Genomic DNA, 115,343 nt, shown 5'->3' on the forward strand with positions numbered 1-115,343 from the left:
CCCCACTTTCAACAGTATAACTAGGATGCCCCATAATTGTTGATAATAAAGTTGATTTTCCATTTCCATTAGGCCCTATTAAAGCATGAATTTCATTAACATTAACAGTTAAATTTAAACCATTTAAAATAATATCATTATCAGCAGAAACAAATAAATCTTTGATTTCAATTTTTTTCACTTTAGCCCCTCCTTTGAAAATATGTATTATATTAGTCCTGAGGTGAAATTATCTTTATCTTTTAATTAATAAAGTCTACTTTTATTGTACAATAAAAGTAGACTTTATTATATTTTTTAATATAATAAAGTTAGTATTTTTTATCAAAAAGTACAAAAATAAAAAGTCAATAGGAAGGATGAACTAAAATGAAAAAACTTTTATCATCACTAAGCAGTATGATATTAGTGGGCGCAACCGCATTTGGAACGGCGGCTTGTAATACTAAAGAAAAAAATAATCAACATAAAAATGAAAATGGTGATAGCATCTGAGCATGAATTCCAGGAATTTTTGGTTGTAAAAAAATCACTTCTCCCGATATTTGAAGTGTCTTAGAAAATCCATTTGTAGATGCCGGAAATGGAAAATGAACAAATGATCCAACCCAATGAGATGGCGCAACAAGAATCAAAATGTCAGTTCAATTAATGCAAATTTTAAGCGTTGCAATTTTATCGAACCCTGATAAATTTTTTGTATCAAAAGAAACTACAATCGGTGATATTGCTGATTATAAAAATTTAAAAGACATTTTAAAAACACAATGACAATTACTAATCACAAATACAAATAATACTGTTGAGAAAAAGAAACAAAGTTTTAAAGACAGTAATAAAAAAAATTGAGAAAAAAAATATCATGATTTTTTAGATTCAAACTATAAAGATATCAGCGGTGCTAGTGGCAACAAAAAATATGAAATTGAAGAACAAAATTATAAAGCTGCCATTATGACAACTGGTACTGATGGCGGAATTAGTGCAACACAAATGTTAACTAATGTTTTATTAAATAACAATATGCGTGTATACAGACAAAATAACACTGAAAGCGCAGTTAGAATTTTAAGAGATTTTGCTAGTTTCCTTAAAAACGAAAATAAAGCAGACGATTGAAATACTGACAATCAAAATTTACGTACTCAATTGGCATTAGCTTTTAGTTGAAATAAAGATGAAAAAAAATTTATTGATAATCTATCAAACTTAACAATCGCTGAAATTAATACTCGTATTAATAAAATTGCAACAGATTTAGGAACTTTTAATTATAAAATTACGGAATATATGAGTAATCATTCACCAGTTGCAACACCTGTTTTTGAAAATTCATCTAAATCATCAGTTGGTACTCCTGAATTAAGTGAAACATATGATGTTGGGCAACTATCATTATTTCAAAAATATATAATTGAAAAATGATTCCAAAATGAAAAACCTTTAGCAATTTCAAAAATAACATATGCTTTTAAATCCGGAGCAACACCAACTGATACTGGTTTTACAGCAGATAGTTTTGATGAAACAACAAAAACACAAATTAATAAAGATTTAGGAACTTTATCCTTAGCTAAGAGTTGAGAATACTTTACTACTAACAGTGAAGGTACAGTTACTCCATCATCAGATTTATTAACTTTAAGTACACAAGCTGATGCTGTTAAATCAAATATTTTAAAATCAAGTGTATATAATAGTATTAATGCACCTGGTGAAACTGCGCCTGGTGATATAAATGGTGCGGTAAGTAAAATTAATCGTAAAAATCCAACCGATCCAATTAGTGCTGCCTGAAAAATTGGTACTACTAATGATATTGTTATTAGTTTCTTTGATACAAATGGTTTAAACTTAGTTCATATTGATGGCCACGAATATTTAAAGGATGCTAACCCAACATCATACGACGCTTATGATAGCAATTGACAATTTAAAAGTTTAAATTATTCAAGTAATTATTATAGTTCATTAACAGATAAATCAGAAATCATGATAGTTGACAAAACAAAACAAAAGATGAATACACAATTTAGTAATGCTCAATACTTATGATATTTAGTAAATCGTAGTTTAGTAAATATCAATAATAACAATAAACTAAAATTTAATGTTTTAAATGAAGTTAAAAAATATGCTACATTAAGTTCTGGTTCTGGTTCAACTGATGATAAAACATGATGATTTTGAATTTATGACTTTTTCAATAATTTTAATAATAAAATCTTAACAAATGGTGCTGGTCCTCAAGAATGATTGAAAAACTTTCTTACTTTTAAAGATTCAGAAAAACATGAGACAAATCATGATTGATTTATTTCAATTATTAATGCAATGTCAACTAATTTATCAGGAGGTGCTGTTCAACGTTTATACAGTAGTTTTGAAGCAGAAAATAAAACAATTGAAGGATATAAAATGGGAGGACCCTCTGCTAAGATTGATCCAAAAAATATTGTTGAAAAAATTAGTAACGCAAAAGTATGATATGAAGAAATTGGTTTAAATTACACAAAATCAACTATTTTGGCAGAAACTCCATTATGAGTGTATCAATTCCCTCCTGTAATAACAGATCCAATAAAATATTTTTATAAAATAGGAGGTAGATTATAATGAAAAAACTACTAAATATTTTAGGAGCAATGTCTATTCTTTCTTCTACTGGCACAAGTCTTTATGCATGTGCAAAAAAAGATTTTGAAAGATTTACCGACCCCGCAATTACTGATGAAGTTAAACGTTGAATTATTGCACAAATTAATTCAGAAAATGAATCAAATGTTGTCAAATATTCATTTAATGACATTTTCACTAAAGCAGCCCTAAAAGAAATGGCTGTAAGATTATTAAATACTAATATTTCAAAATTTTTCTATGCTTCAGAAGAAGCAACAAGAGCACGTTATACCGGAGTAACAATTGATGTTAACCAACCTGATTTATTATTAATAAAACAATTTATTAACTTTGTTGAGCAAGTTGCACTTGATAATTTAAGTACAAAATACTTTACTGGAATTTCTAATTCAACACCTTTAGAAACAACAATTGCAGGACAAGGATATGCACCTGATTATCAATCAGAAGGTTGATATGTTGGCGGTACTCAATCATATTTCTGAAAAAGAACAGATAAACCAAATTATATGAAATCAAGAAAAGAGCAAGGAGAAGCTAATTTCGAAATTAAAAGTAAAAGTGCTGGAACTAATTATACTGACTTTAATGTAATGTCAGAAAATGAAAAAAAAGTTGCATTAAAAGTTCGGTTTAAAGATTATTATACACATGTTGAAGTACCAGCAGTTATTGATAAAATTATTACTGCAACATACTTACACCAAAACGAGATTAAGCACTATGGTAGCGGAGATAATAGTTCAATTTATCTAAATCGAAATAGTGCATTATTTAATGCTATTCAATCATGAGATACCATTAGTGGAGCACGATGAAAATCATATGTTAAAATGGTGTGAGAATTAAAACTAGATAAAGAAGAATTAGACAAATTATTTAATAATAAAGATGGGGATAAAGGGCTATTAGCAAATGTTGAACAATTAAATTCTGATTTAACTAATAATCAGGATATTTTAATAAAAAAACTTAAAGACATGTTTAATGAGAAAAACCAAAGTAAAATCTTTAATAATATGATTAAAGATGGAATTGATTCAATTTTTGGGATTAGTGGTTTTAAAGGATTTGTTGGAATTGATAAAAATAAAAACCCAAATGATATTTTTACAACTTTAAACAATGCTGATGCATATAAACAAAAAATTATTGACACAGAAACACCAGGTATTATAAAATCAGGTGAAGGAACAAACCCCTCAAGTTACCAATTCTTAGATACAAATAAAAGATACGGGTCAGTTGTCTTAGTATTACCAATTTATGCTGTTGATTTAATGAAAAATATGAATATTAATTATAAAAATGATAATAAAAACAATAAAGAATTATCATTAACTTGATACGGGTCAGGAGGAACACCCACTGATTTAGATCAAGCTTGATTAGCACAACAAGGTGGTATTAAGCGTTCATTATCATGATTATATAATGAAAAAGGTTATTTAGGAACATACAATGAAAATGGTGAAGCTCTTTATAATGAAGATGGAACACCAGTTGACATTACAAAAAATAAAAATATTAAGGGTCAAATCCTAAAATGAATTGAATATACTTTTGCACAACAACAAAATTTACAAACAGCAGCAAAAAAAAGATTATATTCCTTAGCCTTTGCCAATAATCCAGAAAATGTTTATTCACAAACTTTGTATGATGCAATCGGATCATATATTATTAAAGAAGATTAAAAAAATCTTCTTTTTTTATATTAAAAATAACTTAATTAATCAACGATAGTAGTTATTTGCTATAATTAATTACATAAGGAGTTGAAATTAATATGAATGAAAACAATTGTATTTTTTGTGAAATTATTGCCAAAAAAATACCAAGTAAAAAAATTTATGAAAATAACTTAGTTTATGCTTTTTTAGATGCATTCCCCAATAGTGATGGTCATACCTTAGTTATTCCAAAAAAGCACTTTGAATATTATAGTGTTACTGATGATGAGTACTTAACAGAAGTTGCTAAAATTGGAAAAATAATTGCCGAAAAAATGTATCAAACATTAAAACCTGTTGGAATTAATTATGTTAGCAATGAAAAAAGTGAAGCTTTTCAAAAGGTTTTTCATTATCATCTTCATATTATTCCAAAATATCAAAAAGATGAAGGATATAACTTTAAGATTAATGTTGATAAAGAAAAACTACGTGATTTGACAAAAATTCAACAAATGTTAATCTTAAAATAAAAAAAGTATTTTGCTTATAAATATTTTTTTATTTTTTACTATCTAAAAAATCATAAATAGCTTGATAATTTGGTTCATTTCCAATTGGATTAACAATTTCAAGATATTCTACAATATTATCTTGGTTTAAGATAAGAACTGCTCGTGGCAAAATTTGCAAAGCAGTAAAAATTAATCCTGTCTTTGTCCCAAAATCACGATAATTATAATCTGACACTAAAAAATGTGCTTCATCTCTAAAAAATTCACAACATCTTTCTTGTGCAAATGGTAAATCACGTGAAACTGTGATTAATCGTGCATTAGTATAATCTTTCATATTTTTGTTAAATTTAACAGTTTGAGTATAACAAACACTTGTATCAATACTTGGAATTACCGATATAACTTTATATTGTGTTTTAACATCACTAAGGTGAAAATCACTCATATCAGCATTAGTTCCTTTAAATTCTAACTTATCACCAACTTTAATAATATCTTGGGTAAAATGTGAAAATACATCCCCATCTAATTTAAATGCTCCCATTTTTATGGCCTCCTCTTTTTTCATTTTTTCTTCATTATTAATGAGATGAGCTCCATCTCCATTAATAATCATACTATTATTTTTAGTTACAGTAAATTCTGCTTCAATAATATTTTGTTCAAAATAATCATTATTCTGATAAACATTGCTTAGTTTAATCACACGCTGATTTGCAGAGCCAATTAATCGTCGTTTTTTATCTAACTTTTCAATAATAAATGGTCCATCAATTAATATATCAATTTTAGATAAAATTGCTGGATGCTTTTCTTGCAATAGTTCATATAAAAAACCAGAAAAAACAATTACTGTTAAATTATTTGTTTGACATAAAGTGACTAGTTCTAAGAGCGCTCGTGGTTGAATAAATGGTTCTCCCCCTAAAATGGTAATCCCGTCAATTTGAAAGCGCTCTTTAGCGTCTCTAATCGCCTTAAAAAGGTCACTGACTTCCATTACATTCCGATTAATGAGAGGAATCATTTCCTGATTACTACATCCTTTGCAATTAATAATACAACCTTGCATTCATAATGCGAATCGTTTTCCAGGTCCTTCAATGGTTGTAAAAGAAACAAAACGATTAAAATTAATTAAATTACTCATTTTTTATTTAAAACAATATTCAATTTGATGACCATTTGCTTGTGCTAATATTGTTTCTCCAGCTTTAAATTTAGTTTGATTTGTAAAAATAAATGAACTCAGTCCATCAACGATATGCTTTTCAATACTATTTAACAAATCACGACCACCTTTTTTATCATCAGCATCCTGAATAATAATTGGTAAAATTTGTGGTAACTCCATAAATTCTAATTTAATCTTATATTTTTCTCAAACAGCTGTTTGAATGGGCTGTAATTTTTGTGTAATTAATTTTGCTTTAAAATTAATATCCTTAATAAAATTAAACGGAATAATATTATTTCCAATTCGCCCTAATAATTCTGGTCGTTTTAATTCAGTTCGAAAATGATCAGATACTTTTTGAATAAATTGCTTTTCAATTTCTAAAAATGATAAATTATCATCAACTTCACTTGCACCAATATTTGAAGTAAAAATAATAAACGAATCAGAAAAAGTAACAGTTTGACCTTTATTATCAGTTAAACGACCATCTTCTAAAATTTGTAAGAATTTATCTAAAATTCGCGGGTGGGCTTTTTCAATTTCATCAAATAAAAGTACACTAAATGGCCTTTCTTTAATTGCATTTGTTAATTGTCCCCCTTCTTCATAACCAACATAACCAGGTGGTGCACCAATTAATTTTTGATCACTTACTTCTTGGTTATATTCCGACATATCAAACCGAATACAATTTTTTTCATCACCAAATAAAAATTTGGCCAATGCTTTTGCTAATTCAGTTTTTCCTACTCCAGTTGGTCCAACAAAAAACAATGTACCTTTTGGTTTTGTTCGTTTTGATGAATATTGAACACCTGATAATCCAGTAAAAGCTTTATAAACAACATTCTTCACTTTTTCAATGGCATGATCTTGCCCAATAACTCGGTTTTTTAATTCTTTTTCAATAGTTGCTAATTTTTCATAATTCATTTCTTCTCATGGCGAAACTTTATCACCGTATTGATAAGAATTTAATAATTTTTCAAATGGTAAGCGTTCTGAAATATTGTTTGAAAACTTAATTAATTGATAAACTTCTTTCAAAGTTCATCCTTCCATCGTATCATAAATATCTTGTAATTTTAAAATATCAGTATTTAAATCTTCGGTAATTTTAAAAAAATTCTTATTAGTTAAAATGAACTTTTCTCGTTCTTCACGATTTGGTTTTGTTAAAGTAATTGTTGTTACATCTGGATTATGCAAATAAAATGACGTTGGTAATTTTCCAATACTATTAGTGATAAAAATAATAGCTGTATCAAAATCAATTATTTCTGATTGATCAAATTTTTTATCTCGAAAAGCTTTACTTAATGAAATTAAATTAACACGCTCTTCTTCACTTAAGGTCTGTTCATTAGAAAATAAATAATCAGAAAAGTCAGCAATAAAAGCAACTTTTTTAGAACTTGCAACTAACATATTACGACGAACAATGGTAAAAAATTCTGCTAAAGTTGGAAATTGTCCCGTTGGACCATTCTTTTCTTCATTTGCATTTTTAATTACTTCTTGACCAAAATCATATGCTTCACCTTCTTTACTCTTTTGTTGTGTTTCTACTGTTAATGTTAAATTTTTCAGATTTCTTCCGCTTAGACCATCAATCCGGTCTCACATAAAAATATCATTAAAACCTTTTTCTATTAATAATCCAAATAATCGATCTTTTAAACCAACATAACCACTATTTGTTTGATAAATATCATTAACATTGCCTTCAAGAATAACACATCGTTTAATTCCAATTTGATTTTTTAACTTATCTAAATTACTTTTTACACTCATTTATAGTCACCTCTAACTATTTCTTTAATTATAATGTTTTTTAACCTAAAAATGTTAATTATTTCTTTTTTGATTTACTATCAATTTGAATCTTTGCTTGATTCATAATTTTATCAGGATTTAAATAAGATTTTTTCATTTCTTTTGATAAAGAAACATCATACATTGATAAATCGTTAATAAACGGTTGCTCATCTATATCATGTGCATGACCTTCATAACCTTCGAATTTATATGTAAAGCGCCCATCTAAATATACTTTAAAAATTGCCTCTTCTCCGGTTACTTTTTTTGCGTAAACAATAACTAAACTATCTTCATTTTCTTTCGTAATACGAATATCATTACTATCAACAATAAAACCACGTTTTTGAATTGCTTGTAAAATTGATGTAATAGCATGTTTCCGCGCTGATTCATCTAATTGTTTATTAATAATTTGATTTTGTAATGCTAAAGTTTTTGCGTTTAAAACAGTAGTATCAGCTGCTGGCATTTGGGCAAATTCTTCTAATGCTGGAGCTAATTCTGTATTAACAAATTTATCATCACTAATTTGTTTTTTAAAACTACTAAGATATTGTTTTTTCAAAAAATCAGTTGAAGTATGATAATTTTTAACTTCTGTTTGAACAAGGTCAGAAATAGCCTCTGGGTTTAAATTACTGAAATGATTCTTATTTGTTTTAAAAAAATTCATAATAAAAGCTTTTGATTCATTATCATCAAACATTGCTATTAATTCATGTTCTAATTGTTGATAATTTAAATTAACTCGGTTTTTTAAATTAGATAACCGTTGTTTTGTTTCATCTTCAATTACTTTTATTTTCAAAACTTCAATTTTTTGTTGAATTTCTGCTAAACGAAGGGTTTTTTGTTCCAAGAAAAAATTAACTCTTTTTGCCAATTCTAATTCAACATGTTCAACTTTACTAAATTTTTTAACTAACGGGTTATCCTCTAAATCAGTTAAAATTTGATCTAACTCAACTAAATATTGTTCAATTTGTTGACAATTTAACCCACTAGCATCAATTTCTTGTAATTGTTGTAATAATAATTTTAAATTATCTTTAACAAAATTAATATTTAAATTTAATCGTTCAATCTTTTTTTGGTAATTATACATTGCTTGTTCAACACTCATACTCATTTATATTAACACCTTTTCTAATTCAAGTTTTATTTTTTTAAAAGCATCTCGATTTTTATTATCATTGTGCTCATTTCTTGCTTTCTCACAATATAAATATAATATTAATTCTTGATAAAGTTTCATAATTTGTTTATATTTATTTTTGTCAAATACATCTTTTAAAACAAATAATTTTTCATTAATATGTTGTACAAATTGATGTTTTGTTTTTAAAAGTGGGGTAATTTTTTCTTCCATTAAATTCATTAAATATAATGCTGCCTTATCAAAAGAACATAAATTAAGATATTCCTGAAATTTGCTTTCAGAATTAAACATATTTTTAAATTTAATTGCCTTATATTTTATTTCTAATTGTGACAAAGAATAAAGTAATTGAATTATTAATTCATTACTATTGTTAATATTCTTGCAACGTTCTTTAATAATCTCAACTTTATCTCATATTTCTTGTCAATGTCGTTGTAATCCACTTGTTTCTCGCTTTTTCATTTCTTTACAATACTTAATATATTCTTCAGTATAACTATATAAATTAATTAATAAAGTACTATTTTTTTCTAAAGTTGTAGTTGTTATTGCATCAAATAATTCACGATGTAAATCATTATTATTGATTGTAAAAAGAAATTTATCCAAAATTGCAAAAAGATTTTGATTTCAAATTTTTTCAATAATAGATGAATCTGCAATATTAGTTAATGCTAATAATTGGTTTAAAGAAACATCGTTTTTGTCATAAAGTTCTTGCAACATATTTAAAACTTCTTTATTTGATAATAAAGTATTATTAGTTAACACTTGATAAGCTTTAATAATATTTTTTTGCAATTTTGCTTGTTGTTTCATGAGGGCAATTAAAGTTTTATGCATTTTATTAAAATAATTTGGTTTTAAATTTAAATTACTTAAAATTTGTTCAGATTGATATAAAACATTAATTTTATTATTAAAATCATTTATGGTCATACTTTTCAATATATTATCAAAAGTTTCTTCATTATTATTTAAAATATCAATTAAATAACAGTAAATAAAAACATTTTCAATTTGATTAGTATGAATTATTTCATAAATATTTGCCTGTTGACGATTTATTAAATTTTTTAATTCCTCTAAAATTTTATTAAATAACATCTGACTATACTTCGGAAGAAATTTTTGTGCTGTTATAATATTACGGTTTAGCATAATAAGTTCTGTTGGTTGTAATATGTAAAGTTCAGTCTCATTTTTATCATTGATGAATAAAGTTAAAAAATTATCATTAATTGTTAAAATCGCACTAGTTAAATAAAAAATTGGAATTAAACCAGTTAAATCATGCATTGTAGTTGTCTGCTCAGCATTAACAAAAATAATACAACTAATATTATTATCATAATAATATTTATTATCTAAGACAGCTTTTGGTTTAACACTCGCTGCATTAATAATTATAATTCTCGGATTTATTAATGTAGAAGTAATATAACGCGGATCTTGCTGATAATCACTTTCTAATATATTTGTTGCTACTTTTTGAAGATTTAAATTAAAATTATCACTTAAAGTTTTAGCCATTTCAGTTAAAAAATAATCAACAATTTTTGTTTTTAAATTAACATTATCTTCAATAATTTGTTGTAATTGGAGGTCATTAATAATTTGAATTTTAATATCTTTAAAAGTGGTTAGGGACAATATAACTTCTTTTTCTTCATAAGCCTCAATCAATAAATTGTTAATTTGATTAGTATTATAATAGATTTCTTGCCTCTTATTAGTGCGAATTGAAGTAAATGTCGTATCAGCATTAAAAATATTATTTTTATTAATATTTAACTTGTACTTTTCTAACAAATGAAATAAATCTTCACCATTAATAATTGGTTCTTGTTCTGGAACAATAATTAAATCATTGCTATTTTTTTCTAATAAAGATAATTGTTCATTATTTATATATTTTTCGCCCGAAAAAATATTAAAATCAAAATTAATAACTGCTTCACGATTACTATTTTTACTTAATAAATACCCCTGTTCTAATGTCATTAACGCTTCTTTTGAAATGTAAAAAATTCCAATTGGTCGATCAATTCAATCCTGTTCAGCAGAACTATTTGCTAAATAATTTAATGATGTTTGCTTATTAATTTCAATAATATTTTCTTTTTCAATTAAGTCCTTTAAACATTCTGCATAAATTTTAAAATTAAAAATTTGTAATTCATTCTGTAAAATATCAGCTAATGATTTTTCTTTATTAGGGTAATTAGTAATAGCATTTAAAATTACATATTGAAAAAAAGCTAGTTTTTTTGGTGTTTGATAGCTAACTATTGTTTTTAATTTTTTCCAATTTTTATAAACTTTTACCATTCCTAATTTCATGTTTTTTACCTCGAATTCTTATTATAATAAATCTTTTGCACTTCAAACAAGACCATAACTATCAATAATTCGTAAAATTTCATAATATGTTTTAATTGTTTTTGTAATATTTGGATTAGCAATTGTTGGAATTTCAACATCAATATTAGTAAAAAAACTAACTGCTCCAATAATAATTAACATATTTTTTGCTCTTGAAAATGCAACATTTAACCGTTCGTATTTCTTAATAAATTCTTTATTAGCATTTAATTGCTTACGAGGATTGCGAACTGTATTAACAATAACAATTTCGGTTTCTCGTCCTTGATAATCATCAACTGTTGAAACTTCTACTTTAATATTTTTAAATTTTAAACTTTTAATAGCTCTTCGCAATTTTTTAACATGTAGACTATAAAAACTAATAACTGCAACTTTAGGTTGTTTTTTTAATTTAACTGTTAAATTATTATATCCTGCTTCAATTAATTCTAATGTTTTTATTGTTAAATCAACTTCTAATCAATTAAAAAGACTCGTACTACCACTTTCACCTTGTTCATAAACAAAATTCATATTAGTTTTATCTTTTGATGAATCAATTCAATAAATTGCTTTATTACTATCAAAAATTTTTAGACCATCTTTATTTTCAACAGTAATATAATGTTGTTTTTCATTATTTTGATTAGTTTTATCACCTAACTGCAACTGATTTTCATAAAAAACATTTACAATTCGCATAATATCTTCATGACTACGATATTGATTAATTAGAATTTCTTTTACTGAATCATCACATTTTGAGATAATTTTTTTAAATAATGAATTAGTTACTAATTCTAAAAAATCATTATAACTATAATTTTGGTCATAAATTTCATTAATTAACGCAACATCTTCTTCTTGATATGGCATAAGTGGTGGCAATTGCCGATAATCACCAACTAAAATAACAGTTTTACCATATACTAATGGCATAAAAATTTCCATTGGTGTTAACTTACTTACTTCATCAATAATAACAACATCAAAAGCAAATTTTTTAATATCAATATCAGAAATATTATAATCCCGTAAAACTTTATTTTTAGTTTGTGCATATGATTGGTTTGAAGTAGCAGTCATTGCAACAACATTGACACTTTCTTGTAAAAATTGATTAGCATAATTAATTGTATCTAGTTTCATCGCCGGTGTGAAATAATTAGTTTCAATATTCTCTTGTGTTAAAAAATCTGATATATGATAATTTTTATTTAAAAAGGTAATCATATTATTTACAAAATTAAACTTTGTTGCTTTTTCTTGGAGAACAAAATTAAGGTCCTGTTCAATTTTATTAATTTCTTTATCAATTTCATTAATTGTTCCACTAATATCTTTTACTACTAAATTTAAATTAAAAATTGCATTAATACTATTAACAATGTTTTCAACTTCAACTTTTAGAGCATTAATTTTATGATTTAATGTTCCAATTTCAATTTCTAAATAAGAAATTTCTTGCTCATATTTATCTTCATTAATTTCACTAATTTTGTTTTGATTAATAACACTTTGTTCTTCATATTGCTGTAATAATTGTTCAAGGTCATTTTTAAATGCTTCTTGCTCTTTTTGAAACACAATATTTTCTTGTTTTAATGTAACTTGATTCTTTAATTCTAAAATTTCATTTTGAACAGCAGTTAATTGTTCCATTCAATCATCATCACGTAAGTCTTGACTAACTTGTTTTAATGTTGCTAATTCTATCTCCTTATCCTTTAACAACCTATTATCAGTAGTAATTGTTAATAGTTTTTTGTATGTTTCTGTTAATGAATATGAATCATTAATTTGAAATACATTTTTTTTTTGCAACAACTCCCCAAAATGTTTATTAAATAATCGGACAAGATCCGGAGTTGAAGTAACTATTCCAGCTCAATTAATATTAACTAGGAAATCTAATAGATTACGAATATTATTAATATCAATTGTTAATTTTCGATTATCATCTAAATATTGCAATTTTTGATTAATGATTGTTTCTCGCTCAGTAACTAATGTATTTAACTTTTGAGTATAATGATTGTAATCATTAATTTCTTTTTCTAACATTTTAGCATTTGCTTTTAATTTTTGTAGTTCATATTTTTGATTTTCATAATCACTTCCAATTCAATCTCATTTTGTTAAATATTGTCGTGATAAATGAGCATAAATAAAACGATAATTATTAAAAATTAATTTATCTGGATTAAAATCATTAAAACGACTTTTTTTACGAACTTCATCACTTGTTAAGCGTAAAGGAATCAATAAAGGTGTTTTAAATAATCTTGTTAAAACATTGTCAATTGCAGTATGATTTTGCGAAGAAATTAAAACTTTCTTTCCTAATTTAGCATATTGATAAACTAATTCAGCAATAAATTCAGTTTTCCCTGTCCCTGGTGGACCTTGCAGTAAAAAAATATCTTGTGAGTTTAAGGCTTTTGTTATTGCTTTCTGCTGATTTCCATTTAAATTATTTGAAGCAAAAATTAATTGTTCTTCTATAATTAAGTTAGATTGTGTCTTTAATTTAATATCTTCAATATTAAAGATATAATTAATTAAATAAGGATTTGCAACATCATTTTTGCTAATTTTATCTAAAATAACATTACTACGTCGAAGTAAAGTTGAGTCCCCTTTTCCAATATAAGTTAAATAACCATAAGAAGGTATCATTTTATTTAATTCATTAAATGATATTTCATCCTCATTTTTTATTTCATAAAAGCAATTAACAATTTGATACTGCTCTAATTGATTAATAGTTACTTTAATTGTTTCATGGTCAATATCACTTTCTTGCATAATATTATTTTCAAGCATATATATTTTGATTAATTCTTTTTTAAAATCATAAAGATCTTTTTGTTGCATTTTTGTTTCAGAAATATTAATCCCTAAATCATAAATATCTGCTCCATCTTGAATATAACTTTCACTAAAATTAAAAGAAAATAGTGTTAATGGAACATCTTTTTGATATTTACGATTAATTTGTAAATTAGCAAGACTTAAATTGTTTAATTTCTTTAATATTGAATATTTATCTAAATTATCCAACAATAGTTCTAATTCTACAATAATTATTTCTTCAAATAAATGACTAATTGTTAAATTTTTATTAGTAAAAGTTTTTTTATCAACATATCAAAAATTATGGGATAAAAATCTTACATCATGAAATTTTTCACCGATTGGAACTGTTTTTGGAATTTTAATATATTCTGTTAATTTCCGGTTTAAATATAAACAAGAATTATTACGCTTATATTCTAAGTTTTGTTCTTGAAAGCGTAAATATTGTAACCATCGTTCTTTTTCTTCAGCAAAAGATGAAGTTAAAAATTTCATATTTGCCATAACATTTGAATCAAAAATAGTTCGTAATTTTGCTTCATCAATCCGAAAATTATCAGCAATTTCAAGCACTACTCCAGTAGCTAACGTTTCAAATTCTTGTTTTCTCTTTTCCATTGCTGTTAAAAAAATATTTTTAACATTAACAATGCCAATTTCCGGATCAATATCGCCTAAGATTGTTAATGATAAGTTTGAATCGAACATTTGATCTAGCAAAGTAATTGATTTAAAACGAATTAAAATATCATAAAGCTTCTTTTCTGATCCTTTTTTATCTTTTTTAATTTTTACCTGATCATTAATTAAACAAACAAAAAAATCAGCAATACAAATATTATTCTTTAAAAAAGTATCTAGGCCTTGAACTGTTGTAATATTTTTTAACCGAAGGTTTTTAACATCATCATCAGTAAATTTACTTTTTGGATTTGTTAAAAAATACAAATTTAACAATAAATTCTTATTATTATATTTATCACCCTGAATTGTAAATTCTGTCAATGTCATTTGTTCACCCTCTTATCTACATAATAATTATACTAAACTTATATTAGATAACAAATTAAACTAAACAAATTAAAAAAGTACATTGCAAAGCAAAATGTACTTTTTTGAAATCTATCTTTTTGAATATTGCGGTGCTCTTCTAGCCCCATGTAACCCATATTTTTTTCGTTCTTTAATACGAGCATCACGAGTTAGCATGCCAGCATGTCTTAATAAAGTTTTATAATCTTGTGACGCTTCAACTAGGGCTCTTGCAATTCCTAATCTTGTTGCGCCAGCTTGTCCGGTAAAACCACCACCAGATACTTTAACACGAATATCAAATTCTGATTTTGAACCAGTAATCTCTAAAGGTTGTTCCAAATCTTGCACTAATGTTGCATATGGGAAAAACTCTAATGCTGGTTTCCCATTCACAACAACATTCCCTTTACCAGGAGTTAATACAACTTGGGCAATAGAAGATTTTCTTCTTCCTGTACCACGATATATAACTTCTTGTTTTTTTGCCATATTTTCTCCTTTTATTTATTAGTTAATTCTAATTTAATTGGTTGTTGTGCTTCATGTGGATGTTCATTACCAGCATAAACAAATAAATTACGGAATAATTTACTTCCTAATTTATTTTTTGATAACATTCCTTTAATTGCGTGTTCAACAGGATAAATTGGTTTTTTTACTAACATATCCTTTGCTGTTGTTCGTTTTAATCCCCTGGGATGTTGTGAATGATGATAATACATTTTACCCTTTAATTTATTTCCTGATAAATTAATTTTATCAGCATTAAGAATAATAACATTATCACCACAATCAACATGTGGAGTATAAGATGGTTTATTTTTTCCTCTTAAGATCATTGCAACTTTACTTGCTAAACGTCCTAAAACTAGACCTTGGGCATCAATCACATATCATTTTTTTTCAACTTTAGTTGAATTTAAGATAGTTGTTTGTCTCATGTCACTGCCTCCTCACATAATTCCGTACCAGGGTCTAATGTATAAAGCAATAACATTATAACTAAAAATAATAGGGTAATCAATATTTTAACTTGTTATTTCTAAATTTAATTACTCTTGTAATTTTCAAGTTGAGTAAATTGGAAAATCACTTAATAAGTTTTTTACTTCTTCTTGATATTTAACAATATTATTTTCAGTTGGTTCTTTTAAAACATTATAAATTATTTCTCCAATTTGTTTAAATTCTTTGCTCCCAAAACCACGTGTTGTCATAGCTGCTGTTCCTAACCGAATCCCACTAGTAACCATTGATGATTCTTTATCAAATGGAATCATATTTTTGTTGCAAATAATACCAATTTTTTGTAGAATTTCTTTCGTCATTTGTCCCGAAATTCCTAAACTACTTTTAACATCAACCATTAATAAGTGGTTATCTGTTCCATCAGCTACTAAACGTAGATTATTTGCTTTTAATGTTTCTGCTAGGACTTTTGCATTATTAATAATTTCTGCTTGATATGTTTTAAAATCTGGTTCCAATGCCTCTAAAAAACATTGTGCCTTTGCGGCAATAACATGTTCTAATGGTCCACCTTGATTACCTGGGAAAACAGCACTATTAATTTTTTTTGCTCATTTTTGCTTTGATAAAATTAAACCCCCACGAGGTCCACGCAATGTTTTATGTGTTGTCGAAGTAACAACATCAGCATATGGAATTGGGGATTGATGTAAACCAGCGGCAATTAATCCTGCAATATGAGCCATATCTACCATTAATAAGGCTCCAACTTTATCAGCAATTGCACGAAACTTTTTAAAATCAATCTCACGTGAATAGGCACTGGCTCCAGCAACAATTAATTTTGGTTTTACTTCAATTGCAATTTTTTCAATTGCATTATAATCTAACATTTCGGTTGTATGATCAACTTGATAACTACGAAAATCATATAATCGACCAGAAAAATTAACATTATGACCATGGGTTAAGTGACCACCTGCTGCTAAATCCATTGCTAAAATAGTATCACGTGGTTGTAGCAAAGCATAATAAGCAGCAGCATTTGCTTGACTACCTGAATGTGGTTGAACATTAGCATGTTCAGCTTGAAATAACTCCTTAACCTTATCAATTGCTAATTGTTCAACTTGATCAACATATTCACATCCTCCATAATATCGGTGAAATGGATATCCTTCAGCATACTTATTAGTTAAAATTGAGCCTGTAATAGCTAAAATTGCCTCACTAACATAATTTTCTGACGCAATCAATTCAACATGATTTTGTTGACGTTTTAATTCCAAATCAATCAATTTTTTAATTTGTGAATTCACTTTCATTATTTTCATCTCCATTCTATAACTTCTAATATCATTATATAGAGATAAATAAAAATAACTTCAATAAAAGTTATTTTTTCAAGATTTTAATATTGTAAATTTGCATTAGTATCTTTATGAATTAATGGGGAAACAGCCCGATATGTAATATAAATAATTGCCGAATTAAATAATACTTTCATTGGTGCCATTGCTAATCGCGTAATCATAGTTACCCCATAACCATCTGTTCCACCATTTTTATTCTGTGACACCGTTAAAAAGGCGATATCCCCCCAGGCGGATATCAAGGTGGTGACTCAATATTCATTAACAACAGCAAGCATAATAATAGCAACTAAATCTCAATAAAGTTTTTTTGTTTTATGAAAATGACGATAAACAAACATAATAATTCATATAATAATAATAGTTCCCCCTGTGCCAAAACCAATAATATAACTTAAAACAATTTTGCTAACTTCCAATCCAGCAAATAATGTAATGATTTCAAATGGTGAATATCATGTCATTACTACAGAAAAAGTTCCAAAAATTAAAATAAAAATATTTGTTAACATAAATAAAACTCATTTATGCTTACCAACGGCACGATTAATTGAAGATACACAACCTGATAAAAATCCATATGAAGCAATTACAATAATATAAGCAACATGGAGATAAGAAGGAACAAATAACATAACAATTAAATCAGTAACAACCCCCGATAAAAGTCCAACAATTGGTCCAAAAATAAATCCACTAATTTTAACCATTAAACCTTCAAAAGCAATCCGCACAGGAGGAAAAACCGTAATTGGTACTGTTATTGAAATAATAATAGTAACTGTTGCAGAAACTGCTGACAACATTGTAATATACGCAATATTTTTCGTTGTAAAACGAATACCATGATAATGTTTAGGATTAATTAAATAATATAAACCATTATAAATACAATAAATAATAAAAAGAGCACCAATAACACCACTAGCAATATATGCCATTTTATTACTATATAAGATTTTTGATATATCACTAAATGATGTTAGTAGACCCATAATATCCCCACAATCTATATTAATAAAATAAATCCTCTTGTCCTGTTAATATTTTACATATATAAATTATACATTACATTTTTCAATCAATTATGTTTTTTTTATTTTTTAAAAGTAAATCGTTAATTTTTACAAAAAATTGTTGATCCTTAAATAAATTGTAACTAAAAGGTGATGGATGTGCTCCCTTAATAATATTACTTTTATTCAAAATATATTCACCATACTGTTTTGCATAATTGCCTCATAAAACATATACAATATCATTACGAATCTCATTTAAATAAATAATCAAATTTTGACTAAAATTAGTTCAACCAATATCTTTATGACTTAAAGGCGTTTTGGCAACAACACTTCCAATTGTATTATATAGAAAAACACCTTTTTTAGCTCAATGGTCTAAATTACCACTAACATAATGATCAACACCTAAGTCTTTTTTTAATTCATGAAAAATATTGACTAAACTTGGTGGAGTTTTAATACCATCATTAACACTAAAAGCTAAACCATTTGCTTGGTCTGGACCATGATATGGATCTTGTCCAATAATAACAACTTTAATATCATTAGGCTCAATTAATGTAAATAAACGAAAAATATCTGTTTTTGCAGGGTAACAAAGTTTATTTTGATATTCACTATCAATATTCTTTAACAATTGTTTAAAATACGGTTTTTTAATCTCATTATCAAAAAACTCTCCTCAACCAACTGCGTATTTTATTCACATTCCCATTTCTCCTATTTACCTCTTATTATAGTAAATTATTAATTTCGGTTTTTTGCAAAATAATTATATCAAAAAAAGGAAAAAAAGATAATATAATGAAGATAAAATAAAGATAAAAAGGAAGGTGAAAAACTTGCAAGAACTAAAAGAAACTAAATTAATTATTAATGAAATAAATATTAAAAAATCACGCTTCCTTTGTTTATTGCAAAAAGTTACTTCCGAACATGATGCACTTGAATTTATTAAAACAAATCAACAGCCAAACGCTGCTCATAACTGTTACGCCTACATTATTGGGAAAAATTGTAGAATAAACGATGAAATAGGACAAAAAAAATCGACCCTTATTGGGTTGATTTTTTTATTTAAAAATTAACTCTAAAAAATAATTTGAAAGTGAGGTAATTATAATTAAACAACAAAAAATATGTGATGTTAATGATTGTTATAAAACAATATCATTCATTACCGAAGAATTTTTATCAAATAAAGTTTTATGAACTTGTAAAAAACATAAAGATTTATTAAATCGGACAAAAAATAAAAAACAAAATCGGTTTTATCAAAAAATAGAAAATTCAAAAATTATCTTTGATTGAAAAAATGGGTTCTTAAAACTTAAATTTTAACAATAACTTAATTTAATGCAGCGTGGGACGGTTATTTTTAATAACTAAGTGTTTTTATTCCACATGGCGGTCTAGCCCAACGGTAATGTAAGTCTGGAAATAATAGGCACTTTGTTTTAAAAGCGATAGTCGTGATAAGTGCAGGATCAACATCAAACGACAATAAAAATAGAGATGGGCACTTTATAAATAAATTTGCGTATAGCATTAGGCTCTTCAAGGTGCAAGTGAATTTATTTTAAAAACTGAACGTTTTGACCTGAAATGGTGCGGATGAAGAGGTGTATATACACGGCGTAACAAATTTACAAACAATTACAAAATGTAGAACATTGTAGTACTTTGTAGTTAATTGTAAATGTTAACACCGCCACCGTTCACCCAGTGAAGCGGATGGCGTAGTAAATAAATAGATAAATAATTATATAACTAATTCTCGCTTGGCACTCACTTCCAAGTGAAAGTGCCAAGCGAGTTAAAAATAGGAGGTTTATATGAAAAAGTTAAATAAAACTTGTCTTAAACAAAGATATTGAGGTTATTGTTTTCATAAAGAATGTAATAATCAAGAAAACAAATTACAAGAATTAATGCTACGTGCTTATCCCGTATCATTTGAAGATATGACTGATGAACAGTAAGCATTAGGTAAAAAGAATTCGGAGAAACTAACCTATGAAATGTCAAAAAATTAATTGTAATAATAAAAATGCTTATTTTGGAAATAATTATATTGAAAAAATTGGTGATAAATTAGAGTGAAATTTAGATTATAAAAAAGAAATTATATTATGTGAAGAACATTGATTAAAAATTTATCAATTAGAAAATTTAATTATAAATAAAAAGAATTCGGAGGAATAAATTATGACTAAAAGATACTTATTAATTATTAAAAATGAATATTTAACTACATATTCATTTTATACTTTTGAAGAAGCAAAAATAACTGCTAAAAATGAAAAGTATTATCCAACAGTAATTATTGATTTAGAAAGTGAAAATATTAAATGAAAATGATGTGAATAATATGTGAAAAGATGAAGATGGCAAAGTTTATACCGAAGATGATTTATTTAACATTGCATTAGAAGATTATTGCTATTCAGAAGATAGTGCTTATGAATATATTGATAATTTAATTATGGATATGAATTTGGAGGAAATTTAAAATGAATATAACAGAATCAATTAAATTTAACAAACTTAAAGAAGAAAACGAAAAACTTAAAAAAGAACTTGAAGAATTAAAACAACAACAATTATATAAAGAAGATTTTTACAAAAATCCATATTCAACAGGTTCTATCGATTGAATATTAGTTGACAGTTCAAAATATGACAAATTATCTAATAAGGAGGATAAATAATGAGTGATATTGTAAAAAATACAGTAAATAATATTACATTTCAATTTCCTTTAAACGGAGCGGATTTTAAAAATGAAAGTCTTCTAGCGTATAATGTTCAAAAAATTAAAGAAGAAAATAAACAAGAATTAACTTAGTATATTTTTAGACATATTAATTATTATGCATTAAATGATTATCAAGATGTTCATTTAAAAGATATTCCAAGTGCTATTACTAAAAATAATTTTGTTTTTAAAGAATGATTAGGACCTGTTCAAAAATTATTAGATTAGCATAATAGAATTGGTAAAATAATTACTAATTATAGAAATTATATTGAAAGATACAGAGTTGAAATTAATAATAATTTGATACAAGCTCGCAAACAAAAACAACAAGAGTTTTTAAAAGAACAAGAATTAAAAAACAAGAATTAATTGAGAAAGAAAATAATTTAACTGTTGATATGGGGTTAGATATAGATCAAATACAAGATGAACAAGTTAGAGTTATGGAAAAAGTAGCTGAAATTGATAAATCATTAGAACCAAAACAATTAAAAAAAGTTGGTATTAATTTTATTAAAGAAAAATTATTAATCAAAGATATTGATATTTTAGGAATTGATAATAATTTTTTAGAAAATGCTAATCAATATGAATTAAAACAATTAATTAAATATTTAATTGTTGATGAAAAGTTAGTTAAAAACATAATTAAAGCACAATGAGATACAAATACAGATACTAAATTAATTGTAATTAAGGGTATTAAATTTAAAATAAATAAAGGAGTTAAATAAAATAGCAAATATAGTAGAATTTTTAAGAACTGACACAGCTACTAATTGAATTAAAGGTAAATTTTCAAATGAAAATGAAATTGCAAGATTTAAAAGTAATATAGTTGCAATATCAAATAGTAATGAATTATTACAAAAAGCAGATCCAAAAACAATTATGACTGCTTGTTATCAATGGGTGTTATTAAATTTACCAATAGAAAGACAATTTGGTTATGCTTATGTTGTTCCATATAACACTAAAATAACAAGAATTATTAATGGTCGCGAAATACAAGAATGAGTTAATCAAGCACAATTTCAAATGGGTTATAAAAATTATATTCAATTAGCCCAAAGAAGCGGTTAATATTTAGATATGTCAGTATCTGATGTCAAAGATGGTGAATTAATAAATTATGATCGTTTAAAAGGAACTAGTTTTAATTGAATACAAAATGAAGATGAACGAGAAAAATTACCAATTATAGGTTATGTAGCATATTTTAAAATGGTTAATGGTTTTGAAAAAACACTATATATGACCAAAGAACAAATGGAAAATCATTTTATGAAATATTATAAAACTTATGCTAAAAATAAATCATTTTATATTGCTACTTTTGATGAAATGGCATTAAAAACAGTATTAACTAGTTTGTTACGAAGATGGGGTATTATGTCAGTTGAATTACAACAAGCATATAAATCAGATCAAGCAGTTATTACAACTAATGATGAAAAGATTTATATTAATAATGATAGTAATATCGCTAAAAATCAGGAGTATATGAGCCATGAACCATTATCAAATAATATAAATACCCCATGTAATGATTAAATAGCGTACACAAACGATAATGTAGTAAAAGAAGAAGATATTTCAAATGTAGTACCAGTAGCTAATAATAACAATGATGAGGATGTATACGCATAATAAAAATAGGTATTGACCCGTCAGGTATTGGTACTACAGGTATTGTTGTTTACGAAGATAATAAATTAATTGAAAAACAAGAATTTACAAATAAAGATTGAGAAAAACACAATAAATTTATTTATCATATTATATTAACTAAATTATCGATTACACCCAGTGTATTTATTAATATTGAAGATTGTTTATATACAAATGCCAGTGGCTCAAAAGATAGAGATGATTTATTACGATTATTGGATGCAATTAAGGGTAGTTTTAATGTCAAATATAATTGAGTATCACCAAGACATACTAAATCAATTGTTAAAAATATAGAAAATGAAAGTAATTATTGTGGAAATAAAATTTATTGGAGAATTGATAGTAATTTAACTTATCAATATGGTAAAGGTTGAGAATATAATAATGACAAAATTAGTAATCATTTACGAGATGCCATTATTATTGCTAATTATGGTGATTAACTATGAAAACTAATTTAGGTGAATTAATACATGGTGACAGTTTAGAAATATTAAAAACTATTCCTAATAAAAGTATTGATTTAATTTTAACTGATCCACCATATTTTTATGAAAGTATAAGGAAAAAACAAAATAAATTAAATGTAAAAAAAGATAATTCTGTAGGAAAATATATTGTTAAAAATGCACTTGGTTTAGTTAGTATTAAATCAACTAAACATATTGAATATGAAAAATATTTAAACGAATTTAAAAGAATAACAAAATTTATGAATTGCTTAATTTGATTAAATATTGAGCAAATTTATCAATATTTACCTATTATTTGTAAAAATAAGTGAAGATGATATTTATTAAAGTGAATTAAAACTAATCCTATTCCAAGGAATAATCCTTATTACAAGGATACTGAATATTGCTTATGAATTTTTGAAACAGGAGCTAAATATACTAAAACTTATGAAAATTGTAAAACTGTATATTATTACCCCATTGGTAAAGATGAAAATATTAATCATCCGACAGTTAAACCTATTGAAATGATTAAAGAGCAATTATTTAAGCATTCTCAGCCTGGTGATACTGTATTAGATTGTTTTTTAGGAAGCGGAACAACTGCTATTGCTTGTGAACAATTAAATCGGCGTTGAATTGGTATAGAAATTAATGAAAAATATTATAAATTAGCAAAACAAAGATTAAGTAGTATTCAAACTACATTATTTATTTAAAGGAGATTATTTATGAAAAGAAAATTAATTCGTAATATAAATGTTTACTTAAATGAAAAACAAGAAAAAGTTTGAAATGAATTACCTGAATTATATACCAACTTACAACGAATAGAACATCTTATCAATTTTTATATAAGTCACAATAAAGGAGATGATAATAATGTGAATTAAATATAAAGGAAAAAGAATTAATTTAAGTAATCAAACACAAATTAAAAGTGGTATTAAATTTACTAATGAACTAATATTTTCAGATTATAAATATAAATTATCTTTTGAAAATATGGAGCAAAGAGATAAAGCATTAGAATTAATTGATACATTTATTAACAATGGTTGTTATCAACCTTATGTTCAAAAATATTATTTATTAGATTTAGATAAAGAATTAAATGAATAAATATATTTTATGTTATCGTACAGAAAAAGGTAATATTACATGTAAAACTCCCTTTGGTGAATATATAACTGGTACAGACCCTGAAGATGTAAATATCAATTCAACCTGAGAATGAGAATATTTAATCAATAAATATGGTGAAAAAAATTTAATTATCTTAAAAACAAATAAAAAATAACTTTAATTAGTTATTTTTTTTCTAAAAACTTTAATTGAATTTATTTTTAAAGTTAATTTTGGACTTGATGCAGAATAAGCAACAATACCACCATTTGCTACTTTTACTCTTGTAAAATAAATTATTGTACCATTAACACCGTTAAATATATTAAAATAACTTTCTGGTAAAATTAAATTACTTCCGTTTATTTCAACAAATCCTCCAAATTTATTTTCATCACCAATATTGTTATAAACAAAGGTTATTATTTTATAATTGTATAAATTAATATTAAAATCTTTTATTTTATAAAAAGTCTCTCCTTTAACAAAACCATTAGTATCAACTTCTTCTCAATCATTACCGACACTAATAGATATATCACCACTTTCTAATAATGAATTACCATTAATATTTTTAATATTTGTGCACTTACTAATTTATCTTGTTTAAGATTAATATCTTGTGATGTTTTTACAATATATTTACCATCAACTTTTTCAATATAATTTTTATTAAAATCACTATCTTTAATAACATCCGATGAAATTTCACCACTTTGTTTTGCTTTTCAAACACCATTTTCTTCATAAATAGTTTCATTGTCAAAAGGAACTGATAACTCATTATTATAATTATATACCACTGATTTATTATCAACTTTAATTGAAACATTCTTTATATAATTATCAATATATTTTGCTAATAATTCTTGTGATATTTCAATTTGTCATATTCCACTTTTTTCAGTATCTGCCCAAGGAATAATAGATCAAGTATTAGATCTAAAAATAATATTTTTTCATATATATTTAGCATCTGCTTCACTTAACATAATTGGTCTATCTTTATGATTAATATCAGGGCAACCAAATCAAGTATGATATTCATTTTTAAAACCATAATTATTAGGGTTTATTTTAGTTATAGTTTGTGATTTATAAAACTTTGCTTTTTCTAATAAACTTATAACATCAGAGGAAAATTCTATCTTCATATTACTAGGATATGTATAACTTGCTACACCATCGCTACTATTTTCACCACCACTAGAATATTCAATTCCAGTTCTTATTAAATATTGAGTTTGTAAACAACAAGCAATTTTTACATAATTAATGCGTTTTTTATCAATTTCACTATTTGGATTAAGTAATGGAAACTCCGTTTCTAAACGATAACCACAAATACTATCTAATTGTAAACTTGCTCTTGAAATACCTTCAATTAAATAATTTGAAATATTATCATCATAAAGTTTTTTCCCATATTGTGCTACTAATTTATCAAAACCCTCTCAATTTTTAAACTCTTCTAATGTTATTAATTTAAAACTTTCTAATTTTGTTATATCTGCAATTATTTCACCTCTTCGTATCACCATTATAAACAAAAAAAGTCTTTTTTAGACTTTAATTGTTTTATTAGATAACTTAATATCTTTTTTAGAAATTGATGTTTTTGCTCTTTGAACTTTAACAATATGATTAAATTCTTCTTCACTAATAGGTTTATTTGTTTCTAATACTTGTGCTCATTCTGTATTACCAAGACCCAAAGTATTAGCAGTTTGAATTAAACCTAAATGAATAGCCTCTAATGTTTCTTGTCCTACTACTTTATTTGTAGACTCTTTAAGTTTATTTTTAGTTACTTTTTTAATTAAAAGTTCCAATCCTTTATAACCTAAAATACCTGCAAAACAAGCACCAACCCCAATATCAACTAAGATTTCATAACTCATATTTTATCTTCCTTTCTTAATTTTACGACATCATCTTAACATCAACATAAAAATAATCAACAATTTAATTAAAAGTGTTATAATTAAATTATCCTAGGGATAGGAACTATGGAAACATAGATAACTTTTATAAGTTATGCCAGTAATGGCCAAGGGGAAAACAGAGAGTATTTTGCTCTCTGTTTTTATTTTAAGAAAAATCAAGTAAACTTTTCAGTTATTTTCATTTTTTATTTTTATTGTATAATTTAACTAAGTAATTTATTTATTTAAATTACTTATCCTTCTTGTAAAATATTTGTAGTAATCTTTTCTATGAATAATTATTTATCAAAATATCAACAAAAGTGCTTATTGTTAGCACTTTTTTATTTTTTTATTAACTAATTTACCCTTGCATATATATATATATAATGTGATAGGTTATAAAGTAGCAGAAAAAGAGGGTTAATATAAATGAAAAAATTATTAAGTATTTTAGGTGCAATATCATTAGTAGGAACAAGTACAACAAGTTTAGTTGCTTGTAATAAACCACAATATAGCGAAAAAGAATTAGTAGATTTAAAAGAGAAAAATAACATAATTACAAAAGATGGTATTTTAGAATGAATAGCACCACAAGAAAAACCATTCAATAATGAAGATAAGAAGTGATATTATATTGTATGAAAAGGAAAAAATGAAGATAATTGAAAAATTATTAAATTTAAGTATGATAATTATAAAAAAAATAAAGTACTTGATAAGTATAGTAATTATGAACTGCAATTATTTCAAACAGGAAGATTAGGGCAAGGTTATTGAAAAGATATTTGTTTAGTTGATAATGATGGTATGTCTCGTTATTTTGCGTGAAGTCTACATTATGGTTATTTTAAAGCAGTTTATCGTTGAAATTTATTAGATAAACCAGAGCCCAGTTTAGATATTGATCAAGATGGTAATGTAAAAGTTAAATAATAATAACAAAAATAGGGTTTATCCTTATTTTTGTTTTAAGTTAATATATGCCATAGAAATGGTATCAATTTCAAAATTACCATTTGTACTAGACCCAAGGGTAAAACGATTGGTTTCCATTACCCATAATTCATAATTTACTCTCATTTTTAATTTAACACCATCATTATAAAAAATAATTTGTGTTTTAAAATGATAACCTGATTCATGCTGTGCAGATCCTTGAAATGGATAATTTTTCTCATAAAAATTTTCAAATATAATAATTCCATTTTCAGTTATATCTTTCATTTTAATAACATGACTTGTTTTTAATGGTTTTATAAATCAGTCTATAATATTTCCTTGTACATCTTCTCATATTTTTACATTTCCATTATTTGTAAATGTAAAACTATCATAATTATCTTGAACTTGTTTTCAATCAGTCGCACCAAATGTTCCAAAATCAAATAATAAAACATCTTGATTATAAGATTTGTTATCAGGTTCAACACCATAAACAGCCCATATACTTTTAGAATTTAATTTACTATCTGCTTTGTTTAATATTAATTGTACTGGATAGAAATTAATACTTGGTGGTGGGTCTGGTAATTTAACAGGTCATTCGTGTACGATATCATCAGCGATATATTAATCTAAATAACTAAGTGAATAAAAAGTTAATCAATCACGAACTGAATTATTATATAAATATGTAGTTTGTAAACTAACAAAATAACTCATAATTGAATATGGGTCAAATAAATCAATATCATCAGAAAACATATAAATACGACATGCTGTTTTACCTAAATTATAAAAACCAACTGCATCAATTATATATCTACTACTCCCAACCATATCAGTTAATAAATTTTTTCCTGTTTCCATTGTTGGTAATGATACACTTTCTTCATTAATTAAATAAATACTATCTTCATCATTAAATGATTGGGGTATCATAACACTACTAATTCAAGCATATTTTTCAATCTCTGTTTTTTGACTTTTAGATCATTTTGATACTTGTATTTTATCAGTTAAAGTAAATGCCCAACTTGTATTACTTGCACTAGCACCGATTATATCATTTACCTCATCTTGTGTATTATATCTAAAAGCATCTAACGGGGTATTACCTTGATTTTTTGCTGATGGCCTAGTACTATCTTCAACAATAGGTCAATAACTTTCATCATAAAATGTATAGTTTGCTTTACCTATAAAGAAAGGAATTCCAGTTTTAATATTTGGATATAAATTATTAGTATTATTATCAATAGTTTTTCAATAAATAGGAATACCTAAACTTATTGCATTTAAAAATTTACCAACAATAGGAATATCTCTTTGAGTTCATGTAATACTTTCTGTTATATCTACTGGCAATGAAATAATATGATTAACCATAACACTAAATAAATTTAACATGTCTTTTAATTGACCACGATTTTTACTTGGATTAATTGTGTTATATTCTATATCAACATTATATTTAAAATAACCATTTGCTCGTACATCAAAATCTTTAATAATTTTATTATATTTATAATTTAAAGCAACATCTTTAACTGTTAAATTATTTGGTTTAGTTGCTTGGGTTAATTTTCTATCTGTATTCAAATAACCCTCATAATTCTTTTTAATTTTTTGGTTAAATTGACCTTGTTTTCTTTTTAATCAATTATCATATTGACCATTAATAGCAGGAATGCCATTAGTTAATAAATAAGTAGTTAATGGTTTAGATGATTTTGTTAAACTATCCGCTACTGGCATTTTTAAATCGTCAATAAATAATCTTCTTTGAGGATATACTTTTTCATTTCATTTCCCTAAATTTTCAATAGGGTGACCAAAAATAACTGGTGCAGTGAAACCATTATTACCTAATAATGTTAATTGAATACTTTTAATACCATTATCACCAGTAAATTTTTCATTAATTTCATAATCTTTTGGAATACCTAATTTATCTCATATTATTTTAGGAATAACATAGCCTTCACCTGGTGCTGAAAATTGTACGAATTTCTGAATAGTTTGTCCAGTAGTATTAATATAATCTTTAACATAACTAAAAGTAATATTTCAATATACTAATTCATTTAAGTCATTATATTTTGGTTGAGCATTTGATATAAACATTAATAAATTATCATCAACATCTTCTTTGTTAGATTGTAAAGGTAATAAATAAAATCTTAAAAAATCTTCTCTTTGAAAATTATAAGTAGTTTCAACGGTAATTGTACGATCAAGATATCAATCATTATATTCACCAAAATATTATTCACCACCTAATTTAGAAAATTCAACAATATCATTAATATTAACAATATGACATTTATAAACATAACCTTTAAATTTTATTTTAATAGCAAAATTATCTAATGCTTTATTAATTTTTTGTAAATTAATGACATAAACATTAAAACCATTTTCACTATTAATTTTTTCTCAAATATCATTAATTGGATAATTATTTTCAGGTTCTTCTGAATTAATAAAAACTTGTTTTGTTGCATCTCATAAATAAGTTTTTTTCAGTACTAGTAATATATAAATAACTAATTTTATCTGTTAAGCTATTTTTAAAATCATCAAAAGAATAAGTAAATCAATCTTTTTCTTTTTGGAAAAAATCATAATTTCAAATATCAGGGATATGTCTAGATCTAATTTTAATTGTATTTTTTCATTGTGCTATTATTCCTTCTTTACCAGTAAATATTTGTGACATTTGTGTAAAGTTTTGTGGTACTCCACATTATTAGGTTGAAAACCTTTATCAGTAATATTTACTAAACCAGTTTTAATAATAAATGGAAAAAAGAAATAATTACTTTTAATATCAATATCTAATTTAGTTAAATCAGATCTAACACTATTGTCCATTATTCTTTCATTTAAGTTTTTAAAAATACTATTAATATTTGGTACTTGCATTATTGTATATCTCCTTTAATATCTTCTTCTCTTGTTTGGTTATTATCATCAAAATAACTCATTTCTAATTTATCTAGTTCTTTTCTTTCTTTTAATCTTTCTTCATACATTATTCTTGCTTTTTTATTTGTAATTTTATGTTGATCTTTAATTGCTTTAATATTTGTTGTAGTATTATTATTTAATTGGCGATCAATTACCTCAGATTGTGTAATTTCATTAACAATTGATATATCAATAAATTCTAATGTATAAGGTCTAATATTGTCATTTTTAGAATTATCATCATTTAAGTTATCTCATTTACCATAATGTATAAATATATAATCAAATAAACGATATAATTTTGGCAATCTTAAAGACCTTTTTTGTAAAGTAGTATAAATATCTAATTTATTATTCATTAAACTCTCTGTTTTATTTGTATAACTATTCCCTGAAAAATTATCATATTCATAACCAGCACCATTAAATATCATTTTCATTGAATAATCACTATCAATAGTTATTTCAGTATAATTTTGTTGAGCATGAATTAAACCAACACCAGTAGTACCAGTCATAGCATATTGTTGAACTGTACTAGTAATAATAGCATCAGCACTTACTAATTCTTCATCGCCTTTACCATTATCAACAAGTGAATGAGTAGTATCTTTTTGTCATATAAAATGAGTACGGTTAATAATTCTTTCAATTCTTTTATAATAAATATTATCTTGCACATCTTTAATTAAATTAAATACAGGTAAACAATCAGGGGTAGCATCTACTGTTGTTTTTGTACCATGCACTAATTTAGGTAAATTTGTAAATTTAACAATAGGTAATATATCAGTCCCAGTATCATATTCCATTTTAGAAACTGATCTTAGTTTACTTTCTAATTCACCGTAAGTTTGTCAAATTCCAATTTCTAAATCTTTTGCTGTATAGTAAGTTATTTTTGCTTTTCTAGGATAAAATTGTACTCTTTGATATCACACATAATCAGATTGAGCAGGTAATATTCACATTTCATCATATTGTTCTATTTCTGAATATTTAGCAATACGAACATTTGAACCAATTGGAGCAACATCAATAGTTAAATCGCCAGTCTATATTTTTAATAATGCATTACACTACAACCATATAAACTATTTGCTAATTCATTTTGATATAGTTTGGAATAAACATAATTTTTTTCATATCATTCTTCTATTCAATCTTGTGTATCATCATTATCACAATTAAACATTAAGCCTTGCCCAATAGTTAATGGAGCAGCTTTTCTATTAGCAATAATTCAAGGAATATCAATATAGTATTTTTGTTCTTGTAATATTTTATATTTTCCTGTTTCTAAATAATTTAAATATTCAGGCTTATTAATTAATTCATTAAAATTTATTTCTTGTTTATTATTCATTTTTACACCTCTTTTTGTCATCACCCATTATATAATCAACAAAAGGAGAGTGTCAAAAAATGTGAAAATTATTAACATTAATTACTAGTATTTTAGAAAACCCAAAAATAGCATTAAGAATTATAAAATTATTATAAAAATATGGTAATTCTAAAATAAAAGCAATTTTACAAGGTATTAAAGATATTGAACATCAATTAGCACAAATTCAATATTATTTAAACCCAAATATATTAAGTGATTTATTAGCAAAAATACCTAAAAGTTTAGAAATACAATTATTTAAAGATATTAGTTTTTTAGATAAAAATAAATATAAAGAAATTGTAAAATCATTAACTCCAACAGAAAGTAATTGAACTATATTATCTAGTAGTTGATGTAAAAAGGGATTTTTTCAAATAACTAATAAACAAAAATTAATAGGTAATTTAACTATTTTAATTCAAAGTGATAATGATAAACAAAAAAGATGATATAGACCTTATACTTATCCAAAAGTACATATTCAAGTATGACAAGCAATGAAATCAGCAACTGGTAAAAATGGAACCGGGGCAGGATCTGTATTTTGAAATATGTGATTACATGTGTGATTACGCAGTGAATTAAGAGAATATGTAAATTGACAAATATATACACAACAAAATAAAGGTGGCGGTGATGTTAAATTAAGAGGCTAGTCGTATTAATAAAAACCTATTAGAATTAAATAAAGAAATAAATCGTTATAGTACTAATTTTTATCAAACAAAAGATGCTAAATTAAATAAAAATAAACAGTTTATAGATAATAAAAATTGATTAAATCAACAGCTAGAATATGTTACTAATTTAAAAACAGGATATAAAAATTTACATACTAAAATAATATCAAAACCAAAAACAATAAATATTTATAAAGAACTTAAAAAAGGTATTAATGTAATTAAAAAACCTTTAAACAAAATAAAAGACCCTTTTAGGTTTTTTATTTTTTATCCTGTTTTAACTGCAATTTTAATTTTAATATCTTTAATATTTTGATTATCAATAATACCTGCATTAATATGTAAATAAATATTACCACTTACAATTTCATTAACTGGTAAATAAATACCTGCTGAATTTGTTTGAATTGGATAATCATTTTTACCATCACTTAATACCATAACAGAACGCATAAATACTAAAATTCTTTGTTTTTGTGGCGTAGTTAAATTTTTATCTAATACTTTATCAAATAATTTTTTAATCTCTGCTTTATCAAAAATAGATGGAGTAATTCCAAAGAATTCATAATATTTTTTCTTAACATCCATATTTAATGTAGTTTGATCTTCTGTTAAATTATTAATATTGTTAATAGTATTTTGCATTGCAGTTTTAAATTCAGGATTATAAAAATCTTTATAATTTGGATCATAATCTAATAATTGATAAGTTAATTCATTTTCTCATTCACCTGTAAATTCATTATATTTTTGTCATGAATTACCAGTTGGATTTGTATTATCTCATAAGCGAGCAATAGCATCCATTTGTTCTTGTTCTGTAAACATTTCTTTAACAATTAAAAAACCTAATTCAGGTCTTGTTAAAGCAGGTAATGAAAATAATGCCCGACTAGTAAATGCAGGTTCTTGTGTATCATTATCTACATAACTAATATTTTCAGTAAAAATAGTAATCATTGCGGCATTATCTCTATGAATAACCAATGCTTCTATTTTATTATTAATAGATAAATCAAAGTCACGAGTTCTATTCATTCCTTGTAAATTAATCTCTAATTGTCCATCTGATGTTTTACCATGCAAAGGTTTAATATTTTGACCAAATCATAATGATTTAGAAACCATATAACCTAAAACTTTATCTTGGAATAAAGTACCAGTCATCATTGTATTTGCTGAAATATTTTCACCAATTAATTGAGTATATGCTCGTGTTAAATCTAAATATGAATGTGGTTCTCAAATCATTTCTCAATCACTAGTATTTGTACCAATTTGAGACGCATTAATTTTTCGTGTTTCATCTGTCATACGATGTCCTAATTTATACATTAAATCTAATGCATTTTGTTGAGTTTTAATTTTAGTTGTATCATAAACAAAAGCATAATCTTTATTAAATTTAGATCTAGCAATATAATTATCAATTACACCTTTTAAAAAGTATAATTCTAAATTAAACATCATATTTTCTGTAATTGAACCTGTTCATTTTGCTACTAATTCACCGCGTAATGATGGGTCAGTATTTTTTAAACGAGATAAATCAAATATTCTTCATTGTGTTTTTAAACCAATAGTATGATCAATTACTAAACGACCACGCTTAGCATTTTGATTTTGTTTTGGGTTTCCTTTTTCGTGGTTTCATTCTGAATCACCATAAAATAATCGTTCAGGTATTGTATAAATTGCAACTGCATAATCTGCACTTTCCATATTAGGACTTGATTGTGCTGTTGCTGTTAAACGATGAAAAGTATAATAATCAGGATTTGATAAAATATCTTTTACTCGCATTTCTTGTGCTGATAATAATAAGTGTCCTTCTTTTGTTAAATTTGCTACACCATTACTAATAACAAATCCCTCATGTAATCCTATAATTGATGCCATATTTTATTTTCCTTTCTGATATTCTTTTTGAACTAAGTTTTTAATTCTTTCATTAATAGGAATATTATGATTATCTTGTAAATTTTCTTTTATTTTTTGTGATAATTCTTCAATAAACATTTTTTCATCTTTAATTTGAATCCCACCATTCATTAAATTTTTCATATCTAATGTTGGTTTTTTTCAACTAAATCTTTAAAATTAGTTTTAATATATTCCATATCTTTACCACTATTTAATAGTTCTTCAACTAATTTACGATTTTCTTGTGGTACTTGTGATAACTCATATTCTTTTATTTTTGACTGATAATTATTAATTTGTTCTAAATATTCTTTTTCAGTTTCTGATTTAATACGAGTTTATGCACTTGGTAAGACACTAGATAATACTTGTTTTTCTTTTTGTTATAATAAAGCATTAATTTCATCTTGTGTCATATTTTCTTTATATTCATATTTAAAGTTTGACATAACTTTAATCCCTCCATTATTTTTTTATAGAAAATTTCAAAAACTATCGTCACCATCATACCATCATTTTAATTTTTGTAAACTTGTAGATATTTTTTATTAATTTCAGTTCTAGTTTCTTCAATACCTTTTTAAAACCTTTTTCATATTGATCAAAATATTCTTTTTGATTATTAACACCATAATCATAAGTTTCTTTCATTAATTCTTGGAATATTTTAGTATGTTCTTCACACGCAGGAACACCAATACCATTTCAATTTTTACTTACTTTTTTAAAACACTCTTTACCATCAATTATCATTCAACAAATATTTTTATCCATTCGTATTTTTTCAATATTTTTTTTAATTTGTTTCTTTACCATAATTAATCTTTTCCTTTCAATATTTTCTCTGCAAATTGTGAAACAGTTTATATTGCTGTATCTTTATCTACTTTTTTAATTTCTAAATCTTTAATAAATTTATTTTCAGTTCTTTCATAACTACCATTTACTTTTAAATATGCTTTACACATAAAGATAATAATTAATCTTCCAATAGATCAAATAATTAAAGGCATTAACACTAAAATAATAAATACAATACCTAATTTTCTTTTTCTAATTAAATGATTACCTTGTGATTTAATATTTTTATCTATTTTATGTTTACGACCAATTCACATTAAAATATCTTGAATACCTAATAAAGTAATATGACCAAATCCTAAACCAATAATATTACTTGATGACATAATACTATCTCAACTAAAACCATCAAATTCACCACTTTTAACTGCTCAGGTTCAACCTAATGCAAAAAATGTATTATAAAGTAATGCCCATCATAAATGAGTAAATCCACTCATAAATCTATCTCACTTAAATAATATATATTCTTTATAATTCTTTTTATCTAAATCAATTACATAGTTATTTTTATTTCAAAATACCATAATTTTAACCTCGCTTTCGGAATTGTTTACTTGTTAAAAATGGATTATCTAATGTTTTAATAAAATATTCCATTATATCCATAACAGCATAAGTCATAGCATCAAAACCATCATCAAATAATTTATTATCTTCTAATTTATAAGTAGACTTATTTGCAAGTGATTTTCTTCATTCCATTTTTAACATATCCTTAAATAACTCTGGTGTTAATCGTTGACTAATTTGTAAATAATTCTTATTTAGCAGGATGATTATAGCATCAATTCTATCAGTTCTATATCAAGCATCTTTTACTACTGGTTTAAATCTTAATCAATTAGCCTCAGGATAATATTGTCGCCGAATATTGTTTAATGTATCAATAGAAACTAAACCACCATTTCCATAGTCAACATTTACATCTAAACCATCTTGTAAATAATCTCATTTTATAGAAGCAGTTATAAAAAAGTGTACTATTTCAAATAAAATCTTAGTTGTATCTTTATGTATCATTTTAGCATTACTATGTTTATATTCCATTAATGGTGTCATTTTTTTTATATTATCTATCTAATCCCATTAAAATAGCATGAGTTGCATGTCCCAATGGACTATCTGCATAACCTAAATCTAAACCTGCTTTAAAATTAACTGGTTCAAAATCGTATAATTTACTAAATAAATAATTAGCAAAAATACTACCATCTAATGCTCCAGGCATTCCAATTCCTCATACATCATATTTTTTAGGTCATTCTGCTTTTAATTCATATAATTTTATTAATTCATCATAATTTAAATTATCTTTATTAATTAAATAATTAGTATAATGATTAATTATTTTTTTATCATATGCTTTTTGACCTGTTTTAGGATCTAATACTGGAACTACTAATTTAGATATTTGCTCATCTTTACTTTCTAATTCTTTACGATTAAAAGGTAATAATTTGTTTAAATAATCTATATGATCTTGATAAATACTATCAAGGTTAGTACTTGTAATTAATATTAATTTTTTATAATCACGAACTGCTTGCATAATTGCTTCTTTTTCTGATTTACTAAATTCATTTGCTTCTTCAAGTCAAATAATACATAAATCAGCACCACTTGCTCTTGCTGTTCCTTTACCTAATACTTGCGATGAATTACTTTTTCTAGCACCTTGTAATTTAATAAAACTACCATTAGGAAATGTTCAAGTAGGTTTATTAAAACGAGCATTATATTGATAATGACCACCTTTCATTTTTTAGTAGGGTTAAGTATTAATTCAACTTTATCTAATGCATCTTGAATATCTTGTTGCATTTCAGCAGTATCAGCACTATTTAATCTAAAACCATATATTGCTATTTTTTTATCTTTATTTGCTAATACAACACAACTTAATAATGCTATTAATTCATCAATAGAATATGTTTTACCTGCTTTACGACTACCAGCTAAATTAATTTCATCTGCAATATATTCTGTATTATTTATTAAGCTAGTTATTATTTTATAAAGATAACTATATTCTTTTAATATTGCCATTATATATCACGCCCATCAGGTATATTAATATTAATAGGGGTATAATTTATTTCAGTTTCATTTTTACGGCCACAATACTGTGCATATACTACTGATACACCCCCTTAGTTTCGTTTAAGAGATGTAATTTTATATTATTTTCTAATATTCTTATTTTCATTTTAAGTTCATTAAATGCTAATAAATTAGTGTCTTTTAAGTCATTATATTCATCTTCTTCTAAATTACAAAAGATTAATAAGGCTTCTTTTGTGGCAAGTTTGATATTATTTTCTTTACAATATTCATCAAATTTTGTTAATTTTTGATTTATTTTTGTTAAATTTGCCATTATTCATCACTTTTTATCTACTTTTGCCATCTTTTTTACCTCTTTTTGACATCACCATTCTACAAAAAAATATAAAAAAGTAAAATAAATTAAAAAAGACTTTTTCAAGTCTCTATTTTTAGTAATTTTTAAACAAGTTATTAAGGGCTAGTAAATCCTACTTGTATTAAATTACATCACAATCCTAACATTTTTTAATAAATTGTCAACAAAATTTTAATTTTAATGTATAACTATTTTAATAGAAAGGGCTGGGTTGTTTTATGAAAAAAAAAAAAAATTAAACATTTTAAGTTAGTAGAAAGACATGAATTAAAAGAGTATTTAGAATGCGAAAAATTTAAAAAGAAAAATGGCATACCTAATTATTCTAAAATAGGAAAAGTAATGAATAAAAATCGCAATACAATTAGATTAGAGGCTAAAAGACTTAAAGAAGAATACGATCCTAAAAAAGCAAATGATGATTATAAAAATAAAAGAAAAAAATCTATTAAATATACTACAATTAGAAAAAAAGTTGTAAATCATATAAGAAAAATTTTAAGTAAAAGACGCTATTCACCAATGTTAATTATTTATGAATATGAAAAAAAGTATAATGAAAAGTTTCCATTTTCACATGTGACACTTTATAAATATATTGAACATGGGGTTTTTGATGAAGAAGATAATGAAATTAAGAAAAAACTACCATTTAAAGGAAAAAAGTTTAAAACAAAAAAGAAAAAAGATGATCGTGGACAATTAACTAATATTAGATTTATTGAAGAAGCAGAACATAAAAAAGGTACTTTTGGTTGATTTCAAATGGACTGTATAGTAGGTAAAGACCATCAATCTGCTTGCTTAACTTTTACAAAAGAAAAAAGTTTATATACGATTTGTTTTAAATTAGACCACCATAATTCAGAAGAGGTTAATAAAGCCATTAAAAGTATTTTTAGAAATAAACTTTATAAACAAAACATAAAAGGAATAATAACTGATCAAGGTAAAGAATTTAGTAAATGAAAAGAAATTGAAAAGATTACTAATGCAAATGTATACTTTTGTGATGCTGGAACTCCAACACAAAAACCCAAAGTTGAAAGAATGAATAGAGATATTAGAGAATATCTTCCTAAGGGAACAGATTTTAATCAAATTAGTCAAAAAGAAATTAATAAAGTTATGAAAATTATTAATGAGAAACCACGACTGAGTTTAGGTTGATTATCCTCCAAAGAGATATTTTTAAAAAATATTAATATTTAATTTTTTTAAATATGAATTATATATTTGTAACAAAGTTTTCTTTTTGTCGTGCTTAAATATTAACTTATATTTAAAAAAATTATTTTTTTTTAAAAAAAAGTTGCAATTTTTAATAAAAGATATATTATTAACTTAATAAGGGCAAGTTATCCTATTTGCATTTTTACTTTACAATTAAAATTTTACGGAACCTATTAGCTATCAATTTTCGTTACCTAATGAATAAATCCATACTTTCCTTTTATGAGCCAGTAATAATAAAATTAATATAATTATTTCCGAGCATATAAATAATTAATATTTTTTCCAAGTTTAACAAAGCGTCGTTCATATTCAGTTGGAACATTATTTTCCACATACTGACTCTGATATAAATTTGTTATATAATCAACAATTTTTCAATTATTTTCTTTAAATGATTCTAATGAATAAGTAAATAATTGATCATTATCTGTTTTAAAATGAATTTCACCATTATCTTGTAAAATAATTTGATAAAAATCTAAATATATTTTATTTGTTAGCCGACGTTTTTCATGTCGCACTTTTGGTCAAGGATCAGAGAAATTTAAATATATTTTATTAATTTCTTTAGGTGCAAAAATTTCTAGTAAAAAAATAGCATCAAAAACAATTATTTTTAAATTAGATAAATTTTCAGCAATTATTTTTTTTAAAGCTAAAACTAAAACTGATGGATAACGTTCGATTGCTAAAAAATTTTGATTTGGATATTTTTTTGCTAATGTTATAATAAAATCCCCTTTCCCAGAACCAATTTCAATATTTAAGGGATTATTATTTTTAAAAATCATTTTTCCCCATTGCCCCTTATAATATTCTGGATTTTGAATTGCAAATGTAGGATTCTCCATAATATATTCTGTTGCTCAAGGTTTATTTCTTAGTCTCATCTTTAAATCCTTTCCGACTGTTTTTTAATAAAGCTATTTTTATCTCATTATCAATTTCATTTTGTGGTTCATCATAAGTTCCAAATAATGAACCAAACATATAATTAATTTTTAGTTCTTTTAATTTACTATATCCTAAATAACTATTAACTTGTGGTGCAATTAAAATAATATCAAGTTTTTCTGCTAAAATAATATATTCTTTAATTAAATTTTGATAATGCAAATGAATAAACATTTCACGAATAATTGTTGGAGAAAAAACAGCATAATTAGGTTCATAATAGTAAAAACTATTTAATTCCGTATCAATTGCTCCAAAATTTTTAACAGCAACTTCAATACCAATATTTTTAATTGTATTTAAATTTTTTTTAAACTTTTCAGAATCAAATCCAGTTTCCATTAAATCAAAAGTTAAAATTAAATTACCAGGTTTTACTTTTAATTCAATTAATTTTGTTGCAAATTTTTTTAAATTAAACTGATCACTACTAATAAAACTAGCTGGATAAGTAATGAATAATTTTTGTTCTAAATAATTATCTAATTTATGAAAATTCTTAATATTTAATGCCGCATTAAAACGAGCCAGCATTGTTTCATGTACAATTCCCCAAAAAGTATTACTATCTTTTCCAAATATTAAATCACTATCAACCCCATCAATTAAATTACTACTATAATGATATGCTAATGTAAGGCCATCATTTACATTTATAATTGGAGAATATAAACTAACAATTTTTTCTAACTGAATATGTTCATTTAAAGCTAAAATACTACGTTTTTTGTTTGACAATTCTTTAATATTTTCAGGATCAATAAAAATAATTTGATTTGAATATTCAAGATTTAACCGATTATCTGCTGTTGCAATATTATATTCTTTTAACTTATTTAAATTATTTGATTGTAAACCATATAATGAAGCATATCCTTGTAATTTAACAATTATTTTATAATTTTTTAAAATAAAAGTCGTATTAACTTGTCGCAATAAAATTTCAAATTGTTTTAACAAATCAGTTTCTGGTCGTAACTTACTTTTATTATGCAATAAGATACTACTAATATCAGGTTTTTCAATTTGATCAAGGGGAAGAAAAATTCCAAAATGATTTAAACTTGCTTTAAAAAATAAAACATTTTGTTCTTTTCACAGTGTAAAAACTTGATGAGAAATAAGATCAATAATTTTATTTTTAACATTACTATTTAGAAATTTGTCTAGTTTTTCAATATTATTAATCATAAAAGTAAAATAAATTCCACGACGAATCTTATTCTTATGAATTAAATTATAAATAGCATCATGTGTTAAAGCCTCACGAACATAACTATTGCGGTCATATTCAATAATATTTTGTAATTTTATCGCATGAACATAAATTAATTCAATAATACCACAAATACTATAAGCAAAATAAGTCATTGCAATTCACACTAAAACATATAATTCACTTACAAAGTTTTCTGACATAGCCATTCTTTTTGATTGTGCTAAAACAATAATTGAAGCCGTAATGAATCCTGTTAATGTCAATAAAGACCATTTGGTTCATTTTGTTCATTTAAAATACCAACTCACAAAAACAATTAGAAGGGTTAAAACATAAAGTACTGAAATCATAATAATATTATGAGTACCTGTTAAAGGTAAAAAATAATTATTATTTAAAAATGGTAAAATTGCAAAAAGAAAAGTAAAAATAATAATCGTATATAAAATTGTGGCAAAGCAAGAAATAAAAACACCTATCATTCAACAAACTATTATTGGCAGAAAAATATTAATAACAATCATTGTATTGGTTTCGCCAGTTTTTAGTGGCACAAAAAATGGGATTAATCCTTGGGCAATAATAACCAAAATTGCAAAAACACCACCAATAACAACTTGATAATAAATTGAAAAACGAACAAAATAATTACGCACTAAACCTCATGTAAAAATATAAATGATGAAAAAAATAATTATAAATAATAAATATACAAAAATAATATTTAAAATATTACTCACTTACTTCCACCTCTTTTAACAAACCTTGTATTTTTTTTATTATATCATTCCTTTTAAAAATATTTTTGAACTTAAAAAAGAAACTAAAATTCTCATAAATAATTTCTTGAATCTAATAATTTATTTATGACAAAACAAGTTTCTTTTAATTTCTACCTTATTTTTAATAAAAATAAAAAATGGTGGAGATGGCGGGAATTGAACCCGCGTCCACAAATAACATTCTAATATCTTCTACAGTTTAGTCTAATCATCTTTTTTTCATTATTTAATAATAGGATTAGACAACTAATTAAATAACTAGATAATAAGACTTTCAAAATTCTAACATTATCAATTAGAATTTCTATTAGATTAAGACTTAAGATACGATAATAGTTAATAATCTACAATTAACTACTATTACGACTAGCAATCCTCTAACAGCGAGGAATTAAACTGCTAACATTGATCCTGCTAATTGATTGTTCATCATAAAAGCTGGCATTTCAGTTTTGTCTTCTTTTTGTTTTTTGTTTGCGTTTCTTCAAACCTAGTAGCATTATAGTCTGCTAAACTACTGCCAATATTAGTAGATCATTCCTGTCGAAACCGGAACATCCCCATATAGTAATTATACTCTTAAATTATTAAATAGTAAATAATAACTATTTAGTACATTTTTTTTGAAATAATTGCTTAAAATGATATTCATGGCTAATTTCTTTTCCAATTTTTGTACCTAAAGTAATTCGAATTAAAGTATAGTAATCCATGATTAAACTAAAACTACTAAAAAATAAGGTAAATAATAAGAAAAATCCCATACCTAGAATATAATCTTTTTGTAATCAAAATAATAATCGCTCAACAATTAACCTAGGATTTGTAATTAAATTATTATTTTTTAAATTTAAATATTCAACATAATAATTTAAACTACTAAAAAAATAACTAAATAACCCAAGACTAGTAATTAACATGATAAGTTTTAAAAAATTGACTGTAATTGCACTATCATTTTTATTAATCCAATTTATTAAGCAAATAACACTTTCCAACAAAAACTCAATTATAAAGTAAACAATAGTAAGGATACTCAAAATATAAATAATGTTATTAGGGTTTAACGAATAATTTGTTCCATTATAATTATAAACAATCCATTCTTTGATGTTTCATTGAAAAATACCAGATAAAAAAATATAAAAAGTCAAAAGAATTTGAACGGTTGTAACAACAATTAAAGTAATCTTAAGATTCTTTTCAAACACTAACCACATTCAGAACTTTTGAAAATCTAATTTTTTTGTTAAGAAAAAACTAATTTTTTTGGGTGAATAATATTTCAATCGTAATATTCTCATTTGTAAAATTTGTAAATTATCATTATTTTCTTGAATTTTAAAATTAAAAAAAGTTATAATTTTATTATAAAATTTACTATTTGTTTTACAAATTAAATATTTATATAGAAACTGAAACAAACTAATATTGTTAAAAATAGACACTTTAACTTGGTTATCATTCAAGTCATATTCACTAAAAATACTTTTTAATGTTTGGTAATTAAAATAAATAATTGTTTTTCATTGATATGAATAAGTTATTATAAAGAATAAAATAAAAATAAAAATACTAATAGCTGTTGTAATAGCATAAAAAATCTTTTGTGACAATAATCTTCATTCTGGCAAATAATTATTGCTAAAAGTAAAATCTGATGTTAAAAATAATAAAAACAGTTGTAATACATTCAGAATTAAACCAATATTAATAACAACTAATAAAAAATAAAATAATTTGCTAACAATTCAACTTTCACTATTTTTTTTATTTTTAAAATGTTTTAATAAATAAATTCCTTCTCAACTACTTCCAAAAAGAAGAAATAAAATATTTAAAACAATAAAATATTTTAAAGATACTAAATCTGTCATACTTTTCTCCTTCCTTAAGTAATTTTAAAAGAAACATGTGTACCAACAGTTCCGGCTGTATGATTAATTTTAAGATAATTTTTATTGCTACTTTTAAATCGGGCAAAAACATATAGTAATCCCTTATGGTCAGCACTCTTTCATAAATTTTTTAGTTGAGTTGTTGGTGACCACAAATCTAAGTCATTCGGCTGTGCACCTTTTTTCAAAACAACATTTACATCAGTTGCTTGCATAAAATGTGAATTATGAACATGTGCTGATCACTTAATTAAATAATCAGTTACATCATTAACAACTTCCGCAATAGTTGTTGTTCCAGCATATGTTTTGTTAGCAATAGGTTTCCAATCAATATTTCTTCAGTCTTTAGCATTAAAATCATTACTATCAATCGAAACATTTCAAACTGATAAGAACTCTGGTTTTTTATAAAAACTAAATCCTTTACTTTCTAGGATTACCTTATAATTACTTTCAACAACTGTGGAATTAAATATTAACATTGCTCTTGATGCATCAAATTTAACAAAGTTACTACTATCTTTTTTAACATTAATTTCCAAATTAAAGAATCCAACTGGTAAGGGATTATTGTCATTTCACATTTTTTTGCTTTTATAATATGCTACAATCTCCTCGTATCCTTCTTCTGTTTGAAAAATATTATTAATATTTTGTACAAATCCTGCTATTAATTTAGCATTATCAAATAGCACTGGATTATCAGAATAAAATAAGACACTATTTTTTAAAATATTTAATTCAGTTAAATCAACATTAGTATTAATTGTAATTCATTTTTCATTTTGGTAATGACCATAATTATTTGGTGTAATATGAATTGAAAAATAAGTAATTGGTAATAAGTTTCGTACAGCACTAAAGTCAATTAAATAATTTTAATTAGGTGTCGTATGATAGCCATAATAAATATCAACATTAATTTTAAAAAGATCAATTTCTTCAAAATTAATTTGAATAATTTTAAGAATAGAGTACTCCGCAAAGTTTGAAACCCGCCAAGTTCACTACCTAACATTTGATCAACTGTTCATGAATAATTTTGAAATACTGTTTCATCAATTTGTGCTAAATCAAAATTAAGATTCTCTTCTTGTGTGGTTTTACAAGCAATAAGCGGACTAATATTTCCAAATAAGATAGTTCCTACTAATAATGACTCTAATAACTTCTTCATAATCCTCCTTTATAATGAATTAACATACATAAATAATTCATAAACTTGTTCTCCTATTGTTTTTTCATAATTTAAACTTGGTTGTTCAAACACAACATCATCTAATGTAAATTGGGTTGGATATCACTTATATTTATTATCTCTTGTTGTTGAAGCAGGAAAACCAATTGCATTTAGGACTCGATTTAAATCATATTTTTTGTCTGGATATATTTCCATTAATATCATCATTTTATGGACCATTTCCATTCCGTCAATATAATTTTTAAAGCGAACACTATAACGCGGACCATGAATATTTCCAACATAAACTAAATTATCATCTCCCGATTCGAATTGACCATTCATTTCTTTTTTAGCATAATAATCATCTCGATATAAATCATATGACCATCTTACATAACCATTTGCTCCTAATTTATAAGCCATTAAAGGTCCCCATACTTGTTCACTATTATCAGATTGAATATATGCTGCTGGAAAATTATTTCAAGAAGTATAAATCATAGTTGCATTCCTAAATGTTTTACGACGAAGAATATTACTTCGTAATTTATAAATATTAATATTATTAAATTTTTCGACTATTTCACGGTATTGCAAAATCATTTGGTCATATTTGTTAACAAAAATATTTTGAATATCATCTTCATCAAATGGATTATAGCGAAAACGCCAACCAGCAAAAATACTAGATTTAATAAGATTATAAGGGTCATTTTCAGCCACATTTTTCATTGTTAATTCATTAGTTTTATCTGCTAATTCATCAAACGATTCATATAAAGTAATTTGTTTACCATTTGGTGTTAAGTATTCTGGTTTGTTTCGAATTGAATTTCAGTGATTTGATAATGCTTTAATAAATTTACTATGAATTGTTTTTAAATAAGCATCAAAGTTTTTCCCAGGCATACCATTGCTTGATTTTACTAATTCAGCATTAAATGTACGTTGAGGACCTTTTTTAGCCCCATTTTTAAGGTAAAAAAAGGTAAAGGCTCCTGGTTCTATTGCTGAAAACATAAACTCCGTAAATCCTAATTGAGCAGCAACTTTTAAGTATTCATCAAATGCATTAAAATCAAATTCTCATTCTCAATCTTGATCATTAAAAACAACATTTAAATCACTACTTTTAATATAATCTTCATATTCTTCATCAGTTCATCCTTCTGATGATTTATTTAATTTTCCTACTCATTGAATTAATTGATAATTTCATCCAGGATCATATAAATAAAATGTATTAGATTTTTTTAATGCTTGTAAATGTGCTAATAAATATGGCCGCATTTTTGGGGATAAATAACTTGGTAAATTATTATCAAAAGGACCAATTTTGTCATCAAGTTCTTTTACACTTGCTCTTTTCTGTCTTAAATTATCACCAGTATCAATATATTTCATACCATTTGAAGGAAATGATGTCGCACTAAAACCAAATCGTTCATGCATTGGTTTATTTGAATCATCAGTTTTTAAAAGATAATTTTTAATTTCAATACTAAACTTACATTCAATACTAGTTTTAATTTGACCATTAAAACGAAAACTTAATTTTATCGTAAAATTTTGAATTCCCGGCTTTGCTTGTAACCCAATAAAAAGACTAATTCAAAGCGGTTTAACATCATATGTTAATTCAGACAATGTATTTTCTCCTAGCGCATCAGGCATATATTGTACTCCTGGGTAAATATAACGATTAGAACTTGCTGCATTTGGAAAAGCTTTAATATAAGTTAAAAAAACAATCTCACTAATAATTGCTGGGTCTTTATTATCATTTACAATTGATACTTGTAAATCATTATATTTAGTAATATCTTCCTTATTTAATAAAATTAACTGTGTATTAAGATGTTGATTTCTTCATGCTGTTAAGCGTGGATGATCATTTGTACACTTCAATAAATCTTTACGATTTCCATAAAAAAATGGATCACCGTTTTTATCTTCATTATAAGCAATATAAGTAAATTTTGAATCACCAAAAAAAAAGTATGGAAATATGAATTATCATCTGCTTGTGGATTTTGATTATTACCACAACCATACTGAAAATTAAACTGGTTATCATAACGACCGCCACTACCACCACCAGGATAATTCCCTTCAAAACGACTACAACTAACAACCATCATCACAAAAGGAGGAATTAAAACAACAACTAATAAAATTTGAATCATATTTTTAAACGATATTTTTTTCATTTGTTTATTCCTCTCTTAAACCATAAATCCTAAATGAACACCTGGTAAAGTGCTTAAATCTAGTGAGGTATTTTTTGCATTAATTAATTCTAATTATACCCAATGCTTTTTCTTCCCGCCTGAAGAAAAGATATATAGTTTATCTAATGTTGTTTCTTTTTCAAGTAAATTAGGATCAGAATATCCATTTTTACGAAATTGTAATTCAAAAACACACATTGCTAAATTATAATGGTATATTGTATCAATTGCCTTAATAACAAATAATTTTATATCATCATATAAACTACCTAAGGTATTATTTAAAGTGACATTTTTATTTAAAATAGCATAATCAAAATTATAATTTTTAAAATCTTTACTTGTAATCTTAATAGTTGCTGCTGTATTCATTGTAAAAGTTTCCCCAGGAAGTTTAAATAATGATGCTTGCAATCGTTCTGGAATATATTTAAATAAATCATTATTAATTGTTAACATATTATCTTTTTCAGAAATAAATTTATTACTTAATTTTATAAAAAAACTAATATCCTTATTTAATTTCATTTGTCCTGGTTGTAATTCCATCCCAGCTGAAATATCTAATCCCATTTTTTGAAATTGTTTATTAAAATTATTAAAAATTACTTGGTTACTTAATAGTTTATTTCAACTATCAACAAGTTTATCTTCACTGTCAATTTGTCCTTTTGAATTATCAAATTTAATAAATTGATTGTTAATAAAATTTCAAATTGGACGATAATCAAACTGTAAAAAACTATGTCCATAAAATTCACTTTTTACTGTTGCAAAAATTCCAACAGTAAACCAAAAAATATAATTAGTATTAGTAAAATCAGTAAAATTAATTGTTTTTGCATTATAAAAATTACTATCATCAACATGACCATAATAAATATCAACTCTTAAATTTTTGACAATATTTAATCCTAAGTTATTTTGTAAACCCAGCATAACATTACTACGAATCGATGACATTAATCCATCATCGTAACCTCGAAGACTATTTAAACCTCATTTGTTATTAGTCATAATTGATTGTGGTTTTAATAAAAGACCTAAATTTTTTGTTTCTTTTCATCATATATTAATTGAAATCAAACTAAAACTTGTAGTAATAGGAAAAATAAATATCATTAAATAAAATAATTTTCGCAATTTTATTTCCTCCATTTTATCTTTTTTTGGTTTATAGGTTCAAATTTAATTATATTAAAAAAAACAAGATGACAACTAAAACTTCAAAAATAACTTGAAAATAAAAAATCTAAGGTTTACTTAGATTTTTTATTTTGTTAGGTTTATACTTCGTTTGCATTAACTTGCTCTTGAATACTCATATGATTAATTTTATAAGTTGAAATTCAATATGTTATTAAATAGATTCCTGCCATTAAAATAAAAGTAATTGGAATCGTAATTCATGGGAAACCAAATGGAATAATTACTTTAGCAATTGTAATAAACCCATAAACACCTAGTCATAAGATTAGTCACATTATCCCAACACCTAAAATCCATGCTAGAAAAGCAAACGGAGTAAATATTCCTAATGTTAAACTATTAATTTCACGATTTGAATATCCTAAAGCTTTCATCACAGCCATAAATTTTAAGAAAGAATTAACAAATGATTCTGTCATAATATATACAATAATAATAGCAGTTATAATCGTAATAACAACAAAAATAATTGATAAGATACTTGAAATTCAAGCAAGTTTTTCAATAACTTGCGATTTAATAATTAAATAATCTGTTCCTCCAACCCCACTAGTTAATTGACCACTCATAAAATCATTCATTGAATAGGAACCATCTAAGGAAGAAAGATTAAATCGTGTTGTTTGATCAACTTGATCATAATATTTACTAAACTTACCATTAAATCATAACATTGGATTATCATCTTTGTTATCATATAGTTCACTAGAACTTGTATCAAAACCAAGAATTTTATTAGCAATAACTTGATTTATATACGCTCTTGGAATATTATATGAATTTTGAATCCCAACAACTTTATATTTAATATTTTTAGTAATTTTCCCAATTTTTAATAATCCTTGGCGTAATGCTTCTCGATATCAGTTAGTTGGAAACCCGGTTGTTAAATCACCTATGCCATTAATTTCTTTATCAAATTTATTATCAAAAGGATGAATAATATAATAATCACCGTCTTTAGTTTCTTCTTTAGTGACCACTCTCTGATCAGCAGGACTACTAAGGTCTAACAAGCCTGGTAACCGACGTCCTGTTGTTGCAGAAATCGTTGAATTTTGAAATTCACCTTGTTTAAAAGCATCAACTGGTAATTTTAAAACAAAATTTTTAATATTATAATAATCTTGAACTTTACCATTTTTATTTTCAAAACCAACACGTGTTTTATTTCCAATTGTTAATTTTGTTAAATCAAGGGTAAACGGGTTGAGATTGTCATCAGACCAACCACTTGGTAACTCATATGACCACGCTGCTTGGTCAACAGCACAATGAAGTGCATCATCACAATATTGTAACTGCTGAACACTAGTAGTAGTTTTAATTATTTTATCTAACAATAAATTATATTTACTTTCTGCGGCTTTATTTACAACCATTGGAATAAAATCTGTCCTAATATTTAAATTTTTACTATTATCTAAAATTTTTTTAATTGTTTGATTTGGAAAAATAATTGTTTTATTATTTACATTAATTCCATATGTTGAAAGAATAAAACTTGAATCTGATATATTTGTTGTATATCCGGTGTAAACATCTTCATTTTTTGAATTATAAGTTGAAGTTCCAAAAGTAAAATTAAATTGTAATTTAGCCAAATCATCTTTTAACCACATTGCTCGAATTTTGCCTGGCATAATATCACTTGTCGCATATTGTGCACAATAAGTCCAACGGTCAATAATATTTGGATCTGTTGGATGAACTGGTGATTTACCAAAAGCACGTGGCATTGTTGAACATAATAAAGTATCAATTTGATTTCGAATATCAACATTTTCACCATAATGTTTATACATATCATAAAAAGTACCAATTGATAAACTTGCTCCTTTTCCAACCATAAAATTAAAAATAATCATATTATTTAATTTCTGTGTATATAAATGAACATTTTTAGCATTAATATCATTTTTTGTTGATAGCCATTCTCCATTATATAAATAATCACTTACTAAAGAATTTTTAATTAAGGGATATGCTGCCTCAGATGAAAAACCAGAACCATTTCAGTCATACATTTCATAGCGACTAAAAGGAATATTCCCAATAACGTTTGTATATTCATACTCGTTATCATAATTTAAATTGGCATAATAATCCTTACTAAATTTATTGATTCCTGTTGGAATTAAAGTTGCTAATGTTAAAGATAAACTAGCAACAAAAAATGTTAAAAAAAACCAACCAATTTTTTTCATTGAAACAGTCATCATCACAAAACGAAATTTTGTTGTAAATTTTTTAAAATGAAAAATATTACTAATAGAATAAACTAATTTTGAAGTTTTAATATTTTTATTCGGATTTAATAAATCTAATGGGCTGATTATTAATTGCCGAATTGCTGTTACTAAAATTGACAAACTACTAACAAGACCAATAATTCCAAAACAAATTGCAAATGGAATTAACGAAAATGAAAAGTTAATTGGAATAACAAAATAACTATTGAAAACACTCATAATAGGTAATTGTAAAAATACACCAATAATTCATCCAACCGGAACTCCAATTCCAGTTACTACAATCGCATGAGCTAAATAGGAACTAGCAATTGTTATTCCACTATAACCATTTACTTTTAAAATTCCATTTGCAATTTTTTGTTGATTAATAATTTTTTTAATTAAAATTACTAATGTAAAAATTAAAATAATTAAGAAAATAAGACATAAAATAATTGTAATCGTACAATAAAATTTAATTGTAGTTCCTAACAAAGAATAACGTAAGTAAACTAACTTTGTTTCATCACGGCTTTGTAATGGGGTATTTTTATCACTTGGATTATTTAAACTTCAAAAATCAACTGCTAAATATTTTTTGAAATTTTCAAAGGCTGCACCTTTATTTTCCGGTAAACCAACATAATTAATATATAATGTAGAATTTTCTTCAATATCAGTGTTAGCAGCAATATACTCACTACGATAAACTTTTTCAGAAACATAAATAATACCATCTGTTTTTGGATCTGGAAAAACATCAGTATCATAAATTGTTGGATAAATATTAGCTGGATCTCCACCAATAGCACCAACAAAGAAATTTGAATTTTCACCAATTGTAAGTTGATCTCCTACTTTTAATTTTTGACTACGCGCAAATTGTGGCGTAATAACAACATACACATCATTAATTGGATTAGTTGGATTAAAAGAATCATATTTTTTAATAAATTTTAATTTATTATCCGATAATAATTGTGTTCAATTAATAATTTTATATTTTAAATTTGATGTTAAATCTCAATATGCATATTGTTCACGTAACTGAAATGAAAAGTTTGAAGCTTTAGCAACTAATGCATAATAGGCTTTTGTCAAACCATAAGGCCAATAAGGTTGACTCCGAAAACTATTATTTTTATTATTTTTATTATAAAAATCATTAACACTAAAAACAGCGTTTTCAATATTATTATTATAACCAATATCAAGATTATTATTAATAGTTGGTGAATAATAAAGACTAATTTTTGTTAAAGGCTGTGATGTATCTTTTACTAAAAAACTTAAATCACCATTTAATTTTTCCTCAAATATTCTATCTTCAATGCTAGCTTTAATAGGGATTTCATCTACGCTTCCTCTTAAATCAACATCTTTTTTTCATTTTGTTATACCATTATTAACAAAATCAATAACAGCATATTTTAATTTTGTTTCATCTGTTATACCTGAATATTTTTTATTTAAATATGCAATAATTAAATTTATTGTATTTTGTGAAATATCACTATGCGTAAAATTACTCATAAATTCTTCAATCAAAGGTAAATTATTTTGATTAAAAAGATAACCTTTCTGATCATATAATTGTCCAATTACAGAAGTTTGAAAAGCTTCACTATTAACATTGAAACGATATAAACCATTATTTAAAAAAATTGGTGCACTTTTATCAAGATCAGTAAAAATAATATTACTTACTTTATTTGCTTTAGAATCAAAAGTAAATTTTATTTCAACATTATTATCCAAAGATTTTAATGCGCCATCTTTACCTAAATGAACATAAGGCAATGTCCACTGTTCCCTATTAACATCAGTAATCAAATGATAATCATTGCTAAAAGCATATCATGGAGTAATTGTTTCAACATTTTGTCCTGTTTTCTTTTTACTGTCAAATCTTAATAAATAATCATAAGCAAAAGTTCCTTCCCCCATAAATGAATATGCATTAGATAAACGTGTATTAACAACTCATGAAGAAGTTGTTAATAATGTTAAAAGCGCAGCTAATATTATAAAAATAATTAACTGTGCTTTTTGCTTAAACATACTTTTTAATGTTTGTAAAAACAGCAACATTTTTTAGATCTCCTCTTTTTCAATTAACTATTAATAATAACGAGTATTGTTATAGTATCAAACAAAATAACTTAATAAATATGAATTTTTTGTTAAATCATCTTTAATCCCTGGATTATACAAGAAACGAGCTTGGTTATTAAATTGAACAACATAACTATATTTAATTTTATCACTATTTGTTAAATATTCATTACCCATTCCATCATAATCAACTCAATCTTGATTGTTTCATGTTTCGCCCTCTGGTGCAATATTATGACGTTGTTTTGGGTCTTTTTCTTGTTCAACATATGAAGGAGAATTCCCTGAAGCGGGATCAGTATATCCTAATGGTTTTTTATGACGTTCTAATTTAGTTGAAGCATCTTTTGGACCATAGTAATCTAATTGATAACGAACACCTGTTACAGAACCATCAGTTACAATTGCCCCTAATTTTGAACCATCTACACCAGTTCCTGATGCTGTAATATATCATTTTCGATCTAAGAAGATATTATCAAATCAATCTTCTGCCATTACTTTATTAACTTGACTTGTTAATTCACCAATATAACCATTTTGTGAATCTAATATTTGTGTAATAAATTTATGCATTGATTCATGATCAGGATAAGTATTATTTCCTCCATGCGCTCAAATATTAATGATATCAAATAATGACCCTTGTTTATATTGACCTGTTTGTTCATCAAAACCATAACTATTTAAGATAAACTTAACATATTCACTATTAGAATCAACTGCCATTAAGTCCTCTTTAAAGCCATTTTTATTCGGTCCTTCATTATAAACATCATCAATTGTTTTAATATTATCAATATTTAAATTATAATGTCCTTCACTATCATTACTGTAAAATCAATTTGCTAATCCTGTAATTCCTTTTAATAAATTAAACAAATCAAAGTTTGGTGCGTTTAACATTTGCAATAATGTTCGAATTAAAGCTACAACACTATCTTCAGCAAAATTCCCAATTAAGCCTTGGAATTTTAAAAGACCCTCATAAACTGTGTTTGACATTATGCGATTAAATTTTTGAACATCAAAATTTGAACCTTCTTTTGCTAAAGCTTCTGTAAATCAATTCCCTAGAACAGAATACCATTTTAAAAAGGCATTTTTATGTTCTTTTTTATCACTTGTTAAATCTAAATATTGTTTCTCCTTCCCTGAAATAATCACGCTTAGAGATTTTGCCACAACTGGACTGTTAAAAATATCATAAAGTTTCATACTTTGAATTGTTTTATCAGGGTTATCTACTTCACCATCACTTTGTTTTTCAACATTAAGAACCGTTTTTTCAATAGTATCAAGACTAAATATATCTAATAATGGACTAGTTGATTTAACATTACCTGAGCTATCAAAAAACTGACTTTTTATTTGGTTTAAAATAAAAAACGGTGCTGCCAAAAAAATTCCTGCAGTTTTTTCACCAAAACGATTATTTTGAATAAATGGTAATAATTGTGCTAATGAATATAAAACTGGTAATTCTAATCCTGGTCCAAATTGGCCTAACATAGTGATTGCTTCATCAAAATATTTTAAACCAAATAAATCATATAATGAACTTGACTGGTTCGCCACAGCCTTCCCAAATTTAATTTCTTCACCACCATCTTTATAAGACAATATTGACTTTGTTGGTGGTGTTGAAAGTGAATTATGATATAAAATATTTGATACATAAGGACCCGATGATGAATCATAATAATTACTTCATCCAGCCGTTCTGTTATTATAATTAATAACTGATTCTGATTTTTGTGACAATGTATTTGCTAAAGCTCCAGTATCATATTGAGCTCATGCTAAATTTGGATTTGCAACAAAATCTGTGTAACGCCCTGTTGCATCTGTTGTATTGCTAGGATGTCCTTGGTTAGCTTCTGTATTTCACTTTGAAAAATCAGTCATTGCAACAATTGATGACATTAAATTATAAGTATTTCGCTCTGGTTGATAATTATTATCTGTTGCTTTTCAAGGATTATAATAAAGATTATTTAATTTTTTATATTCTTCAACATAATCTTTAATCTTAATTTCTTTCCCGCTTTTAGTAGTAAAGACTCCTTTTAAATTTCTTCCAACATTGTTTAAAAAATACTGTAATGTTGGAAACCCATAAATATTCATATTTTCATGACGACTAGCAATTAAAATTTTAGCAATTGTACTAGTATATTTGACTAAATTTCGAATTGTTGGATCAATTTTATTAAGTTCACTATCAAAATAATTATTATTTTGACTATTTTTTCCTTTTGCACAAGAAACTACCCCTAACATACTTGCTGACATTAAAGTTGTAGATCCTAATATAGAAAGTAATTTTTTCATTTCCTTCACTCCTTTTATATTTATTAAATTTTTATAAAAATCATTAATTTAAAAGTCAGCAAATAACATTAAATTATCATTACCTGCTTATAACCATTAATAAAAATTGTTGTATATTTAATTGGCTTATCCATACTCAAACAATTATTTTTAATTGCTAAAACAAAATATTTTAAATCATCATTGTTTTTTTTATGATTTTGTGTTTTAGCATTATTTTTATTTATTAAAACAACATTTCAAAAATAAATTCAAAGTAAAATAATTATAAAAATATTTTTAAAAATTGTTGATAATTTAATATCATTTATATTTTCAATAAAATATAAATTTAAAATTAAATACAATAATAACAAAATAAAACCAAATGATAATCTCCGAAAAATTTGTTTTACTTCCATTACGCTATTATTAATTATAATAGTAATAATTAAGCTTCCATAACCAATCATTCATAAAATTAAATAAAATGAATTATTTTTTGTTTTTAAAAATGCATTAAAAATAAAATTAAAAATAACTGGAGCAAAAATAATTAAAAAGAAAATAGCAATTAATTTATTAAATAAAATAATGAAATTAAAATATCTTTTCTTTGTTGTGCTAAGAAAGATAGCAAATAATAAAAAAATAAAATTTAATAAATTAATTGTTGATCTTTCTATTCATCCAAAAGAAAACTGAATAAAAATATTAATAACAAGCAAAATTGATAAATTGCTAATAAAAGTAAAAATAAAACTAATAATTGCAAATTTAGTAAAGGTGTTATTAATATTTTTAATAGATTTTGTTTTTAAAAAACTAATGCGGATTAAAATGCTAATAATGAAAAAAATAAAAATTCAAAAAAAAATTGATGAAAAGATATTATTTATAAAGTTAATAAATCTATTAAAAGTGATATTAGATAAAAAATTTATTAACATTTTTTCCACTCCTATATTTTTACATAGTAATATTTTACAAAAAAAAAAAAAAAAGCAAAGGGCTAATTTTGCTTTTTTTAAGAAAATTAAATTATTTAAGGTCAACTGAAGCTCCAGCAGTTACTAATTGTCCTTTAATTTCTTCTGCTTCTTCTATCTTTACTTTTTCTTTAATTACTGCTGGTAATTTATCAACAATTGCTTTTGCTGCCATTAATTCTTTTCCAGTAATTTCTTTAACTAATTTAATAATTGCAACTTTACTTGGTCCTGTATCTGTTAACACAATATTAACCTCTGAAGGACCAGCTGCTGCTCCTGCTTCTGCGGGAACAGCAGCAGTTGCTGCTGCAGCTACAACACCAAAATGATCTTCAATTCCTTTTACTAATTCATTTAATTCCGATAATTTCATTTCTTCTAATGCTTTAATAATATCATCTTTTGATAATGCCATAATATTTTCCTCCTCATTAAGATTTTTCTATAAAATCTTTGAATAATATAACTAATTATTCAGTTTTTGTTTTAGCAATTTCTTTAACTGCTATTGCAAACATACGTAATGGGTATAGTAAACTTGCTCCAAACATTGATAATAATTCATCTTTTGTTGGTAATGCTGCAATTTCAACAATTGCTTTTGTATCTAAAACTTTACCCTCATAAATTCCAGCTTTTAATTTTATTGCTGGATGTATTTTTGCAAATTTTGCTAAAGTTTTTGCGGCAGCCATCTGTTCACCTGTACCAAACGCAAAAGCATTAGGACCTGTTAAAAATTGGTCTAATTCAGCAAATCCTGTCTCTTTAGCAGCCAAACTTACTAAGTTATTTTTATATACTTTAATGTTTACATCTTGTTTTGTAAGCATTATTCTTAGTTCTGTAAATTCAGCAACCGTTAATTTTTGATATTCAACAATAACTGCTGAATTAGCATTTTTAAAGTTATTAACAATTTCATTAACAACTGCTGTTTTAATTTTCATTGCTGGCTTCATTCTTCGCCTCCCTATAATAATTTTAAAAACAAAGGCAATTAATCAAGTGGATTAATTGCCTAAAACATTATTTAAATAATATAAAAACATGTCATTGTTCTATATCTCAATAATGCCTCGGCAACATAATTAAGATTTAATAAAATCCGTTGCTGTCTATGGTATTTTGATGACTATGGTACAATACCAAGTAATATAGTATTATAATTTTTGTTAAAAGTCAAATAAAAAACGTTATTTTAAAAAATTTTATTAATCTTGTTTTACTTTCGGCTTATTTTCTTATACCGATATTTATTCCACAATCATGTACCCAAACAAGATAGCCCAACTGTACCAGAAGAACTTAAAAAAACATATCCTAAAATTTCAACAACCAAAGTGTCTTTTTGCTTTACTGCAGGTGGAACAACAAGTTCTTCGTAAACTTGAAAAATAAAAGGACCTTCATTATTATTAATAAAAATATTATCATTTTGGTCAATAGTAATTGTATGGATAGAAGTTCCAAAAATATTAGTTTTTCCAACCTGTTTTGTTTTATTTTTAAAAAAATACACCCCAGCAAGTACTGTTGAATAATAAACATTATTATTTTTGTCAACAATAATAGATAACGCTGTTTTATCCAATAAACCAATCTCTCTTAATTCTTTTTCAATACTTGAATACACATAACTACCAAAATAAATGTTATTTTCTTTATCAACAGCAAACGACGCATAAATTAATTCATTAAGTTTATGTTCGTCAACTAAACTATACTTATTATTTAATTTTTGAATTGAAAAAAAATTAGCTTCATCAGTAGTAAAATATAAATTATCGTTGTGGTCAATCACTAAAGCAAAAACTTTTCTAGCAACTTTATTATCACTATTGTTATCATAAATAAATTTTTTAACTCTAGTTAACCCTGATAATAAATAATAAATTCCAGCAAAAGTCCCTAAATACAAAGTATCATTACTGTCTAATGCAAGAACAGTAATATGATTATCAACTAATTCATCATTTAAATCCTCAATTTTATCAATTGATCTATTATTACCATCATAAATATATACTTGATGATCTTCGTTTACATAATAAATATTATTTTTTTGATCAACTGTTAAAGGAAGAACATTATCATCAATTCCATTAATTTTTTTGCTTTTGTTGTATCATTAGGCAAAAAATAAATTCCCCGTGAAGTTCCAAAATAAACTATATTATTAGAAATTTTAATTGCATTACGAGAAATATTGTCAAGTCCTTCAATTCTTGTTTGAATATATTGTTTTTCATTAAAACTAAATGGAGTATTATGACTATGATTAGGAACTTCACTAAAGATTAGATTTTGAACAAAAATAGAACTTGCAATAATGTAGAAAGTATATATCTTTTTCATTGTTAATTTTTCCCACTTCCCTAGCAATTAATTTTATTTATCATAAATTAGGCTAACACAATATCTATATATTTAGTTTAACAAAAAAATTAATAAGAAATTAATAAATTTAAAAAAATGTTATTTAATTAAATAACATTTTTTATTCCATTATAATATTTATTAATTTATTCTTTTTAATTTTTCAAATCCCTACTCCAATTACTGAAATTAAAATAAAGCCAATTGCTAATGTTGCTATTGAAACAACATAAAATGAAAAGGAAGGAATTAATAACATTCCGGTACTTTTAAAAACAATATGAGCAATGACATTCCATAATAATTGGGCAATAACATAACTTAAAACATAGCCTAAAACAATTGCAAATAAGTAAAATCCTAAAACAATTGCAATAATTTTTCATGTTGGATATCCAAGGACTTTTAAAGTTAAGATTGTACGGCGATTTTCATCAAGCACCATAGCAATTAAGACTGATAAAATTAAAGCAACAATGACAATCGTTAATCCTTCTAAAACATTAAGAACATCCCGGACAGTTAGCATTCCTTTTGAATAATTTTCTCGTAAAGTATCAAATGGTCATATTTTGTTAAGACCATTTAATAATTTTAAATTTGTTCTTAAGTCCAATTCATTTTTAAGATCAGGTTTTTTATTATTATCAAACATTGTAAAATCATAATTATTGGTTAATGAAAATGACGAAATAATACGATAAGGCTGCAAGATTACTCCCAATGGACTAACTCGTGATGCAACAACATTATAATAAGAATTTGGTAAAAATTGTTCTCCTTTTTTAGTTAAATTAACTCATTGGTTCATAACCGTAACTAATGAATCTTGATTCATATAAATATTCCCTGAACTAATATCAGCATCATTTGAACCAATCACTTTAAAAACAACTGGAACATACCCAATAGCATTTGTAATTCGAACATTTAATTTAAAAATATCCCCCGAAACTAAATTCATCGATTGATAAACCCGTTTTGCTAAAAGAACTGGTATTGGTTCATTAATTGGAACATTTGGGTCATTCCCGGTAGAGTCTGAACTAATTTTATAGCCAAAGACTTCTTTTTGGGCAATATTACTTGGTATTGTCTTAGAACGATAATTCAATAATTGATTACGCTCTGTTTCATCACTTGTAAACCCAACAACATTTAATTGTGAAACTGGATTTTTTGAATTTTTAGTATCATCTGGACTTCAATCTGCTGATAAGAAAACATACCGGAAATCATAATTTTTATCATAAACCATATATGGTCCTAAATAAATATCTGGGTATTGACCATTAGTTGTTGTACTTAAACTATTAACCAAATTAATTCCACTAATAATTGTTTGAATATCAGCTTCATTTATTTCTTTTTCAATTAAAAATGGTTTCATAAGATTAATAATTTTTACTAAATTATCTCATCCATTAATTCATTCACCAGACTCATTATCCTTAACTTTATAATTAGCAACTGCCTTAACTGTTGTTGCACTTATATATGGATATGTTTTATTTTTTTCATCATAATTAATCTTACTTCTAACAAGAGTTGTACCACTGGGATCACCAATAATATTTAATAAATCACCACAATTTTTTTTCATATTTTTTGAATCTGAAACAGATAAACTTGTAAAACACATTAATGGATTTGGAAAGTTAAATGTTTTATTATCATAAAGAATTTTTGCCTCATGGTAATAATTCATACGCTTATCAGCCGTAATTCACTGATAAGGTTTACTATTGCTGGCTTCTTGTGCAATATCTTGTTGATCATAACTAGCAATTAAATATGATTTAATATCATTCTTAAAATAACGGAAAGAATCTTTAACAATTCCTTGTGCCATTACTCCTGCATCCAACTGAAAAATTAACAAAAAGGACGAAAAAGCTAAAACAATTAATACCATAATTCATTTTCCTAAAGATTTAAGTGCAAAGGTAAATGATAAATGAACATTAAATGTTAATCCAAAATGAGCATATTTACGACCTTTTTTTACTTTTTTAGGACGAAAACTTAAATTAGAATTTTTTAAATCATAAATTAAATCCAAAGCTGTCCGACTTAAAAGAATAAATGAGATTAAGAAAGACATCCCTATAAAAATAAGTGGAATAAAAATTGTCGCTGAAACAAAAATTAGTGGGTTAAAATAAAATGATGATAATGGTAATCCTATTGAATATAAATTTGAACCAGTGAAATACATTTGCAGAGGAATACTTAAAGCTCATCCTAATAAACAACCAATTAAAGTTGTAAAAATAATGTTAAAAGTAAAAATAAATGATAATTCAAAGCGATGATATCCTAATGATTTTAAGACTCCAATTTGTCGTTTTGCATTAGTAATATCTTTTTTAATGAAAAAAGCAATAATAAATAAAATAATAATTGAACAAGCAACAGCAATTGAAGTATTAATAATAAAACCAGTATTTGTTAACATCACAACTTGTCCCGGTAATGATGCTTCAAAAGCGACAATTGCATTATCAGACGCTACAAAATAATTGCTTAAAACTTTTCTTAATAAAGTTATTTTTTGTGATTCAGTTAAATTACCATTAACATTAATAAAACTAGTAATTTTTTCAGTTCCATTTGAAAAATTTTGCTTGATAGCATTAAAATTAATATCATTCATAAATAATACTGAACCATTTTTTAAATCAATAATTTTATGACCAGTAGCAAGAGTTGATAGACTTACTAAATCAGGATAAATATTACTTACCTTTGCCCCATATCCAATAATATTAAATTGTAAATTTTGACTATTTCCTAAATTAAAGTGTCCATCAAGTTTTAAATGATTATAATCAGCATATTGTTTATTTAAAATAATGTTATTTTCTGTTAAATCACTAATATGTTCTCATTTTGTTACTTCAAAAAGACGATTAAACGGAATATAAAAAATATTATTACCTCGTCAACCATCATCGTTATATAATAAATTTTTATTTTTGTTAACAGCAGTAGCATTAAAATATTGCGTATCTTTTGCTAAATTATTTGCAGTAAATTGATAACCAACATTAAAACTAAGTTCTAAGCCAGCTTTGTCACCATTAATTAAATCATTTAAACGACTTTCATCTGGATTATGAATAATATAACTTAAAAAAGCAGCAGTAAGATTCTTATTAAAATTTTTAACTAAGGCAGTAAAAGAAGCTGTCCCCATTTTTGGGTTTAAGTATGATGGTTCTTTTGTTCATTTACAAATTTCAGAATTAGTTAAATCACAATTTAACCCTAAAACATCAGCACGAATATTATTAAATGTTAAATGCTCAGCATCAATTTTTGACTCATCATAAAATTGAGCTAAAAAAGTACGATTATTTTCATTTATTTTTCAAGCAGTATTTCTTTTTCACACATTATTATCAATATTTAAACTATCTACTCTAATTTCATATTGATAAGGAAGACTATTTTTCTTAATATCATTTAAGCCATTTTTAACTTGAAAAACAGTTGAAAAAAGAGCTGTAAAGGTTAAAACTGCACCAATAATAAACAAAATTAACCCAATAAATTGAGTTATTTTTTTTGTAAACCCTCGCGTAGCCTCTTTTGCAAGATTTCACATATTATCCACCCATTCCAAGAATCACTAAGCTAATTATATAAGAAAAATAACTAATTTTAAAAAAATATTGAAAAACTTTAATTGCTTAATAAATTAAAATTTTTTTGTTTTCCTTTAGTAGTTGGGCTGACAACATTTTGTTATTTTATAATAAGACTTAATAAAACAATTTTTAATGTTATTCTTTTATTGTTTGATTAATTTACGAAATGCATCATATTCCAACAGCATTAATAATGGAAGCACCATCATTTCTAATGATACTACAGTCATTTGTCAAGATAACAGTGGTGAAGTATCAAATTTATGTTCTTTGGTTGTTGTTAAAAAAATAAGTTTAAACCCGGTGTATAAACCATCAAGAAATTTAATATCAAAGCAATTACTGAAGCACCTAATAAATAATAATTAGTCGGAGAAACATTATATTGTGTTTTAATTCGATAATTTGGTAATTGAATTGCAAAAGCAAAAATTACTGGTGAACAAGCCATTACTAAGATTGTCGCAATTTTAGCATCTTCAATATTATGAAAGATATCTTTACCAATGAAAAATGTACCAATAACAGTAGCAGCTGTTACAAAAGCCAAATATAAAATTGTAACTAAACTATTGGTAAAAAAAAAAAAAAAAAAAAGTTTCTTTCTTACTTCGTGGTTTTTCTAGCATTAAGCCATCATCATTATTTCCTAAACCAATTGGAATTGACATTAATGTTTCAATGACTAAGTTAAACCATAAAATGTTAACAGAATCAAATAGTTTAATTTTAGTTGTAACTGAAATAATAATAAAAGCTAACACATTTGCTAATTGTGCAATACAAACAAAAGCAATAACCCGTTTAATTTTATGATACACATTCCGTCCTTCTTCAACACCACGAATAATTGTTGAAAAATTATCATCTTGTAAAATAATATTTGCAGCTTCTTTTGAAACATCTGTCCCGGTTATTCCCATTGCAACACCAATATCAGCTTTACTTAAACTTGGAGCATCATTAACCCCATCACATGTCATTGAAACAACATAGTTCATTGATTGCAAACACTCAACAATCCTTGTTTTATGATCAGGATTAACTCTTGCAAAAACTGATACATCACGTAGTTTTTCTTGTAACTTTTGATTATTCATATTATCAATTTGATGACCAGATAAAACATTCCCTTCTGAAACTGCTAGATGTAATTCTTTAGCAATAGCTAAAGCAGTTGCTTTATGATCTCAAGTAATCATAATTACTCTAATTCCTGCTTCATGTGCCTTTCTAACTGCTTCAACCGCTTCTAGACGTGGTGGGTCAATCATACCAACAGCACCTAAAAAATAAATTAGTCTCAATTTCTTGTTGATCTTTTTGCTTAAAAGCAAAAGCTAAAACCCGTAATGCTTGACTTGATAAATCTAATGCTTCCTCTTGGATTTCTTCCTTCATTTCTTCAGTTAATGGAATAATTTCGTTATTTAAATAAATTCGATTACATTGCAGTAATAATTGGTCAAGAGCACCTTTTGTATAAACAAATTCTTGTTTATTAACATGATTAACAGTTGACATTAATTTTCGATCAGAATCAAAGGGAACTTCTAAAACACGAAGATATTTTTCACGATATTCTACTTCACTAATTGTAAATCTTCTTGTAAAATCAATTAAAGCAATTTCAGTTGGATCACCAATTTGTTCATTTTTTTGGTTAATAGCATCATTACATAAGGTTAGATAATTAATAAAATGAAAAGTTGCCTTATTATTTTGGTTATAATTAAAATCATTTTCTTTAATAATCTCATTATTGAAGATAATCTCTTTAACTGTCATTTTATTTTGAGTTAAAGTCCCTGTTTTATCTGAACAAATAACATTAACTGAACCTAATGTTTCAACCGCATCTAATTTTTTAACAATAACATTAACTTTTGTCATTCGTTTTACTGATAATGATAAAATAACTGACACAATAACAATTAAGGACTCTGGGATAACAGCAATTGCAATTGTAACTGCTGTCATTAAATTAATTGGTCAACTATTTTCATCAGTTAATAAAAAGAAAACAAAAACAAAGATTGCTAATAAAACCGAAAAAATACTAACAATTTTTGTTAATTTTGTTAAGCGTAACTGTAATGGTGTCTTTTCTTTTTTTGTTTTAACAACCGAAGCAGCAATTTTTCCAATCTCACTATCAACAGCATTTGAAACAACAATCCCAACTGCTCGACCATTTGTAATAAAAGTTGACATAAAAGCCATATTAGCCTGTTCTGATAACACTAATTTTTCTTTTAAAATTATTTCACCATTCTTTTCAACAGGAACTGATTCACCAGTTAATGCAGCTTCGTCAATTAACAAATTATTTGCTTCTAAAATGCGAATATCAGTTGGAATATATTTCCCTGCTTCTAAAATAACAATATCACCTACAACTAATTCATCAACCATAATTTCAAAAATTGCACCATCTCGTTTAACAATCGTTACTGGAATTGTCATTTTTTTAAAGAATCAAGGGATTTTTTTGCTCTAATTTGTTCAATTGTTTGAATGAAGGCATTTAATAAAACGATACATAAAATCACAATAAAATCTATCACATAAATTCTATTATTAACAACTTTTTCAATAATAACCGAAGTAATTCCTTCAATAATTAAAATAAGAGATAATGGATTTAATAATGAAACTAAAAAAATTAAAATTCAATGTTTGTTTTTAGGTTTTAGTAATTCATTTTTCCCATTTTTAACTAATCTTTCTTTGGCTTGTTTTGAAGATAATCCAACATTTAAATTGCTTTTAAATTCTTGTTCTAATTCTTTATCTGATTTACTAAATCACATTTTTTATAATGCCCTCGCTTTCTAAAATTTATTATTTATTATTTAAAAATTTAATTTCATAGTTTTTACTTTACATATTAATTTTATAATATAAATCCTTAAATTATAAATTTATTTTAAAAATATAAATTTAAATAAAAAATCTTAAAGTTCTTAATTAAGAACTTTAAGATTTAAGATAATTTTATTTTTTGCATTTTCTGCTAATTCAATTTCCTTTTGTAATTCAAAAGCAATTAAATTTGTTTCTAAATATTCTTTATTTGTGGGTAATTCTAAGTTAATTTTTGAAAAATAGCATATTTCAATAATACCTGAATCTAATTGAAAATCAAAAACATGACCTCCAGTATTTTTTTCAGTATTAATAAAATGGCAATGGAAACCATTAACTCCAAATGTATTGGCAAAAGATGGAGTTCAAAAACCAACAATATCACCATTAATATTTTTAGCATTAAGAATTCCTTGTTGTTCTGATGCTTTTAATAAAGTTGGATATGGTTTTTCTTGCCATGAAACAGTTCTTGTTTTTATTTCCGAAAATAAACCATTAATTTTAATCCCATAAAATAAATTTAAACTTGGTAAATTATTTACAATAATTTGTTGAATTTCTTCATAATTAGTTAGTTGTGAAATATTAATTTTTTGATGTTCTTCAAAAAATGCCATGACAGCAAATGGACTTGTCATACTTGCCGTAACTTCATTAACTGTTCCATCTGATTTTAATTGATACCCCACACCATCTAGTATAATTAATTCACCATCTAAATGGTCAAAAGTTCCTAATCCAAAATTACCTTGCTTTAATAACGTCCCAAGCTTAATCATACCGTCAAAATTACCAGCAGCTAAACTTGTTATTGTTGAAAATTGATAAACATTACTAAATTTTTGAATCATAACTAATAAAATTCCTTTTTATAATAAACTTTTTGTTAAAATTGTTTATTAACATTATTTAAACATAAAGTTAAAGAAAAAAACATTTCATTCTTGAAATGTTTTTTATGTTTTACCTTTGCATCCAAACCATGATGTTAATTCATCAAATGTTGCTTTAATTGCTTCATATCCAGGTTTTAATAATTTTCGTGGGTCAAACCCTTTCCCATTTTCTGGTTTGTCTTTTCCCTCTTCAATATATTTTCTTGTTGCAGCAGCAAATGCAATTTGTAATTCAGTATTAACATTTATTTTACTAATTCCTAATGAAATTGCTTTTTTAACTTGTTCTTGTGGAATTCCACTACCACCATGTAAAACCATTCCAATTTTTGCAGCAGCTTGAATATCTTCTAAATCTTGAAAATTTAAACCTGGTCATCCAGTTGGATAAGGACCATGAATATTTCCAATTCCTGCAGCAAGAAAATCAATTCCTGTTGCTACCATTTCCGCAGCTTCTTTTGGATCACCAATTTCACCAGCACCAACTACATCATCTTCTTCTCCACCAATTGTACCAATTTCAGCTTCAACTGATACACCATTTGTTTTTGCATATGCTACTACTTCTTTTGTATTTTTTAGATTTTCAGCAAATGGGTGGTGGCTACCATCATACATCACTGAGGAAAAACCAGCATCAATTGCCATTTTACAACTTTCTACTGATTGACCATGATCTAAATGTAATGCTACTGGAACAGTAATGTCTAATGAGTCTAATAACGCATTAACCATCGCAACAACTAAATTATAACCTCCCATATACTTAATCGCTCCCTCTGAAGCTCCTAAAATAATTGTTGTTTTTGTTGCTTGCGCAACTTCTAATAAAGCTTTTGTTCACTCTAGGTTGTTAATATTAAAATGACCAACAGCATATTTATTTTGATGTGCTTTTTTAATTATTTCACTAGCATTAACTAATCTAGCATGATATTTTTGTCCCATAATTCTTTTCCCTTCTAATATAAAATATTACGATAATATTATAAACTTTTTATTTTAAAAAATAATATAAAACAAAGGAATTTATTAATATTTACCTAATTTACCAAAATTTACCAAAAAAAAGAAAAAAAATATAATTTTTAGAATTCTTATCCACTTTTTTAAAAATCCCGTGTTATAAGTAAAGTACTATATGGCAACATATAGTAAACAAACAGAGCTTATTATTACCTGATGGATGGGCCTCCTAAAAGGTAATACCCAAAGATAGGTATCCGTTAGTAAATAGTTTTTTCATAGTTTTTTCTAAAGGGCATTTCTAAACAAGGAATGCCTTTTTATTTTAATTTTTGACAATAATTACAAAAATAAGTTCCTCGTCCATTGACAAAAATTTTATCAATTAATTTATGGCAATTAACACATTCCATTTTATTACGCCCATGTACTTTTAATTGTTGCAAAAATTTACCATTCATTCCTGGTTCAGGATGATAAGTTGCAATAGTTGTTCCTCCTTCATCAATGGCTTTTTGTAAAACTAATTTTGTATTGTCAATAATATTTTGATAATCTTGATCAACTAAATTTTTTGTTCTTTCACCAGGATGAATTTTAGAAGCAAATAAAATTTCATTGGCATAAATATTCCCAATTCCAACAATAACATTTTGTTCTAATAATGTTGTTTTAATCGGCTGTGATTTATTTTGCCAAGCATTTTTTAAATATGAAACTGTAATTTTTTCATCAAATGGTTCATATCCTAACTTATTCAATGGTGCTTGTTGTAAATAATCATTTTTATTATATAAATGCATTGTCCCAAATTTTCTTGTATCATGATAACGTAATTGAAATTGATGATCAAGTTCAAATAAAACCATAATGTGTTGTCATTCACCAGGTTCATCTTTTAGTGTAAAATAATATTTGCCTTCCATACGTAAATGACTAATTAAAACATAATCATCAAATATAAATAGTAAATGTTTCCCCATTCGATCAATTCGATTAATTTTTTGTTTAACAATTTTTTTTATAAATTCCTTTGAATCAAGAGGATATTTTATTATTTTATTTCAAAAAATTTGACAATCAGTAATTGTTTTTCCAACAACATGTTTTGTTAAAATACGACGGACCGTTTCAACTTCTGGTAATTCTGGCATATTGTTCCTTCTTTCTTAATTAATAATTTAATTTTATTTTTATATCTAATAAAAATCAAGATGCTAATAAGTAATTAAAATTATAAAAAATGATATGATTTAATCTTATTTTAAATCATATCAACTTAAACCAGTTTTCATATCAACTATTAACTTTACATCTAATTTAGTAGAATCTTCCATTAATGTTTTAACAATTTTTTGCACTTGAATTAATTCAACTTGTGGAATTTCAAAAATTAATTCATCATGAATTTGTGCAATAATTTTTGCTTTTAAATTTAATTTTAAAAATTTTTGGTCAATATTTTTTAAAGCAATTTTAATAATATCCGCTGCACTACCTTGAATTGGCATATTCATTGCAATCCGTTTTCCAAATTCACGTTGCATATAATTACGGTCATTAATTTCTGGGACATAACGTTTCCGATTAAAAATTGTTGTAACATAACCATTTTGTTTACAAAACTCAACTTGTTGATCAATAAAAGCCTTAATTGTTGGAAATTGTTGATAATAATTATTAATTATTGCTTTTGCTTTTGCAACAGAAATATTTAAATCAGTTGCTAAACCAAAATCACTAATTCCATAAATAATCCCAAAATTAACAGCTTTCGCACTACGACGAATATTTGGTGTAATCTCATTTTTTGATAAATTAAAAATTTTCATTGCAGTATTAGTATGAATATCTTCATTCTTATTAAAAGCAGCAATTAAATCTTGGTCTTTTGACATATGTGCTAAAATTCGTAATTCAATTTGTGAATAATCACAAGATAATAAAACATTATTTGGCGATGAAACAACAAAAATTTTTCGTACCTCTTTTTGAACATCATCACGAATACTAATATTTTGCATATTAGGTTCCACAGATGAAAGCCGACCAGTATTTGTTAAGGTTTGTTTATAAATTGTATGAACTTTCCCATCAGCAAAAATATATTTTTCCACCCCTTTTAAATAAGTTGAATATAATTTTTGATACTTTCGATAATCTAATATCTTTGGAATAATCACATGGTTATTTTTTATTTCTTCTAATGTTTCTTGTGCTGTTGACCCTTTTTTCCGATCAGGTAATGAAAAATCTTGAAATAATAATTCTGAAATTTGTTTTGGTGAATTAGGATTAATTTCTTTTTGCGCAATATCATTAATTTCGTTATTTAATTCTTGCACAATTTTTTCAATTCGTAAGGTTTGTGTTGTTAATTCATGTTGGTTAACTTTAACACCATTAATTTCCATTCGTGCTAATGCAAAAGCGGTTGGTAACTCAATATTATAATATAAATCATATTGCTGATTAGCTTTTAATAACTCAATAATTTTTGGTCTTAATTTATAAATGTACGCTGCTTTTTCACCAATAAAATGACTTAATTTAATTACATCAGCAGGAATTTGTTTTTTAACCCCTTTACCATAAAATAATTCATTAGTCAAAATTTGTTTTTTTTCAAATAAATTAATATAAGTATCTAAACTATTTTTTGCATTTGAATTATAAACATAACCAGCTAGCATCATATCATATTCAATATTTTGAACAAAAATATTATCACGAGCTAAAGCAACAATTAAACTCTTTGCATGATAAGTTAACTTTTGATATTTAGTATCATTTAAAAATTGATATAATAGTTTATCATGCTTTGCATGAATATAATCAAAATAAAAAACACCTTTCGAATTAACAATTCCAAACCCAATAATTTTTGCAGTATGATAATTTTCATCTAATAATTCTAAATAAACAGTAGTGTTATTTTCATTAAATTCGGAACGTCATTCTTTAATAATCTTTACTGTTATATTTGAATTTTGGGTACTATTATCTTGATTATTAAACAACTTTGTTACAAATGAATTCATATTATATTTTAAATAAAATTGCATTAATTTTTCTTGATTTGGTGAAAACTGAGTAAAAGTAAAATGTTCTAAATTAATATCACAAAAAATAGTAGCTATCTTTTTGCATAATAATGCACTTTCCTTATGATTTAATAAATTTTGTTGTAATGCACCCTTAATCTGCTCAATATTATCATATAAATTTTCAATTGAATGATATTCCTTAATTAATTTTATTGCTGTTTTTTCGCCAACCTTTGGAACACCCTTTAAATTATCGGAAGGATCACCCATTAGCCCTTTTAAATCAGGAACTTGTAATGGTGTAATTCCCCATTTTGCTCTTAAAGCTGTTTCATCAATAACATCAGCACTGTCGCCTTGACGTGGCACTAAAATATTTGTTTTATTAGTAATTAATTGATATAAATCTTTATCACTTGAAAAAATATCAACATAAAAATCTTCTTTTTCAGCCAGCACTGCTAAACATCCTAATAAATCATCAGCTTCATATCTTTCTTGCTCTAAATATGGAATTTGATAACTATCTAAAAATTCTTTTACAATTGGAAATTGTACAATTAATTCATTTGGCGTTTTACTCCGACCATCTTTGTAGTTAACTAATAAATCATGACGAAAATTCTTTTTTCCTTTATCAAAAGCAACAACAACACTATAGTAGTTGTTTGTTTTTAATATTTTATTCAACATATTGGCAAATGCATAAACAGCATTTGTTGGTGTTCCATCCAAACTTTTTAACATCTCGCCATTATACGCTGTGGCATAAAATGCTCTAAAAAGCAAAGAATTTCCATCAATTAACAATACTTTTTTCATTTTACAATCTCCTCATTTATGTTCAATTATAGCCTAATTTAATTTTAAAATATACTTTAAAACTAAATTATCAAACCAAAAAAGCACCGCCACTACCAGAAAGTATTACATTTGAATATTCTTGCTTTAGTGTAAGATAAAATTTTTTTAACTCTGGATTAATTTTAAAAGCGGGTTGTTGTAACATATTAAAATAAAGATTATTAATTATTTTTTTTGTTTTATAGTATTGATAATTATGGTCAAATTCTTGATAAACCTCTTTTGTGATTGATGGTATTTTTGAATCAATAATTTTAAGATTTGGGATTTTATATTTATTAATTTGATGCATTGTTAAATACTTAATTTTATGACCATAACCAGAGATTATTGCTGGTTTTTCTAAATAAAAAAATAAAGCATCGGAACTAAGACTTTGAATTAACTTTTTAATTTTCCAAGAATAATAATTAATATTAAAAAAATGACAGATAAGTTTAATCATTGCAACAGCATTACTAGCAGAATAACCAAGACCAGAACCAATAGTTGTATTTTTAATTAAATTAATATGAACTGGAGTTGATTTAAACTTAGGGAATATAACAACAAATTTATGATATGCTTCCAAAATAGTATTATTATTTGAATCTAATTCTTTTTTATTACAAGTAAAAATTGTTTGTTTACCTTGATAAGGCAATAACTCAACAAAATCATATTCTTCCTTATAAGGAAAAATAATACTTTTAATATGGTGCATTTTTTTAAATTTATGTTTGTGAAAAACCTCTAAAGTTAAATTAAACTTACCATATGATCTAATTTTCATTTTTATAGTTCTCCCTTAGTTTGTTTAATTTCATTATATAAAAGATAAAAATCATTTAAACTTAAATTTTCTGAACGTAAATTTAATGCATAGTTTAATCTTACCAAAATATTTTCGGCTAAAATTTTATTGTTAATAATAATTGCTAAGTTATTTAAAATTGTTTTTCGCTTTGTTGCAAACATCATTCGAATAAATCTAATAAATTCTTCGTCATTTATTAATAAAGGATGTTTTTTATTCAATTTAAATTTTAAAACAATACTATCAACTTTTGGTACTGGAACAAAATTATTACGACCAACTAAGGAAACTTTTTCAATGTCACTATAAAATTGACAAACAACAGAAAGACTACTATAATTTTTTGAATTTGACTGAGCCATAATTCGTTCACCCACCTCTTTTTGCATCATTAAAATAATTTCTTTTACTTTTGGATTATTTATTTTTAATAATTTAAAAATAATTGGTGAAGTAATATAATAAGGAATATTGGAAATAATACTAATTGGATTATTATCTAAAAATTCTGTTAAAAATAATTTTTCTAAATCAATGGTTAAAATATCTGCCTGGATAACAGTTAAACCCTGATCTTTAAATTTTAATGTTAAATATTCTACTAAAGTTGAATCAATTTCAACACAAACAAGCTTGTTTGCTTTTAATAAAATAGAACTCGTCAAAGCACCCATTCCTGGACCAATTTCTAAAATATTTGTGTTTGGTAAATCAAATGCACTATCAACAATTAAATTAATAAAATTAGGATTTGTTAAAAAGTTTTGTCCCTTACTCTTTTTAGCTATTATTCCTTCGGCACGCATTTCTTGGTTTTGTTTCTTCATTATTTCTCCTTTAAAATATCAATTAAATCTTGTTTTTTAACATTCATATAATTTAGTCATTTAAATGTTGTTTTATTATTAGTTTGCATTAAGTTATAGTACTTAATAATTTTTTCGCGTTTTACTTTTGAATCAACTAAATTAATATAATCACTTCATTGTAAATTATCAACTGGCTGGTTTGAAAAACTAATTAAATTATTAATACTATTTTTAATTGCATCTTCAGATGCCTCAGCAATTCCAACTTTTTTACCCTTGGTTGCATCATTCTTACTTATAAAAGCATGCAGGCAGTTGTTTTCTAAATAATCACTAATAATTTGACGTAATTTTTGTCCAGGATAATCAGGATCAGTAAAAATAATTACTTTATTATTTAAACTAATTTTTTTGATCAATGCTAATTTTTCTTTTGTAATCCCACTACCGCTAGTTTCAATTGTTTTAATATTAGGAAAAATACTTTTTAACTTTGTTGAATCTGTCTTACCTTCAACAATCACAAATACTCCCATTTTAGCCTTCACTCCCCAATAAACACCTTTTTCATTTACTTATCCTGATTTTATAGTATAATTATAATAGACTGTTATATTAAAATAATCATAAATTTTAAATATAGGAGTAGAAGGCAAAAAGAAATATGGCTAATTATAAATTTGGAAAAGACTACTCGTTTTTAGCACTAGACTTAAGGACAGCTAACACGGTAGCCTATGTATCAGGTCAGGGAATTGTTTATAACGAACCTTCAATGATGGCATATGACACTTTAAGTAACTCATTAATTGCCTTAGAAAATGAAGCATACAAAATGGTTGGAAAAACGCATGATCATATTAGAATGATAACACCATTAGTAGGCGGAGTTGTCTCCGATATGGAAGCGGCTCAAGATTTGTTAAAACACATTTTTAGTAGATTAAAATTATCAGGAATTTGAAAAAATTCACTAGTAATATTGGCATGCCCAAGTGTAGTTACCGAATTAGAACGTGGTGCTTTAAAAGCTATTGCAAAAGATATGGGAGCAAGTCACGTTTTAGTAGAAGAAGAAGTTAAACTAGCAGCATTAGGAGCTGGCATTAATATTTGGTCTAGCACAAGGAAATTTAGTAATTGATATTGGTAGAGGAATAACAGATATTGCAATTATTTAAGCTGGTGATATTGTAATTTCAAAATCAGTTAAAGTTGCAGGAAAACACTTAGATCAAGAAATTCAAAAATATATTCGTGCTGAATACAATGTGCTAGTCGGAATTAGAATGGCTGAACAAATTAAAAAAGAAATTGGTGTATTAGTTAAAATAATTAATGAAAAACCAGTTCGTGCCTTTGGTCGTGATATTATTACGGGATTACCACAAAAAGTATTAATTAAACCTGAAGAAATTAAAAACGTTTTATTAGCCCCTTTTTCAAGAATTACAGACTTATTAGTATAAGTATTAGAACAAACACCACCAGAATTAGCTGGTGATATTATTAGAAATGGTATTACCATCTGTGACGGAGGAGCTTTAATTCGTGGAATTGTAAAATATTTTGAATCAATTTTCCAATTAAAAGTAAAAGCTGCAAATGATCCATTAATGTGTGTAATTGATGGTGCTAAAACTTATGAAAAAAATTTAGGTGCTGTAATTGAAAGAATTCAATTACTTGATGCAAATGAATACAAAATTTCATAAAAAGTATATTTTAAAAATATACTTTTTTTATTTTCCAAAGAACTAATAACATAAAAAATAACTAAAATTTTTAAAAAAGAAAAAAGAAACTTGAAATTATCATTTTTAATTGCAAATTATACCAGATTTTATATAATAAAGTTACTTGATATTGAATGTTTTATAACAAATAAAGGGTTTAATATTTAAGAAAATTATTATGTTATTATTATTGCTATGTTTTTTAACGAAGCAATAAACGGAAGGAGACATTTTAAAGATGGCAATATCAGACGTATTGAAAAATACATTTAACATTTCGCCAAAAGCACCCCGGAAATTCATTGCTATCGATTTAGGAACTACTAATTCGATTGCTTATGTTGCTGGGAGAGGCATTATTTTTAATGAGGCATCAGTAATGGCATATGAAATCGGAACTAAGAAACTAATAGCATTAGGTGATGATGCTAAAAAGTTAATTGGCAAAACACACGATAAAATTGAAATTTACTCACCATTACGTAATGGAGCAGTTACGGATTTAACTATTGCAGAAGAATTTATTCAACAAATAGGGAAAAAAGCAAAAGTAACTGATTTATGAAAAAATGCTATTGTTTTAATTGCATGTCCCAAAAATGTTACAGACTTAGAAAAACAAGCAATAATCAAGATGAGTAAAAATATTGGTGCTGACTTTGTAAAAATTGAGGAAGATTCATTAATGGCTGCCTTAGGAGCGGGTGAAAATATTTTTACACCAAAAGGAACTTTTATTTTAGACATTGGTGGTGGAAAATCAAGTTGTGCTATTATCTCAGCTGGTGGAATTGTTGAAAGTAAATCAATTAAAACTGCTGGGAATTATATTGATAAAGAAATCTTAAAATACATTCGTGCGAAGCATACTATTTCAATTGGTGTTGTTACTGCTGAACAAATTAAAAAACAAATTGGTTCATTATACAAAACAAAAGAAAATAAAAAAATGATTATTTTCGGTCGTGATGTTGTAACAGGAATGCCAAAAGAAGCAGAAATTTTAGATTCAGAAATTAGGAAATTATTAATAAGTATTTTTTCATCAATTACACAATTAATAACCGAAGTTTTAGAAAAAACTCCAGTTGAGTTAGCTGGTGATGCTGTTGCTAATGGAATTTTAGTTACTGGAGGATGTGGTCAAATTGCCGGAATTAAAGAATTTCTATCAGATTATTTCCAAATTCCTGTTCGTGTAGCTAAAAATGCCGAAACATCTGTTATTGATGGATGTATTGCTTATGAGAAAAAAATTAGAACCGACTTAATTGAAGAAAACAAAAAAAATAGATAATTTTAAAACTACTTATCTATTTTTTTATTATAATTTTTAGAAAAATTGTAGAAACCACATACATTTTTTACTTTTGTGGTATTTACAGTTTTAGAAATAAATTTTATTAATATTTTAAATAAGGAGTTGAAATTATGCAAACAAAGCAATATTTTATTTTGCGGTCGTTAGTGAAAAAGTATGGAAAAGATATTGTTATTAATACTGTCAATAAGATTGTAAAAGATATTGAAATTAAAAAGTAAAAGAATAAATTATTCCGCGTAATTTATTAGCGGATAATTTATTCAATAATGTTTTTTAAGTGGAGCAAATCGACAACGAGCGGAGCTAGTTTGCAAATTTCAATTTTTTAATTTATTGAAAGGAATTATATCATGCCAGTATGATTAACATGAATATTTAGTATTTTAATTTTGTTAGGTATTTTTGCGTGAATTGGTTTATCAATTTATCAAAAAGTTAGACAAATTCAAGGTAAGAAAAAAGAAAAAAAGAACTTGAAAAAAAGGAGGATAGAAAATAATGAATTTTTTAGCAGATGCAGTTACTTTTAGGACTGGAATGTATTCTATTTGAACTGGGTTAGGTAATGCAATGGGTAAAGTAAAAGATGCTGTATATGGTATTTTACCACAGTTAATGATCTTTTTAGGTGATGCGTGAATTATTTTAATTCCATTTGGATTATTTATTATTATTAAGATATTAAACTTTTTCCGTCATATGGTTAAAGGATTTTAATAGAATATAACACTATATTTTAAGTTATTTTAAACAGAATTAAGGCACACTAGTTTATTTATTTTTTATTAATTTATTTTATATAACTATTACTTTAAAACTTAATATTATTTTTCAGTGTGCCAATTTTTACTATTTTATATATTTAACATTGTTAATAACATTGTTTATTAAACATTAAATAAGCAATATATTAGCATTATGTATAACATTGTTAATAATCAATGTTTTTATCAATAAATAAACAATATATAAACATTAAATATAACATTGTTTATTAAACAAACATTTAGTTAGGAGATGATAAGTAATGATTAATTATTTTGAATATAAATGTGAAACTTTTTTTAATGATATGAAAAGATTACGATTTGATGAATTTTATTGTTTAAATTGTTATAAAGGAGTTGAAAAAATTGAGTAGTTTTATTAAGAAAAATCAAAATATAGAAAATTATTTTATTCGAACAGAATTTACAGTTTTTCAAACTGATAAAGCTTCGTTTATAAATTTACCTAACCACAATAAACATATTGGTTTTTGATTGAGTAATAAATTTATTTATCCTAGTGAAAAACATTCAGATCAAGTAGCTATTGGTTTGATTTATGATAATTCTTATTCTATTGTGAAATATGATGAAAATTTAAAACGAAATTTTTGGAAATATTTAACTGGAACACAAATAATTAATTTGTATAATCAATATAAACAAAATTATTTTATACAAATGAAAAAAGCATTATTCCCTGCTGAACCTCAAAAAGTAAAAACAAATAACAATAATAATTTAACAAATTGAACTGTTGAAAAAGAACAAGAATTGATTAATGGTTTGAAAGATTTAAATTAAATGAGTTTATATAATTATTGAGTTCAATTTGTAAGTTATATTATTGGTTCTAATGCCCCAGAATTTTTATATGTTATATCGTTTGTGTTATTTATCATTTTATTTTTTGGAATGTTTTTTAAACTTATTCAGAAAATGTGGAGTTTTTAAAGATGCAAAATGATTGAGAAAAATTAAAAGAGTTTTTTATTCATGTCTTTTTATTTATAAATAAAACAAATGTTGAAAATATTACAACTTTAAATTTAACACAAAATGAATATTTAACTTTAATGATTGGTGTTTGAATTGTAATTTTGTTTTTAACTTGGTTCTTATTGTGAATGATTTTTAAAATAGTTGGGTATTTTAAATAATGAAAAAGTTTGTATTTTTTCTAATAAATTTTTGTTATATTAGTGGTTAAATGGTTTTGTTTAGTTTAATTGATTTATTACTTTGAATAATTTCTTTAAATTTTACTGGTTTAGTATTTTGATTATTATTTGTTTTACAATGTGTATATTTTGTTTGGTGAGTTTGAAAAAATGTTTTTTATCAGTTAAATGTCTTTCGTTTAGTTTACTTTATTTGAGATAATCCATTATCCGTAATTATTGGTAAATTAGGAACTGGTAAAACATTGCTTTTAACTTTTCTATCACAAGTTATGAAACTTTTAACGAATAAAATTTATAGTAATTATCCAATTGAAGATGATGCAATAAAACTTTTAACTTTTAATAATTTATATTTTACTGATAGAACTAAATTAGTCCCACCTGATGATAGTTTAATTTTGTTTGATGAGAGTTTTTTATATATTGATGGAACTAGTACCCACGAAGTTAAAAAAGTTCATGGTGGTAAAAGTGTGTGAATTGTTTTAGTAAGACATTTTAAAAATAGATCGATTTTTACTGTACAGCGTGAGGGTATGATTTGAAACAATATTAGGCAATTAGCAAGTGGTATTATTATTCCAATTTCACTTAAAAAATCAATTATTAAAAAGGATTTAATATTTTTAATCGTTTTTTTATTATGCGAATTGGTATTTTTCAAGATATTACTGATTATGAAATTTGAAAAACAAAATCAGTTGAACGATTGTCAGAAGGTAAACGAGCAAAACATAAGTCGGATGTTGGATTAGGAATTCGGTTTTTTAAGATAATTATTCCGCTTGAATTTGCTAATAAATACGATAGTTATTGATTAAGTTTTGTCCGTGATTTAAAAAATGATGAAGTTATTAATAAAAAAGAATACTTTTGAAAAGATATATCAAAATTAAATAATAAACAACGCTTAGAATTGTTTGATATTGATATTTTGAAAAAGAATTTAAAAACTAAAAAAGAAAAAGGAAGTGGTAAAGATAATTAATTTATTATCAGAAAGTAGTAATTGAGACAAAATTTTTAGTTTTATTTTTGATGTGATTTGAAATACTAAATTGCCAATGACAAAAACAACGATTGCTTATTTTGTGATCTTTTTTATGGTTATTAAATTATCAATTTATGCTATTCATGGTACATCAACTAATTATAACGATTTAGGTTCAACAGTTAAAAGCGGTGTTATTAATAGTTCTAAACTATACGGTGCTACTGTTTGGGGTGTTTCTAGTACTAAACAAGGTTTACAAAAACATATTAAAGAACGAAAACAATTTAAAGTTAGTCGCAATAAACAACAGTTATCAAGTTTAGCAAGACAAGCAAAAACAAGAGAACAAGGATTTAAAAGAATTCATACCACTAAAAGAATAAAAAAATAAGTAAGGAGTTGATTTTATATGATTAAGTTAGTTTTATTGGTAGCGACAATCGTTATATTTGAAACTGGTTTTATTACAGTTATTATTAATAAGTTGACATCAACAAAAAATATTATTATGGATTTATATAATTCTGATACTTGGTTGTTATATATTTTTGATAAAATGGCGATTTTATTTAGTCATCCGTTAATGTTAACAATATCAAGTTTATATATTATATATTATTGGTTTTATTATTTCAAAAACATTATATAGTTAGGAGTTAAATTTATGAAAAGTAATGTAGAAAATAAAAAAGAAAAGAAACAAAATGGTTTATTTATTTCTTGGGTTGATTTAATTTTATATCTTATTATAAGTTTTTCGTTAACGTTTGTATGTATTTTAGATACAGTTTCAACGATTGAAGAATTAAAAAAGAAATATGCTGGTATAAATTTTTATATAATTTATGGTTTATGATTTGATATATTGTGATATATCTTAATAATTCATTATTTTTATGGTTATTTATTTAATGAAATTATCAAATTAATAAAAGAAAATCATAAAAATAAGTTGGTAAAAAATAATGCGTAAGTTTTTAGTATTATTTTCGTTTATACCAATTTTATTGATTTCTTTTTTCTCGTTAGGGGCAATGACATTACAACAAAACCATCAATCACAACAAACAGAAGAAAAAGCAAGAACAAAGCGGAGTGTAGAAACGGGCATTAATGAAACTGATTTTATTAATACAATGTTTTTACGCAGTACTTTTTTTGAAAATTGAAGTGATACCAATTATTTTATTAATCCTACTTTAAAAACATCAAGATCACTAACTTATAATGATAAATGGTACTTATATTTTTTAAAGGATAGTTATTCAACTGGTGTTTCTTATGATAAACCAAGTGATAAATTTATGGATTTATATAAAAATTGAGATAGTTATGTTAAACAGTATAACATTAATAAATTTTATGATGTTGATAGAAAACAATTTTTAAAAGAATTAACAAATTTTGCTTATTCTTTTACAAATAAATATAATTTAACACAAATGTTAAATAAATTAAAAACAAATATAAATAATTTACAATCGGTTAATTTAATTGAAGATAATTGAAAATTAGTTAATAATTATAATTCATTTGTTTTTAATATAGATAATAAATTTTATTTTTTTGTTTTTAAACCTTTTAATAGCAAACAATGAAAAATATTAAAATTTAAACATGATACAAATAACGCCAAAGAAATAGATGGTATTCCGTTTATTCCTAGTGATATAAAAGTTTATGTTGAAATGAGTAAATTAAAAGGTCTTTATTATTGAGATGGTAGTGATGAACCAGAATTGCCAACAATTAACAAAAATACTGGTGAAATTATAAATTGAAGTGTTGAAAATCAAAATAAAGTTAAAGATTTTTTAAATAATTATTTAGATGTTATTATTCAAGAAAACATTAGAGTTCAACAAGGGGGTAATCCCGATTATGATAGTCCTATTGTTGGAACACAAAGAATAATTTTTGATTTTGAAATTATTGATGAAAGTGAAAAAATCGGTAGTTGATATGTTATTAAAAAATCAATTTATAGGATGATTTTAACGATTGATAAAAGTAATAATATTATTGCTGGGAGTTTAGAACTAACACATATTAAGGCACACAGTTTTGATGTATCTGAATCTACTCATAAAGATGAAAAATTAGGTTTTTTGTTTACTTTTATGAAAGAAAAAGAAAATATCTTTAATTTTGAAGAAAATATTTATTCTATTGGACAATGAAATCTTTATAATACTATTTATTATCAAAAAATGACTGGAAAAATAGATATTAATAACTTTTTAAAATCTTTTTTTGCTTATGCTTTGATTCCTATTTTTCAAAATCGGAGTAATTTTATTGAAAGTGGATATATTGATAATTTACAATATGATACGGTTTTAATTAACTTTTTTGGTTTAAAATTAGAAAATTTTAAAGATGTTATTTTAGATGAAAATGGAAAGTCAATAAAATATTTTAATGATTATAATAATTATATTTATAAATTTGAAAATAATAAAAAAGTTTTAAAAACCGAAGCAGAGAAAAAAGAATTTGAAGAACAAAAGAAAAAATTTTTAGTTTCTTATGATAAATTTAAAGAATTATTGAATAGTATGTTTGTTGTATCTAAAAATTTTTATAAGGATTATTTACGAACAATGTTTGATTTAGATAATAATACTTATACGCAAGGATATAACAAAAAATATGGTTTGTTAGCAAATAATGGTTTTAAAATTTATCCACGATATTTTTATTTTTCTGATAAATATAAATTATTAGATTTTAAGATGTATTCAGCCTATAAAAATCGGTTTTATAACACAAATTATGGAAATGTATTTAACTATGATTTTTCAGTTTCAAATGATTATAATATTAATCAAAATGAAGAATATGTTTTTGAAGATGTTTTAAAAGATAAATATGGTTTAAAATATAAGAAAATGGAAGAACAAAAAATCGGATATAATGTCTTTGAATTACAAGTACAAAAAGAAAATGATATGTATCGATATTATGACTTTAATTTTGGTATTTATAACTAACAAGAAATAAATAATGGTGGATTGTTTCCCGATAGTCAATGATGACAAGCACAATATGAAAGTTGTAGTTGATATAATTTAACGTGTCATATCAGAAATGCGACAATTTGAATTGTGAATAATATTCCTGGTATAAAACAAGTAAACGAACTAGCGCGTAGTGTTGGTAAAATTTTTCAAACAATATATAGTTTTTTCAGTCAAACATTCGAAGTATGAAAATTTAGTCCTGCATTGTATAGCACAATAACTAATTTATTTTTATTAATTATCTTTATGAAATTTGTACGATTAATTTAAAAAGGAACTATTTTTAAGTTCCTTTTTAACCTTTTCAATTTGTAATTTCACCAGTATTTTTATCAAAATTTGGTAATTCAATTGGTTCACCATTTCCATCTCAACGATAAACATTATCATTTGAAGTTTTAAACCCGTTACCAAATTTACCATAAATAGAAATATCCTCTCCATCATTAATTGCTTTAAAAATACTATACGGAATAATGGGTTTACCTGAATTTCACATTTTAGGAAAAATACCAATATATCATTTATTATTTATATTTTTAATCTCATTACTATAATCTTTTTTATCAATTAACTTTCAATTACTATCTTTTGGTGGTTGTTGTGGTTTTTTTGGTTCTGGTGTAGGTTCTAGTTTATTATTCCCGTTTTCATTGTTATTTGGTTTTTCACAACTAATTAATGTTGTTGTACTTGTTATTAATCCAATTACCCCTAAAATACTTAGTATTTTTTTCATATTTTACTCCTTTTTTATCAAATTCTATTGACATTATATATATACAAGTATTTTTAAATATATTTTAGAAACGATACTTACTTATTATGGTTATGATTGTTTAAAAAAGTTTGAAGTTTTATAAAAATTATTTTAAATGATATAACTATACTATATTATTTTTAAAAAATGAGGTGAATTAATGAAATATATTATTAATAACTCTAATTGAAATTGAATATCGATATAAAACACCAATTGATATTAATACTTATATTACAACATTAGTTAAAAAATATTTAACTTTTTTAAAAGAAACAGTTGAAGTTAAATATTTAAAATTAACTAAATACTTTTTAACAATTGATGAAGCAAAGCAATGAATTGAAAATTTAGTTAATATTTTAATTAGAATTTTAACAATTATGTCACCCACTTTTGTAATTCCTTTAAGCATTAATACAAACCGATACTAAACTTAATTATGGAATAATTTTTAGGAAAGATTAGGATTTATGTTATAATATTTTTGTATTGTATTCTCTATATGAAAATAAATATAGAGACTTGCAATTCATTTTATTGATTAATCACAAATATATTAATCTAACTAATTAATTTAACAAGAAACAGGAGGACAAAATTACATGGCTTTATTTAATAGTGCAAAAAAACCGGCTTTCGTTTCTATGGATTTAGGAACTGCTAATACATTAGTATATGTTTCAGGTTCAGGAATTGTTTACAATGAGCCTTCAATTGTTGCTTACAGAATTAAAGAAAACAGAATTATTGCTGTAGGAGCCGAAGCTTACAAAATGATCGGAAAAGGAAATAAGTCAATTCGTATTGTTAGACCAATGGTTGACGGAGTTATTACAGATATTCGTGCAACAGAAGCACAATTAAGATATATCTTTACAAAACTACGTATTACAAAACAATTAAAACATTCAATTATGTTATTGGCTTGTCCATCAGTAATTACTGAATTAGAAAAAGCTGCTTTGAAAAAAATTGCTATGAACTTAGGAGCATCAAAAGTTTTTATAGAAGAAGAAGTTAAAATGGCTGCATTAGGTGGCGGGGTTGATATTTACAAACCTGCTGGAAACCTAGTGATTGATATGGGGGGGGGAACAACAGATATTGCTGTTATGGCCTCAGGAGATATCGTATTATCAAAATCAGTTAAAGTTGCTGGAAATTACTTAAATGATGAAGCACAAAAATTCATTCGTTCACAATATGGTCTAGAAATTGGATCAAAAACTGCTGAACAAATTAAAATCGAAATTGGGTCATTATCAAAATACCCTGACGAAAGAAGAATGAAAGTTTATGGACGTGATGTTGTTTCAGGATTACCAAGAGAAATTGAAGTAACACCTGAAGAAATCAGAGAAGTATTAAAAGTACCAGTGTCAAGAATTATTGACCTAACAGTTCAAGTGTTAGAAGAAACACCACCAGAATTAGCTGGTGATATCTTCAGAAATGGAATTACAATTTGTGGAGGAGGAGCTTTAATCAAAGGGATTGATCGTTACTTTACAGATACATTACAATTACCATCAAAAATTGGAGAACAACCATTATTAGCTGTTATTAATGGAACTAAAAAATTCGAATCAGACATCTTTGATATCTTAAGATTAGAATCAATGCATGTAAAAGAATTAAATTACTAGAATAATCATTAATTAATTGATTATAATAGTTATTAAATTGTTAAGGAGGACAAAAACGTGAGACCAGAAACTAGACCATTTATTTCTCTTGACTTAGGAACTGCTAATGTTTTAGCATATGTTTCAGGACAAGGTGTAGTCTACAATGAACCATCATTAATGGCTTATAACAATAAAACTAATAGTTTAATTGCTTTAGGGAAAGCTGCCTATGATATGGTAGGAAAAACACACGGAGATATTAGAATGGTAACACCATTAGTAGATGGAGTTATCGCAGACATGGAAGCTGCACAAGATTTATTAAAACACATCTTTTCAAGAATGAAAATGATGAACATTTGAAAAAATGCTATTGTATTATTAGCATGTCCAAGTGGAGTTACTGAACTTGAAAGAGAAGCATTAAAAAATGTTGCTAAAGAAATGGGCGCTGAATTAGTTATCATTGAAGAAGAATCTAAAATGGCTGCTTTAGGGGCAGGAATTAATATTGAATTACCTCAAGGTCATTTAATCATTGATATTGGTGGAGGAACAGCTGATTTAGCTATTATTTCATCAGGTGATATCGTTGTTTCAAGATCAATTAAAGTTGCTGGAAATCATTTTGATGATGATATTCGTAAATACATTCGTTCAGAATATAACATTGCAATTGGGCAAAAAACAGCTGAAGATGTTAAAAAATTCATTGGTTCATTAGTTAAATACCATAACGAAAGATCAATGCAAATCTACGGACGTGATATTGTTTCAGGATTACCAAAAGAAGCAAAAATCTCTTCAGAAGAAATTAGAAATGTTTTATTAAATGCATTTTCTAAAATTACAGATTTAGTAATTGAATTATTAGAAAATACACCACCAGAATTAGCTGGTGATATTATTAGAAATGGAATTACAGTTTGTGGGGGAGGAGCTTTAATTAGAAATATTGATAAATATTTCTTTGATATTTTCCAATTACCAACCAAAATAGCTTCAGATCCATTAAATTGTGTTATCGAAGGAACAAAAATCTTTGAAAAAACAATTAAGAAAAACATCGAAAATGGTTTATATAATTTTCAAGAAAAAGGATTATTATCATCATTAGGTAAAAAAAGAAAATAAATTGAAGCAAAAAAAAATATTAGGTTAACCTAATATTTTTTTATTGTAATTTTTAAATTTGAAATTAAAAATTAATCAAGATTAAATAACTTGCGTACATTCTTATTAGTAATACGAATCATTTCTTCAACCGGCATATTCTTTAATTCTGCTAATTTTTTAACTGTATACATAATAAATTTAGGATAATTCTTTTTCCCTCGATATGGATCAGGAGTTAAATATGGTGCATCAGTTTCCACTAAAATTTTATTTAGTGGTACCATTTTAGCAACTTCCCGTAATTCCTGAGCATTTTTAAAAGTAATATTACCAGAAAACGAAAGATAAAATCCTAAATCTAAAAATTTTTGAGCCATTTGAATTGTCCCATTATAACAATGCATCAAACCTTGTGTTATTTTTTGTTCTTTTAATATTTCATAACAATCTTCATAAGCATCACGGCAATGAATGGCAAGTGGAAGATTATGTTGTTTTGCTAATTCAATTTGTTTAATAAATCAATGCTTTTGTAAATCTGGAGAAACAGTTTTATGAAAATAATCTAAACCAATTTCACCAACAGCAATTACTTTATCACTATTTAATAATTGATCTAATTTCTCTAAATCTGAAAACCCATATTTAGCAACATCAGTTGGATGAAACCCAATTGTTGCAAAAACATTATCATACTGCATTGCATGGCGAACTGCTGCTTGGCTAGAATCTAAATCATAACCAACATTATTAAGTCAAAACACGCCACTAATTTTAGCATCAGCTATTATTGCTGATGTTTCTTCGTTCTCATATTCATGTGACATTAAATGACAATGTGTGTCAAAAATTCCTTGCATATTTTCCTCCTATTTTCCTAGGCAATACTTACTAAAAATTGTTGTTAATAAGTCTTCTTCATAGTTTTCACCTAGAATATCACCCAATATTTCTCAAGCCTCATGTAAGTCAACATTAATAATATCAACCGGAAATTCACTCGTACTATTATTATATGCATTTTTTATTGAATTTGCTACCTTCTCCAATAAAGAAATTTGTTTTATATTTGTCAAAACTAGTTGATCATCTTTTGTAATCTGGGCTGTTTTATATAAATTTAAAATTTTATCAATAAGAGACTTGATATCTCGGTTTAATGCTGAAATTAAAAGAATATTTTGTTGCAAATTTTCATTTTGTACTTGCATATTAAGTAAATCGCTTTTATTTAAAACTAACAAATATTCTTTATTTTTAATTAGTTTTTTAAGTTCGGGACTTAAATTCATTAAATCAGCATAATTATCAGCAACAATTAAAATTAAATCAGTATTAATAACTTGTTGACGTGCTTTATCAATTCCAATTTGCTCAATTTTATCAACTGTCTCACGTAAGCCAGCTGTATCAATAATATTTAATGTTAATGGTCCTAAATTAATCTTTCCTTCAACAATATCTCTTGTTGTTCCTGGCAAATCAGAAACAATAGCTTTATCTTCGTTCATTAATGCATTTAATAATGATGATTTTCCAACATTTGGCTTTCCTAAAATTAAGACATTAATACCATCATCAATCATTTTTCCAACTTTACTAATTTTAACTAAATCATTAATTTTTTGTTCTAAAATTAATAACCGCTGGTTTAATTCTTGTGTAGTTAAATCACCAACACCATCATATTCAGGATAATCAATATTTACTTCAATATTTGCAATGATATCTAATAATTCATCACGATATGTACTAATTAAATAAGTATTTTTATTTTGCAAATTATTCAAAGCTATTTTTGCACTAGTATCATTTGTCGCATTAACTAAGTTATTAATAGCATCTGTCTGAATTAAATTAAGTTTTCCATTTAAAAACGCTCGTTGTGAAAATTCACCTTTATTTGCTAAACGTGCTCCATTTTTTAGTAATAACTTAATAATATTATTTGTAACTAATACGCCACCATGGCAATTAATTTCAATAATATCTTCTCCAGTAAAAGAATTAGGTTTTTGAAAACAAACCAAAATAACTTGGTCAATAATCTCTTTGCCATCTCTTAAATAACCATAGTAAATTTGATTCCTGTGTGGAATAATTTTTTTTGAAAAAACTTTATTAATAATTTTATAACTATCCACTCCAGACATGCGAATAATTGCAATTGCTTGCTTTACCATTGCAGTTGCTGGAGCAATTATTGTATCTTCAATCATTTTATAAAACTCCTCTTTTATTAATTCATTATATTATATCAAACAATAAATTATAAATTCAAGTATAAAATATATAATTTTTTTTGACAAATTAAAAGGAAAATATTTTATATTTTCCCTAAATTTAATGTAAATATTATACTATCTAATTCTTTTTTTAAAACGAAAATAAAATCAAACTATTCCAATTATTATTTCAATTATTGGAATAATAATAACTGGTAACAATCATCCTAAATATTTTTTATCTCCTGACGTTGGCATTTCTAGATTTATCAGATCAATTGGATTAGGGTTTGGGTCAATTGGATCAACAGGGTTAGTCGGATTGGTTGGATTAGGATTAGGTTTATTACCATCAATATAATTTTCAAGAACAAATTCGGTTTTTCCTTCAGCTAAATCACTTGCATCATTAGCATATACTATAAAAGTTATTTTTTTATAATTTTCTAAATTATTTAAGAAATCAGAAAATATTTCATCATTAAAATAACCAGGAATATTATTATGATTTTCATCCGTTGGTAGAATATCGTTAATTGAAATTCCATAGTCTTTATTAAAAACTAAATCTGTATAATCAGATTTTTTTAATCCTAAATTAATATATTTTATAATTCAATTTTTCATTTCTTCAATTGAAAAATCACCAAAGTTAAATTTTTGATCATTAAATTTAATTTTTGATAAGTCTTTTACTTTTTCTGGATAATAATTTCGTGAATTCTTAATACTTCCATTAGCTTCACCAATTAATATAGAGGAAAATTGTTTTGTTTTAATTATAATATTAAGGTATTTTGGTTCCGTCGCATTATCTAACAATGGTTTTAAAGCATCAACATTACTACTAATATCAATACCCTCTTTTGTTACGACATAATAATCAATACCTAATTTTGCCCCACTTGCTTTTTGGTTAATATAATTTTGAGCATAAGCTAAAACTAAGGAACGAATTTTATTCGTATCAATTTCATTCATTTTAATTGCTGGAAAATTACCAGAAATATCAACAAAATTAGACGGATTTGGATCTGGAGGAATACGCTGTGCAATTATATCCGAATTATATTCTTTTCAATAACTAGAAACTTGTTCAAAATTTAATTTTTTAATTTTAGTTACATCAAGTTTTTTATAATCAACTAAATAATTTTTTAGATGAATGCTATGAATAGTTGTTCAAAAATCAACTTCAGGCTCTAATTGGATTGGTTTATCAGAAACCATCCCTTGAGTAGAATCATTTGGATTAACAATTTGTCCCGGAAAAAAATTTAATCTAGCACTTAGTGACTTACCTCAATAATTTTCTGATAATTTTATATTAATCGGTGTTTCAAAAGTTCATATTTCTTGATTGCCAGTATTAGAATTTTTAAATTTAAAAACAGTTGTTGCTTTACGTGTACTATTATTAAATGAAAATGGTTGAATATATCATTCTCATTTTGAATATTCATTTCCTAATACATTTTTTATAGTTGTAGTTAATAATGTTGTTAAATCCTTTCCTTTTCCAGTTGGATCATTTATATTATTTTTATCTTCCAAACTACCTGAATAATCAGATGTTAAATTAATTTCTTTATTTAAAGCATTATTTAAATTATTTTTAATACTTTGTAAAGAAAATGATGAATGGAACGTAATTCCTTTATAATTAATTGAGGCTTCAGCCCCCCGTTTTTTACCAATACCTCCCTTTTGTGTTTGTGCAACGAAAGATAAAAAAACATATATATTGGTTGAATCATGTCACAAATAATAACCAACATAAGCTGAGTTACTACCAAAATTTGAATAATGAGTCTTGGCATTTGACAAAAACTTATTATAATTATGACTACCAATACCATTATCCATTTTATTTGATGAAATTGCTAATGTATTAAATGTTCTATCGTTTAAAGTACCCGAATTATATCTTGAATTAGCTAATCCTTGTATTTCAATCATAAAACTAGAATATTTTTTTTAAATGTATTTCAATCATCAACTTATTGTTTTCAATTAAATGAAATTGTTCTGGAGTTAGGATGCGGATCACAGGTTCCTCCATCTCAACAAACTCGTTGTGAATTGGACCAAGTTTGTTTATCTTTAAAAGTTGGATATGTTGGGTCGATATTATATTGACTATTAGAAATATTATTTAAATAATTTTTGGTTAAATTTATTGCCTTTGATGAAAAAACAGTTGAGCCTAAAATTGATAACAATAATGTACCCAACAATATATTTATTCAAGTCTTCATTTTTAATTATTCCTAATTTTTAATGTTAGTATCTACTACATAAAAGTCATACACTATACTAATAATAATATAATAACTTAAGTAATAAGTCAAATTTTTTTATAAACTTGACTAATATTTTAGACTGTGTACCTATCCACATAAGTTCAGTTTTCTAAAATCTATCTTTTTTTCTCATAAACTTCCTACATTTATAGGAAACATTTGATATTTTACAAAAATTTGTTCATTATTAAAAAATAATTATTTGGTTGTATGTATTATTTTGGGGTTTTATATATCTCAGAAACTGTGAAATAAAAATACCATTTACTTAACTTAAATTGTATTACTTTTATTTTTATTGTCAATATATTTTTCTATTTTTTTTTAAAATTTTTCCACAACAAAAATACATGTTTATTAAAGTTATTTAATTTATTAGATAAAATTAATAAAAATATAAGTTTGATTGTAGATTATTATTTACAAAATTATTAACTGAATAATTAATTTTATTTTTAAAATTCATCATACTAGTATTTAATTTATTTTTAAGAGTTTTTTTCATGATAATTTGCTTTTTTAACCAAAACACCCTTACAGTAATGTGATATATCACCCTCAATATGACAACCAATATTATTTCATAATGTTTGATTTCTGACACCTTCTTCATTATTTTTAATTAATCTAATTGTCTATTTTAATAATTTCATTTTTGATTCTTTTATAAGAGAAGCGCTGTTTTCTAAGCATTTTAATAATTTTTCATATTTATCATTAAAAAAATAATCAACTGCTTTATGGTATGCTTCTTTATTTTTTTTGTTTTTACTTTGATAGGGATATAATTTTTTAAATCTACTTGTAAGATGAAATTTATCTAGAGTGTAATGCACTTTATTTTTAGGAAAATATTCTTGAATAAATTTTGCCATATTTTTAATTCAAGGTGCACCATCTCCTAATACCATAAATTCAATATTGTCATTAATATCATAATAACTGGTAATTAATGTAAGTAATTTATTAACAAAATTAGTTAATTTACTATTTTTTTAATATATTCTGGAATATTATCTAATTCTATAACACATAATTTATTTGCAATTACTGGTCTTTTTTTAGTATATTTTTCTTCATCAAAACCAGTATGAACAGTTGAAAATATAATATGTTTTTTTATTTTCTTTTTTCCTGTTTTCTTTTCATTTTACATTTTTAAATAAGTTCCATCAATTTGAATATATAAAGTATGAGGTACCTTTATTTTTTTATCAGTTTTATTAAGATAATATTCTTTATCAATTTTTGCATTTTTCATAATATTTGAAATTGTTTTTATACAAATTTTTACACTTTCCATAGTATCTAAAATATCTTGATATGTTTTTTTATTACCAATAAATGATAATATTTTTCTTTTAACATCATTAGTTACTCTTTGTCATTTTTCAATGCCTAAAAGTTTATCCAAAGGAAAAATATATTCTTCTTTACCTGTTTCTGGATTAATTTTATAATATCTTCTTCTTTTAAAAGTTATTTTCCCATTTAAAATTATTAATGTTCTTTCAATTTTATCTTTTACTTTATAATCTTTAAATTCTTTTAAAATTTCATCAATTTTATAATTTTTAAAAATTCATTCATCAGAATTTTCTAAATTTTGTTGAATAATTTCAATACTTTGTATATATAAAAAATTAATAAAATTATTAAAAAAGTTTTTATCAATATTCATTATTTTTGTACCCTCTTTTCTATAGTTTAGGACTTTATCATAAAAATAATAAAAAAGGAAAAAAGATATTATTTTTTTATTTATTGTGTTACAATTTAATTGTTAATTATTAGCAAATTAATTTAACTGAAAAAAGTAAAGCAATTTACTTTTTTTATTTTGATGTAAAATATAGATAATAAAAAAGAACCAGGTTGGTTCTTTTGTTACATTTTTAGAGATAATTTACTCTTTTATTTAATCATATTGTTTAAATAATAGCAATTTTAATATGCAAAAAAGAGTAAAAAATGAAAGAATTTAATCCAAAAACAGCAAGTTTGGCAACTTTTTATCGTAAAATAGAGCAATTTTGAGAAAAAATCACCTAATAAACCATATACTTTGAACGATTTAACCGATAAACTCAACCTTTCTAGCAGATGAAGACATGAAACTTACAAGAGTGAAAAGATAATACCTTTAATACAACGACAAGTTGATAGAATTGAAAGTGAAATAATTAATTTTATTATGAAATCACCTGATGGTGCTAAATTATATTGACAACGAGCATTTAATTATAAATATTCACTGCAAGAAAAACAATTAGAACAAGAATTAAACTTAAATAATCATCAACCAATAATAGTTAATTTACAAACTGATATTAGAGATATTAAAAAAGAAAGTGATAATAATGCTTAATCATTTTACTTATTTGTTAGAAACTCCTTATTGGTTATTACAAAATAGTAGTATTGGTAATAAATATCCCTTTACTAAAAAATATGAGTTAGTTAATGAAATTAATCAAATTGAAACACGATATAGTGGTAAGACTATATCAAATATTAAAATGTTTGGTGAATTATTAAAAATTAGTTTATTAATTAAAGAACCAATTTGTATCATTGCTAGTATGTATTAGAGTAAAGATTTAAAAGATAGTGTATTTCAAAATATATGAAATATGTTAGATGAAAATCATATTCCTTATACTATTAATTTATCAAATTTTACTTTACTTTATTAAATGGGAGCAAAATATATTGTAAAGGTTTACATTCACCAAGTCGGAAAGAAAAATTAAAAGCCTTTGTTGATTTGAATAAATATAAATTAGTTATTGATTTAAGAGAAGAATGTGACCAATTTCAACAAAAAGATTTAAGTGATTTAGAATTTACTATTCGTGGTTATCAAAATAAAATAACAATTAATACCTGTAATCCTGAAAGCTTAAAAAGATATATTGTTGGTTATTGTAATGAATTATTACCTTTTAATGAAGAAATAATGCGTAGTAAATATGAACAAATTAAATATATTGAAAAATGAAATATGAAGATTATTATTCATTATTCTAGTTGAAGACTTAATTATGAATTACCACAAGATAAAATTAATGAGCAATTAAGGTTAGAGAAATTAGATGTTGAAAGATCAAGAGTATGGAGTTGATGTTTGCCTGGTAATACTAGTGGTTAAATCTTTGCGCGATATATTGATATTATGCATGCAACAGATATTATTGAACCAACTAAATTATTAGGTGGAGTTGATTTAGCAAACTCTACTAGTCCCAAAGGACATACAACAGCGGCGAGCTTTTGAATATATAATTCATTTGATAAAAAAGCATATAAAGTAGCAGAATATACACATTCAAATGCTACACAGCAATTTAAAGGACCATTAGAACAAGTAAAAGATATTTTAGAGTTTTATAACAATCAATTAAATCAATATTTTAATTTAATTCAACAAGGTATATCAATTAATGTTGATGATAGTGCTTATGCAACATTAGAAAGTTTAAATAGAGAAAAATATAATTATACTTTTGGTCAATACATGAATTTTAAACCAGCACAAAAACAAAAATTTAAAGTAAAGCATCGTATTGAAGCCTTTACAATGTTAATAAATACTAATCAATTAAAATGATTATGAGAAAAATGCCCTGTAAGTAAAAATCAGTATGAATTAATTCAATGAGAAGATAAACCAGATTCCAGAGAAGAACGAATGTTAGACTTATATGATGATACATTTGATAGTGATTTTTATGCCTTACACTTTGAATTAGTTAATATGATTAAACATAATAGTTCAACAGATTATAAATTATGACAACAAAGGTAGTGAATAACTTAATGAAAAAAGATATTTATGTAATACACGATGAGCGTGTAATAAATGCGAAAAGACCTTATATGTCTTTTTGTGGACAAGTTAAAAAAAGACTTTGTCAAGAATTAAAAAAGATAATATCGCAATATGTAAATTAAATTTATATAACAAATATATTAAAAGATATCAAAAAGTTAAATTGTGTGTTCAAGTTTTATCAAATGAACCAAATTTATTAACTGTAAATATAATTAATTATGCACTTATTTTAAAATTAAAGGAGCAAAATAACAATGAATAATACTTTCCCTAGTTTACCAAACTTAAATGATATTAATAGTGTTTTAAAATTTTATAATTATGATTGAACTATTAATTTAGCAAATATTATCGCTCGTCATCAAATGCGATTAATAAATGGTAAAGATATTTTATTTAAGTCGCATCGTAAAGATATTTTAGAAAAATTAAATTAATGATATGAAACTTATAAAATAAAAGAAAAATTAGATAAAAATGAATTAACAGCAAGTTTAATGGGTAAAACTATCTTTGGTTTATTAGAAACTAGTGATGGAAATATTGATTTATGAATTAACCCTTTTAACTTTACATCACGCGTAAGTAAAATAAACGAAATTGAACAAGGTGCTGATATTTGATTAAATTATCATCAATCAGATAGTGGTTTTATTTTAAATTTAATTTGTACCAAAGATAAAATAGTTATTAAAGGTTGACCTAAAAATAATGAAGTAGTTGTTGGTTAAAGTAAAACACAAATTAAAGATGATGTTAGACCTGTTTTAGTTCAAGAATTTAAAAATAAATTAGGTATAGTGCCCTTTTGAGAAATGATAAATGAACCTAATCCTTTATTTTTATCAACATCAACAACTTTAAATCCATGACCTACAATGGCAAATTGTTATAAATTACAATTTGATTTAGAAGATAGTTTTAATATTAAATCAAAAGAAAGATGATCAAATCGTACGTATTGATATGTGATATTAGATGATGATTTAATGACTGCTTATAACAAAGGCAATAAAAAAGTATTACAAGATGCTTTTGATGATATTTTTATTCAATCAGGTCAATCAGTCGTAGATGGTCAATTATCCCAATCTTTACAAGTAGTACAAGGGGCACCAACCTTAGAAACATATACACAAGACCAAAAAGCAATTATTGAACAAGTATATATAGCATGTAATTTTTCTAGTCCTTTTGGTGATGCCTCAGATAGTGAAGAAAATAAAACCCAATCATTAATAAAAAAACAAAAGACTTAGAAAAACAATCATATTTACAAGCATATCGTAAACAATATTATACTAAAATGTTTGATACTGTTTTAAAATATTATGGTTTATGAGATGGAAATGGTGAACGCCCTTATGGTTTTGATTTTGTTAGTGCTAGTTTAGTAGATCAAATGCGACAAAATGAATTAATTACTACTAGATTAGAAAATCGTACAATGGAGCCAATAAAAGCAATAACTGAATATGATGATGTTGATGAATTAGAAGCAATCAAATATTATGAAAAAATTGAAAAATACTGAGATAAAAGGCATGCCCAAGAGATAAAACATAATAATAAATTAATGGAATATGATGAAACTGGTAATAATCAAAATGCCGTACAAGGTAGAACAAAAATTAAGGAGAATTAACAAATGCAAAAAATTAGTCCAGCAGATATGCAATGATTAAGAACAGGAGCAGGTGCTACTGTAATAGATATAATAGAAAGTATAAAAGAACATAGACATTGAATGGTATTTCCTTTTAATGTTTATAGTTCATATATTCCTGATACTGAAACAGGTTAAAAACCTAATAATGCTAAACCAAGTGATTATGGTAGTTATTCAAGAATATTTGATAATATGGAAAGTACGATTGCTCAATGACAAGGTAGTTTAAAAATAGTCCAAAAATATAAAGGTGAAGAAATTAATATATTAAAAATTGATGATTTTAAAAATCAACCAATTAACTCAACAATATGAGCCAATAATGAAACACCTTTTGCGATAAAATTAAAAGATGAAAATAATAATATTTATTGAAAATTAATTGATGGTGAAAATATTTATGATATTAATAGAATGTTAGAATACTTAAATAAATATAAATTAAGCTATTTTATTAATAATGATAATAAAGCTAATAACTTTTATACAAAAGAGGTTAAAGTTGGTAAATATTGAGATGCTTATATGGTTGATGATGTAAGTTCTATTAAATTTGGTGATGCTAAATTTGAACAAGTATTTATTCAACAATCAACATAACGACAATATACTTTATTAATTTTAGATGAAGATATTACTAAATTAAATATTAATGATTATTATAATTTTTATACTGTATTTAATGACCATGGTTTAAATATTAGTGGTGGTGATATTAATTCTGCACCCCAAGATAGATAATGATTGTATCCATCAAATGTTATTAATTATTATTCCGTAGAAGATGGTGATTTCTTATGACAAGAAATTACTTTTTCAAGTATTAATGACAAAATTAGTAATAGTGGTTTATCAGTACGACAATTTATTCAAACAAGTGCCCCAGGTGAAGGTTATTGTTTTCCTAAAATAACTTATGATGAAAAACTAAATAAAGGTATTGTTGAATTAGATGAGATTTTATTAAAAGACCCAGGTGTTAGAGCAATGGCAGTTAAATTTTATGGTAATCCTATCTTTTTTGATATGCCAGTTATTGGCCGACCAATTATTAAAGGTGAATTTAATAAAAAAGTAATGAATTCAAGAGATTTATTAATGTATAATATGTTTCCTGCTCCATCTGATAAAATAAATACTTATGCATCACCTGAGGTAAGTTGATATAACATTCAAAGTATACAGCCAACTATTATTACTGGATATAAATATTGAAAAGAACATATTCAATCAATGTCTGATTTTTGAATTGAAAAAAATAATGAGGGTATGATAATAACAGATAAAGCAAGTTCAACAGCAACTAATCCAACTGTTGGAACAACTATTAAGGAAGAAAATAAAAACTCTAAACCTTATTGGTCTAAAAGTTGAATGATTACCCCATAAGATAAAGTAAAAGTAAATAGTGGAACTATTAATAATATTATTAGTACCCAAGCCTCATCTTATTTTAGAAGAAAAGATGAATTTGGTAATACTGTTGGTCAAGTTCAAATTGAATATAATAAAATGGGCACATGTAATGTTTGAGATATTTTAAATATGAATAATTTTATTAATTGCCAAATTACAGTATTACCTTTAAACTATACGCAAAAACTAGTATTTAATCCTTTTACAATACCTGCTATTGGAAAGTTTTTAAACTTTATTTCGTTTGGTATTCCTTGGGACTGAATTGGTAATTTAACAATTACCCAAGATGATAAATGACCTAATTTTCCATGACTTAATGGCTTTATGAGTGCTAATGTTTATAGTTTTTATAATGATGCCTTTTGAGGTGATAAGTCTGCTGGTAAGGGTTATTTACCATTTGAAATATTTAGAGAACAAGGAAATAATAAAGTCGGTGCTATGATTGGTGCTAATGCTACTAGTTTTAGTTTTACTACTTTATTAACTGATAAAATACAAGGAAATGTTTTAGAAAAAGATGGTAAACCAACTGAACGAATAACTTATTCAACTTATAATTTAAAACAATTAAATCCTAAAACTAATCGTATATATTTAATTAATGAATTAGTAAGAGCAGTTGATGCACAAACACCAGTTAGTGATAGTGAAAAAGATAATGATTGCGAATTCTTACAAACACCAGATGGTACAAATTGTAGCTATATAATTGATATGTTTTCAATCCAAACACTATATAAAGGTAATTTTGAAATTATCTTTTATGCCGATAACCCATATACTAATAATGAAGAAGATTATTTACGATTATCAGTATGGAGTTTTCGTGGTAAAACAAAAAGTGTCTTAAATGATTATTTATGCGATATGACAACTAATTATAAAACTAGTTTTTTATTACCCCATAACTATGAAATACCAACATTTAATTACCCACAATATGTATTACCACCAGTACCATATAACTATAAATCTTATACAAAAGATATTATGCCTTCTGGTGTAGTACTACCATTAATAACTAAAATTATTGCACCCGCACAATGTAAACAAGATTCATTTAATAATTTATTTTCTGATGAATTTTATGATGTTTATTATGAAATAGAAATTGATTTAAAACAAATTGACTCAACAATTCAAAGTATCAGTAAATTTCAAGATGCATATAAAACGATTGAAATAAGTAATTTAGGTAATTTACAAGTTGAATGTGGACAACCCGATATAGAGAATTTTATTCCTGATAGAAATATTAATATTTTAGGTGGTATAGGTATTTGTAGTGATGATTTGGGGTCATTATCCAATATAACTTTACAAGAAAGTGGTCGTTCACAAACTGATAAAGTTAATTTTGATAATATAAGAACTTTATATACAAAAAATATAACTAATGAAATTCAAACATTTAAACCTATTGCATATACTAATGGTTTGCCAAGTGGAAATTATCAAAATATATATTCAACAAACAAGCCTTTGGGAGAAAATATATTCTTTAATTTTTTACTTCAAATAACAAAATTATCTAATACTGATAAAGATGAAATTAAAAAAACAAAACTACAAGCATATTATACTAATGATTTAAAATTAAAAATTAGAATATCAAAAACCATACTTGCCAAATTAGCAGGTACTTCAAAAACCCATTGAGATTATTGGGGTAATAATAAAGATATAACAATAGATGTTTCTAATCCAAATGTTTTGGGAATTATAAATAAAGACGATAGTCCAGTTAAAATTACAATTAAACCAAGATAAAAATAAAAAGAGATGTAAAATCTCTTTTTCTATTCTCCATTAACTTTTACATTACCATCATTATCAATTATTAAGTCGGGTAATTTTTGTTCTTCACCATTTCAACGATAGATTGATTTAAAGTAAGTTCCATCATCTTTATTTCAACTACTATATTCTTTATTTGCAATTGTATGTAAATCATTACTTACTCTGTGTAATTCTGCATTACTATATGATTTATCTATTAAACTATTGGTTCTGTCTAAACCAACATCTTTATATTTTTTTAATGTTCATTTATCTAATTTTAGGCCTTTTCATATAATAAAATAATATTTATTATTGCCAATTTCTTTAAATGGTTTTTCTTTGGGCACTATTCATTCTAAAATACCATCTTTTGTAGTTATTTTATTCTTTTCTTTTTCTTTTGCTAATTCTTCGGGTGTATATTATTGTTGTGTATTACAAGCAACTAAACTTGTGGTACTTGTTCCTACTAATGATATTGTACTAATGATACTTAATAATTTTTTCATATGTATATATCTCCTTTTTACTTATTTAAAATTATTTAATAATATATTCAAAATCCACCTCTAAATGGAGTATTTTGTTTTGCACTAATATAAGCGCTGTTTCTAGATGCATAACTAACATTTAAAAAATCACTAGTATAAAGTATATTTTGATTTCTAATAGATTGAAATCCTACATCGTTATTATTTAAACTTAAATTTGAAAAATAATTTGTCGTTCTTAATCCACTAATTATTTTTCAATTGCTTGGTGGATTATTTCCTGTAATTCCCCAACTTGAGGACTTACTAACCAAAATATTTCTATTTGGATAAATACCTACCTATATCAAAAGTTATTTGTTCATTTTCATTAAAAAATTTTGTCTGTCTTTTTATTCTGTTTAATTTATTTGTTTTAAAGTCATTAGTTTTAATTTCTTCATATTTTTGAAAGTTACTATTAGCAATTAATGCTGGTGTAGTAGTTCCACTAATTAATACACTTAATAAATTAAGTAATTTTTTCATACTTGTTTTTCTCCTTTTCTTTATCTTGAAACTTTTTACCAAGTTTTAGCTGCATTATATATAAAAAAAAAAATCAAGGGTGAATTAGTTATTTTAAAATACCTTTATTACGCGTTTTAAGGGCTAAATTAGCAATAAAATATATTAAGTTTAGTGATTTTTTGTGTTATATACAAAATATATCGCATTTATGAACTATTGGTATATAATTAAAGTCATAGGTTTAATCTTTTTCCATAAAAAAGAGTTTATGCTGACTTGTTAATCGGACAAGAATAAAAAAAGAGAGGTTTATAAAATGGCACTTACAAAAGAACAATTAATAGAACAAGGTTTAAGTGAAGAGATTGCTGAAAATATCTTAAATCAGTTTAATAATGAAGTAAAGCAAATTAGAGAAAGTGTGCAAAAACGCGAAGATGTTATATCAAAAGAAGATTTTATTAAATTATCTAATGAATTAGATGAATTAAAAGCATTTAAAGATGTTCCATCTACTAAAATTGAAGATATTAAAACTAATTTAGAAAAAGTTAGTGGTAGTTCTTTATCTGAAAAAATGCAAACTTTAAAAGAATTAAAACATGATTTGTTTGTTGAAGAGCAACCATCAGTTTCACCAACTAATTTTATTAAAGATATGATTGAAAAATCTAGTGAAAATAAGAATGATGAAATTGAAACTATTAAAGAAAAAGGAGCATATACTCCGGAAGAAATTAAAAAATTAACTGATTATACACTTAAAAACCTTAAATAATAATGGAGTGAAATATTATGGCAACAATTAATTTGTCACAAGTACCTTTTATATTACAAGGTAATACAACAGGGCAAAAAGCCTATGTTGATATGGTTAATGCTTTATTGCGTGGACCTTTATATAATGAATATGTAAGTATTATGCAGTATGCAACAGCAACCGCAGAACAAGTTGCTTGATTACCAAATGCAGGACAAGCATTATATAATTTAACTCATCGTGTGGTATGACAAGATGATTATTCATTACCAAATGGTGGGACAACTCAAACAATGGGATTAACAAGAATTCCGGTTCCTATTGATAAAAGATTTAATTTAAAATTAATGAATGAAGCATTTGATTTGGCATTAATAGAACAAAATATTAAAAATGGTATTATTGCTGATGCTATTTATAGTGTTGTACAGAATAAATTTGTTAATTTAGAATGTGAATTAATTCAGGCTATTTATGATTATTGTTTAGCAGATGGTCAATATGAAGTAATTCCATTTCGTAGTTATACAGCAGAAAATGCAGATGATGCAAATAAAGCATTCTTTACATTAAATGAAATTTTGATTGAATTAACAAATCAAATTAGTAATTTATATTTTGGATTGCCAACAGATAGAATGTTTATGGTTTTAGGACGAAGAGCATATTTAGGATTAACACCTGCTTATTTAAAAGTAATTGGTTCACAAGCTCAATTAAAAGCAATGGTTAATGGTGAATTATATGAAAATACAGCAATGGGAATTCCTGTATCTAAAAGTTTTCATTTAGAAAAAAACATATACAAAGGGACAAGTTAACCGAGATAAAGGTTATAATTTTACTAATGTAAATGGTTTAATTATTAATAAACAAGTATTAGCATATCCAATTAATATGGATACTATTCAACAAGTTTTAGATAATGATACTGTTAACCCTAAATGAATTGGTAAAGTGCAATATGAAACACAAACAATTTTATATCCAAAAACATGTAAAATTATTTTAGAAAAACAACCAACAGAAGATGAAATTAATACTGCCAAAAGTAATCTAAATAAAACTTTTAGAGTGTCTGTTGATTATGTAATCTCATCATCAACTCCCAGTAAAATTAATATCAGTGGAATTAATAGAATAGATAAACCAACTATTCATGTTGCAAATCCAATACAAACAACAGCAGAACAATTAAAACCACAATTTAAAGCTGTTGTTTTAAAAGCAGTTAAAGCCGTAAATAGTTCTTTAACTGAAAGTGATTTTGATTATTTTATTGAAAGTAAAGGTGAAGATTGACCAATTAATATTACAAATGATAAAACTGTTGAAGTTCAAATTGAAGGTAAAAACAACACTACTGGTCAAACAAATCCGATTGATGTTAAAATTAAAAATTCTTAATAAACAATGAATTTACTAATATTACGAGTTTTAACTTTATTAGTATCTAATTTAGAAAATAAACCTTTGATAAGTAAATTTGTAAATTTAATTAATAGAGTTAATCAAGTTAAAAATAAAGTATTAAAGCCAATTAATTATATTACTGATAAATATAATAAAATTACAAATAAAGTTGAAGATATTTATCAGTGATTAAATTCATTTACTTATGTAGATTTAATTAAAAAAGGTCATAAAAAAGAAATACAACAAATATTAAGTCAATTAGAAAAAGATAATAATATTAAAAATAGATAACAATTTAAAAATGAAAATTATTTAAATACTAATTGACAACCTTTAAATAGTAGTTGACTTGATAGTGGTATGTTTAATATTACAAATAAGTTAACTTTAACAGGTAATTTAACTATTTTAATATATACAAAAACAGCAAAACATCCGAAATTTTATGGTCCATATGTTTATCCTAGTGTTCCAGTTGAAATTTGAAAATTATTAAGTAATGCTGTATCTAATGCAGGAACTTTATTTTGGCGTTATTGATTAAGAAAATGATTACTTAGTCATTTAAGAAATTATATTAAAAAACGATTACCGCAAGCATTAAAAGAAAAATACCCAAAAGGAACTACTAAATTAACATTACCAACAGTTAAAAAAATTAAATCAAATTAAAAAGTTTATTAATAATTTAAAAATTGGACATTTTAATTTTAATTTTGCTGGTGAAATTAATAATAAAAAATGGTATCGTGAACGCCGAAGTGATGTTAAAAATATTAAGAATTTATATAAAACACCAGTTAAAAATATGTTTTACAAAACTAATCAAACTATTCAAAAAATTAAAAAAGTACAAAGAAAAATTAATAGTTACAAGTCAAGTAATTTAAAAAATAAATATCGTAATCAATTAAGGGGTGTTTTATATGGAAAATAATTTAAATAATTTGTTATTTATAACAGTTGAAGATGTTAAAGAAAGTAAACTTTGACAACCTATTAATGATAGAAAACAATCTGCTTATAATGATAATTTAATTTATAATGCTATTTTAAAAACTAGTTTATGAATGGATAGATTATCAGGTGGAACAATTTCCGATAAGATTAATAAAAAAGAATTATTTCCATGAATAAAAAAAGATAATACTGGTTTAATTGAATATGATAAATGATTAAGTTATATTCAATCTGCTTATTTATTAGCAGTTATGAATTGATATTTACCAAAAGGTGTTAATGATTTAACTGGTAGTGCTTTATTTTCACAAAGTGGAGTTGCTTATTCACAAACTAATGACCCTGAAGCAAATGAAAATATTACCAGAGATGTTAAAAATGCTTTAAAATTAGCAGGTGAAATAATTAATATTATATCTAGTAAAACAGTATCTAGATCTTATAATTATAGTTTAGATAATTATGCTCATTCATGAGAAGAAGAATATAAACATATTAGTAAAAAAACTTTTTATTCAACATTATTATTTTGATTAAAAGAACGATTACAAACAGATAATAGTATTAATATTTTTTATCCAACTATTAATGATTTTTCTAAAATTGATTATAACGAATATATTAAACTTATTGTTCCTTTTGACAATGATAGTATTTATTATGATGAAATTAATAAAGTATGAAAATCTAATGGTGGCAATATTATTAATCCATAGTCTATAATGAAAACATTAAATCTTAATGATTTTGTTATTATTGAAGGTAGTAATAATAAAGGTAAAATATCTGTAACAAATAGTTATAATGATGAATTAGCAATTGATGATCCAACAAGTGGTGGTGAATTTATTAATTATATGAGAACACGACAAATTGGAATTAAATTAATACCTACTGAAAGTGGTAAAGTGAATGCTTCATTTAATCAAAAAACATGTGAATTAGAAATTTGAGACCCAGCATTTAAAAATAATGATATAACTGCTAATTTTGAAATTATTAAAACAATTATAACATCAGAATTAAAAACAACTGATGATTCATTACCAACTACTAAATATATTAATGAACATTTTCAATTAAAAGGTAGTGGTAGTAATGATTGAGAATTGGTTGATACTAGTGATTTTGTATCTTTTTCTAACAAAAAATATAAAATTAAAAATTATGATTCTACAAAATATATATACAAAATATGAATTGGTATTAATGAAAATAATAAAGAAATTATTAATATTATGATTGAAACATATAAAAATCATTATGAATTTAATTTAACTGCTGGTTTTCTCCCTATAGATATTAATAAAAATGGCGAAATAATTTCTGGAAATAATAAATTAATGGCATTACATGTTGAAAGAAAAAAGTAAGTTAGAAAGGAATTTAATTAATGAAACAAGATAAAACGACTTGATTAAAGGGTGCCTTACCTTGAAATTGATTTAAAAAAGACCGTATTCCAAGTTATATAATTGAACTCATAAAGATATTAGAGAATGAGAAAGAAAATATAAAATTCGTAGTTGAGTTGTTGGTTTTTATACAATATTATTTTTATTAATTAATGGTTGGTTAGAATATGGGATGATTAATGGCATTAAAGATGAAATTAATTGATATAATTATGGTCAATATTGAGGTAATGAAATTGATATATTATTAACACCTTTATTTATTCATGGAATTCAGGGTATATTTGTTGCTAGTAGTAAACCAAAGGTAGATATGAAAATTAATATACCAAGGTTAAAAATATCTAAAATAGGATTAGTATTTACAATATTACCTTTAATTACTTTAATAATTTCTTTAATTATTATTTGGATTGATAAATCAAAATGAAAAAAAGACCATTTAAGACATTGTTTGGACTGCCGTATTAATCCGCGTGTTATTCAACCAAGAGTAGCAAAACAATGAAATAATTTAGATGGTATAACAGAAGAAAAATTAAAAAATATACAAAATGAAATTAACAAAGAATTAAATTTAAAATAAACTATAAATAGGGGTGGTTGATATTTTTGGGTGTTTATATAGTTTAATTTATAAATTATTTTGTTCTGAAAGGATGGATGGCACTATTTGAGTAAGGATAAGAAAGGAATTAAATAAAATGTTAAATGATACATTAATGATTACTTTACTTGTTTTAGCAGGTGCTGGTGGAATGGGTAGTCTTGGTATTCTAGGCTTATCTGCTAAAAAAAATAAAAAATATAAAGCAGAAATTAGAGAATTAAGAACTGCTGTTATTGCCCACAAAAAATATTTAAGAGGACCTGATTATGCAACAGAATTAGCGTTAAAAACAGGTCAAATTAAAAATGTTAAAAAGCAAGTTAAAGTAAACGATAAAAAACAAGCACAAAAAGATGCTATTAGAAAATTAACAAATAGTATTTAAAAAATAACCAATTAAGGTTATTTTTTATTTGTTTTTAAGATAATTAAATTCTTTTCATCATATTTATTTATTAAATATTCTCAGTCTCAGGTTGAATTAATATTTACATCTTCAACATCAGTACCAGTTATATATTCACCAAGGGGAGTTTTACATGAAATATTACCTTTTTCAGTACGATAACATAAAATATATTTATTCATGTTTATCAACACCTTTATTGTGTGGTATATAAAAATTAATAAGATGTTCTATTCGTTGTGAATAAGTAAAGTCATTAAATTCATTTCAAACTTGTTCTTCATTTTCATTTAAGTAAATATTAACATTCCGAATTTTGCAAGAATAATATTTTCCTGTTTTTTGATTATATGAATGTTTCATAATATTAAACCTTAATAATGAGCAATAATAATTGCATCGCGTAAATGATTACTTATTTTTTCATTATTATAAAATCAACCCTTACCATATTCATAAGTTAAATTTTCATCTTTACTAAATTCTTGAATACAACTATCATTATACTTACTTAAATTTTCCATATTTTTAACAACAGATTTAGTATGTTTTAGTGATACTCAATTAAATTTAATTTGTAATTCATTTAATTTATTTTCTATTGCACCTAATAATCGTAATAAATCATCTCTATCCTTACTAGCATTAGCAGATGTATATAAACAATCTTCAATATTAAACATATATTCGTCTGGATTAAATAAACTAATAAATTTATATCTCCGAATTTCATTTGTATGATTAATTCAATCTTTATTTGTAAATTCTAATTTTTCAATTAATTTATTATCTTCAAAAAAAGCAATAGCCGTAGTACCAGTTCCTGATGGGTCAATACCAATTTTTATCATTATCTTAAAAATCTTTCTTTAAATTGATAATAAAAATCTTCGTTTTGTTTTCTAATCAGAACTGGTGATAATTTTTCAACATTTAATTCTTCTTTTAATCAATTTTTACCTTTTGAAATAATATCTTGTTCTATTTTTGTATTTGTAATAAAATTTTTAATATTATTGAAATGCTGTTCACTCATTCAATTTGGATTTGAATTGTTAATAATTTCTGTTTGTTCTTTTTCTTGCTTAGAATTAATTTTACTTATTTCACTATTATCAGGGTCTAATTCTTCGGTTGGTAAACCTAATAATTTACTTAAAACATATTTAACTCCATAAGTTAATGCTGACCCAATACTTTTAGCGGGGTCAGTATTTTTACTCGTAAAAGGTCAATAAGTTTTAATTTTTTCTGTTTCTTTACATAAAGTTAATTCCATTTCAAAATATGGTATATCATTAATTATTTTTAAAGTATATTTTACATAACTTCAAATATATGTAATATGGTGCTTTTTAAATTCTTTTTTAACTAATTCTAATACTTGTGCTTCACCAAAATAGTTATAAATTGTTCTACCATTCATTTACATTGTTTGGTTTTTTTCTAAATATAATGATAAATCGTGTTGTATTTCACCAATATTTGCTATTAATGTTTTTTTAGTTTCTTGTGGCATTTTCTCATTCCTCTCTTTCTTGTCATATTAAAATTGCTTCTTTAATTTGTTCTAAATTTTGTTTAGTAATATCAACTTTTTCTTTAATTACTATTTTTAATTTTGGATTTATAATTATCATTAATATTTTTTTATTATCTATACAAAAATCTTTTTCTAATAAATAATAAAGTTTTAATTGTCAAATATAGCGTTCAATATCTGTTTTCTCATTAGAACTATTAATTTTTCAATCACATATTATATATTCATTATCAGTTGTTATTCCAATAAAATCAGTTGTCCCACACATTAAAGGACTATAAAGTGTTTTTTCAGTTTCATAATATTTAAATTTAATATCTTTAAAAATTTCTTGATATAGTTTTGTAAAATTTTTAAATAATTCACGATGTGATTTTATTTCACAATCAATAAATTCAATTAATTCATCATCAAAATTATTTTTTATTCAAACATCAATCATATTATGTAAACATATTCCACGATTTTGTGCTAATTTTAAAATATTCTCATCAATTTGTGAAAAATCTTTTGGCACTAAAATATTAACAATTTTACTTACACTAGGTATTAAAATACTATACTTATGTAATTCATCATTAAAAATATATAAAGGTTTTAAATCTAATCTCATAAAATTGTTTCATCATTACTAATATTTTGATTATCATTATTAAATAATTTTTTTGTCTCAGATGAATTAAATTCTATTTTTTCTTGTGGTTTATCAGATTTTTTTAAATCATTATTTGTATGTAAAAATTCATAATTGGATACTTGAACTATTTAATGTATTTTATTATCCTTATCTTTAAAAGATTGTAAAACACCAGTAATTGCTATTTGACTACCTTTTTGACAATATTTTTGTAAAGTAATTGCTTGTTTATTTCAAACTTGACAAGGTATAAAATCAGTTTCTTTTTGTTTTGAATATGTACGTGCTATTGTTAAATTAAAAATTGCATATTCTTTCCCATTTTGAGTTTTATTAATTTCAATATCTTTTGTTGTTCTACCAATTCCAATAAATTTATTCATTATTAAATTTCCTCCAAATTCTTTTCTTCAATTAAACTATCAATATAGTAATAAGCACTTTCTTCTGAACTACATTCTTCTAATGCTTCATTAAATAAATCTTCTTCGGTATAAACTTTGCCATCTTCATCTTTTCACATATTATTCACATCCTTGTCATTTAATATTTTCATTTTCTAAATCAATAATTGTTGTTAATCATTCATTTTCATTTTCAACACTAGCAGTAAGTTTTGCTTCTTTTAATGTATAAAACGATTTAGTTAGAACTTCATTTTCATATTTCATTACTAATAAGTATTTTCTTTCCATAATTATTCCTCCTAATGTTGTTTACCTAATGCTCAATGTTCATCAGTCATATTTTCAAATGAAACTGAATAACTTTTACGCATTAATTCATTTAATTTATTTTCTTGATTGCATTCTTTATGAAAACAATAACCTCAATATTTTTGTTTTAAACAAATTTTATTTAACTTTTTCATATTTATCTCCTAAATTATTCCTTTGATTTTTTTCTCAAATTGCAATATTTTTCAACCATCAGAAGCTAAATCTAAAATATCGTTAATTTTGTAATATTGCATATAAGAAGCAATAACATCTCATTTATCTTTAAATAAATTTAAGTACATTTTGGCTCATTCTAAACATTGCAAATCATAATGCTTTTTATGATGTGAAATACGACAATTAATAGGTTGACAATTAACTCAATAAAATGATGTTGTTATTTCATTTCAAGTTTTATTAATATATTTACTTTTATATTCTGTCATTTATTTTTTCCTCCTAGTTTTAACTCGCTGGCACTCACTCCCAAGTGAAAGTGCCAAAGCGAGAATTAGTTACATAAAGTATTTATCTATTTATTTACTAAACCATCCGCTTCACTGGGTGAGGGGTGGCGATATGTTAATTGTTTGAATGTTTAATAATCCACAGTTGTTTTTTAATATTGACGCCAGACATATATATGTCTTCCTTTATCCGTGCCCATTTGTGCTTTTGCTCTGGGATTTGACGTTCAGTTTTTAAATTAAAAATTCACTCGCATTTTAAAGGACCAAATGCTATAAAACTCCAACCAACCACACTTTTCGCAAATTTAATTGTAAAGTCACTATCTCTATTTTTATTGTCGTTTGATATTAACCTTGGACTTATCACGACTATCGCTTAGTTCTAATGAACCAGCGCCGATTTACATTTTTCCTCATACACTATTTCAGTACTTGCCTCGGCCGGCTGTGGAATAAAAACACTTAGTTATTTAAAATAACCGTTCCGCTCTGCATTAAGTTGTTTTATAAAATTTAATTTTTAATAAACCAGTTTCATAATCAAAGATAATTTTTGAATTTTCTAAGCGTTTATAAAACCGCTTTTGTTTTTTATCTTTTGTACGATTTAATAAATCTTTATGTTTTTCACAAGTTCATAAAACTTTATTTGATAAAAATTCTTCAGTAATGAATGATATTGCTTTATAGCAGTTATCAATATCGCAAATTTGTTGTTGCTTATTAATTTTCATTACTTACTCCTTTCTTTTATTAAGTTTTTTTATTAGTAAATTAATTAACTGAAACAGAGAAAGGACAACACCTTAAATTAGGAGAAAAACAGGTACACTTTGTAAATATTTCTGAGATATTTATAAATGTGTAAACAACTTAAAGAGGGTATCAAAAAGTTGTTATAGTTTTTTTGTAAATATTTAAGATACTGTCCTTTCTCTGAATCAATTAATAATTTTGGTTTTACAAATAAAAAAACCATTTTAGTAAATGGTTTAATTTATTATTCTTATTCAATTTCCAAGTTTTTTTAAGACCCCAATTTTTTTACATGCGACCAATTATTTTTTATAATTATACTTAAGAACAATTTGGCGAGTATTTTCCGAGCCAATTGACTTTGAAATTACTTCTGGAAATTTTAGAACATTACTATGAACTAATTTTCGTTGTTCTTTATTCATAACAGGCAATAATTGATCTTTTTTTGATGATAAAACTCTATTAACAACACTTTGTACAGCTTCTAATAACATTAATTTATCATAATTAAAAATAATAATAAATTTAAAATCATTTTGAAATTTACGACTAATATATGTATGTAATAGTGTTTCTAGAATAAAAACAAAATCAAAAATATTAATATTTATTTTAAAACCTCTAATATTTAATGTAATTAAAAATTGTTTATTAGAATATGAAAAAGACATCTCATAATCTTTCGTTAATAAGATATCTTTGATAATACTACCTAAATGTTCTTTACAAAAAGAAATAATATCATTAATTTCAAAAAAGGTTACTTCTAGTCGCTGAAAAAATCATTTTGTTGATAATTCAGTTTTATAAAAGAAGTTTTTATTTGAATTATTTAAAAATTCTCTAATTTTTTTTTGCGACTTAAATTTTTTTATGAAAATCATTAATCTTTATTTTTTTTCTTACTATGTAAAGAAAATTTAGATTTTTTATGTTTTGATTTAACCGGATTATAAGAAATTTTATCGGCATTATTTGTTTTTACTTGTTTTGTTTTTGTAATTTCAACATTTTCAATATTATTAGTTGTTTTTAAATGTTGTTTTCTAACAAATAAATGTTTAATTCTTTGTCCAAACGATTCTTTGTTTTTATTTTTTTTACTTCGTTTCTTAACTAATAAGAAATGAAATCCTAATGTTTGTAAAATTTGAATAAAGGCTGAGAAAATTCAATAAATAGCAACCCCAGATGCAATTGAAATTGTAACTACAAAGAAGACAACAATCATTACTCCTTGCATAATAAATTGCCGTTTACGTGCTTTTTTCTGTTCCTTTGTAATAACTCTTGTTTTACGAAGATTTAAAATAGTTGGTAAAATCATCGAAAGAATTTGAATAGGCAAATATACAAATAATAAAGCTAAATAAACATAATTCCCACTAGTAATCATATCTCATGGCTTTTCAATTAAAGAAATTTGCCCAATTGTCGCCATTTTTAATTCTCGTGTTGCTCTAACAACAGTATACATCGCAATTAAAAACGGAATTGATAAAAAAGACGAACCAATTGTGGATAATGGTGAAACTCCTTCTTTGCGATACAACTGCATCATTTCCATTTGTTGCTTTTGTTTTGCCGCTGGATCTTTTGAACCCTTATATTTGGCCTGAATTTCTGCTTGTTTAATTTGCATTAATTGCATTTTGTCTTGATTTCGTTGTGCTTTTCAACTAAACATTAAAGTAATTAAACGCACAATTAATGAAGTTAAGAATAATGCGCCAATAATTCCTGCACCATTATCTAATCCACCAAAACCATAAATTAAATTAACTAAAATTCAAGCAACAGGAAACACAAAACAACCATAAAATGGTGAAGATGTTTTAACAAAAGCATCAGATCATGTTCTAATTGCTAAATATGGATATTCATATAGTTGTCCATTTTCAAAATGAAAAAAATGTTCTTTCCCAACATTAGCGTATCCTAAAATAATTTCAAAGAAAACTCCTGGTTTATATACTTTCTGACCAGAAACATCTAAAATTTGGGCAGTCCCATATTTTGGAACCATCATTTGCCCACAACCTCATAACATTGATATAATTAAAAAAAGATACAGGACTAATTTTGTTCATTTCCAAGCAATTGAATATCAAGGTTTTCGTGTTCTTTTCCCATCGGAGAAAATATAATCACGATAGTTCACTATTTCGCCTCCTTTTTACATTTTGATTTGATTTAATAAAATTTCTTTATTAATTAAATAACTATTGTTAAAATATGATTTTCGAACAATAATGATTTGATCATAACCTTCTGTTGCTGAAAAATCAAAATTTAACATACTTCGAATTTGTCTTTTTACTTTATTTCTAACAACGGCATTTCCTAATTTTTTACCAACAGATATTCCAAAACGATGATAATTAAGATCATTTCTTTTAAAATAAATAAAATAAGGGTTAGTTTTAATAAAAGAACGATGATTTATTATTTTTTGAAATTCATAATTTTTTTTAACAATAATTTTTTTTCACATTTCTACACAAATAGAAAAATAAAGTATTTTACCAGCATTTTTAAGCTGATAATACTTTTCTTCCTTTCGATCTTCTTTTACTTAAAACTTTACGGCCTGAAGCTGATTCCATTCTTGCTCGAAAACCATGTGTTCTTTTATGTTTAATTTTACTTGGTTGTCACGTTCTTTTCATTACTAGCACCTCCTTATGATATAAATTATTAAGACATCATATAAATAATATCTTAATTAATAAAAAATATCAATTAAAATAATATTTTTTTAAAAATAAAAATGGAGATTGATATGCTTTCTCATCTCCATTTATCTTTTTGCTTATAATAATATTATTTTATGTAATTTGGTGGTTCTTTGGTAATTGCAATATCATGTGGATGTGATTCTTTTAAACCATTATTTGAAATTTTCACAAACTGAGCTGTTTTTTGTAACATTAGAATATTTTTTGCACCACAATAACCAAAACCGCTCCGTACACCACCAATAAATTGAAATAAAATATCACTTAATTTACCCTTTAATAAAACTCGTCCTTCAACTCCTTCTGGAACTAATTTACGATTTTTATCTTGAAAATAACGATCAGCACTACCTTTTTTCATAGCAGCTAATGAGCCCATTCCCATATATGTTTTATATTTTTTACCTTCAACAATCATTTCTTCACCAGGTGCTTCAAATGTTGATGCAAAAACTGAGCCCATCATTACTGCATTAGCACCAGCTGCAAGTGCTTTAACAACATCCCCAGAATATTTAATTCCACCATCAGCAATGACTGGAATTTCTTTTCCTTTACAAACCTCATAAACATCATTAATGGCTGTCATTTTAGGAACTCCAACTCCAGCAACAACTCTTGTTGTACAAATACTTCCTGGTCCGACACCAACTTTAATTGCATTAGCACCAGCTGCAATTAAATCTAAAGCTCCTTGAGCAGTAACAACATTTCCAGCAATTAAATTAATCGTTGGAAAAGCTTTTTTAATTTTTTTAACCATATTAATAATACCTTGACTATGACCATGCGCTGAGTCAACAACAATTACATCAACCCCAACGGCAACAAGTTTTTCAACACGTAATAATGTATTTTCATCAATTCCAACGGCTGCACCTACTCGTAATCGTCCTTGTTCATCTTTACAAGCATTAGGATATTCGTCACGATTATTAATATCTTTAATGGTAATTAACCCAATTAACACATTTTTTTCATTAACGATTGGTAGTTTTTCAATACGATTATTTAACAAAATATCTTTTGCTTGTTCTAAATCAATATTTTCATGAGTTATAATTAAGTTTTTTACAGTCATAAATTTATCCACAGAAGCAGTTAAATCATGACATGCTCTAATATCCCGATTTGTAATTATTCCCAATAATCTGTTTTCTTCATCAACAATTGGTAAACCAGAAATACGATACTGAGCCATAATATTTTCAGCATCCTGAACTGTCATTGTTGGTTTTAATGTTATCGGATTAATAATAAAACCTGATTCGGATTCGTTACGTTTAACTTTTTCAACTTCTGCTGCTTGTTTATCAATTGATAAATTTTTATGAATAATTCCAATTCCACCCTCGCGAGCAATTGCGATTGCCAATTTTGATTCAGTAATAGTATCCATTGCTGAAGATATAAAAGGAATATTTAATTCAATATTTTTTGTTAGTTTAGTTCTTAAGTCAATCTGATATGGTAAAATATCTGATTTTTGTGGAACTAATAGTAGATCATCAAAGGTATAAGATTTTTTAATTTGCATGTTTGTTCCTCCAAAATATTTAATACAAAAAATTTAATAAAAGAAACATGACCATTAAAACCAATTAACAAACAGTCTTAACAAATTAAAAATAAATTAAGACCTATAGTATTTAATTTAAGGTTAACTGTAGAGACACTAGACCATATTTCTAGTATATATAGGATTATTGTAAGTATTAAATTGTATTAATTATAACAAAAAAAAGTAAAATAGACCAATAAAATTTACATTTAAATTGTAAAAACTATACCTATGTATCTACCCATATAAGTTCACTTTTTTAAAGTTTATCTTATTTTCTCATAAACTTCGTGCATTTATAGGAGACATTTGATATTTTACAAAAATTCGTTCATTATATTATATCAATTAATGTACCAATCCACTTTTTCTTTAACAAAATTAAAGTTACTAAAACTATACTTTAAATTATATAAACATTTCCTAAAATCATTTAAATTTATCAATTAGTACTGTATATTAACTACATAAAATTCTTAAACAATATGTTTAAAAGTTCATTATCAAATAAATAATTTGAATTTAAAATATCATCTTCAGTAGCAATGTTATCTTCACTTATTAACGGAGTAGGAATACGGTCAATAGTTCCCAAAGCACTTTGAAAAAATGGTATATTTTCACGCATCATATTTATAAAACTTGGAATAAATATAGATCCAAAAACATAAGTACTTATTAATAAAGTACCAAATATACCTTCTTTATTAAACAAAGAACTATATAAATCATTCCCATTTATACGTAATTCTTGCCCGATTCTTACATTATTTTCTCATATATCGGGGTCTCTAATTATATATTCAGTTTTAAATGGATCTTCATTTGGTCTAATTCCTGAAATTGAAATACAATGTCCCATTCCTTTACTATTAAATGTTCCCATTATAACAGGAATACTAAAATAAAGCGAAGTTCATACTAACATTTGAAATAATATCATTCTTATTTTTTTATCATTAAATAAATTATGAAAGAAAAAATTATGAAAGAAAAAATAAGAATATCTACCTACTAAACTTTTACTAACTTCAGGATCATCTTTTAAAAATTTATAAATAACATAAATATTTAATTCATTTTTAGTAATATCATTGATTTTATACTTTTCTAAAAAATGATTAAAAAGTTCACTTTGTGATAAAGAAACATTAGGATTTTTTGCAATATTATTAATTAATAGATTCTCTAATACTGCTAAAGTACAAAAACTAGAATGTATTTGAGAATTTATTGGTGTAGGCATTGTTGTTTTTTTTAAATCAATTTCTTTGGTCGTATAAAGAAAATTGGGGTTTTTTATAAAAACAAGAAAAAAATGTCTTTATTTTATTGAACTAAATAATATTTAAAAACAAAAACCCCAATCTTTTACATGCAACCATTTCTTTTGTTTTTCAATCATCTTGATGAACATTTTTATATTGAATAATGGGTTGTTTTTTTCTATCCTGAAATAAAGAAAAATGAACTACTGTTGGAATTTTCCCCTTTCATAAAGGAGGAATAAATGGTAAAACTACTGCATTATTTTCTTGAATATCAGTTACATAAATTTGATTCAAGTCAAATCTAGGATTTAGTTGTGATATTCTATTAATAATAATTTCGAGAGTATTATCCGATAACTGTCCTAAATAAGTGTTAGTAATAACACTTGAAAAAGGAATTGGTGCTTAAACTTGCTCTGGCTCATTAATATCTATTTTATTTTCCTCTTGATTAGTCTCTCTTGTTAAAACAAAATTATAATGATTATGGTTAATATAGTAAATATATATATGATTAATTTCATTTTGATTTTGATTTTCTAAATAAAAAAGTTCGTTATTCCTCATAATATTAGTGTTTAAAATATTAGTTATTGCTTCAATTTCAATAGATCCTGCCCAACTACCTATTAGCCTCATATTATTCAAATAATTTTCAATTAATTGTTCCTCTGATAAATTATCTAATTCTAACACTCTTACTTCAGCTAAAATTGCGCTACTAAATGTTGCACGATTTTCACCACGAAATTTATATAAGTTAGAATTTATGTAATCAACAACACGATTACGAAAAACAGTTTCTACTAAATGAATAGTTATCCTGTTATTATATAAATTATGCCCACTACCATGATTTGTTAATTTAAATTGACTAAATAAATTTTG

136 protein-coding genes, 1 other RNA gene, 5 pseudogenes, 1 riboswitch and 1 other annotated feature (2 of these 144 only partly in view) are annotated in these 115,343 nt (G+C 24.9%); of the genes and pseudogenes, 57 read left to right on the top strand and 85 right to left on the bottom strand.

Annotated features, from left to right (window positions below; genetic code table 4):
• On the bottom strand, positions 1-181 hold the 5' end (the start) of the coding sequence (sufC, locus tag ABNT63_RS10625) for a Fe-S cluster assembly ATPase SufC (RefSeq protein WP_348735732.1). The gene continues 635 nt to the left of window position 1, outside the view; only the first 181 of its 816 coding nucleotides appear in the window; it begins with the start codon at positions 179-181; its stop codon lies off the left edge, out of view.
• Positions 182-369: 188 nt separating this feature from the next.
• Here sufC and ABNT63_RS10630 point away from each other — a divergent pair, with 188 nt between their 5' ends.
• From ABNT63_RS10630 to ABNT63_RS10640, 3 genes are all read left to right on the top strand, one after another.
• The gene (locus tag ABNT63_RS10630; protein WP_348735733.1) at positions 370-2,616 is read left to right on the top strand and encodes a hypothetical protein; all 2,247 of its coding nucleotides are present in this window, start codon (positions 370-372) and stop codon (positions 2,614-2,616) included.
• A complete protein-coding gene (locus tag ABNT63_RS10635) occupies positions 2,616-4,337 on the top strand; it encodes a lipoprotein (RefSeq protein WP_348735734.1) in 1,722 nt (573 codons plus the stop codon). Before ABNT63_RS10630 ends, ABNT63_RS10635 begins: the two co-directional genes overlap by 1 nt.
• 92 nt (positions 4,338-4,429) lie before the next feature.
• A complete protein-coding gene (locus ABNT63_RS10640) occupies positions 4,430-4,846 on the top strand; it encodes an HIT family protein (protein WP_348735735.1) in 417 nt (138 codons plus the stop codon).
• Positions 4,847-4,874: 28 nt separating this feature from the next.
• Here ABNT63_RS10640 and ABNT63_RS10645 read toward each other — a convergent pair whose 3' ends face one another.
• The 10 genes from ABNT63_RS10645 to ABNT63_RS10690 all read right to left on the bottom strand — a co-directional run bounded on the left by ABNT63_RS10645 (position 4,875) and on the right by ABNT63_RS10690 (position 19,328).
• Positions 4,875-5,981 carry a 4Fe-4S cluster-binding domain-containing protein gene (locus ABNT63_RS10645; RefSeq protein ID WP_348735736.1) on the bottom strand — a complete coding sequence of 369 codons (1,107 nt, stop codon included), beginning with the start codon at positions 5,979-5,981 and terminating at the stop codon, positions 4,875-4,877.
• Positions 5,982-5,984: 3 nt separating this feature from the next.
• Positions 5,985-7,805, bottom strand: coding sequence for an AAA family ATPase (locus ABNT63_RS10650; protein WP_348735737.1), 1,821 nt, complete (start codon positions 7,803-7,805; stop codon positions 5,985-5,987).
• Between the two features lie 58 nt (positions 7,806-7,863).
• On the bottom strand, positions 7,864-8,961 hold the full coding sequence (locus ABNT63_RS10655) for a hypothetical protein (RefSeq protein WP_348735738.1): 1,098 nt from the start codon (positions 8,959-8,961) through the stop codon (positions 7,864-7,866).
• Positions 8,962-11,337, bottom strand: coding sequence for a hypothetical protein (locus ABNT63_RS10660; RefSeq protein ID WP_348735739.1), 2,376 nt, complete (start codon positions 11,335-11,337; stop codon positions 8,962-8,964).
• 21 nt (positions 11,338-11,358) lie between these two features.
• Entirely contained in the window at positions 11,359-15,231 is a 3,873-nt protein-coding gene (locus tag ABNT63_RS10665; protein WP_348735740.1) for a DEAD/DEAH box helicase, read from the bottom strand.
• A 111-nt stretch (positions 15,232-15,342) separates the two neighbouring features.
• Positions 15,343-15,744, bottom strand: coding sequence for a 30S ribosomal protein S9 (gene rpsI / locus ABNT63_RS10670; protein ID WP_004027966.1), 402 nt, complete (start codon positions 15,742-15,744; stop codon positions 15,343-15,345).
• A gap of 11 nt (positions 15,745-15,755) precedes the next feature.
• The gene (rplM, locus tag ABNT63_RS10675; RefSeq protein WP_348735741.1) at positions 15,756-16,196 is read right to left on the bottom strand and encodes a 50S ribosomal protein L13; all 441 of its coding nucleotides are present in this window, start codon (positions 16,194-16,196) and stop codon (positions 15,756-15,758) included.
• Between the two features lie 111 nt (positions 16,197-16,307).
• Positions 16,308-17,549: a serine hydroxymethyltransferase gene (gene glyA, locus ABNT63_RS10680; protein WP_348735742.1), complete on the bottom strand. Its 1,242-nt coding sequence runs from the start codon at positions 17,547-17,549 to the stop codon at positions 16,308-16,310.
• An 86-nt stretch (positions 17,550-17,635) separates the two neighbouring features.
• Positions 17,636-18,592, bottom strand: a complete 957-nt coding sequence (locus ABNT63_RS10685) for a hypothetical protein (protein ID WP_348735743.1) — start codon at positions 18,590-18,592, stop codon at positions 17,636-17,638.
• A 73-nt stretch (positions 18,593-18,665) separates the two neighbouring features.
• Positions 18,666-19,328, bottom strand: coding sequence for a uracil-DNA glycosylase (locus ABNT63_RS10690; protein WP_348735744.1), 663 nt, complete (start codon positions 19,326-19,328; stop codon positions 18,666-18,668).
• 133 nt (positions 19,329-19,461) lie between these two features.
• On the opposite strand from ABNT63_RS10690, the gene ABNT63_RS10695 reads away from it, so the two are divergent.
• The 14 genes and pseudogenes from ABNT63_RS10695 (at position 19,462) to ABNT63_RS10760 (ending at position 24,809) form a co-directional block, all read left to right on the top strand.
• On the top strand, positions 19,462-19,707 hold the full coding sequence (locus ABNT63_RS10695) for a YigZ family protein (protein WP_348735745.1): 246 nt from the start codon (positions 19,462-19,464) through the stop codon (positions 19,705-19,707).
• A 747-nt stretch (positions 19,708-20,454) separates the two neighbouring features.
• Positions 20,455-20,601: a hypothetical protein gene (locus tag ABNT63_RS10700; protein ID WP_348735746.1), complete on the top strand. Its 147-nt coding sequence runs from the start codon at positions 20,455-20,457 to the stop codon at positions 20,599-20,601.
• A 34-nt stretch (positions 20,602-20,635) separates the two neighbouring features.
• Positions 20,636-20,824, top strand: coding sequence for a hypothetical protein (locus ABNT63_RS10705; protein WP_348735747.1), 189 nt, complete (start codon positions 20,636-20,638; stop codon positions 20,822-20,824).
• Between the two features lie 3 nt (positions 20,825-20,827).
• Entirely contained in the window at positions 20,828-20,989 is a 162-nt protein-coding gene (locus ABNT63_RS10710) for a hypothetical protein (protein ID WP_348735688.1), read from the top strand.
• Positions 20,982-21,131 (top strand): hypothetical protein, encoded by a 150-nt coding sequence (locus ABNT63_RS10715; protein WP_348735748.1) that lies wholly within the window; start codon positions 20,982-20,984, stop codon positions 21,129-21,131. Before ABNT63_RS10710 ends, ABNT63_RS10715 begins: the two co-directional genes overlap by 8 nt.
• A 1-nt stretch (position 21,132) precedes the next feature.
• Positions 21,133-21,330, top strand: a complete 198-nt coding sequence (locus ABNT63_RS10720) for a hypothetical protein (RefSeq protein WP_348735687.1) — start codon at positions 21,133-21,135, stop codon at positions 21,328-21,330.
• Positions 21,330-21,467, top strand: coding sequence for a hypothetical protein (locus ABNT63_RS10725; RefSeq protein ID WP_348735749.1), 138 nt, complete (start codon positions 21,330-21,332; stop codon positions 21,465-21,467). The genes ABNT63_RS10720 and ABNT63_RS10725 overlap by 1 nt, the downstream gene beginning before the upstream one ends.
• 311 nt (positions 21,468-21,778) lie before the next feature.
• Complete coding sequence (locus ABNT63_RS10730; RefSeq protein ID WP_348735750.1) at positions 21,779-22,114, top strand: hypothetical protein; 336 nt, start codon at positions 21,779-21,781, stop codon at positions 22,112-22,114.
• A 130-nt stretch (positions 22,115-22,244) separates the two neighbouring features.
• A pseudogene (locus tag ABNT63_RS10735) lies at positions 22,245-22,934 on the top strand (recombinase RecT).
• 332 nt (positions 22,935-23,266) lie between these two features.
• The gene (locus ABNT63_RS10740) at positions 23,267-23,497 is read left to right on the top strand and encodes a hypothetical protein (RefSeq protein ID WP_348735751.1); all 231 of its coding nucleotides are present in this window, start codon (positions 23,267-23,269) and stop codon (positions 23,495-23,497) included.
• A 2-nt stretch (positions 23,498-23,499) separates the two neighbouring features.
• Positions 23,500-24,228, top strand: a complete 729-nt coding sequence (locus tag ABNT63_RS10745) for a DNA-methyltransferase (RefSeq protein ID WP_348735752.1) — start codon at positions 23,500-23,502, stop codon at positions 24,226-24,228.
• 12 nt (positions 24,229-24,240) lie between these two features.
• Positions 24,241-24,402 (top strand): hypothetical protein, encoded by a 162-nt coding sequence (locus ABNT63_RS10750; RefSeq protein WP_348735753.1) that lies wholly within the window; start codon positions 24,241-24,243, stop codon positions 24,400-24,402.
• Complete coding sequence (locus tag ABNT63_RS10755; protein WP_348735754.1) at positions 24,392-24,631, top strand: hypothetical protein; 240 nt, start codon at positions 24,392-24,394, stop codon at positions 24,629-24,631. Before ABNT63_RS10750 ends, ABNT63_RS10755 begins: the two co-directional genes overlap by 11 nt.
• On the top strand, positions 24,624-24,809 hold the full coding sequence (locus ABNT63_RS10760; protein ID WP_348735755.1) for a hypothetical protein: 186 nt from the start codon (positions 24,624-24,626) through the stop codon (positions 24,807-24,809). Before ABNT63_RS10755 ends, ABNT63_RS10760 begins: the two co-directional genes overlap by 8 nt.
• A 373-nt stretch (positions 24,810-25,182) precedes the next feature.
• On the opposite strand, the gene ABNT63_RS10765 is transcribed toward ABNT63_RS10760, so the two are convergent.
• On the bottom strand, positions 25,183-26,175 hold the full coding sequence (locus ABNT63_RS10765; RefSeq protein WP_348735756.1) for a hypothetical protein: 993 nt from the start codon (positions 26,173-26,175) through the stop codon (positions 25,183-25,185).
• Between the two features lie 21 nt (positions 26,176-26,196).
• Positions 26,197-26,535 carry a hypothetical protein gene (locus tag ABNT63_RS10770; protein ID WP_348735757.1) on the bottom strand — a complete coding sequence of 113 codons (339 nt, stop codon included), beginning with the start codon at positions 26,533-26,535 and terminating at the stop codon, positions 26,197-26,199.
• Between the two features lie 456 nt (positions 26,536-26,991).
• On the opposite strand from ABNT63_RS10770, the gene ABNT63_RS10775 reads away from it, so the two are divergent.
• Positions 26,992-27,498, top strand: a complete 507-nt coding sequence (locus tag ABNT63_RS10775; protein ID WP_348735758.1) for a lipoprotein — start codon at positions 26,992-26,994, stop codon at positions 27,496-27,498.
• Positions 27,499-27,522: 24 nt separating this feature from the next.
• On the opposite strand, the gene ABNT63_RS10780 is transcribed toward ABNT63_RS10775, so the two are convergent.
• The 6 genes from ABNT63_RS10780 to ABNT63_RS10805 all read right to left on the bottom strand — a co-directional run bounded on the left by ABNT63_RS10780 (position 27,523) and on the right by ABNT63_RS10805 (position 31,843).
• Complete coding sequence (locus ABNT63_RS10780; protein ID WP_348735759.1) at positions 27,523-27,789, bottom strand: hypothetical protein; 267 nt, start codon at positions 27,787-27,789, stop codon at positions 27,523-27,525.
• A 345-nt stretch (positions 27,790-28,134) separates the two neighbouring features.
• On the bottom strand, positions 28,135-29,631 hold the full coding sequence (locus ABNT63_RS10785) for a hypothetical protein (protein WP_348735760.1): 1,497 nt from the start codon (positions 29,629-29,631) through the stop codon (positions 28,135-28,137).
• Positions 29,632-29,986: 355 nt separating this feature from the next.
• Positions 29,987-30,226 (bottom strand): hypothetical protein, encoded by a 240-nt coding sequence (locus ABNT63_RS10790; protein ID WP_348735761.1) that lies wholly within the window; start codon positions 30,224-30,226, stop codon positions 29,987-29,989.
• Positions 30,193-30,432: a hypothetical protein gene (locus ABNT63_RS10795; RefSeq protein WP_348735762.1), complete on the bottom strand. Its 240-nt coding sequence runs from the start codon at positions 30,430-30,432 to the stop codon at positions 30,193-30,195. Before ABNT63_RS10795 ends, ABNT63_RS10790 begins: the two co-directional genes overlap by 34 nt.
• Positions 30,432-31,448, bottom strand: a complete 1,017-nt coding sequence (locus ABNT63_RS10800) for a hypothetical protein (RefSeq protein WP_348735763.1) — start codon at positions 31,446-31,448, stop codon at positions 30,432-30,434. Before ABNT63_RS10800 ends, ABNT63_RS10795 begins: the two co-directional genes overlap by 1 nt.
• 92 nt (positions 31,449-31,540) lie before the next feature.
• The gene (locus ABNT63_RS10805; RefSeq protein WP_348735764.1) at positions 31,541-31,843 is read right to left on the bottom strand and encodes a hypothetical protein; all 303 of its coding nucleotides are present in this window, start codon (positions 31,841-31,843) and stop codon (positions 31,541-31,543) included.
• A 524-nt stretch (positions 31,844-32,367) separates the two neighbouring features.
• Between ABNT63_RS10805 and ABNT63_RS10810 the strand changes: the two genes are divergently transcribed.
• Positions 32,368-32,526: a hypothetical protein gene (locus ABNT63_RS10810; protein ID WP_348735765.1), complete on the top strand. Its 159-nt coding sequence runs from the start codon at positions 32,368-32,370 to the stop codon at positions 32,524-32,526.
• Positions 32,527-32,820: 294 nt separating this feature from the next.
• On the opposite strand, the gene ABNT63_RS10815 is transcribed toward ABNT63_RS10810, so the two are convergent.
• The 8 genes from ABNT63_RS10815 to ABNT63_RS10850 all read right to left on the bottom strand — a co-directional run bounded on the left by ABNT63_RS10815 (position 32,821) and on the right by ABNT63_RS10850 (position 37,750).
• The gene (locus ABNT63_RS10815; protein WP_348735766.1) at positions 32,821-34,455 is read right to left on the bottom strand and encodes a hypothetical protein; all 1,635 of its coding nucleotides are present in this window, start codon (positions 34,453-34,455) and stop codon (positions 32,821-32,823) included.
• Between the two features lie 3 nt (positions 34,456-34,458).
• The gene (locus ABNT63_RS10820; RefSeq protein WP_348735767.1) at positions 34,459-34,620 is read right to left on the bottom strand and encodes a hypothetical protein; all 162 of its coding nucleotides are present in this window, start codon (positions 34,618-34,620) and stop codon (positions 34,459-34,461) included.
• Positions 34,621-34,971: 351 nt separating this feature from the next.
• Positions 34,972-35,295, bottom strand: coding sequence for a hypothetical protein (locus ABNT63_RS10825; RefSeq protein WP_348735768.1), 324 nt, complete (start codon positions 35,293-35,295; stop codon positions 34,972-34,974).
• A gap of 47 nt (positions 35,296-35,342) precedes the next feature.
• Entirely contained in the window at positions 35,343-35,867 is a 525-nt protein-coding gene (locus ABNT63_RS10830) for a hypothetical protein (RefSeq protein ID WP_348735769.1), read from the bottom strand.
• Positions 35,868-35,871: 4 nt separating this feature from the next.
• The gene (locus ABNT63_RS10835; RefSeq protein WP_348735770.1) at positions 35,872-36,402 is read right to left on the bottom strand and encodes a hypothetical protein; all 531 of its coding nucleotides are present in this window, start codon (positions 36,400-36,402) and stop codon (positions 35,872-35,874) included.
• A gap of 10 nt (positions 36,403-36,412) precedes the next feature.
• The gene (locus ABNT63_RS10840) at positions 36,413-37,102 is read right to left on the bottom strand and encodes a hypothetical protein (RefSeq protein ID WP_348735771.1); all 690 of its coding nucleotides are present in this window, start codon (positions 37,100-37,102) and stop codon (positions 36,413-36,415) included.
• Positions 36,985-37,389, bottom strand: coding sequence for a hypothetical protein (locus ABNT63_RS10845; protein WP_348735772.1), 405 nt, complete (start codon positions 37,387-37,389; stop codon positions 36,985-36,987). The genes ABNT63_RS10840 and ABNT63_RS10845 overlap by 118 nt, the downstream gene beginning before the upstream one ends.
• 88 nt (positions 37,390-37,477) lie before the next feature.
• On the bottom strand, positions 37,478-37,750 hold the full coding sequence (locus ABNT63_RS10850; protein WP_348735773.1) for a hypothetical protein: 273 nt from the start codon (positions 37,748-37,750) through the stop codon (positions 37,478-37,480).
• A gap of 195 nt (positions 37,751-37,945) precedes the next feature.
• Between ABNT63_RS10850 and ABNT63_RS10855 the strand changes: the two genes are divergently transcribed.
• A complete protein-coding gene (locus ABNT63_RS10855) occupies positions 37,946-38,977 on the top strand; it encodes an IS30 family transposase (RefSeq protein WP_348735774.1) in 1,032 nt (343 codons plus the stop codon).
• A gap of 272 nt (positions 38,978-39,249) precedes the next feature.
• On the opposite strand, the gene trmB is transcribed toward ABNT63_RS10855, so the two are convergent.
• From trmB to rnmV, 28 genes are all read right to left on the bottom strand, one after another.
• Positions 39,250-39,891 (bottom strand): tRNA (guanosine(46)-N7)-methyltransferase TrmB, encoded by a 642-nt coding sequence (gene trmB, locus ABNT63_RS10860; protein WP_348735775.1) that lies wholly within the window; start codon positions 39,889-39,891, stop codon positions 39,250-39,252.
• On the bottom strand, positions 39,875-41,914 hold the full coding sequence (locus tag ABNT63_RS10865) for an EAL domain-containing protein (protein WP_348735776.1): 2,040 nt from the start codon (positions 41,912-41,914) through the stop codon (positions 39,875-39,877). The genes trmB and ABNT63_RS10865 overlap by 17 nt, the downstream gene beginning before the upstream one ends.
• Positions 41,915-42,094: 180 nt before the next feature.
• Positions 42,095-42,518: a transfer-messenger RNA gene (gene ssrA, locus ABNT63_RS10870) on the bottom strand.
• A 43-nt stretch (positions 42,519-42,561) separates the two neighbouring features.
• Complete coding sequence (locus ABNT63_RS10875) at positions 42,562-43,833, bottom strand: hypothetical protein (RefSeq protein WP_348735777.1); 1,272 nt, start codon at positions 43,831-43,833, stop codon at positions 42,562-42,564.
• A 14-nt stretch (positions 43,834-43,847) separates the two neighbouring features.
• Entirely contained in the window at positions 43,848-44,552 is a 705-nt protein-coding gene (locus ABNT63_RS10880; protein ID WP_348735778.1) for a hypothetical protein, read from the bottom strand.
• Positions 44,553-44,725: 173 nt separating this feature from the next.
• The gene (locus ABNT63_RS10885) at positions 44,726-45,034 is read right to left on the bottom strand and encodes a hypothetical protein (RefSeq protein ID WP_348735779.1); all 309 of its coding nucleotides are present in this window, start codon (positions 45,032-45,034) and stop codon (positions 44,726-44,728) included.
• Between the two features lie 9 nt (positions 45,035-45,043).
• Complete coding sequence (locus ABNT63_RS10890) at positions 45,044-46,948, bottom strand: DUF4091 domain-containing protein (RefSeq protein WP_348735780.1); 1,905 nt, start codon at positions 46,946-46,948, stop codon at positions 45,044-45,046.
• Positions 46,918-47,250, bottom strand: coding sequence for a hypothetical protein (locus tag ABNT63_RS10895; RefSeq protein ID WP_348735781.1), 333 nt, complete (start codon positions 47,248-47,250; stop codon positions 46,918-46,920). Before ABNT63_RS10895 ends, ABNT63_RS10890 begins: the two co-directional genes overlap by 31 nt.
• A 93-nt stretch (positions 47,251-47,343) precedes the next feature.
• Positions 47,344-48,414, bottom strand: a complete 1,071-nt coding sequence (locus tag ABNT63_RS10900; RefSeq protein WP_348735782.1) for a hypothetical protein — start codon at positions 48,412-48,414, stop codon at positions 47,344-47,346.
• Between the two features lie 143 nt (positions 48,415-48,557).
• Entirely contained in the window at positions 48,558-52,805 is a 4,248-nt protein-coding gene (locus tag ABNT63_RS10905; protein ID WP_348735783.1) for an ABC transporter permease, read from the bottom strand.
• A gap of 30 nt (positions 52,806-52,835) precedes the next feature.
• Entirely contained in the window at positions 52,836-55,163 is a 2,328-nt protein-coding gene (locus ABNT63_RS10910) for a hypothetical protein (protein ID WP_348735784.1), read from the bottom strand.
• A gap of 68 nt (positions 55,164-55,231) precedes the next feature.
• On the bottom strand, positions 55,232-56,092 hold the full coding sequence (locus ABNT63_RS10915) for a hypothetical protein (protein WP_348735785.1): 861 nt from the start codon (positions 56,090-56,092) through the stop codon (positions 55,232-55,234).
• A 91-nt stretch (positions 56,093-56,183) separates the two neighbouring features.
• Complete coding sequence (rplL, locus tag ABNT63_RS10920) at positions 56,184-56,549, bottom strand: 50S ribosomal protein L7/L12 (RefSeq protein ID WP_348735786.1); 366 nt, start codon at positions 56,547-56,549, stop codon at positions 56,184-56,186.
• 55 nt (positions 56,550-56,604) lie between these two features.
• Complete coding sequence (gene rplJ, locus ABNT63_RS10925; protein WP_348735787.1) at positions 56,605-57,096, bottom strand: 50S ribosomal protein L10; 492 nt, start codon at positions 57,094-57,096, stop codon at positions 56,605-56,607.
• Between the two features lie 72 nt (positions 57,097-57,168).
• Positions 57,169-57,276, bottom strand: a sequence feature (ribosomal protein L10 leader region).
• 83 nt (positions 57,277-57,359) lie between these two features.
• Positions 57,360-58,055: a hypothetical protein gene (locus tag ABNT63_RS10930; protein ID WP_348735788.1), complete on the bottom strand. Its 696-nt coding sequence runs from the start codon at positions 58,053-58,055 to the stop codon at positions 57,360-57,362.
• Positions 58,056-58,210: 155 nt separating this feature from the next.
• Entirely contained in the window at positions 58,211-58,492 is a 282-nt protein-coding gene (locus tag ABNT63_RS10935; protein ID WP_348735789.1) for a hypothetical protein, read from the bottom strand.
• Between the two features lie 142 nt (positions 58,493-58,634).
• Positions 58,635-62,123: an ABC transporter permease gene (locus tag ABNT63_RS10940; protein ID WP_348735790.1), complete on the bottom strand. Its 3,489-nt coding sequence runs from the start codon at positions 62,121-62,123 to the stop codon at positions 58,635-58,637.
• Positions 62,124-62,446: 323 nt separating this feature from the next.
• On the bottom strand, positions 62,447-62,716 hold the full coding sequence (locus tag ABNT63_RS10945) for a hypothetical protein (RefSeq protein ID WP_348735791.1): 270 nt from the start codon (positions 62,714-62,716) through the stop codon (positions 62,447-62,449).
• 19 nt (positions 62,717-62,735) lie between these two features.
• On the bottom strand, positions 62,736-63,440 hold the full coding sequence (locus ABNT63_RS10950; RefSeq protein WP_348735792.1) for an HAD-IC family P-type ATPase: 705 nt from the start codon (positions 63,438-63,440) through the stop codon (positions 62,736-62,738).
• Positions 63,400-64,632, bottom strand: a complete 1,233-nt coding sequence (locus ABNT63_RS10955) for an HAD-IC family P-type ATPase (protein WP_348735793.1) — start codon at positions 64,630-64,632, stop codon at positions 63,400-63,402. The genes ABNT63_RS10950 and ABNT63_RS10955 overlap by 41 nt, the downstream gene beginning before the upstream one ends.
• A complete protein-coding gene (locus tag ABNT63_RS10960) occupies positions 64,617-64,979 on the bottom strand; it encodes a cation-transporting P-type ATPase (protein ID WP_348735794.1) in 363 nt (120 codons plus the stop codon). Before ABNT63_RS10960 ends, ABNT63_RS10955 begins: the two co-directional genes overlap by 16 nt.
• Positions 64,980-65,132: 153 nt before the next feature.
• Positions 65,133-65,888, bottom strand: a complete 756-nt coding sequence (gene budA, locus ABNT63_RS10965) for an acetolactate decarboxylase (RefSeq protein WP_348735795.1) — start codon at positions 65,886-65,888, stop codon at positions 65,133-65,135.
• A 105-nt stretch (positions 65,889-65,993) separates the two neighbouring features.
• Complete coding sequence (gene fba, locus ABNT63_RS10970; RefSeq protein ID WP_348735796.1) at positions 65,994-66,884, bottom strand: class II fructose-1,6-bisphosphate aldolase; 891 nt, start codon at positions 66,882-66,884, stop codon at positions 65,994-65,996.
• Positions 66,885-67,222: 338 nt separating this feature from the next.
• Positions 67,223-68,056 (bottom strand): DNA-formamidopyrimidine glycosylase, encoded by an 834-nt coding sequence (gene mutM, locus ABNT63_RS10975; RefSeq protein WP_348735797.1) that lies wholly within the window; start codon positions 68,054-68,056, stop codon positions 67,223-67,225.
• 105 nt (positions 68,057-68,161) lie between these two features.
• The gene (polA, locus tag ABNT63_RS10980) at positions 68,162-70,771 is read right to left on the bottom strand and encodes a DNA polymerase I (protein WP_348735798.1); all 2,610 of its coding nucleotides are present in this window, start codon (positions 70,769-70,771) and stop codon (positions 68,162-68,164) included.
• Between the two features lie 67 nt (positions 70,772-70,838).
• Entirely contained in the window at positions 70,839-71,585 is a 747-nt protein-coding gene (locus ABNT63_RS10985; protein ID WP_348735799.1) for a 4-diphosphocytidyl-2C-methyl-D-erythritol kinase, read from the bottom strand.
• A gap of 2 nt (positions 71,586-71,587) precedes the next feature.
• Complete coding sequence (gene rsmA, locus ABNT63_RS10990) at positions 71,588-72,436, bottom strand: 16S rRNA (adenine(1518)-N(6)/adenine(1519)-N(6))-dimethyltransferase RsmA (protein ID WP_348735800.1); 849 nt, start codon at positions 72,434-72,436, stop codon at positions 71,588-71,590.
• Complete coding sequence (gene rnmV, locus ABNT63_RS10995; protein WP_348735801.1) at positions 72,436-72,954, bottom strand: ribonuclease M5; 519 nt, start codon at positions 72,952-72,954, stop codon at positions 72,436-72,438. Before rnmV ends, rsmA begins: the two co-directional genes overlap by 1 nt.
• A gap of 128 nt (positions 72,955-73,082) precedes the next feature.
• On the opposite strand from rnmV, the pseudogene ABNT63_RS11000 reads away from it, so the two are divergent.
• The 11 genes and pseudogenes from ABNT63_RS11000 to ABNT63_RS11050 all read left to right on the top strand — a co-directional run bounded on the left by ABNT63_RS11000 (position 73,083) and on the right by ABNT63_RS11050 (position 81,716).
• A pseudogene (locus ABNT63_RS11000) lies at positions 73,083-74,133 on the top strand (rod shape-determining protein).
• Between the two features lie 259 nt (positions 74,134-74,392).
• Entirely contained in the window at positions 74,393-75,451 is a 1,059-nt protein-coding gene (locus ABNT63_RS11005) for a rod shape-determining protein (RefSeq protein WP_348735802.1), read from the top strand.
• A gap of 377 nt (positions 75,452-75,828) precedes the next feature.
• Positions 75,829-76,008, top strand: coding sequence for a hypothetical protein (locus tag ABNT63_RS11010; RefSeq protein WP_348735803.1), 180 nt, complete (start codon positions 75,829-75,831; stop codon positions 76,006-76,008).
• Positions 75,977-76,195, top strand: coding sequence for a hypothetical protein (locus ABNT63_RS11015; RefSeq protein ID WP_348735804.1), 219 nt, complete (start codon positions 75,977-75,979; stop codon positions 76,193-76,195). Before ABNT63_RS11010 ends, ABNT63_RS11015 begins: the two co-directional genes overlap by 32 nt.
• Before the next feature lie 416 nt (positions 76,196-76,611).
• Positions 76,612-77,049 carry a DUF3627 domain-containing protein gene (locus ABNT63_RS11020; RefSeq protein WP_348735805.1) on the top strand — a complete coding sequence of 146 codons (438 nt, stop codon included), beginning with the start codon at positions 76,612-76,614 and terminating at the stop codon, positions 77,047-77,049.
• A gap of 152 nt (positions 77,050-77,201) precedes the next feature.
• Complete coding sequence (locus tag ABNT63_RS11025; protein ID WP_348735806.1) at positions 77,202-77,405, top strand: DUF2649 family protein; 204 nt, start codon at positions 77,202-77,204, stop codon at positions 77,403-77,405.
• Positions 77,406-77,455: 50 nt separating this feature from the next.
• Positions 77,456-78,417 (top strand): annotated as a pseudogene (locus tag ABNT63_RS11030) (hypothetical protein).
• Entirely contained in the window at positions 78,410-78,814 is a 405-nt protein-coding gene (locus ABNT63_RS11035) for a hypothetical protein (RefSeq protein ID WP_348737197.1), read from the top strand. The pseudogene ABNT63_RS11030 and the gene ABNT63_RS11035 overlap by 8 nt, the downstream one beginning before the upstream one ends.
• A gap of 18 nt (positions 78,815-78,832) precedes the next feature.
• Positions 78,833-79,072, top strand: coding sequence for a hypothetical protein (locus tag ABNT63_RS11040; RefSeq protein ID WP_348735807.1), 240 nt, complete (start codon positions 78,833-78,835; stop codon positions 79,070-79,072).
• A 15-nt stretch (positions 79,073-79,087) separates the two neighbouring features.
• On the top strand, positions 79,088-79,396 hold the full coding sequence (locus ABNT63_RS11045; protein WP_348735808.1) for a hypothetical protein: 309 nt from the start codon (positions 79,088-79,090) through the stop codon (positions 79,394-79,396).
• Positions 79,389-81,716: pseudogene (locus ABNT63_RS11050) on the top strand (spiroplasma phage ORF1-like family protein). Before ABNT63_RS11045 ends, ABNT63_RS11050 begins: the two are co-directional and overlap by 8 nt.
• 25 nt (positions 81,717-81,741) lie before the next feature.
• Here the strand turns inward: ABNT63_RS11050 and ABNT63_RS11055 are convergent.
• Together ABNT63_RS11055 and ABNT63_RS11060 are read right to left on the bottom strand one after the other, a co-directional pair.
• Positions 81,742-82,185, bottom strand: a complete 444-nt coding sequence (locus tag ABNT63_RS11055; RefSeq protein ID WP_348735809.1) for a lipoprotein — start codon at positions 82,183-82,185, stop codon at positions 81,742-81,744.
• A 250-nt stretch (positions 82,186-82,435) separates the two neighbouring features.
• On the bottom strand, positions 82,436-82,600 hold the full coding sequence (locus ABNT63_RS11060; protein ID WP_348735810.1) for a hypothetical protein: 165 nt from the start codon (positions 82,598-82,600) through the stop codon (positions 82,436-82,438).
• 211 nt (positions 82,601-82,811) lie between these two features.
• Between ABNT63_RS11060 and ABNT63_RS11065 the strand changes: the two genes are divergently transcribed.
• On the top strand, positions 82,812-83,855 hold the full coding sequence (locus tag ABNT63_RS11065; protein WP_348735811.1) for a rod shape-determining protein: 1,044 nt from the start codon (positions 82,812-82,814) through the stop codon (positions 83,853-83,855).
• A 57-nt stretch (positions 83,856-83,912) separates the two neighbouring features.
• Positions 83,913-84,971 (top strand): rod shape-determining protein, encoded by a 1,059-nt coding sequence (locus ABNT63_RS11070; protein WP_348735812.1) that lies wholly within the window; start codon positions 83,913-83,915, stop codon positions 84,969-84,971.
• Between the two features lie 71 nt (positions 84,972-85,042).
• Here ABNT63_RS11070 and ABNT63_RS11075 read toward each other — a convergent pair whose 3' ends face one another.
• The 6 genes and pseudogenes from ABNT63_RS11075 to ABNT63_RS11095 form a co-directional block, all read right to left on the bottom strand.
• Positions 85,043-85,813 (bottom strand): TatD family hydrolase, encoded by a 771-nt coding sequence (locus tag ABNT63_RS11075; protein WP_348735813.1) that lies wholly within the window; start codon positions 85,811-85,813, stop codon positions 85,043-85,045.
• A gap of 9 nt (positions 85,814-85,822) precedes the next feature.
• On the bottom strand, positions 85,823-87,172 hold the full coding sequence (gene mnmE, locus ABNT63_RS11080) for a tRNA uridine-5-carboxymethylaminomethyl(34) synthesis GTPase MnmE (RefSeq protein ID WP_348735814.1): 1,350 nt from the start codon (positions 87,170-87,172) through the stop codon (positions 85,823-85,825).
• Between the two features lie 141 nt (positions 87,173-87,313).
• Positions 87,314-88,864, bottom strand: a pseudogene (locus ABNT63_RS11085) (Mbov_0399 family ICE element protein); the annotation flags it as partial.
• A gap of 314 nt (positions 88,865-89,178) precedes the next feature.
• Positions 89,179-89,436, bottom strand: a complete 258-nt coding sequence (locus tag ABNT63_RS11455) for a hypothetical protein (RefSeq protein WP_431607831.1) — start codon at positions 89,434-89,436, stop codon at positions 89,179-89,181.
• A gap of 680 nt (positions 89,437-90,116) precedes the next feature.
• The gene (locus ABNT63_RS11090; protein ID WP_348735815.1) at positions 90,117-90,392 is read right to left on the bottom strand and encodes a UPF0236 family transposase-like protein; all 276 of its coding nucleotides are present in this window, start codon (positions 90,390-90,392) and stop codon (positions 90,117-90,119) included.
• 239 nt (positions 90,393-90,631) lie between these two features.
• Entirely contained in the window at positions 90,632-91,162 is a 531-nt protein-coding gene (locus ABNT63_RS11095) for a UPF0236 family transposase-like protein (protein ID WP_348735816.1), read from the bottom strand.
• 384 nt (positions 91,163-91,546) lie between these two features.
• Here ABNT63_RS11095 and ABNT63_RS11100 point away from each other — a divergent pair, with 384 nt between their 5' ends.
• The 13 genes from ABNT63_RS11100 to ABNT63_RS11160 all read left to right on the top strand — a co-directional run bounded on the left by ABNT63_RS11100 (position 91,547) and on the right by ABNT63_RS11160 (position 98,177).
• On the top strand, positions 91,547-91,849 hold the full coding sequence (locus ABNT63_RS11100) for a hypothetical protein (protein WP_348735817.1): 303 nt from the start codon (positions 91,547-91,549) through the stop codon (positions 91,847-91,849).
• Entirely contained in the window at positions 91,842-92,072 is a 231-nt protein-coding gene (locus ABNT63_RS11105; RefSeq protein ID WP_348735818.1) for a hypothetical protein, read from the top strand. Before ABNT63_RS11100 ends, ABNT63_RS11105 begins: the two co-directional genes overlap by 8 nt.
• 176 nt (positions 92,073-92,248) lie before the next feature.
• Positions 92,249-92,632, top strand: a complete 384-nt coding sequence (locus tag ABNT63_RS11110) for a hypothetical protein (protein WP_348735819.1) — start codon at positions 92,249-92,251, stop codon at positions 92,630-92,632.
• A 24-nt stretch (positions 92,633-92,656) separates the two neighbouring features.
• Entirely contained in the window at positions 92,657-93,289 is a 633-nt protein-coding gene (locus tag ABNT63_RS11115) for a PBSX family phage terminase large subunit (RefSeq protein WP_348735820.1), read from the top strand.
• Positions 93,274-93,435, top strand: coding sequence for a hypothetical protein (locus ABNT63_RS11120; protein WP_348735821.1), 162 nt, complete (start codon positions 93,274-93,276; stop codon positions 93,433-93,435). Before ABNT63_RS11115 ends, ABNT63_RS11120 begins: the two co-directional genes overlap by 16 nt.
• Positions 93,436-93,570: 135 nt before the next feature.
• Positions 93,571-93,753: a hypothetical protein gene (locus ABNT63_RS11125; protein ID WP_348735822.1), complete on the top strand. Its 183-nt coding sequence runs from the start codon at positions 93,571-93,573 to the stop codon at positions 93,751-93,753.
• A gap of 60 nt (positions 93,754-93,813) precedes the next feature.
• Positions 93,814-94,047, top strand: coding sequence for a hypothetical protein (locus tag ABNT63_RS11130; RefSeq protein WP_348735823.1), 234 nt, complete (start codon positions 93,814-93,816; stop codon positions 94,045-94,047).
• 84 nt (positions 94,048-94,131) lie between these two features.
• Entirely contained in the window at positions 94,132-94,575 is a 444-nt protein-coding gene (locus ABNT63_RS11135; RefSeq protein WP_348735825.1) for a hypothetical protein, read from the top strand.
• 47 nt (positions 94,576-94,622) lie between these two features.
• A complete protein-coding gene (locus ABNT63_RS11140; RefSeq protein WP_348735826.1) occupies positions 94,623-94,961 on the top strand; it encodes a hypothetical protein in 339 nt (112 codons plus the stop codon).
• Between the two features lie 3 nt (positions 94,962-94,964).
• Positions 94,965-95,120, top strand: a complete 156-nt coding sequence (locus ABNT63_RS11145; protein WP_348735827.1) for a hypothetical protein — start codon at positions 94,965-94,967, stop codon at positions 95,118-95,120.
• 57 nt (positions 95,121-95,177) lie between these two features.
• Positions 95,178-95,585: a hypothetical protein gene (locus ABNT63_RS11150; protein WP_348735828.1), complete on the top strand. Its 408-nt coding sequence runs from the start codon at positions 95,178-95,180 to the stop codon at positions 95,583-95,585.
• Between the two features lie 144 nt (positions 95,586-95,729).
• Positions 95,730-96,374 (top strand): hypothetical protein, encoded by a 645-nt coding sequence (locus tag ABNT63_RS11155; protein WP_348735829.1) that lies wholly within the window; start codon positions 95,730-95,732, stop codon positions 96,372-96,374.
• Between the two features lie 123 nt (positions 96,375-96,497).
• Positions 96,498-98,177, top strand: coding sequence for a hypothetical protein (locus tag ABNT63_RS11160; protein ID WP_348735830.1), 1,680 nt, complete (start codon positions 96,498-96,500; stop codon positions 98,175-98,177).
• A 29-nt stretch (positions 98,178-98,206) separates the two neighbouring features.
• Here the strand turns inward: ABNT63_RS11160 and ABNT63_RS11165 are convergent, their stop codons facing one another.
• From ABNT63_RS11165 to ABNT63_RS11170, 3 genes are all read right to left on the bottom strand, one after another.
• Positions 98,207-98,536, bottom strand: a complete 330-nt coding sequence (locus ABNT63_RS11165; protein ID WP_348735831.1) for a hypothetical protein — start codon at positions 98,534-98,536, stop codon at positions 98,207-98,209.
• A 75-nt stretch (positions 98,537-98,611) separates the two neighbouring features.
• Positions 98,612-98,698 carry a lipoprotein gene (locus tag ABNT63_RS11460; RefSeq protein ID WP_431607843.1) on the bottom strand — a complete coding sequence of 29 codons (87 nt, stop codon included), beginning with the start codon at positions 98,696-98,698 and terminating at the stop codon, positions 98,612-98,614.
• Between the two features lie 303 nt (positions 98,699-99,001).
• Entirely contained in the window at positions 99,002-99,208 is a 207-nt protein-coding gene (locus tag ABNT63_RS11170; protein WP_348735832.1) for a hypothetical protein, read from the bottom strand.
• Positions 99,209-99,506: 298 nt separating this feature from the next.
• Between ABNT63_RS11170 and ABNT63_RS11175 the strand changes: the two genes are divergently transcribed.
• From ABNT63_RS11175 to ABNT63_RS11225, 11 genes are all read left to right on the top strand, one after another.
• Positions 99,507-99,968, top strand: a complete 462-nt coding sequence (locus ABNT63_RS11175) for a hypothetical protein (RefSeq protein WP_348735833.1) — start codon at positions 99,507-99,509, stop codon at positions 99,966-99,968.
• 17 nt (positions 99,969-99,985) lie between these two features.
• Positions 99,986-100,771: a hypothetical protein gene (locus ABNT63_RS11180; protein ID WP_348735834.1), complete on the top strand. Its 786-nt coding sequence runs from the start codon at positions 99,986-99,988 to the stop codon at positions 100,769-100,771.
• Positions 100,772-100,847: 76 nt separating this feature from the next.
• Positions 100,848-101,357: a hypothetical protein gene (locus ABNT63_RS11185; RefSeq protein WP_348735835.1), complete on the top strand. Its 510-nt coding sequence runs from the start codon at positions 100,848-100,850 to the stop codon at positions 101,355-101,357.
• A 6-nt stretch (positions 101,358-101,363) separates the two neighbouring features.
• The gene (locus tag ABNT63_RS11190) at positions 101,364-101,657 is read left to right on the top strand and encodes a hypothetical protein (RefSeq protein WP_348735836.1); all 294 of its coding nucleotides are present in this window, start codon (positions 101,364-101,366) and stop codon (positions 101,655-101,657) included.
• Positions 101,658-101,726: 69 nt separating this feature from the next.
• The gene (locus ABNT63_RS11195; RefSeq protein ID WP_348735837.1) at positions 101,727-102,038 is read left to right on the top strand and encodes a hypothetical protein; all 312 of its coding nucleotides are present in this window, start codon (positions 101,727-101,729) and stop codon (positions 102,036-102,038) included.
• Positions 102,039-102,174: 136 nt separating this feature from the next.
• Positions 102,175-102,303, top strand: a complete 129-nt coding sequence (locus ABNT63_RS11200; RefSeq protein WP_348735838.1) for a hypothetical protein — start codon at positions 102,175-102,177, stop codon at positions 102,301-102,303.
• Positions 102,293-103,042 carry a hypothetical protein gene (locus ABNT63_RS11205; protein ID WP_348735839.1) on the top strand — a complete coding sequence of 250 codons (750 nt, stop codon included), beginning with the start codon at positions 102,293-102,295 and terminating at the stop codon, positions 103,040-103,042. The genes ABNT63_RS11200 and ABNT63_RS11205 overlap by 11 nt, the downstream gene beginning before the upstream one ends.
• 6 nt (positions 103,043-103,048) lie before the next feature.
• The gene (locus ABNT63_RS11210) at positions 103,049-103,699 is read left to right on the top strand and encodes a hypothetical protein (protein ID WP_348735840.1); all 651 of its coding nucleotides are present in this window, start codon (positions 103,049-103,051) and stop codon (positions 103,697-103,699) included.
• A 20-nt stretch (positions 103,700-103,719) separates the two neighbouring features.
• Complete coding sequence (locus ABNT63_RS11215; protein ID WP_348735841.1) at positions 103,720-103,890, top strand: hypothetical protein; 171 nt, start codon at positions 103,720-103,722, stop codon at positions 103,888-103,890.
• Positions 103,891-103,913: 23 nt separating this feature from the next.
• The gene (locus tag ABNT63_RS11220; RefSeq protein WP_348735842.1) at positions 103,914-104,327 is read left to right on the top strand and encodes a hypothetical protein; all 414 of its coding nucleotides are present in this window, start codon (positions 103,914-103,916) and stop codon (positions 104,325-104,327) included.
• 118 nt (positions 104,328-104,445) lie between these two features.
• A complete protein-coding gene (locus tag ABNT63_RS11225; RefSeq protein WP_348735843.1) occupies positions 104,446-104,736 on the top strand; it encodes a hypothetical protein in 291 nt (96 codons plus the stop codon).
• A gap of 17 nt (positions 104,737-104,753) precedes the next feature.
• On the opposite strand, the gene ABNT63_RS11230 is transcribed toward ABNT63_RS11225, so the two are convergent.
• The 19 genes from ABNT63_RS11230 to ABNT63_RS11320 all read right to left on the bottom strand — a co-directional run.
• Complete coding sequence (locus ABNT63_RS11230) at positions 104,754-104,939, bottom strand: hypothetical protein (RefSeq protein WP_348735844.1); 186 nt, start codon at positions 104,937-104,939, stop codon at positions 104,754-104,756.
• On the bottom strand, positions 104,932-105,120 hold the full coding sequence (locus ABNT63_RS11235; protein WP_348735845.1) for a hypothetical protein: 189 nt from the start codon (positions 105,118-105,120) through the stop codon (positions 104,932-104,934). The genes ABNT63_RS11230 and ABNT63_RS11235 overlap by 8 nt, the downstream gene beginning before the upstream one ends.
• Positions 105,121-105,131: 11 nt before the next feature.
• Positions 105,132-105,608: a hypothetical protein gene (locus ABNT63_RS11240; protein WP_348735846.1), complete on the bottom strand. Its 477-nt coding sequence runs from the start codon at positions 105,606-105,608 to the stop codon at positions 105,132-105,134.
• Positions 105,608-106,183 (bottom strand): ERF family protein, encoded by a 576-nt coding sequence (locus tag ABNT63_RS11245; protein WP_348735847.1) that lies wholly within the window; start codon positions 106,181-106,183, stop codon positions 105,608-105,610. The genes ABNT63_RS11240 and ABNT63_RS11245 overlap by 1 nt, the downstream gene beginning before the upstream one ends.
• Before the next feature lie 76 nt (positions 106,184-106,259).
• Complete coding sequence (locus ABNT63_RS11250; protein ID WP_348735848.1) at positions 106,260-106,913, bottom strand: hypothetical protein; 654 nt, start codon at positions 106,911-106,913, stop codon at positions 106,260-106,262.
• A gap of 152 nt (positions 106,914-107,065) precedes the next feature.
• Positions 107,066-107,320, bottom strand: a complete 255-nt coding sequence (locus ABNT63_RS11255) for a single-stranded DNA-binding protein (RefSeq protein WP_348735849.1) — start codon at positions 107,318-107,320, stop codon at positions 107,066-107,068.
• Between the two features lie 2 nt (positions 107,321-107,322).
• On the bottom strand, positions 107,323-107,460 hold the full coding sequence (locus ABNT63_RS11260) for a hypothetical protein (protein WP_348735850.1): 138 nt from the start codon (positions 107,458-107,460) through the stop codon (positions 107,323-107,325).
• Position 107,461: 1 nt separating this feature from the next.
• Entirely contained in the window at positions 107,462-107,632 is a 171-nt protein-coding gene (locus ABNT63_RS11265; protein WP_348735851.1) for a hypothetical protein, read from the bottom strand.
• A gap of 11 nt (positions 107,633-107,643) precedes the next feature.
• Positions 107,644-107,808, bottom strand: coding sequence for a hypothetical protein (locus ABNT63_RS11270; RefSeq protein ID WP_348735852.1), 165 nt, complete (start codon positions 107,806-107,808; stop codon positions 107,644-107,646).
• A gap of 9 nt (positions 107,809-107,817) precedes the next feature.
• Positions 107,818-108,102 carry a hypothetical protein gene (locus tag ABNT63_RS11275; protein WP_338989655.1) on the bottom strand — a complete coding sequence of 95 codons (285 nt, stop codon included), beginning with the start codon at positions 108,100-108,102 and terminating at the stop codon, positions 107,818-107,820.
• 518 nt (positions 108,103-108,620) lie between these two features.
• Positions 108,621-108,860, bottom strand: coding sequence for a hypothetical protein (locus ABNT63_RS11280; RefSeq protein ID WP_348735853.1), 240 nt, complete (start codon positions 108,858-108,860; stop codon positions 108,621-108,623).
• Between the two features lie 324 nt (positions 108,861-109,184).
• Positions 109,185-109,769 carry a R3H domain-containing nucleic acid-binding protein gene (locus ABNT63_RS11285; protein ID WP_348735854.1) on the bottom strand — a complete coding sequence of 195 codons (585 nt, stop codon included), beginning with the start codon at positions 109,767-109,769 and terminating at the stop codon, positions 109,185-109,187.
• Positions 109,769-111,046, bottom strand: coding sequence for a membrane protein insertase YidC (gene yidC / locus ABNT63_RS11290; RefSeq protein WP_348735855.1), 1,278 nt, complete (start codon positions 111,044-111,046; stop codon positions 109,769-109,771). Before yidC ends, ABNT63_RS11285 begins: the two co-directional genes overlap by 1 nt.
• A 15-nt stretch (positions 111,047-111,061) precedes the next feature.
• On the bottom strand, positions 111,062-111,379 hold the full coding sequence (rnpA, locus tag ABNT63_RS11295) for a ribonuclease P protein component (protein WP_348735856.1): 318 nt from the start codon (positions 111,377-111,379) through the stop codon (positions 111,062-111,064).
• Between the two features lie 40 nt (positions 111,380-111,419).
• Entirely contained in the window at positions 111,420-111,554 is a 135-nt protein-coding gene (rpmH, locus tag ABNT63_RS11300) for a 50S ribosomal protein L34 (protein ID WP_348735857.1), read from the bottom strand.
• Positions 111,555-111,708: 154 nt separating this feature from the next.
• Positions 111,709-113,160 (bottom strand): IMP dehydrogenase, encoded by a 1,452-nt coding sequence (guaB, locus tag ABNT63_RS11305; RefSeq protein WP_348735858.1) that lies wholly within the window; start codon positions 113,158-113,160, stop codon positions 111,709-111,711.
• A gap of 86 nt (positions 113,161-113,246) precedes the next feature.
• Positions 113,247-113,344, bottom strand: a riboswitch (purine riboswitch).
• A gap of 303 nt (positions 113,345-113,647) precedes the next feature.
• Positions 113,648-114,430, bottom strand: coding sequence for a hypothetical protein (locus ABNT63_RS11310; protein ID WP_348735859.1), 783 nt, complete (start codon positions 114,428-114,430; stop codon positions 113,648-113,650).
• A gap of 91 nt (positions 114,431-114,521) precedes the next feature.
• Positions 114,522-114,749: a hypothetical protein gene (locus ABNT63_RS11315; protein ID WP_348735860.1), complete on the bottom strand. Its 228-nt coding sequence runs from the start codon at positions 114,747-114,749 to the stop codon at positions 114,522-114,524.
• Between the two features lie 111 nt (positions 114,750-114,860).
• Positions 114,861-115,343, bottom strand: the 3' portion of a protein-coding gene (locus tag ABNT63_RS11320) for an OTU domain-containing protein (protein WP_348737198.1). It continues 81 nt past the right edge of the window; the window shows 483 of its 564 coding nt (coding positions 82-564); the start codon falls outside the window, past its right edge — the gene reads right to left on this strand; its stop codon occupies positions 114,861-114,863.

This window comes from Spiroplasma endosymbiont of Ammophila pubescens (assembly GCF_964020965.1).
Taxonomy (GTDB): domain Bacteria; phylum Bacillota_I; class Bacilli_A; order Mycoplasmatales; family Mycoplasmataceae; genus Spiroplasma.